Genomic DNA, 115,343 nt, shown 5'->3' with positions numbered 1-115,343 from the left:
GCCTGGAGGAGTTTTCAAACTGTCGCATCGTTCAGTTCATACAGGAGTCAACCATGAGTAAAATTGGCATTAATGGTTTTGGTCGCATCGGACGCCTCGTCCTGCGCCGTCTGCTTGAAACTCAGGACAGCAACACCGTCGTCGCCATTAACGACCTCACCTCCCCCAAGGTGCTGGCGTATCTGCTAAAGCATGACTCGAATTACGGTCCCTTCCCCTGGAGCGTCGATTTCACCGAAGATTCCCTGATTGTGGATGGCAAATCCATCTCCGTGTACGCTGAAAAAGAGGCCAAACACATTCCATGGACCACGGCGGGCGTCGATCTTGTGGTTGAATGTACCGGTTTTTACACCTCGGAAGAAAAGTCCAAAGCCCACCTGGACGCCGGGGCGAAAAAAGTGCTCATCTCCGCGCCTGCAGGCGAGATGAAAACCATCGTCTTTAACGTCAACGACGACACGATTGACGCCAGCGACACCATTATCTCGGTGGCCTCCTGCACCACTAACTGCCTGGCGCCGATGGCGAAAGCACTGCACGACGCCTTTGGGATTAAAGTCGGGACTATGACCACCATCCACGCCTATACCGGCACTCAGGCCCTGGTCGACGGGCCGCGCGGGAAAGATCTGCGCGCCTCACGCGCGGCGGCGGAGAACATTATTCCGCACACCACCGGGGCGGCAAAAGCGATTGGGCTGGTGATCCCGGCGCTCAGCGGCAAGCTCAAAGGCCACGCCCAGCGCGTACCGGTGAAAACCGGATCGGTGACAGAACTGGTGTCGATTCTGGAGAAAAAAGTGACGGTCGATGAGATTCACGCCGCGCTGAAAAAAGCGACCGAAGACAACGACTCTTTTGGGTATACGGACGAGGAGATCGTCTCTTCCGATGTGATCGGCTCGCACTTTGGCTCGATCTTTGATGCCACTCAGACAGAAGTGTCCGAGGCGGGCGACCTGCAGCTGGTAAAAACCGTCGCCTGGTATGACAACGAATACGGCTTCGTCACCCAGCTGGTGCGCACGCTGGATAAGTTCGCCGCACTCTGATTTACAGCGGGCAGCCAGGCTGCCCGCGTATCGCAAATTACGACTGCAGATACACCACCTGGGTTTGCAAATATTCATGCAGGCCGTGTTTCCCGTCTGCCCCGCCGATACCCGATTTCCGCCAGCCCGCATGGAAGCCCTGCATCGCTTCAAAGTTCTCGCGGTTGATGTAGGTCTCGCCGAACTTCAGCCCTTTGATCGCTTGCATCGCTACATTCAGATTTTGCGTGTAAATGGACGAGGTCAGGCCATACTCACTGTCGTTAGCCATCGCCAGCGCCTCATCCAGAGAATCAAACGCCACCACCGGCAGTACCGGCCCGAAGGTCTCTTCATGCATGATGGTCATCTCCTGGCGCACATCCAGCAGCAGCGTCGGCGGATAGAAATAGCCTTTACCTTCCACCGCTTTGCCACCCAGCGCCACTCTGGCCCCTTCCTGCACCGCGCGCGCCACTTTTTGTTCCACGCGCTCAAGGGCAGCGGCGTTAATCAGCGGGCCCATCGCAATATCATTCCGCTCGGCCGGATTGCCAAACTGCACCGCTTTCATCGCTTCGCCCAGACGGTTCACGAAGCGGTCGTAAATGCCTTTTTGCACATACACGCGCTCAGCGCAATTACAGACCTGCCCGGTGTTAATGACGCGCGAATCGACAATCGCTTTCACCGCCAGCTCAAGATCAGCGTCATCCATCACGATAGCAGGCGCTTTGCCGCCCAGCTCCAGGCACACTTTGGTGATGTTTTTCGCCGCTGCGGTCATGATTTTCTCCCCGGCGGTGACGCTGCCGGTCATGCTCACCATCGCCACTTTCGGGTTGCCCGCCAGCTCCTGCCCGACGGTTTCGCCGCGCCCAAGCACCAGGTTAAAGACCCCTTTTGGCAGTCCGATGTCATCGACGATTTTGGCAAACGCAATCGCATTATTTGGCGTGAATTCGCTCGGTTTGATGACGATGGTGTTGCCCGTCAGCAGCGCAGGTGCCAGCTTGCGGGCAATCAGGAAGAACGGGAAATTCCACGGCAGGATGCCGGTCGTTACGCCCAGCGCACGTTTAAACACCAGAATGTTCTCGCCCGGACGGTCGCTCTGCAGAATCTCCCCTTCGTAGCGGCGCGCCCATTCGGCCATATAGTCGATGTAATCGGCGGTGAAACTGACCTCCACGTCGGCCAGCTGCTGAATTTTGCCACCTTCGGCCACGATCAGGGCGCTGATCTCACTGGCGCGCTCGCGAATACCGGCGGAAATTTTGCGCAGCCAGTTGGCGCGTTCAATCGCCGGGAGCGCTTCCCAGCCGGCCTGCGCGCGATCAGCTGCCTCTATCGCTTTGCGGGCGTCTTCGGCGCGCCCATCGGGAATACGGGAAATGACCTCTTCGGTGGCGGGATTAGTCACATCAATCCAGGTTTCACCTTGCCAGGCAACAAACTGTCCATCGATATACATAGGATGTTGTACGGGTACTGTCATGACCTGCTCCTGTAATTGCACTGTTTTTAACAAGTAAAATTAATGTTAAAAATTACAATCAGGCGTCAGGTTGCCTATCGTATCGCGCTGTTTTTGTGAGATATCTCAAAAAAGAAACGGGTCAGCAAAACAATGACATTACAGACCGGCAACATAAAATGCCCGTTTGCGACAGAGGGTTCGCAAACGGGCATCACTTACAGCAGAGAGCGACTGACCAGCGCGTCGGTGAGAGTGGTGTCGTGGCGCAAAATCTGCCACGCGGCTTCCACATCAGGCGGGATCTCGACGTGAGCGATAAAGTCCCGCCCCGCCGGGCCGTAGCCGTTCGCGTCGTCCCGCAGGCGCGGGAGTTCACCTAGCACCAACGACAGATAACGCTCAACCGGCCAAAGCCCCTCCCCGCCGCCACTAAACACCAGGCCGTTTTCGCTGTTTTGCAGATGCGGAGTGATCCCCGGATGGCTGATGAAGTGCGGCGACTCGCGCTCGTCACGGCACACTCTGGCAAAGGTCGCCATCGTGCGCCGCTGCATGGTCGGGTCCTGTACCACGAGAATGCGTTGCGGGATGGGTGCGTGCTGCTTCAGCAGGTTCCAGCTAAAGCGCGCATTTTCACCGCAGTTGGTGGACTGGTCGTCAATCAGAATACGGTCGTCAGGAATGTGCCAGAACTGACGCGCGATATCCGCCAGAATCGCCGCCTCGGCGCGTCCGGTGGTCGGCACCGTGTTATAGCGCGGGTGGCGCGCCGTCGCCGCGTACAGAAACGTCGTCGAGTGGCCGATACCGCCGCTAATTAGCAATGGGATTGCCTGTTCAGACGCGACCCGACAGGCGGCGTCAATGGTCGGGATCACCGCATTCCCGGCAAGGATCACTGCGTCAAACGGCTGGTCGCGCGGGTTATCGTCCTGCGCCAGCCAGTTGCCCACCGTGTTAACCGCCGCCAGCGTGGTCTCGGGCAGGCAGGGAAAAAGTGTCAGCGTCATCGTTACCTCCTTACATCAGGTTACTTTCAGGGTAGCGCGTATGAGGTTGTGAAACAGAGGATCTCTCCGAAAGCCGCCCGCACGATACCGCAGTTGAGGGCAATCATATTTGATTTAATGAACTATTTCATATTCACTTGAATTATGATTTCTGCCACAGGTAGAATCCTTAGCCCACTAACTATTCAACTTTTCCAAAGGTAACCGACGTTATGCGCCTGCCTCAACGCGATCCTTATGCTCCTCGCGAGTGGCAGCCACATGAAAAACCCGCCCTGCTGGGGTCCCCTTCCACACCGCTGCACAGCACACCGAAAAGAGTGGCCTACGGCGTGGTCGGTTTACTGGTTTGCCTGACGGGAGCGCTTGGCAACGCGATGGTTGCCGCCAACCTGCAAAATCTGCAGGGGACATTCGCCGTCTGGTCGACGGAGATCGCCTGGCTCCCTGCCGTTTACGTGATGACCAACGTCTCGATCAATCTGCTATTGGTGAAGTTTCGCCAGCAGTTCGGGCTGCGCGCGTTTACGGAAGGGTTTCTGGTGCTGTATGTGCTGGTGACGTTTTTCCACCTGTTCGTTAACGATCTCAGCTCGGCGCTGATGGTGCGCGCCGCCCACGGCATGGTGGCCGCCGCCTTGAGTTCACTGGGGATTTACTATCAGATTCAGGCCTGGCCGGCGAAACATCGCCTGAAAGCGCTGACCATCGGTATCACCGGGTCGTCGCTGGCGATCCCCATTGCGCGACTGTTTTCGACGGAGCTGCTCCAGCTCGATGAATGGCGCGGGCTGTACTTTTTTGAACTCGGTCTGGCGCTGATTTCGCTCGGCTGCGTGATTGCGCTGAAACTCCCGCCGGGCGACCGCCGTAAAGTGTTCGAAAAGAAAGATTTCATCACCTTCTTCCTGCTGGCACCCGGTATGGCGCTGCTGTGCGCGGTGCTCTCGCTGGGGCGGCTCGACTGGTGGTTTGAAGCGCCGTGGATTGGCTGGTCGCTGGCTCTGTCGCTGGTGCTGATCCTCTCGGCCATCGTTTTCGAGCATAACCGCAGCAACCCCCTGCTCAATACCCGCTGGCTCTCCAGCGGCAGTATTCTGCGCCTGGGGTTGATTATGCTGCTCATCCGCATCGTGCTGGCGGAGCAAAACACCGGGGTGATCGGCTGGCTACAGTACGTCGGCCTGCAGAATGAACAGATGACGCATCTGGCCTGGTCGATCCTCGCCGGGATTGTCTGCGGCATAGTCGCCAGCTGCCTGACCATCAAACCCACCAGACTGGCCTGGCCGATAGTCACCTCGCTGGTACTGATGATTGTCGCGTCGCTGCTGGACAGCCAGTCGAACAATCTGACGCGCCCGAACCAGCTGATGCTGAGCCAGTTTTTGCTCGGCTTTGGCAGCGCATTTTTCCTCGCCCCGGCGATGCTGGCGGGTATTGGCGGTGTGATTGCCGATCCGCGCAATCTGGTCAGCTTCTCGGTGCTGTTTGGCATGAGCCAGAACGTCGGCGGCCTGCTGGGTTCCGCCATCCTCGGCACCTTTCAGACCTGGCGCGAGAAATACCATTCGAACCTACTGGCCGATCAGCTCACCACGCTCAATCCGCTGGTCAACGAGCGGCTACAGATTTACACCCAGATGTATCAGAACCTGATTGGCGACAGCGCCCTGCTTAACACCCAGGCCGTCACGCAGCTGCAAACTGTCACGACGCTGGAAGCCAATATTCTGGCCTATAACGACACTTATCTGCTGACCGCAGGCATTGCCACCGCCACGCTGGTGTGGATTTTGTGGCGCCTGCTGCGCCTGAGAATCACCGCCCGTCTGGCGCTAAAACACGCCACGGGCACCAAATAATGGAAGAAAACCAAGAATGAACAGCGCATTACCTCCGGAGAGATTATGAGTCAGCAGGATGCCGCCAAAGAGCAGGCCACTACCCGCAATAATTTGCGCATTGTTTCCATTTTTACCGCAGCGGCGATAGGGATTGTCGGGGTGCTGGTGATCCTCTACGCCTGGCAACTGCCGCCCTTTACCCGCCACAGTCAGTTCACGGATAACGCCTATGTGCGCGGGCAGACCACCTTTATCAGCCCGCAGGTTAACGGCTATATCACCGAGGTAAAGGTGCAGGATTTCGTGCAGGTCAAAAAAGGCGATCTGCTGCTGCAAATTGATGACCGCATCTATCGCCAGCGCGTACATCAGGCGCAGGCGCAGCTGGCAATGAAAATGGCGGCGCTGAACAATAATCTGCAACAGCGCAAAAGCGCCGAAGCGGTGATTGCGCGTAACGATGCGGCGCTAAAAAATGCGCGCGCCCAGAGTGTGAAAACGCAGGCGGATTTAAAGCGCGTTAACGATCTGACCGCCGACGGCTCCCTGTCGATTCGCGAACGCGATGCGGCGCTCGCCAGCGCTGCTCAGGGCAGCGCCGATATTGAGCAGGCCAAAGCGACGCTTGAGATGTCGCGTCAGGACCTGCAGACGGTCATCGTCAATCGCGGCTCGCTGGAGGCCGACGTCGAGAGCGCAAAAGCCGCGCTGGAGCTGGCGCAAATTGATTTGCAGAACACGCGGATTGTCGCCCCGCGCGACGGTCAGCTCGGGCAAATTGCCGTGCGACTCGGCGCCTACGTCACCGCCGGAACCCATCTCACTACCCTGGTGCCACCGCAGCACTGGGTGATCGCCAATATTAAAGAGACACAGCTCGCGGACCTGCGCGTTGGACAGCCCGTCACCTTTACCGTCGACGCCCTGAACGGCAAACGCTATCAGGGCCGCGTGCAGAGTATCTCTCCGGCGACCGGCGTCGAGTTCAGCGCCATCACGCCGGATAACGCCACGGGTAACTTTGTGAAAATTGCCCAGCGTATCCCGGTGCGCATCGAAGTGCTCGGCAAGCCCGAAGAGTCCGCCCTGCTGCGCCCTGGCATGTCCGTTCAGGTGAACATCGACACGCGGGAGGCGAAACAATGACGCTTCGCCCCGTCGTCTGCATGCTGGGTGCGCTGTGGCTGGCAGGTTGTCAGTCGGTGGATGTCGCGCCAGCCAAAAGCACGCTGCACATCCCCGCCGAGTGGCGCGAAACCCGTGGCCCGACCAGCCCAGCAGAGCAGCTGTGGTGGCGCAATTTTCACGATAATCATCTCAATCGCTACGTGGATCAGGCGCTGCAAAATAACAGCGACGTGCTGATCGCCCGCGAGCGGATCAACGAATATCAGGCGCAGGTCTATGCTGCCGACAGCAGCCTGTTCCCCTCCCTGGATGCGGGGGTAAGCGGCACCCGCGCCCGTGCCCAGTCAGCTGCGACCGGCCTGCCTGTCTACAGCACTTTGTATAAGGGAAGTCTCACTGCCAGCTACGATGTGGATATCTGGGGCGTCAATCGCAGCACCGCGAATGCCGCCGAGGCAACGCTGGAGGCGCAAAAAGCGGCGGCTGCCGCGGCGGATCTGACCGTCGCCTCGTCGGTGGCCTCGGGCTATGTCACCCTGCTTTCTCTTGATGAGCAGTTGCGCGTCACCCAGTCCACGGTGAAATCACGGGAAGATGCGCTGGCTCTGGCCAAACGCCAGTTCGAAACAGGCTACAGCTCGCGCCTGGAGCTCATGCAGTCGGATTCCGAGCTGCGTTCGACGCGCGCGCAGATCCCGCTGCTCCAGCATCAGATCGCCATGCAGGAAAACGCGCTCAGCCAGCTTCTCGGTGCGAATCCCGGTGCAGTGGCGCGCAGCGACAGTTTCAGCGCGCTTACGCCGCTGCCATTGCCGTCGCAGCTGCCGTCGACGTTACTCAATCGCCGCCCGGACATTGTGCAGGCGGAACGCCAGCTGATCGCCGCCGATGCCACGCTCGCCGCCTCGCGCGCCAGCCTGCTGCCGTCGATCAATCTTACTGCCACAGGATCGATACAGGATCGCACGCTGCCCGGTTTGCTCGACAATCCGCTGCAGCTCTGGAGTCTCGGCGGCAGCATTCTGGCACCGCTGCTGAACCGCCAGGCGCTGAACGCGCAGGTGGATATCTCCCAGTCCCAGCGAAATCAGGCGCTGTACGGCTATGAAAAGACCGTGCGCAATGCGTTCCGGGAAGTGAACGACAGTCTGGATGCCATCACGCGCTATCAGGAGCAACTGACGGAGTTAATGGCGCAGCAGGATGTGGCCCAGGAGACGCTGCGCATCGCGCAAAACCGCTATCGCAACGGCTACTCCTCCTATCTGGACGTGCTGGACGCCCAGCGCACGCTGTTCTCGGTGCAAACGAATGTGGTACAGGTGAAAAATAACCTGCTGCTGGCGCAGATTGATTTGTATAAGGCGCTGGGCGGCGGCTGGTCTGAGAAAAACTAAGGGGTCAGTCTATGCAACAAACGTGGTCTGCAGTAGATAACTATATGATTTCTTCTCTTATTCCCCAGGATACCGTGCTGCAAAGCGTTCTGGATAATAACAAACGAGCCGGTCTGCCGGAGCATGACGTCGCGGCAAATCAGGGGCAATTACTGGCTTTATTTGTCCAGATGACGCAGGCAAAGCGCATCCTGGAGATCGGCACTCTGGGCGCTTACAGTACGATCTGGATGGCGCGCGCGTTACAGCCTGACGGCAAAATTATCACCCTTGAGGCCGACCCTGTTCATGCCGAAACCGCCAGGCAGAATATCCGCCTTGCCGGGTTGCAGGCGCAGATTGAGCTTATCGAGGGGCCTGGATTGCAATCGCTGGAAGGTTTCGGCGACATCCCTCCTTTTGACCTGATCTTCATCGATGCCGATAAGCCGAATAATCCGGGCTATCTGGAGTGGGCGCTGCGCTACTCCCGCCCTGGCACCGTGATCATCGGGGATAACGTGGTGCGTGACGGCGAGGTAATCAATGAGCAAAGCAATGATGAGCGCGTACAGGGCGTACGGCGTTTTATCGATATGATCGGGGAAAACCCTCGCCTCACGGCCACCGCGCTGCAAACCGTTGGGGTTAAGGGTTGGGATGGATTTACCCTGGCAATGGTGAATAGCTGAACCGTGTTTAGCGCCCGGTAAGCATTGCGCCACCGGGAGATAAACACACACGTCTTACGACCCGCCGGGTGGCGGCGACGCCTAACCCGGCCTGCAAACTACCCCGTAATCTGCTCCATCGCCTGCAAAATACGCTTATCGGAGATCGGATACGGCGTGCCGAGCTGCTGCGCGAAGAAACTTACGCGCAGCTCCTCGATCATCCAGCGGATCTCCCGCACATCCTCGTCCTCACGGCGCGCCGGCGGCAGTTTGTTTAACCACTGCTGCCACGCCTGCTGAACACTCTCCACTTTCAGCATTTGCGCACGATCGCGATGCGGATCGACGGCCAGCTTCTCAAGACGTTTTTCAATCGCATTCAGATAACGCAGGGTATCGCCGAGGCGCTTGAAACCGTTGCCGGTGACAAACCCGCGATACACCAGCCCGCCCATCTGCGCTTTCACGTCCGACAGTGCCAGCGCCATGGTCATATCCACGCGCCCTTTCAGGCGTTTGTTGATATTGAACACCGCCGTCAGGATCTGCTCGACCTGTTTGGCGATGGTCACCACGGTGTCGTTCAGCCCGGCGCGCACTTTGTCGTGCAGGGCCGCAAAGCCCTCTTCCGTCCAGACCGGACCGCCCGCCTCGTCTATCAGCTTATCGACCCCACAGGAGATGCAGTCGTCAATCAGATCCAGCACCTTGCCGTACGGGTTGAAGTACAGTCCGAGCTTGGCTTTGTTCGGCAGTTTTTCATGCAGATATTTGATCGGCGACGGAATGTTCAGCAGCAGAAGACGGCGCAGACCACGCCACATGGCCTGCTGTTGTTCCAGCGGGTTGTCAAACAGCTTGATCGCCACGCTGTCACGCTCATCCACCAGCGCCGGCCAGGCCTTCACTCTGTAGTTGCCGCGCTTCTGCTCGTAGTGATTCGGCAGATTGCCAAAACTCCAGATATGCAGCCCGCTCTGCTCGATACCGTCATCGGCGACCGCCGAGAGCGTCTCCTGCACTTTGCCTTTCAGCGTCTCTTTCAGCTCCGTCAGCGAACGGCCTTCGTTGAGCTTTTTGTTTTTATCATCCACCACCCGGAAGGTGATTTTCAGGTGATCGGGTACCTGATCCCAGTGCCAGGATTCGCGGTCAATGGTCACACCTGTCATGCGTCTAAGCTCTTTCTCAAGCGCATCCAGCAGCGGCAATTCCAGCGGCGTGACGCGGCCTAAAAAAGCTTCCGCATAGTTCGGGGCCGGAACAAAATTACGGCGCACCGGTTTCGGCAGGGATTTGATCAGCGCAATCACCAGTTCGCGGCGCAGACCGGGGATCTGCCACTCAAAGCCGCTCTCATCCACCTGATTCAACAGCGGCAGCGGAATGTGCACCGTCACGCCGTCGGCGTCTGCCCCCGGTTCAAACTGATAGGTCAGACGCAGCTTAAGGTTGCCCTGATGCCAGAAGTTCGGATAGTCGAGCTTGCTGACCTGCTCCGCGCCCTCTTTAATCAGCATGCTCTTTTCAAAGTTGAGCAGGTCCGGTGACTCTTTGCTGGCCTTTTTCCACCAGCTGTCGAAGTGACGCGCAGACACCACGTCATGGCTGATGCGCTGGTCGTAGAACTCAAACAGCGCTTCGTCGTCCACGAGGATGTCGCGACGACGGGATTTGTGCTCCAGCTCTTCCACTTCAGCGCGCAGCTTGAGGTTTTCGCGGAAGAAGACGTGGCGAGTCTGCCAGTCGCCTTCCACCAGCGCATGGCGGATAAACAGCTCGCGGGAGAGCGCCGGATCGATCAGGCTGTAGTTCACCTTACGCGCCGCCACGACCGGCAGGCCGTAAACGGTCACTTTTTCCGTCGCCATTACCGCGCCCTGCGCGCGCTCCCAGTGCGGTTCACTGTACGAGCGTTTCAGCAGGTGCTGCGCGACAGGTTCGACCCACTCAGGATCGATACGTGCCGCAATGCGTCCCCACAGACGGCTGGTTTCGACCAACTCCGCCACGATAGTCCATTTCGGCGGTTTCTTGAATAAACCGGAACCTGGGAAAATCGAGAAGCGGGCGTTGCGCGCGCCGGTATATTCCTGCTTATCGGCATCTTTCATACCGATGTGCGACAGCAGCCCGGTCAGCAGCGCCATGTGGATCTCGCGATACTCCGCCGGCTCACTGTTCACCGGAATGCCCAGCTCTTTCACCACCTGCCGCAGCTGGGTGTAGATATCCTGCCATTCGCGTACACGCAGATAGTTCAGATACTCGACCTTACACTGGCGGCGGAACTGGTTCGACGACAGCGCTTTTTGCTGCTCACCGAGATAATTCCACAGATTCACAAAAGCGAGGAAATCGGACTCTTTATCGTGGAAACGCTGATGCTTTTCATCGGACGCCTGCTTTTTGTCCATTGGCCGCTCGCGCGGGTCCTGAATCGACAGCGCCGAGGTAATGATCATCGCCTCGCGTACGCAGCCATGTTTCTGCGCTTCGAGCACCATGCGCGCCAGACGCGGGTCCACCGGCAGCTGGCTGAGCTGGCGGCCCAGCGGCGTCAGCTTATAGGCGTTCGCCTGTTCGTCGGTGGTGATCGCCCCCAGCTCTTCGAGCAGGCGCACGCCGTCCTGAATATTGCGTTTATCCGGCGCTTCGACAAACGGGAACGCCGCGATATCGCCAAGCCCGAGGGCGGTCATTTGCAGGATAACGGACGCCAGGTTGGTTCGCAGAATTTCGGGATCGGTAAATTCCGGGCGCGACAGGAAATCGTCTTCGGAATAGAGGCGAATACAGATCCCTTCCGACACACGTCCACAGCGGCCTTTACGCTGATTCGCCGACGCCTGTGAAACCGGCTCAATCGGCAGGCGCTGCACCTTGGTGCGATAGCTGTAGCGGCTGATGCGCGCCGTACCCGGATCGATCACATACTTAATGCCCGGCACGGTGAGTGAGGTTTCGGCAACGTTGGTCGCCAGCACAATCCGGCGGCCGCTGTGGGCCTGAAACACGCGGTTCTGCTCGCTGTTCGACAGGCGGGCATACAGCGGAAGGATCTCCGTGTGGCGCAGATCGCGCTTGCTCAGCGCATCGGCGGTGTCGCGGATTTCGCGTTCACCGCTCATAAAGATCAGAATATCGCCGGGGCTTTCGCGGCCCAGCTCGTCAACGGCATCAAAAATGGCCTGCAGCTGGTCGCGATCCGTGTCGTCCGCCTCTTCCACAATCGGGCGATAGCGCACTTCCACCGGATAGGTGCGGCCAGAGACTTCAATGATTGGCGCGTTGTTGAAGTGGCGCGAGAAGCGCTCCGGATCGATCGTCGCGGAGGTAATGATGATTTTCAGGTCCGGGCGACGCGGCAGCAGCTCGCGCAGATACCCGAGCAGGAAATCAATATTCAGACTGCGCTCGTGGGCTTCATCGATAATGATGGTGTCGTACTGCATCAGCAGCCGGTCCTGCTGGATTTCAGCCAGCAGAATACCGTCGGTCATCAGTTTGACCATGGTGTTGTCACTGACGTGATCGCTGAAGCGCACCTTGTACCCGATGCAGCCACCCGGCTCGGTTTGCAGCTCTTCGGCGATACGGTTCGCCACCGTACGCGCCGCCAGACGACGCGGCTGGGTATGACCGATCAGGCCCTTGATCCCGCGGCCCAGCTCCATACAGATTTTTGGCAGCTGAGTGGTTTTACCGGAGCCAGTCTCCCCGGCGACAATCACCACCTGGTGATCGCGCACGGCTTCGAGAATTTCCTGTTTTTTCTGACTGACAGGCAGGTTTTCCGGGTATTCAATCGATGGACGCGCCGCTTCGCGCAGCACGACTTTCCCTGCTGCCTGTTCAATCTCTTTCGCCATCTCCTGGTAAATGGCCTGTTGTGCATCAGGATTTTTAACCTTTTTAACGCCGTGCAGGCGACGCGCAAAGCGCTGCTTATCTCGCAGCATCAGCGTATCAAGCTGTTGCATCAGCATCGGGAAGGTTAATTTTAGTTGTTCTGTCATAGTGTTAGGGGGCAGTGCTCTGCCAGGCTAAATCTCACTTGAATGATTGCTATAGAGTACCACACCGCCGCTTTGACTGCCTTATTCAAAAAAATCGAACATAGAATTCGATATATTGCGCTATCTCTGCGACAGGATTGTGAATAAAGTGTCAGCAAGCAACGGGGAAACCCCCAATCCAATACAATTTAAGGAATCACCCATGAGCAAAGTATTAGTTCTCAAATCCAGTATTCTGGCAGGGTACTCTCAGTCTGGTCAGCTGTCTGATTATTTCGTTGAACAGTGGCGTGAACAGCACAGCGCTGACGAAATCACCGTTCGCGATCTGGCTGCAAACCCGATTCCGGTACTGGATGGTGAGCTGGTTGGCGCGCTGCGTCCGAGCGATGCCCCACTGACCCCACGTCAGCAGGAAGCGCTGGCGCTGTCTGATGAGCTGATTGCTGAGCTGCAGGCGCACGACGTGATCGTGATCAACGCCCCGATGTACAACTTCAACATCCCGACGCAGCTGAAAAACTACTTCGACCTGGTCGCACGTGCTGGCGTAACCTTCCGTTACACCGAAAACGGTCCGGAAGGTCTGGTGAAAGGCAAACGCGCAATCGTGCTCTCCAGCCGTGGCGGTATCCACAAAGATACCCCAACTGACCTGGTTGCACCGTACCTGACCCTGTTCCTGGGCTTCATCGGTATCACCGACGTGAACTTTGTCTTCGCCGAAGGTATCGCTTACGGTCCGGAAGTGGCAACCAAAGCACAGACCGACGCGAAATCCGCTATCGACAGCCTGGTCGCTGCATAAGATTTTCCCCCTCTCACCGCCTGGTGGGAGGGTTTTTCCTCTCTCTTTATCCGCACCCTATTTCAACCACGCCATGACGCGCCCGCAAATAATTATACGGAATTATTCTGAAATATTTTTGGCAGGATTTTGATGCGAAGAGAAGTTAATTTTTTACAGCAGAAATGAATGCGAGCTATTTGAGGATGATACGTGTATGGTAGCAGGCCAATTACACAGGAAATGCCTATGTCCGATCGCAAAGATGGAAAAGCCCGCCGTAACTTTCTGATTAAATGCCCTTGCCCAAACTGCACTAAAGACTCTGAACACAGCTATACGCGCGTTCAAAAAGGTTCACTGCTCGTTTGCCCTTACTGCAGCACAATGTTCAAATCCAACCAAAAAGTCTGATTTGTTGATCCTCTGCGATTCTGACTACTGAGGCTTTCGCCGTCATCGTGGTTGCAGACTCGCAGAGATCAAAACAGGTTAGTCGCGCAGAACCACGTTAGCGGCAGCCGGGCCTTTCGCGCCAGCGCCCATCACGAACTCCACTTTCTGACCTTCAAACAGTGTGTTGAAATTATCGCCCTGCAACGCAGATAAATTGACAGAAACATCTTTGCTGCCGTCTACCGGAGAAATAAAGCCAAAGCCTTTATCTTCGTTAAACCACTTTACTAAACCAATAATTTTTGCAGACATATAAGGCTCCTTTATTCTGGCCTTTCGGCTGGCAAATTTGTTTAAATCGTAAACGCTGGGCATTAATGCACGGCAGGGCATAATAAGCAATGTTTATTTTAACCGTGCATCACCGTTACCCCTGAAAAGGCCGACGAAAATAATTTTGCGCTGACATAAACAGACAAATTTTATTTCGTTTGCGAGGATTTGGGGCGCAGGTTTTCATCAAAGACCAGACGCGTTCTGCCCGGCTCCACTTCCCGCAGCGGTTCTACCTGATGCAGGGTCATTTTGCAGCGCTCAACTAGCACCTGATATTCGCGCGTCCCCTGCTTTTTCCATTCGAGCTCCTGATCGCTCAGCTGACGAATGGCTTTTGCCGGGCTGCCGATAATCAAATAGTTGGCGGGCATTTCGGCTTTGGCTTTCACAAATGCCGCCGCGCCGACGATGCTGTTTTCGCCGATCACCGCGCCGTCCATCACCACCGCGTTCATGCCGACCAGCGCATTTTTACGGATCACGCAGCCGTGCAAAATGGCGCTGTGACCGATATGTCCGTGCTCTTCCACCACCGTATCTTGCTCAGGGAAGCCGTGCATCACACAGTTATCCTGAATGTTTGCACCGTCTTTTACCACAATCCGGCCAAAGTCGCCGCGCAGGCTGGCGTTCGGCCCGACGTAGACGCCTTTGCCTAAAATCACATCGCCAATCAGCACGGCGGTAGGATGAACGTAGCTCTCATCAGGCACGACAGGTGTAAGACCATCTATTTGATATACAGGCATTCTTCCTCCGTTATGGAATATTCAGGCCGCCAAAGCGCTGGAAATAGAGCGCCCCCGGTACCGGCAGCTCCCCGACCGAGGTTTCCCCTTTTTCACTGACAAACGCCAGGGCACCCGGTGCCACGCGCTGGTAGATGTTAATGCACAGCTGGCGGGCAGTTTGCCCGGCCCAGTGCGCGGGGAGTAGCTCCTCCGGCAGCAGCGGATCTTTCAGCACCACGCGGCGATAAAAATGGATCAGCAACAGCTGGATCTGGAAACAGCGCTCAAGCGTCAGCTCATCGGCTCTCGCCTCTTTCAGCAGAGGGAGTAAAGGCCGGAACGAGTCGATAAAGGTTTCGTACATTACGTTTTGTTCCGTGAGCTGCCAGCACTCTTCCACGCGGGAGCGCAGCGCCGCACGCGACAACGCCAGCGGAGAGTGCGCTTCAAAGCAGATCACGTTTTCGGCCACGCCCGCTTCATGCAGCAGGGATTGCACATCGGCCATTTTCTGTGACGGTGAGGCCATCAGGCTGGAGGCCAGCGTGCCGAACCCCTGCCAGATGAGCTGTTTTTTCACATCGGCGAGGGTATTTTTATCCAGCCCTTCCGAGAGCAATAACAGCCATTTTCCGTCCCACGCCGGTAGTTCAGCGCGGTAAATTTTGTTCTCTGCGCGACGGGTTAACCGCAGCCCCTTGTCGCTCAGACGATAAAAACTGCGCCTGCCGATGCGCGAGACATCCAGCCAGCCCTCTTTATTCAGGCGAAACAGCGCGGTACGCACAAAGCGCTCGCCAAATCCCATCCCTTCCAGCAGCGCAGCCAGGCTCCCGAGCCAGATTTCACCGCCACGGTGCGAGAGCGAATCGCCATATAAGGATGAAATCAGCGACGTTCCGCTGATGGGCACAGAGCTGACGGCGTGCTGAATAAAAGTATCGAGTTTACTCATCTGATTCATTCTGTTGTGATTTTTGTCCTGGATGAATCATAGCACACAGATACCGCGCAGCGCTGCGCTTGCCCGGCCTACGATAGTTTATAGGCCGGGCGGAGGGTTAACCGTTAGCCGCCACCTTGCGCAGATCAAACACCCGGCAGGCTTTGCCTTCGGAGCGTGGGATACTGCCGCAATTCACAATCGTCACGTCCGTCGAGATCCCGACCATCGATTTAATGCGATGACGCAGCTGATGACACACCTGGCAGCGCTGCTCGTGGCTCAGCACCAGGCTGCTCTCTTTCAGCTCGACTTTTACCGAAAGTGAATCAAGATGCCCGCGACGGTTCACTTCCAGCTGGTAGTGCGGCGACAGATGCTCAAACTTGACGATCTCCTCCTCCAGCTGTGACGGGAAGACGTTCACCCCGCGAATAATCAGCATGTCATCGCTGCGCCCGCTGATACGATCCATGCGGCGCATGGTGCGCGCCGTCCCCGGCAGCAGTCGCGTCAGGTCGCGGGTGCGATAGCGGATCACCGGCAGCGCCTCTTTGGTCAGGGTGGTGAACAGCAGTTCGCCCTGCTCGCCGTCGGCCAGAGGTGTACCGTCGTTCGGGTTGACGATCTCGGGATAGAAGTGATCTTCCCAGATGGTCGGGCCGTCGGCGGTGTCGATGCACTCCATCGCCACGCCCGGTCCCATCACCTCTGACAGGCCGTAAATATCCAGCGCGGTAATCCCCAGTCGTCGCTCAATTTCATGGCGCATCGCCATCGTCCATGGCTCTGCGCCAAACACGCCGACGCGCAGGGAGCATTGACTGGCGTCGCCGCCCATCTGACGCTCCAGCTCTTCAATCAGATTCAGGCAGTAGGACGGCGTTACCATGATCATATCCGGCTGGAAATCGCGGATCAGCTGCGCCTGTTTCTCCGTCTGCCCGCCGGACATCGGGATCACCGTCGCGCCTAACCGTTCAGCGCCATAGTGCGCACCCAGCCCGCCGGTAAATAAACCGTAGCCATAGGCCACGTGAATTTTGTCTTTCGCAGTGCCACCGGCCGCGCGCAGGGAACGGGCCACGATATTGGCCCAGTTGTCGATATCATTTTGGGTGTAGCCGACCACCGTCGGTTTACCGGTGGTGCCGGACGAGGCGTGAATGCGCACCACCTGCTCCATCGGCACCGCGAAGGTCTCGAACGGGTAGTTATCCCGCAGATCCTGCTTGGTCGTGCAGGGGAATTTATTGAGATCGGACAGCTCTTTGAAATCGTCAGGATGCACGCCCGCAGCGTCGAATTTGCGTTTGTACATAGGTACATTGTTATAAGCATGCTTCAGCGTCCACTTCAGGCGTTCAGTTTGCAGCGCCTGTAATTCGTCCACCGAGGCTGTTTCAATGGCATCAAGTTGTGTTGTTGTCGTTGTCATTTTGTAGGGTACTCGCAGGTAGTTTTGCTCAAACACGCTCCAGGATCAGGGCAATGCCCTGGCCCACACCGATGCACATCGTACAAAGCGCGTAGCGCCCGTTGCGTCGATGTAATTCATTGCTGGCCGCCAGCACCAGTCGTGCGCCGCTCATCCCCAGCGGATGGCCCAGGGCAATCGCGCCGCCGTTCGGGTTTACGTGTGCGGCATCATCCGCTAACCCCAGCTGGCGCAACACGCCCAGAGCCTGCGATGCAAACGCTTCGTTCAGCTCAATCACGTCCATATCGTTAATGCTCAGACCCGCGCGCTCCAGCACTTTGCGTGTGGCCGGAACCGGGCCAAGCCCCATCAGTCGAGGTTCGACGCCGGCACTGGCCATCGCCACGATGCGCGCTCGCGGGGTTAACCCCTGCTGCTGCGCCATCTCACGGCTGGCAATAATCAGCGCTGCCGCACCGTCGTTCACCCCCGATGCGTTCCCGGCCGTCACGACGCCGTTTTTACGAAACGGGGTTTTGAGGGCGGAAAGCTGCGCTAAGGTGGTGTCGGCGCGGGGATGTTCATCCACCCGCACTTCGGTGACAACGCCCTTTTTGCCCGCCACGCTCACCGGCACGATCTCCTGCGCCAGAATGCCGTTCTGCTGCGCCTGCGCGGTACGCTGTTGGCTGCGCAGTGCAAATGCGTCCTGATCGGCGCGGCTAATATTTAACAATTCAGCTACATTCTCTGCCGTTTCGGGCATGCTGTCAGTTCCGAATTGCTGATGCATGAGCGGATTCACAAATCGCCAGCCAATGGTGGTGTCGTACATTTCCGCCTGACGCTGGAAAGGCGTGGTGGCTTTGCCCATCACAAACGGCGCACGGGACATGGACTCAACGCCACCGGCGATCAGCAGATCCGCATCGCCCGCTTTAATTGCGCGCGCCGCAAACCCCACGGCGTCCAGTCCGGAACCGCACAGACGGTTGATGGTCGTGCCCGACACCGTCTGCGGTAAGCCCGCCAGCAGCGCGGCCATGCGCGCCACGTTGCGGTTATCTTCCCCGGCCTGGTTTGCGCAGCCGAAAATCACATCGTCAATACGTTCTGCATCCAGGTGCGGATAACGCGCCAGCAGCGCGCGCAGCGGGACGGCCGCCAGATCGTCTGCGCGCACGCCGGACAACGCACCGCCATAACGCCCCACCGGGGTACGAACACCATCACAGATAAATGCATCACGCATCAGGCTTCTCCTGTCACACTGCCGCCAATGCGGTGCGATTTACCGCGGAACAGGGCGACTGTTTTTTGTTGTTGGTTAGTAATTTCGATGTCGTACACGCCGGTCAGTTTGCCCTGATGTTTCACGCGGGCGCTGGCGGTCAGCTTGTCTCCGGCAAACCCAGGGCGCAGAAAATCAATGGAGCACGCCGAGGCCACCGCCGCCAGCCCCTGGCTGTTGCAGGCGTAGGCGAACGCCGTATCCGCCAGCGAGAACAGCTGGCCACCGTGGCAGGTTTTGTGGCCGTTGAGCATCTGCGGCGTGATGGTCATGGTCAGCACCGCGTAGCCCTCGTCCATCTCGATAATGTCGATCCCAAGCGCCTGGGCGCAGGCATCGTTTTCATACATGGCGCGGGCGTTGTGCCAGGCGTTATGACTCATAGCTACTCTCCAGAAGCGCACGCTGGCGCAGCAGTGAACAGGGGCGATAACGTTCTTCGCCGTAGTGGCGTTGCAGGTTTTCCAGCAGAATCAGCAGGCGCTGCCAGCCCAGACGTTCACCCCAGGCGATAGGCCCGACGGGATAGTTCACGCCGAGGCGCATCGCGGTGTCGATATCCTGCTCGCTGGCCACCCCTTTCTGCAGGGCATCCAGCGCTTCGTTGATGATCATCGCCACGGTGCGCCAGATCAGCAGACCGGGATAATCCGCACTCTGCAGAACGCGTTTTCCCTGCTGCTGCAGGTGATAGATCGCTTTTTGCGTGGCGGAGTGCGGATTACTGGCCGCTGCGGCAATCACCACGGCGTCGCCGTCCATCCGATCGACCACCACCACCGGTGAATTAAGGCGCAGGGCGAGGCTTTGCGCGGTTTCGCCGGTAGTTTCCACCAGCAGCACTTCGTCGATTTCAGTGACACCGTCACTTCTTTTTGCGATGGTCGTCGGGCTAAAGGTCGCGCTGACCGGTTCCAGCCACTGGGCGGCTGGCCGCTCGCTGTGCCAGTCGTAAACCCCCTGCCCGGTTTTCTTGCCGAAACGTCCGCCAAGCACCAGCTCCTGCTGAACCAGCGACGGCAGAAAACGGCGCTCCTGCCAGAAAGCGTTAAACACCGAGCAGGTCACGGCAAAGTTCACGTCCTGCCCGATCAAATCTGTCAGCTCCAGCGGACCCATCGGGAAACCGCCGCCTTCGCGCAGCGCAGCGTCGATGTCCTGCGCCGGGGCGACGTTCTCTTCCAGCGCGCGCCAGGCTTCGGAGTAGTACGGACGCGCCACGCGGTTGACGATAAATCCAGGCGTGGACTGGCAGCGCACCGGCTGTTTGCCCCAGTTCAGCGCCAGCTCGCACAGCAGATCCGCCACTTCGGTTGACGTCCCCAGCCCGCGCACCACTTCCACCAGCTTCATCACCGGCGCCGGGTTAAAGAAATGCAGCCCGGCGATGCGTTCCGGATGGCGCACCTCGGCAGCCACCGCGGTGATCGAAATCGACGAGGTGTTACTGGTGAGCAGCGTCTGCGGCGGGCAGATATCGCCCAGCTGTTTGAACAGCGCTTTTTTCACCTCAAGGCGCTCGGAGGCCGCTTCAATCACCAGATCGGCGGCGGCAAGCGCCTGGATATCGTTAACGGGGAGCAGACGGGCGACAATTATTTCGCTGGCCTCGGAGGAGAGCTTTCCGCGCGCGACGCGGGATTCCAGCCGCGTGCGGATGCCCTCGATGGCGCGAACCACAGCGTCTGAGGCGATGTCGTACACCAGTACCTGATGTCCGTTGCTGGCGGCCACTTCCGCGATCCCGGCCCCCATGGTGCCGCTGCCGATCACGGCGACGGTGTGAATTCTCATCGTCATCTTATTTCCCCGTGAAATTCGGCGGGCGCTTGGCGAGAAACGCGCTCACGCCTTCGCGATAGTCGTCGCTGCGCCCGGCCAGTCGCTGATAATCACGCTCCAGATCGAGCTGTTCGTCCAGGGTGTTGGTTTCGGCGGCGTTCATCGCCTGTTTGATCAGCCCCAGACCCAAGGTCGGCTGAGAGGCAAAATGAATCGCCAGTTTCTGCGCGGTGGAAGAGAGTTCTTCATCGTCAACCACCTGCCAGATCATCCCCCAGGCGTGCGCCTGCTCTGCGCTCAGCTTATCGCCCAGCAGCGCCAGACCCATGGCCCGCGCACGTCCGGCGACGCGCGGCAGCAGCCAGGTGCCGCCGCAATCCGGCACCAGCCCGAGCTTGCTAAACGCCATCATGAAATTAACGGAACGCGCGGCGATCACCATGTCGCAGCCCAGCGCCAGCGTCGCACCTGCTCCCGCCGCCACACCGTTCACCGCCGCAATAACCGGTTTCGGCAGTTTTGCCAGGCGGCGTACCAGCGGGTTGTAGAAGGTTTCCACGGAGTAGCCGAGATCCGGCGCGGGGCCGTTCGGGTCAACGTTGCGGTCATTCAGATCCTGCCCGGCGCAAAAACCGCGTCCGGCACCGGTAATCAACAGGCAGCGGATAGTGTCGTCCCGTTCAGCCTGCTTCAGGCACTCGGAAAGCTGCTGATGCATGACATCGTTAAAGCTGTTCAGACGCTCCGGGCGGTTCAGCGTAATGGTCATCACGCCCTGCTCAATATGACTCAGAATAAATTCCACAATTAGCGTCCTTTAAAGTCGGGGGTGCGTTTTTGTAAGAAAGCGGCGATGCCTTCCCGGCGGTCTTCCGTGGCAGACAGCAGCGTAAACAGCTGACGCTCCTGAGCCAGACCGGCCTGTAGCGGCACTTCCTGCGACTGGCGCAGCGCCTGTTTCGCGGCCTGCAACGCCAGTGGAGAATGACGCGCCATCAGTGCGGCCTGCTTCAGGGCATATTCCAGCACCAGCGCCGACGGGAATACGTCGCTCACCAGCCCTGCCGACTGCGCCTGCTGCGCGGTAATACTTTCGCCCGTCAGCACCATTTTGCTGGCGAGGGACTTGCCGACGCTGCGAATCAGACGCTGGGTGCCGCCCGCGCCCGGCATAATGCCAAGCGTGATTTCCGGCAAACCGAAACGGGCATTGTCCCCGGCGATCACCACGTCACACAGCAGTACCAATTCGCAGCCTGCGCCGAGCGCAAAACCGTTTACGGCGGCAATCAACGGTTTGTTAAAAGCGTTAATGCGCGCCCAGAGCTGCGGGCGAACGTCGTTCAGCGTGGCGGGCAGATCTTTCTCCGCCATCTCGTTGAGGTCGGCCCCGGCGGCAAAGCAACGCTCGTTGCCATAAATGACACAGGCGGAGATCTCGCCATCAACCGCAGCGGCTTCCAGCTCATCTGCCAGTTGCGAAAGCAGCGCGTTGTTGAGGGCGTTGCGCGCCGCCGGACGGTTCAGCGTCAGCTGCAGCACGCGGCCATGACGGGTGACAATCAGATCGCTCATGCCATCCCCTTCGCGTCAAAATCGACCACCACGTCGGCGGTCAGCGGCAGCGCCTGGCAGCTCAAGACATATCCCGCCGCCAGTTCGTCCGGCTCCAGGCTGTAGTTGGTCGCCATATCGACTTTTCCGCGCAGCACTTTGCATTTGCAGGTGGCGCAGACGCCACCCTTGCAGGCATACGGAAGATCTGCGCCCTGACGCAGGGCCGCGTCGAGAATGCTTTCGTCATCAGCGGTGAGCGTGATTTCGCGGTCGCGGCCATCCTGACGGACGGTCACTTTCTGCCCTTGCGCCTGAATCGTCGTCGCGCGTTTCACGGCGCTCCCCGGCGTATTAAAGCGCTCAAGGTGTATAGTTTTCTCCGGCATCCCCAGCGCTTTCAGCGCCAGCTCGGCGTCGTCCATCATCGCCGAGGGGCCGCAGATAAAGGCTTCGTCGAACAGGCTGAAATCGATCAGCGTTTTTCCCAGCTGCTGGAGTTTTTCGCCGTCGATACGCCCGTGGAGCAGTTCACTGTCGAGGGTCTCCTGACTGAAAATATTCACCAGTTGCAGACGTTGCGGCCAGGTGTCTTTCAGGTCCGCCAACGCCTGGCGGAACATCATGCTCTGGCTGCTGCGGTTGCCGTAAATCAGAGTGAAATGGCTCTGCGGCTCGACCCGCAGGGTGCTGGAGATAATCGCCAGCATCGGCGTGATCCCTGAACCGGCGGCAATCGCCAGATAGCGCCCGGCGCGTTCCGCCTGCGGCTGATAGCCAAAGTGCCCCTGAGGGACCATTACCTCCAGCGCCATGCCCTGTTTAATCTCATCGCGGGCATAGCGAGAAAAACGCCCGCCGTCGATGGCTTTCACCGCCACGCTGATTTCGCCCGGCGTCACGCTGCGACAAATGGAGTAGCAGCGGCGTAGCTCTTCGCCTGCCAGCTGCGCTTTGAGCGTCAAATGCTGACCGGGGCGGAAACGGTAGGCGTCCTGCAAAGTCTGTGGGATCGCGAAAGTAATGGTCACCGCATCGCGGGTTTCGGGTTCCACTTTTGCCACCGTTAAAGAATGAAACGTTGTCATGGCAACCTCAGATACATTTGAAATAGTCGAAAGGTTCACGGCAGGCGTTACAGCGATAGAGCGCTTTACAGGCCGTTGAACCAAATTCACTGATAACCGACGTGTCGGTGCTCGCGCAGCGCGGGCAGGCCACCTCGGCAGGGGCGTGGGCGTGGCAGCTGTGACCTACCGGTGGGCTGATGCCGTATTCACGCAGTCGCGCGCGGGCGTCGTCGGTCATCCAGTCGGTTGTCCAGGCCGGGTCAAGCTGCAGGACGATATGCACCGGCGTAAAACCGTGGGCGGTCATCGTCTCGCGAATGGCGCCGAGCAGATGCTCCGTCGCCGGACAGCCCGAATAGGTTGGCGTAAAGCCAATCACCCAGCCGCCCGCCTGTGCGCAGACGCTGCGCACCATGCCTAAGTCGGTGATGGTAAGCACCGGCACTTCCGGGTCCGGGATCTGGCTTAACAGCGACCAGATTTGCGGGATTTCCGCCGGGGCGATCTCAGCGAGACGTTGCATAGCGACCTCCTCTTACCACTGCTGACCGGGATACATGCGCTGGAGATACTGCATCTCCGCCAGCATCGGTCCCAGATGTTCGGTGTGCAGCCCTTTTTTGCCGCCGGTGCGATACGCCGCCTCTTCCGGAATGTTCAGGCAGGCCTGCTGGAAACCGGCAAACACTTCTGCTTCCCACTCGGCGCGGAGTTCGCGCGGGTCGACGGCGATCCCCTCGGCAATAAGCTGCTCTTCCAGCGCATCGGCTTCAAACAGTTCGGCGGTAAAGCGCCACAGGGAATCGATCGCCTGCTGCATTTTTTGCGCCGACACCTCCGTGCCGTTGCCCAGACGCTCCAGCCAGCCGCGGCTAAAGCGCAGGTGGTAGCGCGCCTCTTTGATCGCTTTCGCGGCAATCGCGGCCAGCTGCGCGTCGCGGCTTTGGGTCAGACGGGTAAAGAGCGCAACGTGCCAGGCGTCGATGAAATACTGACGCACCAGGGTGTCGGCGAAGTTGCCGTTCGGCTGCTCCACCAGCAGCAGATTGCTGAACTGGCGCTCATCGCGGCCAAAGGCCAGCGTGTCTTCGTCGCCCTGTCCTTCCAGTTCGGCGGCGTAGGTTAAGAAATTGCGCGCCTGTCCGAGTAAATCCAGGCCGATATTGGCCAGCGCCAGATCGATCTCCAGCTCTGGCGCATGGCCGCACCACGCGCCGAGACGCTGCGACAGAACCAGACAGTTATCACCCAGACGCAGGGCATATTGCGTTGTTGCTTTCATATCCATCCTCACATGTGCTCGATGCCATCAGGGAGGGTGTAAAAGGTCGGATGACGGTAGACCTTGCTCTCTGCGGGGTCGAAAAATTCTCCGCGCTCTTCCGGCTGCGAGGCGACGATTTCGCTGGCTTTCACCACCCAGATCGAACAGCCTTCGCTGCGACGGGTGTAGGCATCGCGCGCATTTTCCAGCGCCATGCGGTCATCGGCGGCGTGCAGGCTGCCCACGTGACGGTGGGATAACCCCTGTTTGCTGCGAACAAACACTTCATATAACGGCCAGTAGACATTGCTCATGGTTAATTCCTCTTACGCGGCGGTGCGGGCGTGTTGTTTTTCTGCGTGCGCCAGTGCGGCTTCGCGCACCCACGCCCCCTCTTCCCAGGCTTTACGTTTCGCGGCGAGGCGCTCGTGGTTGCAGATGCCGCGTCCGTTAATCACTTCTTCAAATTCATGCCAGTCGATTTCACCAAAGCGGTAGTGGCCGCTCGCTTCATCGAAGTGCAGATCCGCATCCGGCACGGTCATGCCCAGCATCTCGACCTGCGCGACGGTGTTGTCGACAAAGCGCTGACGCAGTTCGTCATTACCGAAGCGTTTGATTTTCCACGCCAGGCTGCGGGCGCTGTTGGGGGAGTTGTCGTCGTTCGGTCCGAACATCATCAGTGCGGGCCACCAGAAACGGTTGATGGCGTCTTGCAGCATCTGGCGCTGAGATTCGCTGCCCTGCGCGAGTGCCATACAGGCTTCAAACCCCTGGCGCTGGTGGAAGCTCTCTTCTTTACAGATTTTCACCATTGCGCGGGCATATGGCCCATAAGAGGTGCGGCACAGGGCCACCTGGTTAACGATGGCCGCGCCATCGACCAGCCAGCCAATCACGCCGATGTCGGCCCAGCTCAGGGTTGGGTAGTTGAAGATCGAGGAGTATTTCATCTTGCCGTCGAGCATCTTCTGGTAGATGTCTTCCCGCGCACAACCCAGGGTCTCCGCCGCGCTGTAGAGATACAGCCCGTGCCCCGCCTCATCCTGCACTTTCGCCAGCAGAATCGCTTTGCGGCGCAGTGTCGGCGCGCGGGTGATCCAGTTTCCTTCCGGCAGCATGCCGACAATTTCGGAGTGCGCATGCTGACCAATCTGGCGGATCAGGGTTTTGCGGTAGGCGTCCGGCATCCAGTCTTGCGGCTCGATGGCTGTCTCCTGTGCGATGCGCTGTTCAAAGCGTTGTTCTTCCGTCACGTCGTCACCTTTATGATTCGTTAAATCGTCAATCATCGCTTAATGATGAATCACTTCGTTTCTTAAAAGTTACACAAAGGTTAAATATAACCCCAAGGAGTGTTTGTCTATTTTGTGATGCCGCTCGCAAGGCTTTTACTGCAAGCCGCTTATGGCGGGCGCTGTTCGCCTGAAGATTCATCCGACAAGATCACATTGTTAACAAATCATTAAAACATCACTTGCTTTTTATGATTCATAATCAAACTATCTATAGTGAAATTACGTAACATTTGGAGAAGAGAGATGCAGCAGTTAGCCAGCTTCTTGTCCGGCACCTGGCAGTCTGGCCGGGGCCGTGAGCGCAACATTCATCACGCCATCAGCGGCGAAGCCCTGTGGAGTGTGACCAGCGAAGGTCTGGATATGGCGGCAGCGCGTCGCTTTGCCATCGAACGCGGCGGTGAATCACTTCGCGCGATGACCTTTATCGAACGCGCGGCGATGCTGAAAGCGGTCGCCAAACATTTGCTGAGCCAGAAAGATCATTTTTATGCCCTGTCGGCTGAGACCGGCGCGACCCGCGCGGACAGCTGGGTGGATATCGAAGGCGGCATCGGCACGATGTTCACCTACGCCAGCCTCGGCAGTCGCGAACTGCCCGATGACACCCTGTGGCCAGAAGACGAGCTGATCCCCCTGTCTAAGGAAGGCGGTTTTGCCGCGCGCCACGTGCTGACGTCCAAATCTGGCGTGGCGGTGCATATCAACGCCTTCAACTTCCCCTGCTGGGGGATGCTGGAAAAACTGGCACCGACCTGGCTTGCCGGGATGCCCGCAATCATTAAACCGGCTACCGCTACCGCGCAGGTCACCCAGGCGATGGTGAAATCCATCGTCGACAGCGGTCTGGTGCCGGAGGGGGCGATTAGCCTGATCTGCGGCGGTGCGGGCGATCTGCTGGATCATCTCGATTTCCAGGACGTAGTGACGTTTACCGGCTCCGCCTCCACCGGCCAGATGCTACGTGTACACCCGAATATCGTCGCCAAATCCATTCCGTTCACCATGGAAGCGGACTCGCTGAACTGCTGCGTGCTGGGGGAAGACGTGACGCCGGAGCAGCCGGAATTTGCGCTGTTTATTCGCGAAGTGGTGCGTGAGATGACCGCCAAAGCCGGGCAAAAATGTACCGCCATTCGCCGCATCATTGTTCCGCAAGGGCAGACTGAAGCGGTCAGCCAGGCGCTGATCGCCCGTCTCGAAAAAGTGGTGGTCGGCGACCCGGCGCAGGAAGGGGTCAAAATGGGGGCGCTGGTCAACGCGGAACAGCGTGCCGATGTGCAGGAAAAAGTCGATCTGTTGGTATCTGCGGGCTGCCAGATCCGTCTCGGCGGCAAAGCCGATCTACACGCTGCGGGCGCATTCTTCCCGCCGACGCTGCTCTTCTGTCCGCAGCCTGACGAGACCCCTGCCGTTCACGCGACGGAAGCCTTTGGTCCGGTCGCTACGCTGATGCCGTATCGTGACGCAGACCACGCCATGACTCTGGCCCGCGCCGGTGAAGGCAGCCTGGCCGGAACGCTGGTAACGGCAAATGCGAATATCGCTCGCCAGTTTATTTCCGGCGCGGCGCGGGCGCACGGGCGTATCCAGATCCTTAACAGCGAGTCGGCGAAAGAGTCTACCGGCCACGGCTCCCCGCTGCCGCAGCTGGTTCACGGTGGGCCGGGGCGCGCGGGCGGCGGTGAAGAGCTGGGCGGGCTGCGTGCGGTGAAGCACTATCTGCAGCGCACCGCCATTCAGGGCAGCCCGTCGATGCTCGCCGCCGTCAGCCAGCAGTGGGTGCGCGGTGCACAGGTGCAGGAAGATCGCGTACACCCGTTCCGCAAATACTTCGAAGAGCTGCAGCCGGGCGACAGCCTGCTGACTCCGCGCCGCACCCTGACCGAAACGGACATCGTCAATTTTGCCTGCCTGAGCGGCGATCATTTCTACGCCCACATGGACAAAATTGGCGCGGCGGAGTCTATCTTCGGCGAGCGCGTGGTACACGGTTATTTTGTGATTTCTGCGGCGGCGGGTCTGTTCGTTGATGCGGGCGTCGGGCCGGTTATCGCCAACTACGGCATGGAAAATCTGCGCTTTATCGAGCCGGTCAAACCGGGCGATACCATTCAGGTGCGTCTGACCTGTAAGCGCAAAACCCTGAAGAAACAGCGCACCGCAGACGAAAAACCAACCGGCGTGGTGGAGTGGGCCGTCGAGGTCTTTAACCAGCACCAGCAGCCTGTCGCGCTTTACTCCATTCTGACTCTCGTGGCTCGCCAGCAGGGCGATTTCACCGACTGATGTGTCTTTTTACCGGGAAGGCCCCTTCCCGGTTTTTAATTTGGCAAGAGTGACAAATAACCTGGCAGGTGCAGGCAAACACTTTGCGCCCGCGCCTGCCAGGATAACGCTGCACAACACCAATAACACAATAATGATGAGGTCAACGATGGGAAGCCCTTCTTCTTTTTCTGCCCGTAAGACGGCACTGGCCGTGGCTGTCGCGTTGTTATGCGCCTGGCAATCTCCCGCGTTCGCCCATGGCGGCGAAGCGCATATGGTTCCGATGGATAAAACCCTGGCCGATTTTGGCGCCGATGTGCAATGGGACGATTACGCCCAGATGTTTACCATTGCCAAAGACGGTGCCTTTGTGAAGGTCAAACCGGGCGCGAATACCGCCATCGTCAACGGCAAGCCGCTTAAACTGCAGGTGCCGGTGGTGATGAAAGACAACAAGGCGTTCATCTCCGACACCTTCATCAACGATGTTTTCCAGTCGGGACTTGATCAGACCTTCCAGGTGGAAAAACGCCCGCATCCGCTCAACGCACTGACCGCTGACGAAATTAAACAGGCCGTCGAGATCGTGAAAACCGCGGCAGAATTCAAACCCAATACCCGCTTCACCCAGATTGCGCTGGCCGAACCCGATAAAGCCAAAGTGTGGGATTTTGTCCTGAACGGCACGGCTGTCGATGCTCCGCGTCAGGCGAATGTCACCATGCTGGATGGTAAACACGTCATTGAGAGCGTCGTTGATCTGAAGGACAAAAAAGTCCTGAGCTGGACGCCGGTCAACGACGCCCACGGCATGGTGCTGCTGGATGATTTCACCGCCGTACAGCAGATCATCATGAGCAGCCCGGAATATGCGCAGGCGCTGAAAAAACACGGCGTGGACGACCCGCAGAAAGTGATCGGTACCCCGCTGACCGTCGGCTATTTTGACGGTAAAGACGGTCTGAAACAGGAAGAGCGCCTGCTGAAAGTGGTCAGCTATCTCGACACCGGCGACGGTAACTACTGGGCACACCCGATTGAAAACCTGGTGGCGGTGGTCGACCTCGAGCAGAAAAAAATCCTTAAAATTGAAGAAGGCCCGGTGGTGCCGGTGCCGATGAATCCGCGTCCGTATGATGGTCGTGACCGTATCGCCACCGTCAAAAAACCGCTGGAGATCGTCGAGCCAGAGGGCAAGAACTACACCATTACGGGCGACATGATCCACTGGCAGAACTGGGACTTCCACCTGAGTCTCGACTCCCGCGTCGGGCCTGTCATCTCGACTGTGACCTATAACGACAACGGCAAAAAACGCCAGGTGATGTATCAGGGCTCGCTCGGCGGGATGATTGTTCCTTATGGCGACCCGGACGTGGGCTGGTACTTTAAAGCCTATCTCGATTCCGGTGATTACGGCATGGGCACCCTGACCTCGCCGCTGGTGCGTGGCAAAGATGCGCCGTCGAACGCGGTGATGCTCAACGAAACCATTCCGGATTACACCGGCACGCCGATGGAGATCCCCCGCGCGATTGCCGTGTTTGAACGCTACGCCGGGCCGGAGTATAAGCATCAGGAGATGGGCAAACCGAACGTCAGCACCGAGCGCCGTGAACTGGTGGTGCGCTGGATCAGTACCGTCGGTAACTACGAGTATATCTTTGACTGGATCTTCCACGAAAACGGTACCATTGGCATCGATGCAGGCGCAACGGGTATCGAAGCGGTAAAAGGTGTGCAGGCTAAAACCATGCATGACCCGAGCGCCAAAGACGATACCAAATATGGCACCCTGATCGACCACAACATCGTCGGAACTACCCACCAGCACATCTACAACTTCCGTCTGGATATGGACGTGGATGGCACCAACAACCGTCTGGTGGCGATGGACCCGGAGGTGAAACCGAACACCGCCGGTGGCCCGCGCACCAGCACCATGCAGGTGAATCAGTACAATATTGATACGGAGCAGCAGGCGGCGCAGAAGTTCGACCCCGGCACCATTCGACTCCTGAGCAACACCAGCAAAGAGAACCGCATGGGCAACCCGGTCTCGTACCAGATTATCCCTTACGCGGGCGGCACTCACCCGGTCGCGAGCGGCGCGAAATTCGCGCCAGACGAGTGGATCTACCATCGCCTGAGCTTTATGGATAAGCAGCTGTGGGTCACGCGTTATCATGCGAATGAGCGCTATCCGGAAGGCAAATTCCCGAACCGTTCGATTCACGACAGCGGTCTGGGGCAGTACAGCAAAGATAACGAATCCATCGATAATCAGGACGATGTGGTTTGGATGACCACCGGCACCACGCACGTGGCGCGCGCCGAGGAGTGGCCGATCATGCCGACAGAGTGGGTTCATACCCTGCTCAAACCGTGGAACTTCTTCGACGAGACACCCACGCTCGGCAAGAAGAAAGACGAGAAGTAGCAAATCTGGCCGGGCAAATGCCCGGCCTGTTTTTAACGGCATACCATTGATTTCTCGCCAGAAAGTGCCACGCTTTGTCTATTCCCGCCCTTTCTCAACGATGACGCGTAAATGACAGATAAGAGGCACACCCCGCAGCCCGAGTTAACCTCGTGGCCAACCCGCCAGGCGATGGTTTCTCGCGGTCTGACAATCAATATGCCGTGGCTGGCGTTTGTGCACGTCAGCTTTGCGCTGATGATTCTGCTGCGTAACACGCTAGTGCCCAGTTTCGATCCTGCGCATATTTCAGGGCAGCAAATCGGGTTACTGGTGGATGCCGCAATGCTCGGGGTCATTGCCCTGTCGGCGGCGCTGGTGGTGATGAGCTGGCGACATATCGCCGGGATTAGCCTGGTGCTCTTTACCTCCGGCCTGCTGTGGGCGCTCTGCTGTTACTGGTTTATCGTTGACTGGCAGCTTCCTCACGCCTGGCCCCTGTGTACCATTCTGCTACTGACCGCCGTTACTGCGCTCTATTTCTATCCAGTGGGATTGCTCGCCTGCGTGCTGCCGCTGTGGTTGACCCTGCCGCTCGCAAGTGTCGTGCTTAATCATGGCTTGCCTGTCCGCTTCGCCGCGATGTGGACGGTGTTTACGCTGTTCCTGATCTGCGGGCGTTTTATCCTGCTGCGCTGGTTCGACGAAGCCTGGCAGCGCAATCAACAAAACCAGCTGCTGATTGCCCGTCTCGACGCGCTGGCGCATCAGGACCCGCTAACGGAAACGGCCAACCGACGGGAGATGGAAAACGTGCTGGAGCGCGCGGTCAGCCAGGGAAAATCATTCACGCTGATTATGCTGGATGTCGACTATTTCAAACTTTACAACGATGCGTATGGTCATCAGGCGGGCGATGAGTGTCTGGTGCGGGTGGCGCAGGCGCTGAAAGCGTCGGTTCGCTCGCCGGACGATCTGGTGTCACGCTATGGTGGCGAGGAGTTTTTGCTGATTCTCTTCGATTGCCCACCGGAAATGGCCGGTAAGGTTGCGAAACGTATTCAGGATAATTTGCGCGAGGCCGCGATTGCGCATAAGGCGTCGAAGGTGAGCGAGTATGTGACGGCAAGCATGGGGATCGCCGAAATGTCGGCGGGGCTGACCGCAGACGGCGTTGTCGCGCAGGCGGATGCGGCGCTCTATCGGGCGAAAGAAGGCGGGCGAAATCGTTGGTCGCAGTGATGATTTGTCGGGCAGCGTTGCCGCCACCCGACAAGGGCAATTAATACCGCACACACACCGACTTCGTTTCACACCAGCCATCCAGCCAGTCAGGACCAAAATCGCGGCCTGTGCCGGACTGCTTCATGCCGCCAAACGGCAGGTTGGCGTCGATCAGCGTATGGCTGTTCACCCACACGGTTCCCGCCTGTAAACGGTCCGTGTACTCCAGCGCTTTGCTGATATTTTGCGTCCAGACGCTGGCCGTCAGGCCATACTCCGTGTCGTTCGCCAGCTGGAGTGCCTCTTCCCCATCGGCCACTCGCACCAGATTTACCACCGGGCCAAACACCTCTTCGCGGGTCAGGCGCAGGCTGGCATCGGGGTTTACCACCAGCGTTGGCGCAACGTAATAGCCCTGTTTATCCGGGCCGCTGTTGCCGGTAATCAGCTCGGCACGGCTGAGCTGCGCCTCGTTGAGGAAGGTTTGTACTTTGTCGCAATGGGCGCGGGAGACCAGCGGGTTGATGTGTGCCGTGGGCGACATGCCTGGCCCGACGCTCAGGGATTTCACCGCCTGCTCAAAGTGGCTCACCAGGGTATCAAACAGCGGTGCTTCAATGTAAATGCGCGAACTGGCGGCACACACCTGCCCCTGGTTGAGGAAGCTGCCGGTCATTAGCCCTTCCACCACCCACGCTGGGTCGGCATCTTTCAGCACTATCGCCGGGTTTTTGCCGCCCAGCTCCAGGGTCACACCCGTTAAGGTATCGGCGGCGGTGCGTGCGATCTGTTTGCCGGTGGCCGTTGAGCCGGTAAAACTCACTTTGGCGATATGGGGATGCGAGGTTAATGCCGCGCCGCACACGGCACCGCTACCGGTGACGACGTTAAATACGCCATCGGGAACGCCCGCCTCGCTTGCCAGTTCGGCCACGCGCAGCAGGGTCAGTGGCGTGGTTTCCGACGGTTTGATCACGATAGAGCAGCCCGCAGCCAGCGCAGGCATCACCTTCCACATGCCAATCATCAGCGGGAAGTTCCAGGGGACAATTCCGGCCACCACGCCGACCGGCTCTTTACGGGTCCACGCCTGATAGCGCGCCCCTTGCGGCAGCGGAATGGAGAGATCGAGCGTTTTGCCCGCAATTTTGGTGGTCAGCCCGGCGGTGTAGCGCATCCAGTTCAGGGTGCAGCCCACTTCAAACGCGCGGGAGATGTTAATCGATTTGCCCTGCTCCAGGGTTTCGAGCTGCGCCAGCTCTTCCGTATGCTGCTCCACCAGATCGGCAAAACGCAGCAAAATGCGCTCGCGCTCGGCAGGCAGTTTCCCGGTCCAGCTGCGGGAGACAAAGGCGCGCCAGCCGGACATCACCGCGCGATCCACATCGTCCACACTCGCATCTGCCGTCGAGGCAATCACTTCACCCGTCGCCGGATTGAATATGTTCAGGCGCTTTTCACTTTCAGAGGCCGACGGGCGGCCCTCGATCCACAGGCCATGATGACGGTCTAAAAACTGTTGCACGCTTTGCAGGACGGCGGTCTGTGACTCAGACATAGGGTGCTCCTTCATTATTATTCGCAGGGTGTCATCGCAGTCTAAGATGGGTTTGCAAAACGCGCTTTTATCTCTGTGACATTCGTTTTGCCACCTGTGACAGCCCCCGCAAATCATGATAATTCCGGCTTATAACACTGTTATCAGCGAGTGTTCTTTCCTATAGTCAGCCCTGACCTCTGACAAAATGCAACACAAATGCAACAATGCAAAAACATTGACAGTGCAGCGAGATGAAAGATGGCGTGTGCAAGTGAGCAGGAAAAATATCAGCAGTGGCTGGCGCAAATTAACCAGGTGTGTGGCAGCTTTGCCGCGCGCCCGTTGCCGGGCCAGTTCATCGGTGAACTGGAAACCAGCTATGCCAGAAGCCTGAAGCTCAGCACCGTCACCGCCGCAGGCGTTAACCTGTTTCGCACCCGTCAGGAGATCAAAACCAGCAACGACGCCTGGTTTTACACCGTGTTTCAGCTCGAAGGTCAGGCTACGCTGGAGCAGGATGATAAGCAGATTGTGATCGACGCGGGTGACATTACGCTGATTGACGCCTCACGCCCCTGCTCGATCTACTGGCACGACAAATCGCGCCAGATTTCCCTGTTACTGCCGCGCCAGATTCTGGAACAGCAGTGCCGTTTCCAGGAGGTGAGCTGCGCCCATAAGCTGTCGCGCACGCTGCCCACCGTGCAGCTGAGCTATCGGCTGTTGCAGGAGAGTATGGATAATGCGCAGCTGAGCGATATGGAGAGCGAAGCGGCGTTGGAAGCGATGGTGTGTCTGTTGCGCCCGGCGTTTCAGCAGCGCGAATCGGCGCCGCCGCGTAAAGAGCGTCAGTTCCAGAATGTGCTGTCGCTGATCGATTCCCATATTCAGTCGGAAGCGCTGCGACCGGAGTGGATTGCCACCGAGAGCGGGATGTCGGTGCGCAGCCTGTATCGCATGTTTGCCGATAAAGGGCTGGTGGTGGCGCAGTACATCAAAAACCGGCGGCTGGACCTGTGCGCGCAGGTGCTACGCGCCACAGGCGATGATGAAAAACTGGCGGGCATTGGCTATAGCTGGGGCTTTGCCGACCATAGCCATTTCTCTACGGCCTTCAAACAGCGCTTTGGCGTGTCGCCTGGCGAGTATCGCAAGCGCTACCGCTGATCACTTCTTCAGCCACTTTCCGTTGATACCCTTCACGTATTCGCCCGGCTGCGCGCGGGCCACGAGCTTTTGCCCGGCCATTTTCGCCACTTCATCCACCGGAATATTGTTGCTGTCCGCCAGTTTTTGGTAGCTTTCGGTACGCGCCGCGTTGATCTCGTTCACCAGCGCCAGCGTTTGTTTATCCTGGCGCAGCGGCGCGATATAGCCACTGAGCGTCTCGCCCACCAGCCCCTGCGCGCGCGCTTCGTTTAAGGTGATCGCCTGCGCCTGAGCGCTCATGCCCAGCGCCAGCAAACCGATTGCAAGAAGTCGTTTCATGGCATCCTCAGAACAGATCGCTGCGCGATTTCAGCAGGGTTTCGACGTCTTTATCCACTTTGATGTGGATTTCATGTTCGATTTTGACGTTCATATTGATGGTGATCGGCTCTTTCGGTGCCGCCACTTCGATGCGGGGCGTACAGCCTGATAGCATTGCGACCATGACCACGCCGAGCGCGCCTGTCAGCTTTTTCATTGTTATTCCTCACATTCCTTGCCTGCCTGACAGCGGGCATCCGGTAACGCCGCGTGTTGCTCAAGCCATGCCTGTAAATTATCCCCATAGCGCAGGCTGCGCCACAGGGTAAAAAGATTCTCTTCGTGAGTGTAATTGAGGTTCACGGTGTTGCTTTTACCGTCGACGCGGCTGGTGCCGCTGATCGCCGCCTGCATGGTCAACACACCCAGATTATCTACATTGATTTTCGTCCACGAGCGAGAAATTTCCATATAGCGAAGCCAGTTAATCGCCACGCCCGCCGCCATGTTGTCTTTGACGATGGCATCTGCCGTGTCTTTATCCAGACGCAGCGTCATCGGGCCGGGGTTAGTCAGCCAGCCGTCTTTGATGATCCATTTTTCGTTCTCAAGCCAGAACGGCAGCGCCCCGCTCACCGGGCCGGACAGGGTAAACTGTTTCGGATTGACGGCACTGATAAGCTCGCTGGAGGAGATATTCTGCACCCGCAGCAGCGCAGGATCGTGCTGCGGCATCCGCAGCTGCTGCAGGGTGATTTTTCCGCCCAGCACGTCGGTGCTGACGTTGGTCAGCAGCAGCGGGTGGGATTCACTCCACGGGTAATCGCCCTGCAAATCGGCGGTAATATTGCGTGCGGTGACCTGGTTTATCACTTCGGCGATGCGCAGCGTGACCGGGCCGCGCGTGCCCAGAGACCAGGTGCCTTCGCTGAAGCGGAACGGCAGTACAAAATCGACACCGTTGATCTGGTTGTCGGGCATCCAGACGCTGCCGCTTTTCACCACGCCATGACCACCCGCTTCGAATCCTTGCCCAGCGGCCGCCGAAAACGCCACCTGAGCGTACAGCTCGCCGTCGCGCAGATTCATTTTCCAGTCGGGCGGCACCAGCGGCTGGAAGACCGTCAGAGACTGTTTTGGCCACCAGGCCTGACCGCGCAGACGCTCCCCGTCCCAGCGACCGTTCAGCTGGACCGGGCCAATCGCCCCGGCGTGCAGATCGCCTTTAAACTGGAAGAACGTCGGATCTGTGCCGTCGACGCTGAACTTGAGGGTCGACGCCGGTAACACGCTGCCGCCGGAAAACGATGTCTGCTCCGCATCCAGGGAGAGCGCGCCGCTAAAGTGCGGATTGTTTTCGCCACGCAGCCAGCGCACCGGCTGATCCAGCACCAGACGCGGCTTACTCACCAGCATGGTGCCGTATTGTAGTTTATCGAAACCGGTCGAGAGCGCCGTCAGTTCGATGGCACTGTCGCGCCACTCTCCCTTCCCGGCCACATCCCAGCGGGCATTCATCGGCGTGAAGTGTCCCTCACCCCAGTAGCGCCACTGCCACAGGCCGCTGTCCGGCAGGAAGTCATTGGCCTGTCCGTCGAGGTGCAGCACGAAATCGCCCATGTCGTTTTCATGGGCTTTCAGAATCGCCTGCAGCCGACCATCCACCCCTTTTTGCGAGAGTTTAACGCCCGCCAGCGGCCAGCGAATTTCATCGATATTGAGCGAGTCGATAAGCCGCCCGCGCGAACGCAGCAGTGCGCCCGGCTCAAAGACGAGCTGCGGATCGGCGAGGCTGCCCGTCAGTTGGGCTGGCAGAATCGCGTACAGAATCAGGTCGCCCTGCTTGGCTTCGCCCGTCACCTGCAGCGGCATGGCGCTGTTTTCCATGCTCAGCTTGCCCGGCCCGAGGCTCAGCACGGCATTACCTTTCCCGGCATCGCCCTGAGTCAGCACGTTCAGACGACCGCTAAAGGTGGCGTTTTCCAGCCCCTGCTGCCAGTTGTCAACTTTCACGCCCACGCGGCCGCTCAGGGGCAGCCCCTCGAGATCCCAGTGCCAGCGTCCGTCGCTGACTATCAGCTGTTCGGCGGTGAGCTGCCATGGCAAATCCAGCAGCGGATCGGGGTTATCGCGGGCGGTCAGCACCAGCTGACCACGGTTTTCTTCCCAGTCGAGATCAGCGTCCACCGGTGATGAAAGCGGCGGCACCGTCAGAGTGGCCTCCGCATGGCCTTTCACCGGCACGCCGTCCGGCACCAGCGGCAGGGTAAATTCCCCCGCCAGCCTGATCGGCTGCGGGTAATCCGGCAGATGGACTTCAAACTCGCTGATGGTCAGGTTTTGCCCGCGAAGTTTGCCGCGCACCTTGACCTGTTCGCCCTGGTAGGTCACGTCCTGAACGGAGGGGGTTAAAGAGATGTTGAGTTTGCCCTGCCACTGCTGCCACGGAGAGAGCGTTAAGCGATCAATCGTCAGCCAGGTGTTCGGCAGCATCGACTGCCATTCGGCAAGGGTTTTAGGCGCGGTGTTAGCCTGTTCCGCCTGCGGCAATTTGCTCAGGCAGGCGGTATTGAGATCGAGTGCACCGATATCCAGTTTCCAGCGGCTGGGGTGCGACAGCGTGGCGTTTTCCACGCGAGCGATTTCGCAGTCCTCTACCAGATAGCGAAGATCGGGGATAATAATTTGATTGCGGGCCAGACGCGGGCTTTTCTCGAAAGCAATGCGCGTCCCGACGGGGAGCCAGATCCCGGCAAGGGTTGGCACCCACTGGGCGAGCGTCATCAGCAGCGTCAGCGGCAGAAGAATGAACAACAGCAATAGCGCAATTGCGGCTTTGTATTTACCCCTCATGGGCAGTTAATATCCTGATTTAGCGAAAAAATAAGCCGACAGTGCCCGTCATTGTGGCATGTTTAGCCAGTCAGTTGAAGTCAACGCCATTTTTAAGGATAGTTGCTCTAGAATTATTCATAGAACTTATTGAATTCAATAATATTTTATAAATTGTAAGATTATTTTAATCATGCTAACGTGATGGTAAAATCACTGGAGAAAGTCTTATGAAACTCGCGGTATATAGCACAAAACAGTACGATAAAAAGTATCTGCAACATGTTAACGAGACTTACGGATTCGAACTCGAATTTTTTGACTTTCTGCTGACTGAAAAAACCGCCAAAACGGCGAACGGATGCGAAGCGGTGTGTATTTTCGTCAACGACGATGGCAGCCGCCCGGTGCTGGAAGAGCTGAAAAAGCACGGCGTGAAGTTCATCGCGCTGCGCTGCGCGGGCTTTAACAACGTCGATCTGGATGCGGCGAAAGAGCTGGGGTTAAAAGTGGTGCGCGTGCCGGCCTACTCCCCGGAAGCCGTGGCTGAACATGCCATCGGTATGATGATGTCTCTGAACCGACGTATTCACCGTGCTTATCAGCGCACCCGTGATGCCAACTTCTCTCTCGAAGGTCTGACAGGCTTTACCATGTACGGTAAAACCGCAGGCGTCATCGGCACCGGTAAAATCGGCGTGGCGACGCTGCGTATTCTGAAAGGTTTCGGGATGCGTCTGCTGGCGTTCGATCCGTATCCAAGTGCTGCCGCGCTGGAGCTGGGCGTGGGGTATGTCGATCTGCCAACGCTGCTCTCTCAGTCGGACGTGATCTCCCTGCACTGTCCGCTGACCCCTGAGAACTATCACCTGCTCAATCAGAGCGCGTTTGACCAGATGAAAGACGGGGTGATGATTATCAACACCAGCCGTGGCGGTCTGATTGACTCTCAGGCGGCGATCGAAGCCCTCAAAACGCAGAAAATTGGCGCGCTGGGGATGGACGTGTATGAGAACGAACGCGATCTGTTCTTCGAAGACAAGTCTAACGATGTCATCCAGGACGACGTGTTCCGTCGCCTCTCCGCCTGCCACAACGTGCTGTTTACCGGCCACCAGGCGTTCCTGACCGCCGAAGCGCTGATCAGCATTTCAGAAACCACGCTGGATAATCTGAAACAGCTGGAAAACGGCGAAGACTGTCCGAACGAAGTGGCCTGATGTTCCAGGCCGGGTGGCGTTGACGCGTACCCGGCCTCTATAAATCCCGCAGCAAAACACCGCCAAAAAGATGTGCGAATCAGGTTCTTCTTAGTCCCTCAGTCCGTAATAGATTTACTCATATTGATACCCGTCACCCCAAATCCGCTGGCTTCATAAATATGCTGAGCGCGAGCATTGTCCCCTGCCACACGCAATTTGATCTCTTTAATATCCTTCGCTCCTAAATACGCTTCGAAAGCAGCCAGCGACTGTTTACCCAATCCCATTCCCTGGCAGGCAGTGAGAATATGGAAATCGTAGATAAAAGCCGTACGCATAACCGGGTCGGGTTTGTACCAGAGATAACCGACATGGGCCGACTGCGCGATAATACACAACAGCACCTGGCCTGCGGTATTTACACCCTCGGGAAGCAATGCCGTTAATTCCTGTTTCGCTCTTGCCAGAGAATCCGGTTGCGATACGCGATAGTTTGATTCGATTTCATTGGCATAATCCTGAACAAAATATTCAAGATAAGCGGGATATTCATCTTCCGTCATTGCGCGGAATGTAATCACTTTTAACCTCTCAGGCCTAACCTTCTGATAGATAGCATAATAGTGATAAGCCCGTCGGCTTCACTCGTTAATGGAATTCACTGTTAACTACTGATTTGGGTGAGTTGGTTACGTAAAATGCGTTTTGATGATCTGCACCGGATACGGTGGGGATAATGTGTAAGGTTCTGGAGATGCTTTGAGCAAAAAACAGACGATGCTATCTTTGTCATTCTCTGAGCGTTGATAAGGTATCGACTGATATGGATTTGAAACTGTCAGGCGGATGTTTGTGCGGGTTTATCAGATTCACAGCGATTAACCCAGTTTCCACTCATTCCTGCTCCTGTGATATTTGCCAGAAGCATTCAGGTTGTCAGACCGCAGTATGGCTTGAATTCCACTCGGCGAATGTTGAATGGACGGGTGAAGGAGGCACACCTTCTTTATATCGCTCATCTAAAACCTCATCCAGAGCATTCTGCACCAGGTGTGGCAGTTCTTTAGGTGCGATTGATGACGCGCCGGGGACGGCTTTACTCAGCGGTGTTTTTGACCACAACGAAGCCGTCATTTTTTCGCCCCACTCCCACTCTTTTCAGGATATGAAACCTGACTGGTGGAGAAAAATCATGCCCGATACCGCTGGATAAAAAAGGACGTTTTGGGCAGTTTCTCAATATTTATCTTTGTTATTCGAAGCATTCGTTCTGCCTGAAGAAGCGGACCGCCGAAGCAGCGCGAGGTCCGCTGTGAGCGAGAAGCGGACGTTTCATAGCGCATATAGGCAGAGTTGGCGGGCAAGTTACTCCCTAAAATAGGGCAGTTGCATTATGTTAAACAAAACATCACAGTGGCAAACTCAATATCTATCGTTCCAGATCAATCAGAGCACGTTGCAGATGATGCTCTATAAAGTTCGTTTTTAATGCGCTATAACGATGTGCATCATTCTTACATAGCAATGCTGCTGTACGCTTTATCTCAGCGTAGTCACTTGCAATATCACTGTTTTTCCTCAGATAATCGCGGAAAGAAAGATGTTTTTGTATCTGAATGTCCCCTACTGAAAACGCATGCACTTGATGGCTACGCTGATCCCCTCCCTTAATGAAGTACCGGCGTCCTGCAATGCCGTTTTCACCGCGAGAAACATATCCGGCGTCGACCATTGCAGAGTTGCATTTATCCAGTTGGTTGATATCGGCAACTTCCAGAAGTATATCAATCACTGGCTTTGCTGAAAGGCCAGGCACTGACGTACTGCCAATATGATGAATCTTCCTAACCACGTCACCAAGCAATGCTTGTAGCAGAAAATTTTCAGCGTTAAACATAGCAGGCCATTTTTCATCGTATGGCGCCACAACGATTTCCCGCATGAATGCCCCTTCTTTTCCGTCAAATTAATTAGCATAAGAGTAGCTAAAGTACATTGAGGCAACAACGTCCGCTCAGGCACGGAGCGGACGTGTCGTTCAGAAGGTCAGCTGTGAGCGAAAAGCAGACATTCGGCTCTCTGCTATATGCCATAATTAAGCGCACGCCTGAAATAAATGGATTGTGCTAGTGCGCCTTACTGTTTTGAAGAGATGTGACGTAAGTCATCGCTGCCGCCCCCAGCAGTAATAACCCACTCAAGCCGAAAGCACTTTGCCATCCCAGACTGTCGAATACCACTCCTCCTGCCGTTGAACCAAGTGCAATCGAAAGCTGGATCACCGCAACCATGAGACCACCACCCGCCTCTGCATCTTCAGGCAGCGCCCGTGCAATCCATGTCCACCATCCCGTTGGCGCCGCCGTGGCCAGTAACCCCCACAGGCTTAGCAAAACTGTAACCGCCCAGATGCTGTGTCCGAACAGCAATAATGTACCGGCTACCGTTGCCATAAGCAGGGGAATCATTATTAAAATTTGATACAACCTGGCATTCAGGAATATCGATACGGCTAATGTGCCGACAAAACCTGCTGCGCCTATTGCGAGCAAAATCAGTGAGAACCCAGCAGGACCTACGTTGGTCACGTTCTCAAGAAAGGGGCGCACATAGGTAAATAAGGCAAACTGCCCAATAAAGAAGAGCCCGCAGGCTAGCAGTCCTGTTAGTACAATGGCGTCGCTGAACAGACGAAGCAGAGTTCCCTCTAGCTTTTGTTTTTTATCGCTTTTCATAGTGGGCAGGCTGACCCATAGCCAGATGAACGCGGCTATCGCCAGGGGGACGATGCATAAAAAGGCCCCACGCCAGCCGACAGTTGTCCCCAGATAGCTACCAAGTGGCGCAGCCACAACGGTAGCCAGCGCGTTCCCACCATTAAAAATCGCCAGCGCACGGGGAACCTGATGCTGCGGTACGAGCCGAATGGCGGTTGCAGCTGAGAGTGACCAGAATCCACCGATGACGACGCCAATCAGGGCCCTACCCAGCATATAAACCGGATAGCTGGGCGCCATGGAGATAACCAATCCAGATATGGCCATCAGGACAGTTAGCCCCAGCAGAAGATATTTACGATTCAGATCTCCGGCGATATGGGAGATAGTCAGGCTGGTCAGTACCGCCAGCGCGCCAGATATTGCAATTCCCTGGCCTGCCAGACCTTCCGTGATGTGCAGCTCGCGGGCAATAGGCGTCAGTAGGCTGACCGGCATAAATTCGGAAGCGATTAGTACAAAAACGCAGAGCGTCATGGCAAACACGCCACCCCAGTGCGCATCTGTTTTCTTAGGTGATCTTTTAAGACTTACTATGGACATTATCAGCATCTCTTTATATGTACGCGGCGAGATTCAGAACAGCCGGGACAGACGCTATTCAGAGAATAACGAGAACATGTGGATGAGAATGGGGAGCGGACGATTAAAATCGCCTGCAATTAGCAGGCGGTTTCAGGTCGTTATCTTAAATTAGCTTTGAAAAACTGCTCAAATTTTTCGAAAGGGATCTTGCCCGCAACGTTATCGTACAAATCAACGTGGTTTGCCCCCGGAACAATCACCAGTTCTTTCTCTTTACTGCCAATGGCCTTAAAGGCATCTTCGGCAAAATAGCGTGAGTGGGCTTTTTCGCCGGTCACAATAAGTGTAGGGATAGTGACTTCATTGGCGTAACTCAGAAGCGGCATATTCATAAATGACAGCGGCATCGTCGCATTCCAGGCCCCGGTTGAATTGACCGAACGCGCATGGAAACCACGCGGCATGCGATAATAATCAAAGAACTCTTTCAAAACAGGATGAGGATTGGCAGGTAACGTTTCCGGCAAAACACGATCCGATGCACTGACGTTACCCTTCTCATCAACATTAATGTCATGGCCGCCGGGCGCGTAAGTGCCATTTTCCGCATCTTTCCAACGCTTCGCGTTCAGATACTGTAGTACGGCGCGACGATCTTTAGTGGAATAGCGGTCTTTACCATCACCCACACCATGCCCCATCGCACGGCTCATGTCATACATCACGCTGGTCGCCACCGCTTTCACGCGGGTATCCATTGCGGCGTCGTTTAAGGCCATGCCGCCCCAGCCGCAAATACCGAGCAGCCCGATACGGTCGCGATCAACCTCTTTTTGCAGACCTAAGAAGTCAACTGCCGCGCTGAAATCCTCGGTATTAATATCCGGAGAGGCGACATTACGTGGAGAGCCACCGCTTTCTCCCGTATACGAAGGGTCAAACGCCAGGGTAACAAACCCCTGTTCTGCCAGCGTTTGTGCATACAGTCCGCTAGATTGCTCTTTCACTGCGCCGAAAGGCCCACTGACGGCAATGGCCGCCAGCTTACGCTCACCACGATCCTTCGGGATGTAGAGATCCCCCACTAGAGTGACCCCATAACGGTTCTGGAAGGTCACTTTACGGTGATCCACTTTCTTGCTTTCAGGGAATGTTTTATCCCATTTTTCGACCAGCGAAACAGGCGCGTTCGGATTAGTTGTATCAGCATAACTCATGTTTGTGACTCCACTTAATGATGCACATAGCAGCATGGCGGGTATCGCAGTTGCCAGTTTTTGGGTGAAAACAGTCATCAAAACTCCCCTTATAAAACGTGATTGAAACAGGTTTCATACGGACAACACTGCTGTGCTTTGTAGCAATGCGCTCATTATAGTTAGCAGAAATAGTGCTGATTAGAGGGAGTTAAGTGCTAGGATTAATACCAAATTGTTCTAAATTAAGATGTGATTTTGGGAGCGGAATGATGGCGAAACGGGAAAACTATAACGATTTGTACCTGTTTATGCAGGTGGTACGGGAAGGGAGCTTTACAGCAGCAGCACATCGCCTTGGCCTGGCACAATCAGGAATAAGCCGTTCAGTTCGGGAACTTGAAGAACGACTGGGAGTTCAGCTCCTGGTGCGCACCACGCGCAGATTATCGCTCACCCATGCCGGTGAAAAGCTCTACCGGACCATTGAAGCAGGATTCGACGCTTTAGATATGGGACTGGACACGCTGGCTCATTATCGCCAGTCCCCATCGGGGACGGTACGCATCAATGCCAGTCAGCATGCTATTGATAAATTGCTTCTGCCAAAGCTTGCGGTGTTTAAGAATAGCTACCCGGATATCCGACTGGAACTCATTAGCGAAAGCCGATTTGTCGATATTATTGCCGAGAGGTTTGATGCGGGTGTTCGCCTGGGGCCTGAAGTAAGTAGTGGCATGGTTGCTGTGCGTATTTCCCCAGACATGGAGATGGCTGTTGTCGGCACGCCTGACCACTTTCGTCGCTATGGCTTTCCGCAAGCCCCCTCAGATTTAGCGGTTCATCCCTGCATAGCTTATCAGTTTGGCGACGGGAAACTGTACTCATGGGAACTTCACCATAACGGTAAAAAAATCACCCATCGGCCGCAGGGGCAGTGGGTTTTCGCGGACAGCTATATGGAGGCCAAAGCGGCCAGGCTGGGCCTGGGACTGGCTTATGTTCCGGAAGAGTTGGTATCTGAGGATTTAGAACAGGGTTCGCTCATCAGAGTTTTACAACGTTACAGCCAACGCCTGGAAGGCTCATTTCTATATTATCCGCACCGCAATGTGTCGCCTGCTCTACGAGCGGTTATCGATACATTGAGAATTTAGGACTGAGGACGAGCTTATACACATGTAAGGGTAAAAGGTCCGCTAATGGCACACAGCAGCCGTTTTGACCGAACCTCGTCATAAGAAGGGAGTTATGCAAATTTTGCCGACGATAGTGATGTGATTTGCAAACAGTCGCTATGTTTTGCGAGATGACAAAACCCAGCAGGAATGGCTGGAACCGCATTGTGCGTTGTCACACTGAGGCGTTAAAACTGCGTGACACCAGCCGTCCATTGAAAAACCGTCGCCTCGTAGGATTTGACGGTGTGATATCAGAATTAAATCTGCGCCATACCGCCGTCAACAAACAGCTCTATAGCATTGATAAAACTGGCGGCATCAGACGCCAGAAACGCAACGGCTTTGCCGACTTCCGCTGGCTCACCAATCCGGCCCAACGGAACCTGCGCCGCCAGCGCATCAAACAGGCCCTGACGCTGTTCCTCGGCAACCAGCCCCTCTAATCCAGGCGTTTTGACCGGACCCGGACTCACGACATTCACCCGAATACCCCGCCCCTGCAAGTCCAGCGCCCATGAGCGAGCAAAGTTTCTCACTGCGGCTTTACTGGCGCTATACACGCTAAAGTTAGCCATCCCTTTTACCGAAACGGTGGAAGCGGTGAGGATAATGGATGAACCGGCAACAAGCAGTGGCAGTGCTTTCTGGACGGTGAATAATACTCCGCGAACATTGGTCCCGAAAATCCGGTCATAATGTTCTTCCGTTATTTCACCCAGCGCCAGCATATCTCCGCCACCGGCGTTAGCAAACAGAATGTCCAGACGCCCCGACTCTTCTGCAATTTGTGCGTAAACATTATCCAGATCGCTAAGACGGGAGATATCGGCCCGAATCCCCTTAGCCGACGGGCCGATTAACGCTATAGCCGCATCCAGTTCCTGCTGACGACGTCCGGTGATGTAGACTTTTGCCCCCTGCGCCGCCAGTTCCTGAACACTGGCAAGACCGATTCCTGTGCTGCCGCCCGTGACCAGGGCAATTTTGTCTGAAAGTGGTTTACTCATTATTCATATCCTCGGTTGTGGGTTCGAATGGGCCGTCATTCAGCCTGTGAACTCACACTAGCCGCAGAGAAATTATTGATAAATTAGCAAAAGTAGAAAACACTCTTTCTACAGGTGAATAATCAACTCCCTCACGGAGAGACAGAACTTGGATCAGTTAATGGCTATGCGTGCGTTTACGCGGGTGGTGGAAACTGGCAGTTTTACGCGGGCAGCGGATTCACTTAATCTGCCGAATGCCACATTAAGTAAACTGGTTAAATCACTGGAGGCCCATCTCGGCGTGCGTCTTTTACATCGTACGACCCGGCGCGTCGTCGCAACGCCAGAGGGTCAGGACTATTATGAAAAAGCCTCGCGGGTACTCATTGACATTGAGGAGATAGACACGTCGTTTAGCGCCTTGCAGAGCAGACCTAAAGGGTATCTGCGTATTGATGTCGGCGGCTCTACCGCACGTGAAGTCCTGATCCCGGCGTTACCGGATTTTTTGCAGCGCTATCCTGAAATCAAAATCGATTTAGGCGTTTCCGATAGGCCGGTGGATCTTATTAGCGGAAATGTGGATTGTGTCATCCGTGGTGGCGCGCTCAATGACTCATCGTTGATCGCCCGCCACATTGGTGATGCCCCAATGGTGACCTGCGCTACGCCGGGATACCTGAAAGCCGCTGGCGTACCTGCGTATCCGGATGAATTAAGAAATGGACATAAGCTGGTGAGCTATTTGTCTCCGCTGACGGGCAGAGCCTTTCCTTTTCGCTTTATCGTAGAAGGTGAAGAGCGGGAAATGAAGACGCAGCATCACATCGGGGTTAACGAAAGTAATGCGCATTTGGCTGCGGCCTTGGCGGGAATGGGAATCATCCAAACCTTTTGCTATGCGACGAAAGATGAACTGAACAACGGCACACTGGTTGAGATCCTACAAGAATGGCGCCCCGCGAGTTATCCTTTTTATGTCGTCTATCCCCAGAACAGGCACATGACGCACCGGTTACGCGTGTTTATTGACTGGCTAACCGAGGTATTCCCAGCGGCACTACGCAGTTACCGGTAATCACACCTCTTACGATCCAGAAGGGCGCAAAAGATTCACCGATTCATCTTCTCTTGAGCCCTTCTCTAATGCCTGCCCTTGGGGTGATCTGCGCTGAGCGGAAGGTAAATTTTTGTCGGAATATGCCAGCCGAGAACGTCATCAATCAGGAAACATATCCTTTGAAATCTTCAATTCCCGGTGCTAAAACATGAAGAGCCGTTTTTAAGATTTGTTGTGTTTACTGATTCTCAACTCATAAGAGAATGCCGGAAAATGATTAAGCCAGCTCAGCTAGCGACAACCGTTACCACCACCGAAACCTTCGGCGGCGTGTGCGCATCTGTGACTGGCTCCTGACAAAACAGATTCTGACTCCCCGCCAAACCGGACGGGGAAGAAAATCTCTCCGTTCATGATTTACTGAATGGAGATACACCATGATTTCATCTGAAAATGCACTTTTAGTTATCGATATGCAGCAGGGGCTTTTCCGTGGCCCCTCGTCACCCCATCTCGCAGACTCGGTTTTGTCAAACATTTGCCTGCTTTTACAAAAAGCCAGGCAAGCGCAAGTGCCAGTCTTTTTTGCCCGTCACACCGGTCCTGACGATTCCCCCTTCTCTGAGCAAAGCCCCTTCACACAACTGATACCCGAAATGAGTGTGAATGCTGAGCAAGATGTCGTTTTTATTAAAAAGTACCCCAGCTGTTTCCGGGATACGAGCCTGCAGCTTCAGCTCGGCGAGCGGGGAATAAAACAACTTGTCATCGCTGGGATGAAAACAGAATTCTGTGTGGACACTACCTGCCGTGCAGCGCCGGAGTTGGGATTCAGGACTGTGCTGATTTCAGATGCGCACACGACAATGGATAACAGCTACCTGTCAGCTAATGAAATCATCAGCCATCACAACGCCACCCTTGCTGGCCCGTTTGTGACGCTCGCGACAGCAGCGGACTGGAACTTTTAATCTGAGAAATGAGATAAGACTGAGAGCCGCCCGCCAGGCGGCTGAAGTGCAAAAAGTCCGCTCCTGGCACAAAGTGGACTCCTATTTGGCTCAGACGAGAGTGCCAACGCAGAGTAGTTCTTGTGTCATTCACCCTGCCGCGCCGGGTAAATTTACGGCTCACTATAAAATCCGTCATCTACATTGCTAACGGATTTATAACGTTAAAAATCCGGAAGGGGCAAAATTATCTACTATCCTTAGTTCGTGGAATGCATTCCCAGTCTGATTTTTAAGTTTTGGTTTTTTAAGGTTTTACAGCTTTCCCTTTTATCTATGGCATTACCAGGCTCCTCAAGAGCCTTAATGTTGAAGGTGATAATGTTTCCTGTTTTTTCAATCAGTTCCTGGTTCCGAACGCAAAGATTAATCAAAGGACAACAGCTATGACTCACATTCACGAACACGCCTCCGTTAACACGACGTATCCTGATACGCGCCTGCCCGTGCCTGCCGCGAGCAGTAGCGCCGTCTCATGGGGCGCCATCTTTGCCGGTGCCGCAGCCGCAGCATCCCTCTCTTTGATATTGCTGATTCTGGGCGCAGGCCTGGGGCTTACGTCCGTGTCGCCATGGGAAAGCCGTGGGCTTGACGCGGGTACGGTGGGGATCGCTGCCATCGCCTGGCTGACGTTCACGCAAATTGTTGCGTCGGGTATGGGCGGCTATTTAGCCGGACGACTGCGCTCGAAGTGGGTCGATACCCACACCGATGAAGTTTACTTTCGCGACACTGCACACGGGTTTTTAGCCTGGGCTGTGGCGGCGCTGGTCTCCGCAGCACTGTTAACGAGCACGATGAGTGCCATCGTTGGCGGGGGCGCTAAAGTGGTGGGTACCGTTGCCGGAGGTGCTGCGGTGGCCACGGCGACGGGTGCAGCAAGTATGGCGAACGGATCGTCGGCTGTAGAGGGTTCGTCAATGAACTATTTCGTTAACTCACTGTTCAGGGCGAATAATCTTGGCACACCAGCAAACGGTGCAGCCGATCCCGCCTCTCCTGCCGCAGCGCCTGCTCCTGCAGCGCCCTCTCAGCAACACGTTTCTCCAGCACAGTTAGGTGAAGTGACCGGCATATTTGCCAATAGCATAACCACCGGCGCTTTACCTCAGGAAGATCGTCAGTATGTCGCCCAGCTGATTGCTCAAAACACGGGTATCACTCAGCAAGAGGCTGAGCAGCGGGTACAGAGCACCTATGACAAAGCCCAGGCTAAATTAAAAGAAGCGAAGGAGAAAGCGCAGCAAGCTGCTGATACCGCACGCAAAACCACGAGCTATCTCATGCTGTGGACATTTATTTCTCTGCTGGCCGGTGCCTTTGTCGCCAGCCTGTGTGCGACCTTCGGTGGCCGTCAACGTGATTTATAATCTTTAATTAAGCGAGAGGTCTACAATGCGCTCATTATTACTGTTCTTCTTAGGTGTTCCTATTCCCATCATTATTCTGATTGCGCTGTTTTTCCATTAATGCGCTGGAATAACAGACTGGCTGTTTAATCAGTCATATCAGAATTATTGCCTGTAAAACATAAATGCCCGTAAGGGCATTTATGTTTTCGACGTTCCCTGATACTTAGATTTTAAGTGCCGCAACGATGGCGGCCTCCATTTTCTCCGGGGTGGAGATAGGGGCAAAACGCTTAAGCGGCTTGCCGTCGCGCCCAATCAGGAACTTTGTGAAGTTCCACTTGATTCGCCCACCCAGCACGCCGGGCAAGGCTTCTTTAAGGTAACGAAAAACCGGGTGCGCCGCGTCGCCGTTGACCTCCACTTTCTCGAACATCGGGAAACTCACCCCGTAGTTGATGCGGCAGGTCTGGGTAATGTCTTCAGCGCCGCCAGGCTCCTGCTTACCAAACTGGTTGCAGGGAAAACCAAGCACCACCAGCCCCTGGTCCGCGTACTTTTTGTAGAGCATTTCCAGGCCGGCGTACTGTGGTGTGAAGCCACAATGGCTGGCAGTATTTACCACCAGAACCAGCTTACCCGCATAGTCGGCCATAGAGATGAGCTGGCCTTGCAGGCTGGTGGCATTAAGTTGATGAAAAGTCGTCATGCGAAAACCTTATTCACTCAATCCACGGTTCAGGAGCATCGCTTCAATCTTCGGATCGTGCCCGCGCCATTGACGATAAAGTTCAGCTAAATCGCTGCTATTCCCCCGCGACAAAATCGCTTCACGGAATTTCTGCCCGTTTTCACGCGTTAATCCGCCCTCCTCGACAAACCACTGATAGCCGTCGTCTGCCAGCATTTGTGTCCAAAGATAGGCGTAATAGCCTGCCGCATAACCGCCGCCAAAAATATGGGCAAAATAGCTGCTGCGATAGCGCGGCGGCACGGCGGGCAGATCCAGCCCCTCTTTTTTCAGCGCGGCGGTTTCAAACGCCTCAACATCGCTGATCCTTTCCTTCGCTCCAATTCCATGCCAGTTCATGTCCAGCAACGCCGCACTCAGCAGCTCGGTCATGTCGTAGCCTTTGTTGAATTGCGTCGCGCTGAGCATTTTCTCGCGCAAGGCGTCCGGCATCGGCTCGCCGGTCTGATAGTGACGGGCATAGTTCGCAAACACCTGCGGATGGCTGGCCCAGTGTTCATTAATTTGCGAAGGGAACTCCACAAAATCGCGCGGCGTGTTGGTGCCGGATAGCGTGGCAAAGCGCTGATCGGCAAACAGACCGTGTAGCGTGTGACCGAACTCGTGGAACAAGGTGATCACATCATCCCAGGAGAGCAGCGCCGCCTGGCCAGCGGCCGGTTTCTGGTAATTACAGACGTTGTAAATCACCGGGCGGGCGGAGAATTCATGGGATTGCTCAACGAAATTGCCCATCCACGCCCCGCCGCCTTTGGAATCACGTGCGAAGAAATCGCCGTAGAACAGCGCCATCCCTTCGCCGGTATGGTCGAAGATCTCCCACACGCGCACGTCCGGGTGATAGACAGGAATATCGAAACGTTCGACAAAACGGATGCCAAACAGCTGGCTGGCCGCCCAGAACACGCCATCGCGCAGGGCGTTATCAAGAGCGAAATAGGGTTTAATCTGCGATTCATCGAGAGCGTATTTATCAAGGCGTACGCGCTCCGCGTAATAGGCCCAGTCCCAGGCCTGCACGCTGAAATGCCCCTGCTCGCCATCGATCACTTTCTGAATGTCCGCCTGCTCGCGTTCGGCGCGCGCTCTCGCGGCTGGGACGATCCCGCGCATAAATTTCAGCGCTGCGTCAGGCGTTTTCGCCATCTGATCGGCAATGCTCCAGCTGGCATAACTCTCGAACCCCAGCAGTTGCGCGCGGCGTGCGCGCAGTTGTGCCAGGCGCAGCACAATTTCACGGGTGTCGTTTTCATCGCCTTTTTGCGTGCGCGTCCAGCCCGCCCTGAACAGTTTTTCCCGCGTCTGACGGTCGTGCAGCGCCGCAAGCGCCGGTTGTTGGGTGGTGTTGAGCAACGGAATCAGCCAGCGGTCGGCCAGCCCTTTCTCCGCAGCGGCACGCGCGGCCGTCGCGATCTCCTCGGCGCTCAGCCCCTCAAGCAGATGAACATCATCCACCACCAGCCCACCGGCTTTATCCGCCGCCAGAAGATGCTGATTAAACTGGCTGGTCAGGGACGCAGCCTCGGTATTCAGCGCTTTTAACTCGGCTTTTTGCTCGTCGGTTAGCTGCGCACCGGCCAAAATAAAGTGCTGATACGTCTCTTCCACCAGGCGACGGGACTCGGCATCCAGCGACGCGGCCCCTTCCCGCACCGCCGCGACGCGTGAAAATAGCGTGTTATTCAGCCAGATATCGTTAGACAGTCCGGCCAGTTCGGTGGAAAAGGCTTCGTCCAGTTCCTGTAAAAAATCATTGGTATGCGCCGAGGTCATCGCGAAAAAGACACTGCTGACGCGGGAAAGCATCGCGCCGCTTTTTTCCAGCGCCAGAATGGTGTTGGTGAAATCGGGTGCGGCGGTGTTAGCAATGATGGCATCAATATCTGCGCGCTTCTGGCGCATCGCCTCGTCAAATGCCGGGCGGTAGTGGCTGTCTTCGATTACGTCGAATCGAGGCGCCTGATAAGGCAATACGCTGACTTCAAAAAATGGATTGGAAACCGACATCGTTGACTCCTGGGCACATAATTATCCTCCCAGAGTAGGACAGGCTGCAGTGAGCTGCAATCCCCATTAACGGCAGACTGATTGCTGCAAGATATTCTGTTTCCGGGATGATTAAGAAGCCCAGTAAGACCCGGTTTTGAATTCCAGACGGGGTAAATGTATCGCTGTTATTTACTGATGACGTCACCTTTGTTGACGGAAAAGTCGATCATTTAGCGATACAAAAGTTGCCTTAACGGTGTGCCGGATGCCGTGCTATGGTTGTACAACACAAAAAGCGTTGAGGAACAGTGAGATGATCGTATTAGTTACCGGGGCAACGGCGGGTTTTGGTGAAAGCATCACGCGTCGCTTCGTCGCCAACGGGCATAAAGTGATTGCAACAGGCCGTCGTCAGGAGCGTTTACAGGAGCTGAAAGACGAGCTTGGCGATAGCATTCTGACGGCGCAGCTGGACGTGCGTAATCGCGCCGCCATTGAAGAGATGCTTGCGAACCTGCCTGCCGAATGGCGTGCCATTGATATTCTGGTGAACAACGCCGGTCTGGCGCTGGGTCTGGAGCCTGCGCACAAGGCCAGCGTAGAAGACTGGGAAAACATGATCGACACCAACAATAAAGGTCTGGTGTACATGACCCGCGCGGTGCTGCCTGGCATGGTCGAGCGCAACCGTGGGCATGTGATCAACATCGGCTCTACCGCCGGGAGCTGGCCTTACGCGGGCGGCAACGTGTACGGCGCAACCAAAGCCTTTGTGCGTCAGTTCAGCCTGAACCTGCGCACCGACCTGCACGGCACGGCAATCCGCGTGACGGATATCGAGCCAGGCCTGGTGGGCGGCACGGAATTTTCCAACGTGCGTTTCAAAGGCGATGATGCGAAAGCCGGCAAAACCTATGAGAACACCGAAGCCCTGACGCCGGAAGATGTGACCGAAACCGTCTGGTGGGTCGCGACGTTGCCAAAACACGTCAACATCAATACCGTCGAAATGATGCCTGTTAGCCAGAGTTTTGCAGGTTTAAGCGTGCATCGCGGCTGATACTTCCCTGCCCGGCCTGCGGGTCGGGTATGGGATGCGCGGCAAAAGAATGGTAGTATTGAAGCGTTAACTCTCTGAGAAACCACATCCAATGGCCGCCGAATCGCAACTTAATCCTACCCAACCTGTTAATCAGCAAATCTACCGTATTTTGCGACGAGATATCGTCCATTGCCTGATTCCGCCTGGCACTCCGCTCTCTGAAAAAGAGGTATCGGTACGCTTTGACGTGTCCCGCCAGCCGGTTCGCGAAGCTTTTATAAAGCTTGCGGAAAACGGGTTGATTCAGATTCGCCCGCAGCGCGGCAGCTACGTCAATAAAATCTCCCTCTCGCAGGTGCGCAACGGCTGTTTCGTCCGTCAGGCGATTGAGTGCGCGGTTGTGCGTCGGGCGGCGTCGCTGGTCGACGAGCATCAGTGTTACCTTCTGGAACAAAACCTCCACCAGCAGCGCATTGCGATTGAACGCACACAGATCAATGATTTTTTCCAGCTCGACGATGAGTTTCACCAGAAGCTGGCGCAAATTGCCGACTGTCAGCTGGCGTGGGATACCATTGAAAATATTAAAGCGACGATGGATCGCGTGCGCTATATGAGTCTCGATCACGTCTCCCCGCCGGAAATGCTGCTGCGTCAGCATCACGATATTTTTGCCGCACTGGAAAAACGCGACGGAGACGCCATCGTCAAAGCGATGACCGTGCATTTGCAGGAAATTGGCGAGTCGGTTCAGCTTATTCGCCAGGAAAACAGCGACTGGTTTACGGAAGATTAATGAAAACCGCATCCCACGTAAATTCCGGGATGCGGCATACGATTTAACGTACCACTAATACCGGTATTTTGGCGTAGCGAATAACAGATTCCGCGTTCGAGCCAAGCAGATGGCTGGATAAACCGGGCGTCTTAGAGCCGATAACAATCACCTCATAATCGTCTTTATTGCTCATACTGATGATCTCATCGCGAACATTGCCAAAACGTACTTCGGTGTGAATATTCTCCGGCGCGATATCAAACAAACGTTTTAATTCATTCATCTTTTTCTCTGACTCATTTACCATATAAGCCTCGAATTTTTTGATGTCAGAGTTAAAGCCGCGCAGCAACGAGCGGCTGCTGATGGGCAAGATGTTCAGCAGCGTGATGGTGGCGTTATCCGCTTTCGCCAGGAACTCCGCGTGGCGTACTGCTTTATCGCTCAGATTCATTTCAAATACGTCCACAGGCATCAATATTTTCTTGTACATAAGCCCTTCCTTATCCAAATAAAAATAATTACTTATCTGTCTTCAGAGTGACATGGCTATTTGAAACGAAGGCTAAACCGTTCACTGAGGGAACTATCAATAAACGAAAAAAATTGTCCGTTTTGTCAATTTACGTCTGAGCGGGGCTATGCGGATAAAATGCAGACAAAAAAGTGTGACCTTGATCAAAAACAAAAAAATGTTGCCGCAAGAGGTGTATTTATATTCTCCCGTCAGCGGCTGGAACTGTATATCGCCGTGATGTGTTGAGAAGAGGAGAAATAACCATGATGACTTACGACCGCAACCGCAACGCTATTACCACTGGCAGCCGTGTAATGATTAACGGTACTGGCCATATTGGGGTTATCCGCGCAATTCACGCCGAGGGGCTGGATGCGACCCAGGTACGCCGCAACAAAACGGTAGAAGTGGAAGGTTGTGAAGGCAAGTTCGAACCGATTGAACTGATTCGTCTGGGAATGCACTAACAGGTGCAATGACATGCCGCCGTACGCGGCGGCATGAGTCGAGATTATTTCTGAGAGACAGTCTGCGCCACGGTTGCTTTAGCGCCCTGCTCCAGCAACATTTTATATGCGTGCATTACCGCATCCACAAAACGCGCTTCCAGCGGCAGTTCATTGCCGAAAATCGCCTCAATTCCCAGCAGCGCTTTCACGCGGCTTTCGCCTTCGGCACTGCCCTTCACCGCAGCCTGAATCGTTGTCAGCAAGGGATCGCAGACTTCAATCGCGTTTCCACTTTCATCCACACCGCCGACATAACGCATCCAGCCTGCCACGCCCAGCGCCAGCAGCGGGAAGCTCTGCTGATGCACCAGATGCCAGCGCACGGAATCGAGCATACGCTGCGGTAACTTCTGACTGCCGTCCATCGCGATTTGCCAGGTGCGGTGACGCAGTGCAGGGTTACTGTAGCGCGCAATCAGCAGGTCAGCGTAGCGCCCCAGGTCGACCCCTTTTACCTTCAGGGTTGGTGCCTGTTCGTTGAGCATCAACGCATGGGCTGCAAGGCGATAGTTTTCGTCTTCCATACAGTCGTTGATGTGCTGGTAGCCCGCCAGATAGCCGAGATAGGCAAGGAAAGAGTGGCTGCCGTTGAGCATACGCAGTTTCATCTCCTCGAACGGAATCACATCAGCCACCAGCTCTGCGCCTGCTTTTTCCCACTCAGGGCGCCCGGCGACAAAGTTGTCTTCAACTACCCACTGACGGAAAGGTTCACAGGCCACGCCTGCCGGATCGCGAACGCCGGTAATCTGTTCGATTTTATCCAGCGTCTCTGCCGTTACGGCCGGAACAATGCGATCGACCATCGTCGACGGGAACGTCACGTTCGCTTCAATCCAGTCTGCCAGCTCAGCGTTGACGGCACGGGCATACGCACAGGTGACGTTACGCATCACATGGCCGTTTTCCGGCATATTGTCGCAGGACATCACGCTGAACGCCGGTAAGCCTGCGGCTTTGCGGCGTGCCAGCGCTTCGACCACCACGCCCGGGGCGGATTTTGGCTGCTGCGGGTTTTGCAGATCGGCGGCAATCAGCGGGTGATCGAGCATCAGTTGCCCGGTCGCAGGTGCGTGGCAGTAGCCTTTTTCAGTGATAGTGAGTGAAACAATCGCCACCTGCGGCTCGCACATGGCAGCCAGCACGGTTTCCAGACTATCTACCTGCGCGTGAAGCGCGTTTTTCACCACGCCGACGACGCGAGCGGTCCAGGCATCGGCGGACATTTCCGCCACGGTGTAGAGATTATCCTGGGCTTTGAGATCGGCAATCTGCTGTTCGCCGCCAATCAGGTTGACTTCGGTGTAGCCCCAGTCGCTATGGTGCTCAGCCGCCAGGATATCGGTGTAAACGGCCTGATGGGCGCGGTGAAACGCACCGAAACCCAGGTGCACGATACGTGGCACCAGTGTGTTACGGTCATAAGCAGGAAGTGTCGCTTTGGCATTCAACAATTTATTATTCATGAGAAGGCTCATTTAGGTGAGAGGTCGTCGAATCTGAGGAGGTAGACCATCTCACGCAATTGGTATGACATCTTTGATTTTCATCAACTACCATACAAGAAGAGAAGAAAAGGCGGGATCACGCTCCCGCCCCATCAGATTACTGATTCACCGTATGCCCGAGAGGCACTGCCGAACCCGATTTTTCAGCGGCATCTTCCGCGAGGCTCAGATCGCGGTCGCGCACTTCCGGCATCAGGAAAGCAGACACCAGCCCAATCAGGGAGTAGACCACCATCATCGCCACAATCGGCCACCATGAGCCGGTCATGTTGCAGAAAATCCCCGCCAGCACCGGGCCAAAACCGACCGCCACCAGACCGCCGGCCTCTTTTGAAATCGCCATCCGCGTGAAACGGTTACGCGAGCCAAACATCTCCGCCATGGTGATGTTTTCCAGCGCAAACAGCCCCAGCACCGCAAAGTTATGGATGATGATGATCGACAGCATGATCACCCCTGGGCTGTAGCTTTTATCGACGATAATCGACAGCATCGGGTAGGCCAGAATAATGGCGGAAATATTGAGCAGAATGTACGGCAGACGACGCCCGACCTTATCGGAGAGCCAGCCCAGCAGCGGGATCGTGATAAACCCGAGAATGGAGCTGATCATCAGCGCGTCGGTCGGAATGCTTTTATTGAACAGCAGCGTCTGCACCAGATAGCCCGCGAGGAACGTCTGAATCAGGCCGGAGTTCCCCGCCTGACCAAAGCGCAGGCCGGTTGCCAGCCAAAAGGATTTGCTTTTGAACATCGCCCCCAGAGAGGTCTCTTCTGCCGTCACCACTGGGCTGCTCTCATCGTTGACCTTCTCAAACACCGGGCTTTCTTTGAGGTTCATTCGCAGCCAGATGGCGAAGATCATCACCACGACGCTGGCAAGGAAAGGTACGCGCCAGCCCCAGGCGACCAGCTCTTCACGGTCAAGGGCAAAGAACATTACCGCCCATATCGCCGTGGCGCTTAAGGTCCCGCAGTTGGTCCCCATTGCGACCAGCGATGAGATAATCCCGCGTTTCCCTTTCGGCGCGTATTCCGCAAGCATTGTTCCCGCACCCGAAATTTCCGCCCCGGCACCCAGCCCCTGGATAATACGCAGTGTCACCAGCAGAACCGGTGCAAAAATCCCGATCTGCGCGTAGGTTGGCAGAACGCCAATCAGTGTGGTACAGATCCCCATCATGGTGATGGTGATAAACAGCACCTTTTTACGCCCGATCCGGTCGCCCATTTTGCCGAAGATAAACGCCCCGACGATGCGCGCAATATAGCCCGCGCCGTAGGTCCCCATCGCCAGAATCAACGCCATCGCAGCGGACTGCTCCGGGAAGAATATTTCATGAAAGACCAGCGCCGCACCCAGCGAATAGAGCTGGAAGTCCATGAATTCCAGCGCGGTGCCAAGCCAGCCGGACACCGCCGCTTTCACCAGATCCGACGTTGTTCTTTGAGGTTGTGTCTGAGTCATAATGGCTATCTCTGAATGTAGGTAAGATGCGTACCACTTAACCGCGTGTGTTGTTATTGGCCGAACGTCAGCAAGACTTTGCAGCACTGCCGCTGGTCTTTCTCAAACAGTTCGATGGCGTCTGTCACGTGGTGAAAGTCAAAAGTGTGGGTAATCAGTTTTTCTGGGTCGATCAGCCCCTTTTCCAGCCAGTCGATGACCACCGGGAATTTGTTGGCATTCAGGCGAGATGAGAATATCGACAGCTCTTTGCCGGTAATACCCTGCTGTGTTACCTGGCTCGGGTCGCTGGAGAAGCCCATCAATACGATGCGACCGCCCGGTGACGCGAGGGTGACCGCCTCCTGCAATATCGTCGGATGGCAGGCGGCATCGATGATTAACGTCGGTTTTATCCCCTTCTCATCCAGCGCCGCCTGCAGAGACTGTTCCGCGTTGTTGAACACCCAGTCCGCACCGCTGCGTTTAGCCATTTCAAGCCGTTCATCGATGCGATCGACGACGATCAACTGTTTCACGTTATAGACGCCTTTGAGCGCCTGAACGGTCACCAGCCCCATCGGACCGGCACCGTAAATTAGCGCGATGTCCTTGTCCGTCGGCTGAGCGTGCCCGGTGACGTTGGCCGCAATGGTGAAAGGCTCCACCATTACCGCGTGGCGATCGGAAATCGTATCCGGGATGGTCCACGCATTTTTCGCCGGAACCACGGCATATTCGCTGAACCCGCCGTCACGATGCACACCCAAAACCACCAGCGACGTGCAGACATTCGGTTTGCCAACTGAGCAAGGCCAACACTCTCCGCAGCTGATCACCGGGTCCACAGATACGCGCTGCCCGAGACGCGCTTTTTCCACGCCCTCTCCGACTGCGTCAATCACGCCAAAGAATTCGTGGCCAATGACACGCGGGTATTTCGCAAACGGGTTGTGACCGCGATAAATATGGCTGTCGGAGCCGCAAATCCCGGCTAAGGTGATTTTGACGCGGACTTCGCCCGGTGCCGGAACGGGCAACGGACGCTCTTCGATCAACAGCTCATTCGGTTTTTGAATAACGATGCTTTTCATGGTTGCTCCTGACCGATCCCTTTCTTACATAACGCGTTGTTATTAAGAAATTAATCAATCCTGTGTTTAACAATAAAGAGATAACACATCGCCCCAACAAAGGTGACGCAGGCCGCGACAACCAGGGCGAGATTAAAGGAATGCGTTTTATCGACGATCCAGCCGGTCACGACCGGCGCGAACGAGGCAAAAACAAAGCTGCCGAAGTTCTGGATGGCGGCAACGGAGGCGACTTTGCTTTCAGCGACCATCACCTGTACCAGGCCCCACGCGGAGGTTCCGGCAAAGTGGACGCAAAACAGGGCTAACGAAATAAAGGTGACGGCTTCCGCCGGGGACGACGATTGCACGACCAGCAGAGTGCCTAAAGCCGACAGGATCAACCCCACCACAATCGCCGTTTTGCGCGTTTTGGCGAGGTCATAGCCTTTTTTGGCAAGTGCATCGACCACCAGTCCGTTGACCCACATCCCGACGGCCGCAGCCAGGAACGGGATCGCCGAGACCCAGCCGGTCTTTGCCAGGCTGAAGCCCTGCTGTGCCTGCAGATAGCCGGGCAGCCAGGCGATATACAACCAGCCGGTGTAGTTCACGCCAGAGAACCCTAAAATCATTCCCCAGGTGGTACGGCGTTTGAATAACGCACTCCATTCGCTAAAACGTAACGTTGGGCGCGGTTTTACCGGCGCGGAAAGGTATTCGCGTTCTTCCGGCTGGAAAGCGAACTGCGCGCGGTTGCGATACCAGGCGTACCAGCAGACGCCGACAATCACCCCCAGCAGACCAATAATCACGAACATGGCCCGCCAGCCCCACAGGATTTGCAATGTCACCAGGATTGGTGGCGCAATGGCCTGCCCCAGAACCGTGGAGGAGTTAAAAATCCCCAGCGCGGTCCCCCGCTCTTTTTGCACATACCAGTCGGTGATGGATTTCACCCCGGCAGGCATAAAGGGCGCTTCGCCGATCCCTAAGCCAATGCGCAGCAGGATAAAATGGCTAAAGGAGTTCACCATGCCCGTCAGGGCCTGCATCAATGACCAGAAGATTACGCCTGCGCCCAACACCAGTCGTGGCCCGTAGCGATCGAGCAATATGCCGGAAGGCAGTTGCGCCAGTCCGTACGAAAGTGAAAATGCGGAAAGCAAAAAGCCAAATTCTGTTGCCGACAGCCCCATGTCACCGCGAATGGCTTCACCGGCCACGCTCAGTGAGGAGCGGTCCAGAAAATTGACAATCCCTGCCAGGAATAACAGCACCAGAGTGAGGGTCTGGATTTTTTTAATCCGCGCAGGCTTGGTTAAACTTTCTGTATTGATAGTTTCAGTTGTCATACGGACTCCCGATCTCAATTTACCAGTTCCACAAGGTGCCATCTTCCAGGCGGGCGACCGGCAGATACGCCGGGTCGTACGGGTATTTGGCGGCCAGTTTTTCATCAAACTCAATGCCGAGACCCGGCTTATCGCCTGGATGCATATAGCCGTTATCGAAGCTCCAGCTGTGCGGGAAGACCTCCAACATTTGCTCGGAATAGCCCATGTACTCCTGAACGCCAAAGTTCGGCACCCACAGGTCGAAATGCAGCGCGGCGGCGTGGCAAATCGGCGACAGATCCGACGGGCCGTGCGAGCCGGTGCGCACCTGATAAAGCGAGGCGAAATCCGCAATCCGGCGCATCCCGGTGATCCCGCCCGCGTGGGTAATGGTGGTGCGGATGTAATCGATCAGCTGCTCTTCGATCAGCTGTTTGCAGTCCCAGATACTGTTGAACACCTCCCCGACGGCAATCGGTGTGACCGTGTGCTGGCGGATAAGGCGGAAGCACTCCTGGTTTTCGGCGGGCGTCGGATCTTCCATCCAGAACATGCGGTATTGTTCGATGCTCTTGCCGAAACGGGCTGCCTCGATGGGGGTCAGGCGGTGATGCATGTCATGCAGAAGATGCTCGTTAAAGCCGAACTGGTTACGCACGGCGTCGAACAGTTTAGGGGTGAAATCGAGGTATTTTTCCGTGGACCACAGCTGCTCTTCAGGCCAGTCGCCTTTGGTCGCCGGTTCGTAGGCCAGCCCTTTCCCTTTCGCCATGCCGTAGGTGGTTTTCATGCCCGGAACGCCGCACTGCACGCGGATCGCCTTGAAACCCATCTCTTTGTGACGCGCGTAATCTTCCAGCACATCATCGATGGTGTGCCCGGTAGTGTGGCAATAAACCATGACACCTTCGCGCGACGCACCGCCCAGCAGCTGATACAGCGGCATACCGGCGGCTTTGGCTTTGATATCCCACAGGGCCATATCGACAGCGGAAATCGCCGACATGGTGACTGGCCCGCGCCGCCAGTAGGCGCCTTTATAGAAAAACTGCCAGATATCTTCGATGCGGTGCGCATCGCGGCCAATCAGCTGTGGGCAAAGGTGATCTTTCAGATAGGAGGCAACAGAAAGCTCGCGTCCATTTAAGGTGGCATCACCCAGGCCGACGATCCCGTCGTCCGTGGTGATTTTAAGGGTGACAAAATTACGACCCGGGCAGGTGACAAAGACTTCGGCCCCGACAATTTTCATGATCCAGTTCCTTACATCGCTCAGTGTGATGCAAGGAATTTACTTAATTACGCAACTACCATACAAGTATAGCGATCAAAAAATCTTCCACAGATCACAAAACAAAGGCGCTTATGCGCGCCCCCAGCCTGCCACGATGATCAACATCCCACACAGTGCAATCAGCGCGCCAGCCCAGTCGTAGGCGCTGAGCTTCACGCCATCGACCACCCGCAGCCAGACAAGCGCCGTGCAGACATAAACACCGCCGTACGCGGCATACACGCGCCCGCTGGCCGCCGGATGTAACGTCAATAGCCAGACAAACAGCGCCAGCGCGATCCCCGCCGGAAGTAACAGCAATACCGATGCCCCGCGTTTCAGCCACAGGTACGGCAGGAAGCAGCCGAGGATTTCGCACAGCGCGGTCGCAAAGAAAAGTAAGGTTGTTTTAATCATTTTGACGAGTGAGTGAGAATAGGTTTAACCATGATACGCGATAATGGCGCGACCATTACCCTGCCTGCCGCGTGGGTATGCCACCTTTTCAGATTGGTGTAGAATTGACCCTGGGTAAACCCACTACAAGGAACATGCAATGAGTACATTACGCAAACGCTTCTGTCTGGCGGCCATGCTCTCCCTGACGGCGTTCGCCTTTACGGCCCCCGCCTCCGCCAACACCAGCAAACTGATCATTGAGTCGGGTGACAGCGCGCAGAGCCGTCAGAATGCCGCAATGGATAAAGAACAATGGAATGACACCCGCAGCCTTCGCCAGAAAGTTAACAAACGCGTTGAAAAAGAGTGGGACAAAGATGATGTCGCTTTTGATATGCGTGATAAATGCCAGCAAAGCGCGAACGTGAATGCTTACTGGGAACCGAATACCCTGCGCTGCCTGGATCGTCGTACCGGTCGTTCGGTCGCGCCTTAATTTCGACAGCCAGAAAGGATGATTATGGCCAGCCCGTTAACGGTAAAACTCAGACCGCTGGAGCGCGAGGATTTGCGCTTCGTTCACCAGCTCGATAATAACGCCAGCGTCATGCGTTACTGGTTCGAAGAGCCTTACGAGGCGTTTGTTGAGCTGTCGGATCTGTACGATAAACATATTCACGACCAGAGCGAGCGCCGTTTCGTTGTCGAGTGCGACGGAGAAAAAGCCGGTCTGGTCGAACTGGTTGAGATTAACCACGTCCACCGCCGGGCGGAGTTTCAGATCATTATTTCGCCGGAATACCAGGGGAAAGGCCTTGCCACCCGGGCGGCGAAACTGGCGATGGATTACGGCTTTACGGTGCTCAACCTGTATAAGCTGTATCTGATCGTCGATAAAGAGAATGAAAAAGCCATCCATATTTACCGTAAACTCGGGTTTATGGTTGAAGGCGAACTGATTCATGAGTTCTTTATCAACGGCGAGTACCGCAACACCATTCGCATGTGTATTTTCCAGGATCGCTACCTGGCAGAACACAGAGCGACCGGAAGCCAGCTTCTGAAACCCACCGCACAGTGACGCGTTTTTACGCCGGGTAGCGGCTTCGCCCCACCCGGCTTAAACGCGTGCCAGTCAGTAATATTCAATACTGTTTTTAATGGTGTACTTGTGCGCCACCGCCGGTTTCACGCTGTCATCCACAATATGTAACTCGCAACTTACCGGGTTATTGTGGCGATCATAATCACAGCTCTGTTTCACCGACCCTAGCGGTTTGTCGTTAAGCAGGCTGACCGCAGAGTAATCGAGCTTTTTGCGTTTATCGTTCGACGGGGTGGCCGACACCGACAGATGCTGATCGCCAGACACCGTGGTTTTACCCAGCGGATAGCCATCTGCGTCGTAGCGGTACTTCACTTCCATCGCCTTGCCGTGTGCCGTGACGATAAATCCGTTATCGTCTGTATCCCATGTCACGCCCGCCGAGGGCAGCTCAGCCAGCTGGCATTTTCCCTGCAGCTTGATTTTTTGCTGCTGGGTTTCTGCATCCAGATAAAAATTGGCGTCCAGCACCAGCGCCACGCCGGTGTTCGCGTCCAGATCGTGCAACTCCAGGGTATCGAAACACCCCTCCTGCGAGAGCGATCCTGTGACGCGTTTACTCACTTCCCCTTTCTCATTGAACAGCGTCTGGGTGAAGTCTTTTACCGGCCCGCGCAGGGGATCAAAATCAAACTCGTTCGAAAAGCTGGCCATCTCCGGCGTAAACGACAGCGGCGCGGAGGCGTTATCACACCCCGCCAGCACGCCTGTCAGCGCAATCATTACTGCTAGTTTCTTCACATTCTCACCGATGCGTGAACATTATTACCTCACATATTAGCAAATACAGAGGGTTACTTTTTAGCGAAACACAGCAGCAATGATGACATTTGTGAGCCCGGCGACGCGTCAGGCCGGTACCGCCTCCACAATGGATAAATAGGATGGTGTGTGGATCACCCGGTTTATCTTCAGCCCGGCGTGACCTAACAAGTCTGCATACTCTTTCTCCGTACGAGCACGTCCGCCGTCGAAACCCGACAGCAAGAGAAGATCAATTTCATACCTTCCCTGCTCATTATCTTGCTCTTTGATCAGCGGCTCCAGAATTAATAAGCGGGAACTGGCTTTCATCGCTTTACGACAGGTATGTAATATCTGACTGGCTTTTTCGTCTGGCCAGTCCATCAAAATATATTTCAGCATATAAATATCAGCTACCGGGCAGGCTTCGAAAAAACTCCCTGCAATGGTTTCCCAGCGGGATTTATTGCCTAGTAGATGCAAACTGTTTTCGCTAACCACGTTGTGGCGATCAAATAAAATACCGTGAAGAGTGGGATTGCGTCGCAAAACCGTCAATAAAAGATTCCCCAGCCCACCGGCTATATCAACGACCGTGGCATTTTCCGGGAAATGATAATTATCGGCCAGCATGTCGTTTTCGACGCTCGACATCGAGGCCATCCCGGCATGAAAACCGTCGTCGCCTGACGGTGTTTTTTTCGTTCCCCAGTACTCATAAAACGGCATACCAAATAATTCGTTAAAGACCGGCCTGCCTTTCACGATATCCGTCATCTTCCCGGCGGGCTGCCAGAGGGTTTTATCCGTTAACATCAGCACGGCTTCGCGCAAGGAGTACGGGGTGTCAGACCGCAAAAACTGTGCGGCGGGGGTCAGGGTAAACAGACCATCGTCAGTCATGCTAAACACCTCGCGAGAGGCCAGAGTTCGCATAACCCGATACAGATACCCGGCATCGACATTTAGCTCGTGCGCGAGCTGCTCTGCGGTTTTATCTTCGTCTTTAAGATGATCCGCAACGCGTAATAACGCAGCGGTACGCAGGGCAGCCTGCCAGACAAATCCCATGCACTGCTCTAGCACATACATTCCATCCTGACGCTCTTTTTCCGTCAAACATTTTTGGCTTAACATTTTATTTCTCCTGTTCCGTAAAATTTAAAAGCACAGAATTAAAATGAAACGTCAGCCAATAAGCCTAACGGGCATAATTAAATAAGCCACTCGCTCAATTTTATTTTCATCGACGACGCTGGAAATTAAAATCCACATTCAAAATAAATAATGTACAGGAATATGGCCAACGAATGGATTTATTAGAAGGCTACTCATCGCTCGCTTAAATAATCACATCGCGCACTTAACCAGAATTAAATTCGCTCTCGGATTTTTCAGAAAATTTCGTGGCAATACAACTATTTACATTATGCCTGCTAAAATAAGACTCACACACAGAGAGAAGGAGCCACACATGAAACGGTTACCCTGGATTACCGCGCTGCTGTTAGCAGGCATTTCCCCTGCTGTTCTGGCCGCCCCCGACTCGTGCGAGCGCGTGAAAAGTGATATTCAGCAACGCATTATCAATAACGGCGTGCCTGAATCCGGTTTTAGCCTGAACATTGTGCCAAACGATCAGGCCGACCAGGCGGATGCGCAGGTGGTGGGACATTGCGCGAACGATACCTTTAAAATTCTCTACACCCGTACCGGCAGCAGCAGCGCACCTGCGGGTGGCGCGGGGACGCAAGACAATGCGCCGAACGAACCGCAGTAATTTATCTGCGGGAATTCCCTTAGCTTGATAAGGATTAATGTTTATTACCCCTGAATAGGTAAAACTCACTCCATCATTACCCGGTGCTTATCGCGGGTAAAACCCTACGCAATGACAAAGATGGAGTGAGTCATGTCCGATATCGAACATCACGGCGGGATCAGCCGTCGAACTCTCGTTAAATCCACTGCAATTGGCTCTCTGGCGCTCGCTGCCGGAGGGATTTCACTACCCTTCGGCCTGAAAAGTGCCGCCGCTGCCGTACAACAGGCGGTACAGCCTGCCGCGGATAAAGTGGTCTGGGGCGCCTGCTCAGTGAACTGTGGCAGCCGCTGCGCCCTGCGATTACACGTCCGCGACGACGAAGTTTACTGGGTTGAAACCGACAACACCGGCGAGGATGTCTACGGCAATCACCAGGTGCGCGCCTGTTTGCGTGGCCGTTCGATCCGCCGCAGAATCAACCATCCCGACCGTCTTAACTACCCAATGAAACGCGTCGGCAAGCGCGGTGAAGGCAAGTTTGAGCGTATCAGCTGGGATGAAGCCCTTGATACGATCACCCGCAGTCTGAAAGGCGTGGTGGAGAAATACGGCAACGAAGCCGTGTATATCAACTACTCCTCCGGCATCGTCGGCGGCAATATTACCCGCTCCTCGCCGTATGCCTCGCTGGTGGCGCGACTGATGAACTGCTACGGCGGATTTCTCAGCCACTACGGCACCTACAGCACCGCGCAAATCGCCTGCGCCATGCCTTACACCTACGGCTCCAACGACGGCAACAGCACCTCGGATATCGAAAACACCAAACTGGTGGTGATGTTTGGCAACAATCCGGCGGAAACGCGTATGAGCGGCGGCGGGATCACCTATTTTCTGGAACAGGCGCGTGAACGCTCAAATGCGCGCATGATCGTCATCGATCCGCGCTACACCGATACCGCCGCAGGACGCGAAGATGAGTGGATTCCAATCCGCCCAGGCACCGACGCCGCGCTGGTAGCAGGTATTGCCTGGGTGTTAATCGACGAAAACCTGGTCGATCAGCCCTTCCTCGACACCTATTGCGTCGGCTACGACGAAAAAACGCTGCCCGCCGATGCGCCCGCAAACGGCCACTACAAAGCCTATATTCTCGGCCAGGGCGAAGACGGTACGGCCAAAACGCCGCAATGGGCGTCACGCATCACTGGTATTCCCGCTGACAGAATCATCAAACTCGCCCGGGAAATCGGTAGCACAAAACCGGCGTATATTTGCCAGGGATGGGGACCACAGCGTCAGGCCAACGGCGAACTGACATCCCGCGCCATCGCCATGCTGCCCATTCTAACCGGCAACGTCGGGATCAACGGCGGCAACAGCGGTGCCCGTGAATCCACCTACACCATCACCATTGAGCGGATGCCGCTCCCGGATAACCCGGTCAAAACCCAGATCTCCTGCTTCAGCTGGACCGATGCCATTGTGCGTGGCCCGGAGATGACCGCCACTCGCGACGGTGTGCGCGGCAAAGATAAGCTGGATGTGCCGATTAAATTCATCTGGAACTATGCCGGTAACACCATCACCAACCAGCATTCCGATATCAACAAAACCCACGATATTTTACAGGACGAAAGCCTGTGCGAAACCATTGTGGTGATCGATAACTTTATGACCTCGTCGGCGAAATACGCCGATATTCTGCTGCCCGATCTGATGACCGTCGAACAGGAAGATATTATTCCTAACGACTACGCGGGTAACATGGGCTATCTGATTTTCCTCCAGCCCGTCACCGCGCCGAAATTTGAACGTAAACCGATCTACTGGATCATGAGCGAAGTGGCGAAGCGCCTGGGGCCGGATGTCTATCAGCAGTTCACCGAAGGGCGTACGCAGGAGGAGTGGTTAAAACTGCTGTACGCGAAAATGCTTGAGAAAGATCCACAGCTGCCCTCCTACGACGCCCTCAAAGAGATGGGCATTTACAAGCGCAAAGATCCGAACGGCCACTTTGTGGCGTACAAGCAATTCCGCGACGACCCGCAGGTCAATCCACTGAAAACGCCGTCGGGCAAAATTGAGATCTACTCCAGCAAGCTGGCGAAAATTGCCAGCAGCTGGGAGCTGGAAAAAGACGAAACCATCAGTCCGTTGCCGGTGTACGCCTCAACCTTTGACGGCTGGGACGCTCCGGAGCGCAGCAAATTCCCGCTGCAGTTGTTTGGTTTCCACTTTAAGGCTCGCACCCACTCCAGCTACGGCAATATTGATATCTTACAGGCCGCCTGCCGTCAGGAAGTGTGGCTTAACCCGGTCGATGCCGATCAGCGCGGCATTAAAAATGGCGATCTGGTGCGGGTGTTTAACGCCCGTGGCGAGGTGCGTATTCCGGTAAAAGTGACGCCGCGCATCATGCCTGGCGTCAGCGCGATGGGCCAGGGCGCATGGCACGATGCGAATATGAGCGGGGATCGTGTCGATCACGGTTCGTGCATCAACACCCTGACCACACACCGCCCGTCGCCGCTGGCGAAAGGCAACCCGCAGCACACCAACCTGGTGCAGATCGAGAAGGTTTAAAGGAACGTTGTTATGAATGAAGTGTTACCGCGCGAATCTTTCGCACTGAGTGCCCGGGTGTTGGGAGCCTTGTTTTATTTCTCACCCGACAGCGAGCAGGCCGCTCCGCTGGTGTCAGCGCTGACCACCCGCGACTGGCACCTGGACTGGCCGCTGGCGCAGGACGATTTACGGCCCATCGCTGAGACCTTGCGCGCCACCACCGACGAGCCGCTGACGGATGCCTGGCAGCGTCTGTTCATCGGCCCGTGGGCGTTGCCTGCGCCGCCGTGGGGTTCCGTGTGGCTCGATCGTGAATCGGTGCTGTTTGGCGATTCGACGCTGGCCCTGCGCCAGTGGATGCGGGAAAACGCCATCGCTTTCGAGGTACAGCAAAACGAGCCGGAAGACCATTTCGGCACGCTGCTGATGCTGGCCGCCTGGCTTGCCGAAAATGGACGCGACGTCGAGCGCGATCAACTCCTGGCATGGCATTTGCTGCCGTGGAGCCAGCGCTTTTTGATGGTATTCATTGAAGAAGCCGGTCATCCGTTTTACGTCGGCCTTGCTCAGCTTGCCCGCCAGACGCTGGCAAGCTGGCAATCTTCCCTGTTAATCCCGGTCGCCGACAAACCGTTGTATCGCTAATTGTCTCTTCGCACGGCACTTACCTGCCGTGCGAAACCCCTCATTTGTGACAGTGTCACTTATTAAGTTTTACCTTTAGGACTATTCTGCCCGCATCCCCTGAGGCCTTACTCCATAAGGCGTAACACCCTGTTTACATTGCCATCTTCCCCGAACTGATTTTCTCTGCCGCTGGAACCCTTCCCAATCGCTTGCTATAGGTCATGTACCCCTGCCGAAACATGGCATAACAACAGGCAATCAATGGGTTGCTATAACGCATGCGCACAGGGAGACACACCGCAATGCACTCATCATTACTGACACGTACGCTGCTTTTCATCGGCGCGATTATTGCAGTTCTCGCTCTCCTCGCCTGGGGAATTGGGCTGGATACGATCAAAGCGCGCCAGGTTGACCTGCTGTATCTCGGTCAGCAGCACCTGATTTTAGTTTTCTCTTCCATGTTCTTTGCCCTGTTAGTCGGGATCCCGAGCGGAATATTACTGAGCCGCCCGGCCGCGCGTGGCACCGCCGAATACGTGATGCAAATCTTTAATGTCGGCAACACCCTGCCACCGCTGGCGGTTCTGGCCCTGGCGATGGTGGTACTCGGCATCGGTGACAAACCGGCGATTATCGCGCTGTTCCTGGCGTCGCTGCTGCCGATTGTGCGTAACACCTATGCCGGATTGTGCTCGGTTCCCGCCTCAATGCTCGAAGCCGCTAACGGTATCGGGATGACCAAATGGCAGCGCCTGCGTCAGGTGGAGATCCCTAACGCCTGGCCGGTGATGCTCTCCGGCATCCGCATCGCCACGGCGATTAACGTCGGTACCGCACCGCTGGCCTTCCTGATCGGTGCCAGCAGCTACGGCGAGCTGATTTTCCCCGGCATCTACCTGAACGATTTCCCGACCCTGATTCTGGGTGCGGCGGCCACGGCGCTCTTCGCGCTGATTCTGGATACGCTTTTGGCTGCACTGGGCCGTCTGATGAGCCCACATATCGCACGATAACAATAACAAGGAGCAAGTATGAGACTGTCTTCACGCCTGGCGGCCCTGTTTACCGCCGCGCTGTTGGTCAGCCAGGCCCAGGCCGCACCGCTGATTCTGGCGACCAAGAGCTTTACCGAGCAGCATATTTTATCTGCCATGACCGTACAGTATCTGCAAAAGAAAGGGTTTCAGGTTCAGCCGCAAACCAATATCGCGACGGTCATTTCCCGGAATGCGATGATTAACAAGCAGATTGATATGACGTGGGAGTACACCGGGACGTCGCTGATTATCTTTAACCACATCAACAAACGCATGTCGCCGCAGGAGTCCTATGACACGGTGAAACGCCTGGACGCGAAACACGGCCTGGTGTGGCTCAAACCGGCGGACATGAACAACACCTACGCGTTCGCCATGCAACGTAAACGCGCCGAAGCCGAGCACATCAACACGATGTCCGAGATGGTGGCCAAAATTGAGCAGATCCGCAAAACCGATCCGGACAACAACTGGCTGCTGGGCTTAGACCTGGAATTCGCCGGGCGCAGCGATGGCATGAAGCCGCTGCAGGAAGCCTATCAGATGGAACTGGATCGTCCGCAAATTCGCCAGATGGACCCCGGCCTGGTGTATAACGCCGTGCGCGACGGTTTTGTCGATGCGGGCCTGATCTACACCACTGACGGGCGCGTAAAAGGTTTCGATCTGAAAGTGCTGGAAGATGATAAAGGCTTCTTCCCGAGCTATGCGGTCACGCCGGTGGTGCGCAAAGACACCCTCGCGGCCAACCCTGGTCTGGAAGAGGCGCTCAACACCCTTTCCGGCCAGCTTAATAACGACGTTATCACCGAGCTGAATAAAAAGGTTGATATCGACCATCAGTCACCGCAGCAGGTCGCCCGTGATTTCCTGCGTAGCAAGCAGCTGCTGTAAGGAGGCGCTATGGAGACCATTCACTACATTATTGATAACTGGGATTATTTATTAACCCTCACCTTTCAGCACCTGTGGCTGGTGGCATTAGCCGTCGGACTGGCGATTGTGACCGGCGTGCCGCTGGGCATTTTAATCGTGCGCCATAAATGGCTGGCGACGCCGGTGCTGGGCATCGCGACCATCGTTCTGACCATTCCGTCGATTGCCCTTTTCGGCCTGATGATTCCGCTTTTTTCGCTGATCGGTCAGGGTATTGGCGCCCTGCCCGCCGTTACCGCTGTGTTCCTTTACTCGCTGCTGCCGATTGTGCGTAACACCCACACCGCGCTCGACAGCCTGCCGCCCGGTCTGCGTGAAGCCGGACGTGGAATCGGCATGACCTTCTGGCAGCGCCTGCGCTGGGTGGAGATCCCAATGGCCCTGCCGGTGATTTTCGGCGGCATTCGTACTGCCGTGGTGATGAATATCGGCGTCATGGCTATCGCCGCCGTAATTGGCGCAGGCGGTCTGGGGCTGCTGTTGCTGAACGGTATCGGCGGAAGCGACATTCGCATGTTGATTGCCGGTGCCTTAATGATTTGTCTTTTAGCTATTGTGCTCGACTGGCTGCTCCATCGCCTGCAGGTCGTGCTGACTCCGAAGGGGATTCGATAATGATAAAACTGGAAAACCTCACCAAACAATTTTCACAGAAAAATGGCCAGACCTTTAAGGCCGTCGACAACGTTAACCTGAACGTTCCTGAAGGGGAAATGTGTGTCCTGCTGGGGCCGTCAGGATGTGGTAAAACCACCACGCTGAAGATGATTAACCGCCTGATTACCCCGAGTAGCGGCACTATTCTGATTAACGGCGAAAATACCAACGAGATGGATACCGTCACCCTGCGCCGCAATATCGGTTACGTGATCCAGCAGATTGGTCTGTTCCCGAACATGACCATCGAAGAGAACATCACCGTGGTACCGCGCATGCTGGGCTGGGATAAGGCGCGCAGCAAAGCGCGTGCTGAAGAGCTGATGGATATGGTGGCGATGGACCCGCATAAATTCCTCAACCGCTATCCGCGCGAAATGTCCGGCGGCCAGCAGCAGCGTATCGGCGTGATTCGCGCCCTGGCGGCGGATCCTCCGGTACTGCTGATGGATGAACCTTTCGGTGCGGTAGACCCGATCAACCGTGAGGTGATCCAGAACCAGTTCCTGGAGATGCAGCGCAAACTGAAAAAGACGGTGATGCTGGTCAGCCATGACATTGACGAAGCGCTGAAGCTCGGCGACCGTATCGCCGTGTTCCGTCAGGGCCGTATCGTGCAGTGCGCCAGCCCCGATGAACTGCTGGCAAAACCGGCGAATGAATTTGTTGGCTCTTTCGTCGGCCAGGACCGCACCCTGAAACGCCTGCTGCTGGTATCGGCGGGTGACGTTACGGATCAACAGCCAACGATCACCGTGCGCGAATCCACCCCCCTGCCGGAGGCGTTTGCCACCATGGATGACAACGACATCCGCGCGATCACCGTGGTGGATGGCAACGGCAAACCGCTGGGCTTTGTGAAGCGCCGCGAAGCGCGTCACGCCACTGGCTCTTGCGCAGACATGTTGCATCCGTTCCGAATGACGGGCAAAGCGGAAGACAACCTGCGCGTTGTTCTGTCGCGTCTGTATGAGAGCAACACGAGCTGGATGCCGATCGTAGATGAAGAGGGTCGTTATAACGGTGAGATTTCGCAGGATTATATCGCGGAGTATCTGAGTTCAGGACGAACCCGTCGTGCACTGAATATTCACAGCGACACGTAAATACTGCGGATAATAGCCGGGCAGTCAGGACTGCTGCCCGGTTTCGACGTTACGCGACGACCTTCTCAACGGAAAAGGTGCTGTCCAGCATCGTCAGATCGATGTAACGCGCCAGATCGCGCTGCTCAGCGCGCGGCAGATACGGCAGTTCACCCACCAGCGGCCCCTGCAGTTTTTTGCTCAATACGTCGATGATTTCGGCGTAATGGGCAAGACCGGGGTTGATGCGGTTAGCGACCCAACCAATCAGCGGCAAACCATCATTAGCAATGGCCTGCGCGGTCAGCAACGCGTGGTTAATGCACCCTTCCTGAATACCGACAACCATCAGCACCGGCAATTGTTCCTGCACCACCCACTCCGATAACGGACGCAGATCGTTCATCAGGCTGCGCCAGCCGCCGGTGCCTTCGATCACCACGTGATCGACGCTATCGCTGAGGTTCGCCAGCCCGTTGGACAACAGGGAATAATTGATAAGACCGCTGTGTGCCACGCTACTTTCGTCTTCACTCAGCGCGATCGGGTTGATGGCCTGATAAGGCAGCTCAAGGCTTGAGACACTTTGTAGCACCAGCGCATCTTTATTGCGTAGTCCTTCTGGCGTCTCTTTACTTCCTTTCGCGACCGGTTTATACCCTGCCACACTCTTACCGCCTGCCGCCAGGGCCTGCAGCAAAGCGCGGGACACCACCGTCTTACCGACAGAAGTATCAGTACCCGTTACAAAGAAACGCTTAAGCATCACTCACTCCACCTTTTGGGCATATGCTTTGAAAATATAAACTAAGTAAATAATTCAGTGGAGTGAGTCTAAGGTATGCGCCGTCGGTCCAGATTGAGATAGCGCAATTTTTATGAGATCAGCGAAAAAGAGTTATCCCTGCAGCAGGCGGATCAATAGCGAACCGTTATACATGGCATCTTTCACCAGCGCGGCACCGGCCATGGTGCCTTGATTGGAAAACTGCGTGCTCTCGACCACCATATTTTTACTGTAGGCCGGAAGGGATTGCTGACGAATGCAGTCAGAAATCGCCGGGAACAGGATCTCGGCGGCCTGATTCAGCGGCGAGCCAATCAGGATTTTTTGCGGATTAAAGAGATTCACCATAATCGCCAGAATACGCCCGACGTTATTGCCCACACCGGTAATGATGTCTTTCGCCAGCAGATCGCCCTGCCGCGCCGCGCCGCACAAAGACTCGACGGTCAGCGGCTGGCCGTGCAGCGACGAGCTCATCGACTGGCTAAGACGCAGTTGCGCCAACTCCATCACGCTTTCGACGCTGGCAATGGTTTCGAGGCAGCCGTGGTTGCCGCAGTAGCAACGCTTGCCGTAGGGATCGACCTGCGTATGACCAATTTCCACCAGGCTACTGCTCCCGGCATGCAACAGGCGGCCATCGGTAATCACGCCCGCCCCGACGTTGTGGTCAATCACCACCTGAATCACGTCACGCGCGCCGCGAGAGGCGCCAAACAGCGCCTCGGCCATCGTCCAGGCGCTGATGTCATGCTGAATGTAGACCGGTACGCCGGTGTGATTCTCCAGCACTTCACCCAGCGGCATGTCTTTGACGTCGTCATAAAACGGCATGCGGTGGACGATTCCATTTTCCGTATCAATAATTCCCGGCAGGGTGATCGCAATGGACGTCAACCGCTCCAGCTTTTGCTGGTGGCGAATAAAAAACTGATCGATATGGGCAATGATGCGTTCAAGCAGGGTTTGCTCTGACTGGAGCGGCAGTTCGAGACGGTCCTCGACCACCAGCTTACTGCTCAGATCGCGCAGGGCGAGAATCACTTCCGCGCGGCTGATGCGAATCGACAGGTAGTGCCAGGCTTCAGTTTCCACCACCAGCCCCACCGCCGGACGGCCACGGCTGCCCGGCTCCTGGATTTCCGTCTCCTGAACCAGATGCGCTTCCAGCATTTCACGCACTATTTTGGTAATACTGGCTGGCGCCAACTGCGCCAGTCGGGAAAGATCGATACGCGAGACCGGGCCAAGCTGATCAATCAGGCGATACACCGCACCCGCATTGGTCTGCTTAATTTGATCAATATGTCCTGGCTGACTATCAGCAACCACCTCTTACATCCTTATTTTCGCGCTTCGAAATAAACTTTGGGCTATGGTGAAGCACTTCGCAGGCAATCGTCAAATTTAAACTTAGCCATGTGATTTGCCGCACATTTTTCGCCCTTTTTCAGGCCATTATTGGCCGCTTTGAGGCTGCAATCAGCTGGTTTTTGAAACGCTGTGCCGCATGGCTCTGTTCATGGTGTTTTGGCCATACCAGCCACATCTCAGAGACGGCATCCTCTTCGGCAATCGCCACCCAGCGCATTTCGCTCAGCTGCACACGTTTAAATGACGCCGGAAGAATCGATACCCCCAGCCCCGCCGCGACTAAACCGATTATGGTCATCGCCTCGCCCACCTCCTGGGTGATCACCGGCGCCTGCCCGTAGCGGCGCATCAGGCCAAGAATGTCGTCGTACAACCCGGTCCCGACATGAGGGTCGAAAAAGACAAAGGGTTCCTGCGCCAGCTGGGCAAGCGTTACTGAGTCCAGTTCGGCCAGCGGGTGATCGCGAGGAATCATCGCCAGCAGCGGCTCGCGCAGGATTACTTCCCAGGCCAGGGTATCGGGCAGATGGGTGTTGCGCATCAGCCCCAGATCCAGCGAACCTTCATTCAACGGGACAATCTGCTCCCGCGTATTGATCTCGCGCGTCTGGATGTGCACATCGGGGTAATGGCGGCGAAACGACGACAGGGTATCCGACACCGCGCTGATAAACGGCGCCGAAGAGGTAAATCCGATGCGCAGTTCGCCCGTTTCACCCAGATGCAGACGTTCGGCGCGCGCGGCGGCGTCATCGACCAGGCTCAGTATTTGTCGGCTGTCGGCCAAAAACTGCCTTCCCGCCTCCGTCAGGCTGACGCTGCGGTTGGTGCGGGCCAGCAAACGTGCGCCAACCTGCTGCTCAAGGATTTGGATCTGCTGGCTCAGGGGCGGCTGGGAGATGTTCAGCCGCGCGGCCGCCCGGCCAAAATGGAGTTCTTCAGCAACAGCGATAAAGTAGCGTAAATGGCGCAGCTCGATATTCATATGTTTAACGTATCATTTGAGATTATTAATATATTAGACAGAATATTTACAATTTCCTACTCTGATCTTGTGGTCATACCCGTCACCAGAAATCACGGGGATGTTTAAGCAAGGAATGAGTGTGAGTCGTACATCTACCGTTGATATCGCCCCGGCAAGCGACATTGATGATTTACCCGCAGCACCCGCGCCGAACCAGTTTATCAAACGTGGTACTTCCCAATTTATGCGCGTCACGCTGGCGCTGTTTTCCGCCGGTCTTGCGACCTTCGCCCTGCTGTACTGCGTGCAGCCGATCCTGCCGGTTCTCTCTCATGAGTTTGGCGTCTCGCCCGCCAGCAGCAGTATTTCCCTGTCGATCTCAACCGGGATGCTGGCGGTCGGGTTGCTGTTTACCGGCCCGCTCTCCGACGCCATCGGACGCAAACCGGTGATGGTGACCGCGCTGCTGCTCGCGTCGGTGTGTACTTTGCTTTCGACAATGATGACCAGCTGGCACGGGATCCTGGTGATGCGCGCTCTGATTGGGCTGTCCCTGAGCGGCGTGGCGGCGGTCGGAATGACCTATCTCAGCGAAGAGATCCACCCGAGTTTTGTTGCCTTCTCAATGGGGTTGTACATCAGCGGGAACTCGATTGGCGGCATGAGCGGACGCCTACTGAGCGGGGTGTTCACGGATCTGTTTAACTGGCGCATCGCGCTTGCGGTGATTGGCTGCTTTGCCCTGGCATCAGCGCTGATGTTCTGGCGTATCCTTCCGGCGTCACGCCATTTCCGCCCTACTTCCCTGCGGCCAAAAACGCTGTTTATCAACTTCCGCCTGCACTGGCGCGACCAGGGTCTGCCGCGTCTGTTTCTGATGGGCTTCCTGCTGATGGGGTCGTTCGTCACCCTGTTTAACTATATCGGTTATCGCCTGATGCTCTCGCCATGGCATCTGAGCCAAGCCTTTGTCGGCCTGCTCTCCGTGGCCTATCTCACCGGGACCTGGAGCTCGCCGAAAGCAGGCGCGATGACCGCACGCTTCGGTCGAGGGCCGGTGATGCTGGTCTCGACAGGGGTAATGCTCGCGGGTCTGCTGCTGACACTGCTCTCTCCCCTGTGGGTCATTTTCGCCGGAATGCTGCTCTTCTCCGCTGGTTTCTTCGCCGCGCACTCCGTCGCCAGCAGCTGGATCGGCCCGCGCGCCCGTCGCGCCAAAGGCCAGGCGTCATCACTCTATCTGTTTAGCTACTACCTGGGCTCCAGCATCGCCGGGACTCTCGGCGGCGTGTTCTGGCACAACTATGGCTGGAATGGTGTTGGGGGATTTATTGCATTGATGCTGTGCGCCGCGCTGCTGGTCGGGGCGAGCCTGCATAAACGTCTGCACTGACGGTTATGCTTCAAACGAGCGCGAAATGGGAAAGCTGGTACACCGCCACCAGCGCTGAGATATTCACAATCACACTGATGATGAACCTGGTTTTGAACGGCTGCTTTTGCGTTTTATGGCGGAAGAGTTGTTGGCCCGCCATCGCGCCTGGCCATCCTCCCACAAGGCCAAACACCAGCAATGTAGATTCCGGCACTCTGCGCCAGCCCTTGCGCGCCGCCGTTTTATCCACGCCATAGATCACCAGCGTAAGCACATTGGCGAGCAGGAGCCAGCTGGCAATGGGATGGGCGGTAAACATGCTTCCGATCGCTGAAACGATGAGGAGCAAGTAGCAGAAGCGATTGAGATTCATAGGCGCGGTCACGGTCGTTATTACGGTAAGTTGTGCGGCATTATACGGGGTCGCGCTGTCAGGGCGAAACGGATGTCATAAACCTGGAGCTGGCTGTTTAGCATCTTCTATAAAAGCCACGTCAATCATTACACCCGGCATCATTTCTTCAAGGCCGTCTGTCAGCATCTTCCCGGCTTCATGAAGCTTTTCCAGGGGCATCTGCGGCAGACTCTCCAGAATGAACCACATTTGCTGCGCGTCCACACTCAGGCGAGTTCTGATCCCCTGTCGCCAGTTCCAGCGGCGGCAGGTCACTCCGGCATCATCGCACCAGATAACTTCTCCCTGCGAAGGGTATTCAACTGCGGGTTCACCCTCTTTGACAGTATCAAAAGGTTCTGTGCCTTTTGCCACAACCAGCCGTGGCACCCCCTGATAGGCAGCGATATTTTCTCCCCCAACCGGAACGGCATACTTCAGACTGACGGCGTTATAGAGATCCACGACCGGATCAAGAGCGGGCATTGCGCCGTCGCGAAGAACGCGCTTACGCAGCGCATCAGCTGAGCACGGCGTGCGTTTTGGCCTGGCACCAAATCCCTGAAACACTTCTGCCCACGCGGCCAAATGTGCTTCGGCCCAGGCAGGGCTTCCAGCCAGAACGGCTTCGCAGGCTTCTTGCAGAGCGATTTCACCAACGCGCGGGTTACGTACCGGGGCGGCCTGTACACAGAGACTCAGAGCCCGGAAACCGGGGGCGATACCATAAACCTCTGGGGCAATTGACGGAGAGACAATGAACACGTGATAATCCTGTAATGACCAATTTATTCCATGATAATGACCAATGACCAAAAAAGTCAATTTAATGACCGACCCAAATGCGATTATGAATACCGTTAACGAAGCCGTATCGCAGCGGATTAAGCTGTACCGTAAGCAAAAGAAAATATCACTCGATGAGCTGTCCCGCCGGGCGGGCGTCAGTAAGGGCGCTCTGGTTGAGATTGAGGGGTGCAGGGCAAATCCCAGCATCGCCCTGCTATGCCGCCTGGCTGCTGCGATGGGCGTTTCAGTAGCGGATTTTGTTGATGTCAGTTCCAAACCGACCGTGCATCTCATCGCTGAAGATGAGATCCCTGAGCTTTGGAATGGCGAAAACGGGGGAAGAGCACGACTGCTCGCAGGATCCGGCGGCCCCGATATGACCGAGCTATGGATGTGGGAAATGCAGCCAGGGGAAAAATTTGCTTCACCCGGTCATCCGCAGGGAACGCTTGAACTGTTTTATGTACAAGAGGGGACGCTTACGCTTGGCGTACAGGAGCACCTGTATTCGGTGAATACCGGCTGTTCAGCAACGGCCAGAACCGACGTCCCGCATTTCTATGAGAACCGGGGTGAAAGTTCACTCACATTCATCATGACAGTACATGAAAAAGCATCCTAAGTGCTGCTCTGAGCACATAGCAGACTTTACTGTTCCGCGTCTAAACGTTCTTCGGCTCCGGGGTTCCCTGATGAAAAACTAACTTCCATTGCCCATTATCAGAACGCGCCCAGCACGATGAACGAAGGGAAACGCGACTACCCTCCGGATGAAACGTCCTGTAATGCAAGATGGCAAAATCCTCGCGAATGCTGATGAGGCGAAAGTCGTTGCTGAGAATGGCCGGGACACATTCTTCACCCATCAGAGACGCTATCGTCTCCTCACGAGTCACCAGGACGCCCGAACGTGTAATTTCCCTGAACTCAGGATGAAGTATGTGCTCAAGCCATTCAAGGTCGTTCCGTTTGATCCCATGAAGAGTGCATTCAAGTGCTTTTAGCTTTTCCAGCAGCATGGCGTTCATCCTCGTTGAAATTCCTGTCACCTGGTATTAAAGCTGCCAGAGTTAACGAATGCGATAACCTGATATCAACAATCTGATTAGTGCCCGTTGCTAAACATTTTTCAACCACTGACATCATTCGAACTTATTTATTAAGCACTTAGTCCAGTTATAGTTAACTCTCGCTAACGCCAACGCTCCCGAAACTTCGCCGAAATCGACCGTCTGATGCCGGACAAAAAACTCGCGCAGTTGCGTGGGTAAAAACGCTGCGCTATATCGCAACAGCGTGCTGTGCCAGAACGGTGCGGGCAAAGGGCTGCCCGTATGACGCAGCAGCAGCTCATCTTTCCATTGGGAATCTAAAACGCTCTCGCAGAATGACTGGCGCAGGGCAATGGCGGGATCATCGGGGATACCAGCCAGCAGCAATTGACTGGGCAGTGCCACCAGCCTTAGATGCCGGATCACAATGTGCTTTCCCTGATATTTACGCCAGATATCGGTCAACTGCCCTGTTTTTTCAGGCAGCGGCTCCTTTTCTTCATACAGCGGCAGAGTCAGAGGCAGAAAGGTAAAATGGACGCTACTGACAGGAAGAACGTCGGCCAGTCGATCGCCCTCCGTGCGTTGCTCCAGTTCGCGAATGAGGCATACCACAGGCTCGGGCAGTGATGGTTGTATGCCCGTTGCAAGCGCCAGTTTGTCAGGATCGTAGTAACGCTCTTTCCTGATTTCCCCGATAGCAGGGTTTTCCCGCCAGAGCGCGAGGGTTTTCTCATTCGTCACGCTGTACGCATTTTGCAGACGGGTGGCGTTCATAGCAGACCTGCCAGGGCGAGAGGGCTGAGTTCCCTTCACTGTACCTCCTCTCTTCAGGCCGTCTCAGGATCTAACAGAGAGGTGCCATAGGAATTATCGATTGTACACAGCCAACGCTCATCCGTTTCCCGCCTGAAAACATAGGTCGCACGACGTGTGATTTCGACCGTTCCCCCCTTGCCATCAGGAAAGCGAAGTACAGTTTCCATAATAACGAGCGCATTGCCGCCCCCTTCGATAACCTGCATCTCTCCCTGCTCAACAATAAGTTGATCCTGAAAATAATCAGAGATGGCAATAAACGCTTTGCGGATATTCTCTTTACCGGTGACGGTTAATCCCGGCTTCACCACCAGAGCAGCATCTTCAGCGTAATTCTGCATCAGAGAATCAAAGTCTTTAGCGGAAATTGCTCTGTCACAAGATTCAATAACCTGACGTAACGGATGTGAGTGCATAATGATTATCCTGTAAAGTGTCCCACCTGTATTACCTGGTAACTCAGTGTATATGTATAGCTACTATATTTTATGAGTTGTTGAGATTAACACGTTATTTCAGGAGGCTTTGTGCGCACTCGCCCGTCATCCCGGTTGATCGTTATTTCGCCTGAGAATCGCGTTTTGCTCTTTTGCTTCTGCCATAACGATGACGCTCTGCGTGGAAAGACCTACTGGGCAACGCCCGGTGGAGGGCTTGAGCACAATGAATCTTTCGAGCAGGCTGCGTTGCGCGAATTACGTGAAGAGACAGGCCTGACAAGAGACTCAGCAGGTCCGCAGACAGCTTCCCGAACCTTCGAAATGATGCTGCCGAGTGGGGAGACTGTTCTCGCCGAAGAGCGTTTCTTTATTATTCATGCAGATCAATCAGATATCGACCGCTCAGGATGGAGCAGCAATGAAAAGAACGTCATTCGCGAGCACCACTGGTGGACAATCGAAGAGCTGAGACAGACCACTGAAATCATCCTTCCAGCCGATTTGATCATTGAAATACTTGAAGGTTCAGCTGTGTTTACTGCTGGAAAATGACGCTGATATCCGCGCCTGGCACCCGCAGCCAGGTCTGCGAAAAGTAAAATGCATGAAGTTATAAATGAAAAGCAGAGACAGATGACCACCTGGGATTATCCGTTTCGGCGTACTACATTCTCCCGCGTAGGTCCCTGAAAATAGAGGGTACTCACATGACAGCTTCGGGGCTGTAACAATACAAAACGTACCGCTTCCCAGATTGAACGCCCGTTCAACAACGCCTCACCCATTTTAACCGTGCCATTCGGCAGTTCATTTAAATCGGTCATTTCAAAATCGGGTGGATACAGACCGGTGACGCGAATATTCTCCTTCGCAAGCTGGTGTGACAGCGTCTGCGTAAAACCGCTCAGACCATGCTTACTCGCAAAAAATGCCGGATGTGCAATTGAATCTGTAAAGCCAGGAATACCACATGCTGAGATGATGGAAATAATATCAGCCGAGCTGGAACGTCTTAAGCAGGTAAGTAAAGCCTGAGTGAGTAAAATCGAGCCTGTAAGACCAGAGTTAATGGTAGTAACACATTCTGATGCGGGTTGATCCTCTAATTCCCCGGACAACCATTGTGCGGCGTTGAGAATAAGGATATCGACCGGTGCATCTGAATTTGTTATTAGCCCTGCGAACTCTTCTATGGATGCCACATGGGTTAAATCACAGACATAGCCCCTTGCCTTCCCGCCTTCTGCTGAGACGATACCGCAGGTTGTCTGAATATCTTCTGGCCGTCGCGCGCAAAATTCCACGTCAACCCCTTCGCGAGCCAGCCAGACCACCAATGCCTGACCAAACCCACTGCCACCTCCGGTGACAACCGCTCATTTACCTCGCAACATTCAACCTGCTCCTGTATTGGCAATCCATGAAACGTTGACGGAGATAGTGCAGGTTAGTACAGCGAGACGTCTTCCCGTTTGTGCGATCTTATACAAAACAACATGTTAATTAACACATCCCCCTTTGAGGCCCTGTTCTACTGACGAGAAATAAAAACATGTCGCTTTTTCATGTTTCAATACAGATATAAAATATTAATTAACCGAAGATAAGGTTTATTTTAAATAATTTATAACGACAGCCCTGCCCCCGCCAGACAATATACTCCACAATTCAGCGCTGAAATTCATGAATACGCCATGAGATGAATATTCACTGTTGATTAACTCACCGTCGTGTCAGAAACGCGCATATCTGTTACATTGCCAGAACCATCGCCCGATTCCGACACGAGGACCTCATGAATAACAACAACTACCAACAACTCACCCGCACGTTCCAGCGTCTCTCCCGTTTCTCCCATCTCTCCTCCATCGCCAGTTGGGACATGTTCGCCATGATGCCGCCGGGCGGGAGCCAGGCACGTGGGGAAGCACTGGCGGAAATGAGCGTGTTACAGCATCAAATCCTGACGGATAAAAAAGTGGGCGACTGGCTGGCCGCTGCCGAAAGTGAAGATCTTAATGACGTTGAACGCGCCAACCTGCGCGAGATGACGCGCCATTTCCAGCAGGCCTCCCTGCTGCCGGAATCGCTGGTGGAAGCCAAGTCGCTGGCCGGGAGCAAATGTGAACACGCCTGGCGCACCCAGCGTCCGGCTAACGACTGGCAGGGTTTTTCAGCCAACCTGAAAGAGGTGGTGAAGTTCAGCCGTGAAGAGGCGCGTCTGCGTGCCGAAGCCAAGGGCTGCACCCCATACGACGCTCTGCTTGATATCTTCGAGCCAGACATGACCAGCGCCCGCCTCGACGTGCTGTTTGGCGATCTGAAATCCTGGCTGCCAGACTTGCTGGCGCAAGTGGTAGAGAAGCAGTCACAAAAATCGTTCGTTCCGCCACAAGGCCCTTTCCCGACCGCCGTTCAGCGTGATCTGGGGCTGGAAGCGATGAAAATGCTGGGCTTCGATTTTAATGCCGGGCGTCTCGACGTCAGCGCCCATCCGTTCTGCGGCGGCGTGCCGGAAGATGTGCGCATCACCACGCGTTACGATGAAGACGAGCTGCTGAGCGCTCTGTTTGGCGTGGTGCACGAAACCGGCCATGCGCGCTATGAGCAAAATCTGCCGCGCAACTGGCTCGGCCAGCCCGTCGCTCTGGCGCGCTCCACCGCCATCCACGAATCGCAAAGCCTGTTCTTCGAGATGCAGCTGGGCCGCAGCAATGCGTTCCTGAAACATCTGCTCCCGGCGGTACATGCCCGCTTTGGCAGTCAGGCGGCGTTTAGTGAAGAGAACTTCATCGCCTGGAACCAGCGCGTGAAACCGGGCTATATCCGTGTTGATGCGGATGAAGTGAGCTATCCGGCGCACGTGGTATTGCGTTACGAAATTGAACGCGCGCTGATCAACGGTGAAATCGAAGTGGACGACATCCCGGCCCTGTGGGACGAGAAAATGCAGGCGTGGCTTGGGTTGTCGACAAAAGATAACTACCGCAACGGCTGTATGCAGGATATCCACTGGACCGACGGCGGCTTTGGCTACTTCCCGTCATATACGCTGGGGGCGATGTATGCCGCACAGCTGTTCAGTGCGGCGAAAACGGCACTGCCGGGGCTGGAGTCCTCTGTTGCGGAGGGTGATTTCTCGGCGCTGTTTGACTGGCTGAACCAGAACATCTGGCAGCACGGCAGCCGCTTCACCACTTCGCAGCTGATTACCCAGGCCACGGGTGAAGATCTTAACAGCCGCTACTTCCGCGACCACCTCACCTCCCGCTATCTGTAATCCCCGGCGCCGGGGCGTGTACCCGGCGCTGTACATTCCGTTACACGCCGATACCAATGACTCACGGAAGCCTCGAATTCATAAGGATATAGTTATTTCAACGGCCCCGCAGTGGGGTTAAATGAGAAACCAAATTCGAGGGTATGAGAATGAAAAAAGTATTAGCTCTGGTTGTTGCCGCTGCTATGGGTCTGTCTTCTGCTGCGTTTGCTGCTGATGCTGCAACGTCTGCTACCCCAGCTCCGGCTGCTGCTGCGACCACGAAAGCGGCGCCAGCAAAAACTGTACACCACAAAAAACACAAGAAAGCCGCTGTAGAGCAGAAAGCTCAGGCCGCTAAAAAGCACCACAAAAAAGCAGCAACCAAACCAGCCGCCACCACCACTACGGCTGCGCCAACTGAGCAGAAAGCCCAGGCTGCGAAAAAACACCACAAGAAAGCCGCTGCTAAACCTGCTGTAGAGCAGAAAGCTCAGGCTGCTAAAAAGCATCACAAAAAAGCAGTAAAACACGAAGCGGCTAAACCAGCTGCACAGCCTGCTGCGTAATCGCACTCGCTAAACCGTGCCCCTCGCGGGCACGTTGCTAAACCGGCGCTGAGCTGTATTTATCGGCGCCGTTTTTTTATCCGGAGGGCGTATGCTGCGGCGCTATCGGTTTGAGTTCATTCTTATCACGCTTATTTTATGCGCGATTATCGCCAGCATGTTTTATCTTTCCTGATTGTAGCACGCTGATTTTACTCCCACTTTAACGCCGTCCCGTCTATAGTATTTTCATAGGGTTCAACTTTTTATAATCATAATTACCCCACCAGAGTGTGATATGCGGAAAACTGTTGTGTTGTTACTGGGAACGTTCTGTCTCTTTTCAGGCCTGGCACATGCAGACGATGGCGATGATAGCGCCATGGCTGCCAAAGAGATCAAAACGCTGTTCTTTGGTCATGATGACCGCACGCGTGTCACCGATCCGACCGGGGCGCCCTGGGATGCCATCGGGCAGCTGGAAACCGCCAGCGGCAACCTGTGTACCGCAACCCTGATCTCACCTCATCTGGCCCTGACCGCCGGGCACTGCTTACTGATCCCACCGAAAGGCAAGCCGGACAAAGCCGTTGCGCTGCGTTTTATCTCCCAAAAAGGTCTCTGGCGCTATGAGATCCACGGCATCGAAGGTCGTGTCGATCCGTCGTTAGGCAAACGCTTAAAGCCGGACGGCGACGGCTGGATTGTGCCGCCGGCGGCAGCCGAGTGGGATTTTGGTCTGATTGTTCTGCGCTATCCGCCCTCGGGGATCACCCCTCTGCCGCTGTTTGATGGCGACAAAGCGGCGCTGACGGCAGCCTTAAAAGCCGCCGACCGTAAAGTCACGCAGTCGGGTTATCCCGTCGATCACCTGGATTCGCTCTACACCCACACGGACTGCATCGTCACCGGCTGGGCGCAAAACAGCGTCTTATCCCACCAGTGCGATACGCTGCCGGGCGATAGCGGCTCTCCGCTGATGCTGAAAACCGACGGCGGCTGGCAGTTGATTGGCGTACAAAGTTCAGCGCCTGCCGCCAAAGACCGCTGGCGCGCCGATAACCGGGCGTTATCCGTGACCGGTTTTCGGGAAAAACTGGAAGCGCTGGCGCAGGAATAGCTCAGCCATATTTGATTTCACGTAATTCTATAATCGCCTCGATGGGCATCGGCTGGCTGAACCAGAACCCTTGCAACTGGTCGCAGCCCGCGAGGCGCAGCAGTTTCATCTGCTTTTCGTTTTCCACGCCTTCGGCCACCACCGCCATCCCCAGTGCACTTGCAATCCGCACGGTGCCGCTCACCAGCGCCGCCGCCTGTTCGTCGTTATCCACCAGCCCGGCCAGCGATTTGTCGATCTTGATGGTGTCAAAATTAAAACGGCGCAAATAACCGATGCTGGAGTAGCCCGTGCCGAAATCATCCAGCGCGACGGCGATGCCCAGCGCTTTAAGATTCGAGATCGCGGCCCTGGCGCGCTCCGGGTTTTCCAGCACGTAGGTTTCCGTCACTTCCAGCTGCAGACGCGTAGCCGGGAAACGCGTCATTTCAATGACCTGCGCCACTTTGTCCTCAAATTCGGGATCGCGAAACTGCGCCGGAGAGATATTTACCGACAGCTTCAAATCACCGAAAGGCTCCAGATCCTGACAGGCGCGGCGCAGGACAAACTGCCCTAAACCATAAATCAGGCCGCTGGTCTCGGCGATACTGATAAACACATCCGGTCCCAGTTCCCCCGCCGGACGCCGTGGCCAGCGCAGCAGCGCCTCGACGCTGGTCATTTTCTGGCTACGCGCATCGATAATCGGCTGATACCAGATGTCGAACTCGTCGCGTTCCATGCCACTGCGGATCTCATTTTCAATCGCCAGCTGCTGCTCGCGCACGCTGTTCAGTTCAGCGTCATACTGGGTGACGCGGCCCTTGCCGGTAATTTTCGAGTGATACATGGCGATATCGGCCCGGCGGAACAGCTCCGAGCTGGTGCACTCGATCAGCGTGCCGCTGGCAATTCCGATGCTGGCGCTGATGTGAATGGTGCGCTCACCGAGGCGCAGGGGCGCACTCAGGAATTCGAGCACGTTATTGGCAAACGCCGCCGCCTGCGCCTGTGAATGGTCACCGCCAATCAACATCGCAAATTCATCGCCCCCCATGCGGGCCAGCATGCCCCCTTCCGGCACCCGTTCACGCAGGGCGCCGGCCATCATGATGATCAGGTCGTCGCCCACGTCGTGACCGTAAATATCATTCACATCTTTAAAACCATCGAGATCGATAAAGACCACGCTTTTGACATCAATATCGCCGCGCAAACTTACCCGCTCCAGCTCCTCAATCAGGGCGCGGCGATTGGGCAGATGGCTCAGCCAGTCCGTCCGCGCCACCCGCCGGGCCTGATTTTCTCCGCGCGCCAGTTTATACAGCCCAACGCTGCTCAGCAGAATAAACAGCAGGATCAGCCCCGCCGCCAGGGTAACAATTTGCGTGATGTCGTTCGACGCGGCGCTGGCCGCCTGCGCACCGGGCAGTCGCGGCTGCCAGTTGAGATAGCCCAGCAGCTCGCCCGCCGAGCTTTTCAGCGGAACGCTGGCGATGCTGGTGTGATCGACGGTGAAATTGAGATCTTCAATCTGAAAGGTATTGCCCAGATCGCTCAGAATTTGCGGATTCAGGTGGCGGGTGATCACCAGGTAACGGCGCACATCGTTGTGCACCTGCAGGCGGCCAATCATCGGGCGGATTAGCCCAATGCCGACAAACGCTACCCCCTGGCGCGTGCGGGTGATCCCGGCGTAGATATTTTTCTCAGCGCGCAGCGCGTCGGCGTTATCGCGAATCAGCGCCTTCAGGCCATTGCCAAAAAAATCGAGGTTTTTCTCGTGGAAGGCTTTGCTCTGAAACGACCCCCACAACACATTGAAATGCTCGTCCAGCACGAAGGTGCCGTCGTACAAATTATTGATTTTAAAGCCTGCCCCCCAGGTATTGTACAGCCACTCGGTGTTCAGCACCGGGGGATAAACCTCACGAACGGCATCATCCCAGACGGCATTATCAATCACCAGCGACCAGACGCGGTTGGCCGACGTCTGGATCGCCCCTTGTACGGAGAGCGCCGAACGGTGTTCATCTATTTCGTTGGTTTTACTGCTGATGAGGTGCAGGGAAAGGTAAAGCAGCGCGATAATGGAAACGATCAGGCCGATCCCGGCCATAAAAATCATGACAAACAGGGTTTTCGCGGTGGGAATATTGCGCCAGCTTAATGGGTTATACATTCGCCGCCCTCTCAAAAGCACTTCTTTCTAAGAGTAATACAGGTAGCGAATTTCGCTGCCCGTAAATACAGGCAGCGATCACATCAGGCCAGTTTTATCATGATCATGCCGGCGAGCAGCAGGACCAGGCCAATCCAGCCTTTACGGTTCAGACGTTGACCGAACAAAATCCAGCCCGCCGCCAGCGTTGCGGCGATACCGAAACCGCCCCACAGGGCGTAGGCCACGGAAAGATCGATCCCTTTCACCGCCTGGGACAGCGCGCTGAACGCTCCCAGCACTGCGGCGATTGACATCAGGCCGTAGACTTTACGGCGGAAGCCATCAGAAAATTTCAGGAATACGTTGGCGGCGATTTCCAGCACAATCGCCAGTGCCAGCCACGCCCCATGTACCCACTCAAACTGTTGCATGAGTTGGCTCCTGTGGCTGTTTTTTGCCTTTGCGGGTGCCCGATTTGATCAGCACAATGCCCGCGACCAGGGTGGTCAGACCGGCAATTTTCATCGTTGACAGGGTTTCATCAAATAACATCACGCTGAACAGCGTGATTAACAGAATACCGCTCCCCTCCCACAACGCATACGCCACGCCGAGGGCGATTTTTTTAACCGCGAACGACAGGAAAATATACGAAAGGGAAATCATCACCAGCATTAAAATAAATCCGGTGTTGCCATCGCTGACGCTTGCCCATTTCATCGACAAGGTTCCGGTAATTTCAGCGACAATGGCCAGGGCTAACAATATCCAGTAAAACATGGTACTTCTCCTGCATGAGAATATAAATCACTGCAGCTTGTCGAAAACGACAAACCCAAAAATATGAAATAAATCAGATAGCCAGACGCATGGCGTCAGCTCAGGCAGAAGACGGGACTATAGCGCGTTGCGCCAGTGTTGCTCACCGGACAGCAGGCAGAGGGAGGTGGAAAATACAGCGATGTTATTTGAAAAGTACGTCCTGAACAGATTGTCCATAATATTACAATTATCCGCGGTATTGCTTCTCGTCATTGCGGATGAAAATTGTCCTCGGTAGTTAAACACGCCTGATTTGTACCATAAGCTAAGGATTTACTCAAAACATTTTCAATTCTTTACCCTGCCCGTTTTATTTTCGTTCGCATATAAAATGCGCGTTGCCGTTATTATCATTATTATAAATAAAAAGCGTCACGCGGGAACTCACATGGCTAAGCCCATCATTACACTGAACGGACTGAAAATTGTCATCATGCTCGGCATGCTGGTGATCATTCTTGCGGGGGTACGTTTTGCCGCCGACATCATTGTGCCCTTTATTCTGGCGCTGTTTATCGCCGTGATCCTCAACCCGCTGGTGCAGCGTATGGTGCGCCTGCGCGTCCCGCGGGTGCTGGCGATTACGTTGCTTATCACGGTGATTATTCTGGCCATGGTGCTGCTGGTGGCGTATCTGGGCACCTCCCTGAACGAGCTGGCGCGCACCTTGCCGCAGTACCGCTCCTCGCTGGTCGTGCCGTTACAGCATCTCGAACCCTGGCTGCAGCGCGCCGGGATTGAAGTCTCCGTAGAAGAGTTGCTGAAGTACATCGACCCCAATGCCGCCATGACGCTGGTGACGGCGCTGCTGTCACAGCTTTCGAGCGCGATGACCTCGATTTTCCTGCTGCTGCTGACGGTGGTGTTTATGCTGATTGAAGTGCCGCAGCTGCCCGTGAAGTTGCAGCAGATGATGTCCCGCCCGGTTGAGGGGATGGAGGCGATTCAGCGGGCGTTGGACAGTGTTTCGCGCTACCTGGTGCTGAAAACGGCCATCAGTATTGTGACGGGTCTGGTGGCGTGGGCCATGCTTGCCGCGCTGGACGTGCGCTTCGCGTTTGTCTGGGGGCTGCTGGCCTTTGCGCTCAATTATATTCCCAACATTGGCTCGGTGCTGGCCGCCATCCCCCCTATCGCTCAGGTGCTGGTGTTTAGCGGACTGTACGATGCCCTGATCGTGCTGGCGGGTTACCTGGTGATAAACCTGGTGTTCGGCAATATTCTCGAACCGCGCATGATGGGACGTGGGCTGGGGCTGTCCACGCTGGTGGTCTTTTTATCGTTGATCTTCTGGGGCTGGCTGCTCGGCCCGGTCGGGATGCTGCTCTCCGTGCCGCTGACCATTATCGTGAAGATTGCCCTCGAGCAGACGGTGGGCGGCCAGAGTATTGCCGTTTTGCTGAGCGACGTCAGCCATCGCTGATCGCAAACACCGGCTTCGCGATCCTGCCCGCCTCGCGGTAATACGCCAGCGCCGGACGCCACTCTGTAAGGGAAAACAGCGTGGCGTCGCCGCCGTGGCTGGCCTGCAGTTTCGGCCAGATTTCACGAAACTCCCCCTGCCACTCGACCACGCTCATTCCCGCCAGGTAATTACGGATATGAAACCAGCGCACCTGCGGCTGTTGCCGGAACAGCTTCCCGGACAGCAGACCGTAGCTGACAAACACGCCTGCCGCAGGCAGCGTATTCAGGATCTGCTCGGCCACCTCGCCACCCGTGGCGTCGAAGACAATATCCGTCTCTTTGGCGATGGCGTGGATCGCCGCCGTGTCATGGTGCGATATTGGCGTGATCCCCCGCGCTGCCAGCCGGTCGGCGTGAACCATTGAACGATGAATGCCGTACACGGATTCGGCCCCCGCCTGAAGCGCCCACAGCCCCAGCAGGAGCGCACAGTCCGATCCGGCGGCCGTCAGCAGCACGCGTTTTCCTCGTGGCGGAGAGTGTTTCAACATCAGCTGCGCGGCCAGCGGGTTGATGTACGCGCGCGCGGCAAGCACGGAATCGATAAAGTCGGGCACAGGAACCGCCAGATCCGCCGGGCAATCCACCACCTGCTGCCAGGTTCCTTGTCCGCGCAGCGGCAGCACCCGTTTACCGGTCCAGTCGGGCGGCCCGTCAATCACCACCCCAACCCCCTCGTAACCTGCAATGGCAGGCAGCGGCGTGCGATGGCGATAAGCCCCGGTGATGGGAATCAGATCCGAGGCGTTGACCGGCGCGAACAGCATCTGCACCCGTAACTGGCCGGGAGTCAGCGGCCCGCAGACGGAGGATTCCAGGTGCAGCACCGATTCCGGCTCACCAAAACGGCGATACATTAGCGCAACGTTGTTCATCAGCGGCCCCGAGCAGAGTTAAACCGCACGAGCTTACTGTCTCGCGCGACGAGGGAAAACGACTATTTTGCCACAGGCAAATCGGCGTAGCGTGTCGTATACCCCGGCGACAGCATTTCGCGTTTCATCGCCCAGCTTTTCTGGCTGCCCTGACCGGCAAACCAGACCGTTCCGCGCCCGGAGAGATTGAGCCGATCGATAGTCTGCATCAGCGCCTGGCTGTTGTTTCGCGGCTGGTATTCATCAAACAAATTCAGCTGCGCGACCCCCTGGCTGAAAAAATCGCTCAGCATCACCCCCGCTTTCATATAGCGAAAACCGTCCTGCCAGATCCGCTCCAGCGCATGGCTGGCGACGCGGATGATATCGCGCGTGTCATTCGACGGGATCGCCAGACGACCGCTGGCCTGAGGGCCATAAAACACTTCATTTTCCGCGTGCGGGCTGGTGCGCATAAACACGCTGATCACGCAGCAGAACTGCTTTTCTGCCCGCAGCTTCTCGGCGGCACGTTCCGCGTAAGCGCACACCGCCTGCTGCATCTCGCGGTACTCCGTAATACGGTGCCCAAAGGAGCGGCTACAGATGATCTGCTGTTTCGCTGGCGCAAATTCATCGATCTCCAGACAAGGCTCGCCGCGCAACTCACGCACCGTGCGCTCCAGTACCACATTGAAATGTTTACGGATCACCCAGGTTGAGCACTCCGCCAGCTGCAGCGCGTTTTCAATGCCCATCTGATTGAGTTTTTTGCCGATGCGCCTCCCCACGCCCCACACTTCGCCCACCGGCACCAGCGCGAGCAGCTTTTGCTGACGATCCGGATCGGACAGATCCACCACGCCATCGGTCTTGCGCCAGGTTTTGGCCGCAAAGTTGGCCAGCTTGGCGAGGGTTTTGGTCGGCGCGATACCGACGCCAACGGTCAGCCCGGTATTTTTCAGGATCTGCTCGCGGATCTGACGGCCAAACGTCTCAAGCGCGATGCAGTTGGCCACGCCGGAGACATTAATAAAGGCCTCATCGATGGAGTAGACTTCAATCGCAGGCGCCATCTCCGCCAGGATCGTCATCACGCGATGACTCAGGTCTGCATACAGGGCGTAGTTGGAGCTAAACACCGCCACTTTTTGCCGCCGCAGTTCGTCTTTGATCTTGAAGTAAGGCGCGCCCATCTTGATGCCGAGCTTTTTGGCTTCTGCCGAGCGGGAAATTATGCATCCGTCGTTGTTGGACACCACCACCACCGGTTTGCCCTGCAGATCGGGGCGAAACACCGTCTCACAGGAGGTGTAGAAGCTGTTGACGTCAACGAGCGCGAACATGTTTGTGCGATTTCACGGTGTGCGTTACCACGCCAAAGAGCTGCAGCTCGTCCTCTGACTGGAAAACGATGGGAGAATAGTGCTTGTTGTGCGGCAGCAGATGGAGGTACGGGCGGGTGCGCAGCTCTTTCACGGTGAACTCCCCCGCAATCGCCGCCACCACAATATCGCCATGTTCCGCCGTTAACGATCGATCGATCACCAGCAGATCCCCGTCGCCAATCCCTGCGCCGATCATGGAATCTCCGCTCACTTTCACAAAATAGGTCGCACTGGGGTGTGCGATGAGCAGTTTGTTCAGATCGAGACGATCTTCGACATAATCCTGCGCGGGACTGGGAAACCCGCACGGGACGCGCTCCAGGAAAAGTGGTAATTCGATGATTTCTTTATGTTCACATGAAAAAACAGGATTCATGATAGCCAACCCGATAATAACTGTATATAAATACAGTATTATGCATTTAGCGATCAGATCAAGTCGATTCTGGCCCGCGAAAATGAAGCCGTTGAAGTCACACGGAATTTAAAAAGGAGAGATCATGCTGAAAGTCATCGCGGAAGATTTTATTAAACCGGAAGCCATTGAGACCGTACTCCCGCTCTACCGCGCGCTGGTGGAGGCCACCAAACGGGAGCCGCTGTGCATTGCCTACGATTTATATGTGGACGAGAAAGATGCCGGGCATTTTGTTTTTATCGAAGAGTGGCCGGATCGCGCCGCGCTGGATGCGCATTGCGCGAGCGAACACTTCAGACGGCTGGTGCCGATGATTAACCAGCACCAGCGAAAAGCGCCAACCTTTATTCTGATGGGCAGTTTCAGCCCTACAGTTTAAACGTGAAATCAGCGATATACCGCTCGCCGCCTTCGGCAATCGCCTTCGACAGCTTCTTGTAATAACGCTCAACGCCGTAGGCTTCGATGTGCTGGATTTGAGCGCGAACCGGCGCGCAAAACAGCTCGGGATTACCGGCCCCCACTCTTTTGCTGTTGGGCGGCAGCTCGGACGAAATCGCTTTAAACCAGGTGCGCACGGCGCTCTTCAGCGTGGCGGGCACTTTGGCGACGTCGTCGATGCCCGTCAGCACCTGCACCGTGGGAAACTGGTTGGCCTCGACCGCTTTTTTGAGACGGTTAAAGAACTGGCTGAATAATTCAAATGAGCTTAAATCAGAAATCTTCTGTTTCGTGGAGCCACGGGTTTTGCTGGCCGCTTTCGCACCGCTTCTCCCGCGTTGAGGGCTTTCTTCGAGCTGCAAATCAAACAGCAGATTGCAGTGCTCCCGACGTTTTTTCACATCGGAGAACATTTCCAGAAAGGTAGAGATAAACTGCGGCGTCATCAGATCGTGAAGCTCATGGTTCACCAGCCACTGGGAGCGCGCAAACGTGCCAGGTGTAATGAACCAGTCCGGTGTGTCGGTGAAGCGCCCTGACCGACCTTTGCTGTCAAATTCGACGAACTCTGCCCCGTTCGCAAAGGCGAAACGGCAGTTCTTCAGACTGATGATAGTGTGGTTCATGATCAACGCATCTTTGATAAATCTGGCTACCACCGCACTCATCACAAAGGCGGTGTGCTTATCATCACGGATGACATACTTCAGATCTTCGACAGACTTCACGCCGGGTTCAAGATTATCGAATTCCAAGAAAAGGTGATACATGCCGATGACTTCCTGATAGCGCCAATCCGCAAAGGATAACACAGATTAATAATGGGATTGTTAATTGCCAGTATCCCTTTGCAGACACAACTTACACTTCATGCACACTACAATAAAAAACACAGCACACTAACATAAATAAAAATCATCACTTCACATAAAAAATAGACACTACAAACTCACTAAAATAAAACTTTTTCAGAATTTTATGCTGTTTTTACGCCCGCTCTTGCAACCGTTCTTTGCAGAAATGTTACATCTTTCGCGCCCTCTCTCAGGCGCACTATCGGCGAAAAATGGGACTTTCCGATTTTTAAGTGCATAAAAAAGCATTTTATTGCATAGGTAAAGATCCCACGTTGAGGTGATGTTTAATTGTTTACATCCCTGTAATTCATTGAGCAGATTTATGATTAAGCCAGAAGCTCTCACGCAGGACCCCACCCCGAGAATGGAAGCGTTTACACACTATGCAAAACCGGATGATTATTTTCCGCTGTTTTGCACACTTTCCATACTCAAGTCTTTCCCCTTTCAAATGAAAATCAGCACAAAAACCAGGCGCGTTTTTAACGGATTTAATACAAATTAAACCGCAGTTTCAGAAAGTTGACTTGTAATCACTCTCCACGCATATTTCACAGCACGAATTAACAAGACAACGTTTGGAGGACTTGAGCAATGCCAAGCCGAGATTACCCGGACAAGCGTGTAGCACGCGGTACAGCAAAGGATGCTAACTTAAAAATGTTGAGCGCGAGGATTGAATCCACGCTGGTCGAATATGTCAGAGCCACGGCGTATGAAACGCGGCTGAGTAAGCAGGAAATTATCGCTGAGGCGCTAGAGCTGCACAGAAGAAGCCGAATGACGGAAGCGGCCACGGAATAAAGTCGTGGCCGCCTGTTTACCTGGACAGAAGGGTTATTCCGCCAGCGCGTTCAGGGCAGCCAGAGCGTCATCCGGTAGCACCAGATCGCCAGCCGCCAGGTTTTCGCGCAGATGTGCCACCGACGACGTGCCAGGAATCAGCAGGATATTCGGCGAGCGCTTCAGCAGCCATGCCAGTGCAACCTGCATTGGCGTGGCACCCAGTGAATCAGCAACCACCTGAAGGCCGGACGATTGCAGCGGCGTGAATCCCCCCAGCGGGAAGAACGGCACATAGGCAATCCCCTGCTCCGCCAGCTCATCGATCAGCGCATCGTCGCTACGATTCACGATGTTGTAGAGATTCTGCACGCAGACAATCGGCGTGATGCGCTGCGCCTGCGCAATTTGCGTGGCAGTAACATTGCTCAGCCCAATGTGTCGTACCAGACCCTGACGCTGTAATTCCACCAGCGTAGTTAAAGGTTCTTCGATCGATCCCTCTGCAGGGCCGTGAGCGCTAAACATGATGCGTAAATTCACCACATCCAGCACGTCCAGCTGCAGGTTTCGCAGGTTATCGTGCACCGCCTGCGTCAGCTCCTGAGCCGAAAAGGCCGGCAGCCAGGAGGCGTCAGTTCCGCGACGGGCACCAATTTTCGTTACCAGTGTCAGATCGTCACGGTACGGATGCAGTGCTTCCCGAATCAGCTGATTGGTCACATGCGGACCGTAGAAATCACTGGTATCAATATGATTCACCCCAGCCGCCACCGCTTCGCGCAGCACTGCCAGCGCAGCCGCTTTGTCTTTTGGCGGACCAAATACACCGGGACCAGCAAGCTGCATCGCGCCATAGCCGAGTCGGTTAACCGCGCGAGTCCCTAACGTATAACTGCCACTTTTCTCAATACGGGTCATATGCGTCTACCTGTCTGACTGCCAATTAAGCAGTAGTAAAATTAAAGTTTAGCCCTACTACGTCGATAACAATGATGCAACTTCTGCACATCAAATGGGCTTCCGTCATGCTGAAAAATCTGCACGTTATTACCGGGATTGTCTTTGCTCTCACTATATTCTGCCTGTTGCAAGTCGTCACGGGGGGATTGTTTTATTCCGCTGTCAGCAATGACCGTCATAACTTCCAGAACTCAGGCAACCTGAATGCACAGCAGGAGAGCCTGAGCGACAGCGTCAACACGCTGGTCAAAACCCGCGTCACGGTCACGCGCGTCGCCATTCGTTATCTCAAAAATCAGCGCGACCCGGCCTCTCTGGCGGCGATCAATAAGCTGCTCGGTAACGCCAGCGATTCCCTGACCAAAGCGGAAAACTACTACAGCGCCTGGCAGGCCATGCCTCCGGTGAAGGGCCAGCGTCCGGAACTCACGGCTGAAATGCAAAAAGCCTACACCCAAATGCATGAGGTGATGCGCCTGTCGATTGAGTATCTGCGCGCGGATAACTATCAGGCGTATGGCGATCTCGACGCGCAGCAGGCGCAGGATGGAATGGAAGCCGTCTACACCCAATGGCGGGCGGAAAACAACACTCTGCTGAAAGCGGCGACCAAAGAGAACCAGAACAGCTTTACCCATATGCAGTGGACGCTGGGCACCATTTTCCTGGTGGTGGTAGCGGTACTGATTGTGTTCTGGCAGGGATTGCAGCACCTGCTGCTGAAACCTCTGCGCAGCGTGATGAATCATATTCGCACCATCGCCAGCGGCGATTTAACACAAGCTATTTCCATCGACAGCCGCAACGAGATGGGCCAGCTGGCGGCCGGGCTGCATGAGATGCAGACGTCGCTGGTTACGACCGTCAGCGCGGTGCGCGGCAGTACCGATTCTATCTACACCGGCGCGGGCGAAATCGCCGCGGGCAGCAATGACCTCTCGGCCCGTACCGAGCAGCAGGCCTCTTCGCTGGAAGAGACGGCGGCGAGTATGGAAGAGCTGACGGCGACGGTGAAACAGAACTCTGATAACGCGCGCCAGGCAACGCTGCTCGCGAAAAATGCGTCGGAAACGGCGGATCGCGGCGGGCGTGTGGTGGATAACGTAATTCGCACGATGACCGAAATTGCCGACAGCTCCCAGCAAATTGCGCACATTACCAGCGTGATCGACAGCATCGCCTTCCAGACGAATATTCTGGCGCTGAACGCTGCGGTGGAAGCGGCGCGAGCCGGTGAACAAGGACGCGGATTTGCCGTGGTCGCCGGGGAAGTTCGCACCCTGGCGAGCCGCAGCGCACAGGCAGCGAAGGAGATCAAAGCGCTGATCGAAAATTCCGTCAGCCGCGTGAACACCGGTTCCGGTCAGGTGAGTGAAGCCGGGGAAACCATGAAAGAGATCGTCGCAGCCGTCACCCGCGTAACCGATATTATGGGTGAAATCGCGTCGGCGTCCGATGAGCAGAGTCGCGGTATTGAGCAAGTGAGTCTGGCGGTTTCGCAGATGGATAGCGTGACGCAGCAAAACGCCGCGCTGGTGCAGGAGTCCGCTACGGCGGCAGCGGCGCTGGAGGATCAGGCGGAACAGCTGCGCCAGGCCGTCGCCGCATTTCGCCTGAACGTGCAAACGCAGACGATCTCCCCGCGCGCGGCAAACCTGAAAACACCGCAAGTATTACGCCCGGCGGCAGCCTCCGCCGGAGATGGCAACTGGGAAACTTTTTGATGCACTTAGCGGCTGCGCTTCGCGTGCCGCTCCCGGTTATCCAGTTTAGCGTCGTCCGATTTTTGTAAGGCTACATAGCACGCACCGCTGCCGCCATGATGGGGCAGCGCAACGCAGACGGCCTGCACGGCGTCGAATTCCGCCAGCCAGCGCGCCAGGTAGCTGCGCACGATATTGGCATGCGAGCCCTCTTCCCGGCCCTTACCGTGGATGATAATCAGATTGCGTAAACTGTCCTGCTGCGCCTGCTGAATAAATGCAAACAGCATCTGACGGCACTGCTCCACCGGCTGGCGTAATAAGTTCAGGCTGGCCTGACGCGGGTATTTACCGGTGCGTAGCTTATCAATGACCCCTCGCTGAACGCCTTCGCGCTGAAACATCAGCGGTTCGGAAAGCGGCAGAACATCGAGGAAGCCGAGGGTGAGGAAGTTATCAAGTTGGGTAGTGTCGATACGCTGGCGGGCACGCGGATTGCGGCTCGGCTGCCAGTTAATATCGGTGCTGCGCTTCAGCGGCTGGACATCATCCATGGCGTCAAGAAAAAGCGATTTGTCGTCAGGTTTCATGGTGCTCCTCCCGCTACATCTGAAGGCGTACTATACCTGCGCCCGGCGAGCGTCTCAATATCAGCCGAGCGCCCTGAAAAAATAATAACGCGCAGGTATGTATTAAAAAAGCTAATAGATAATCGTGAAGCCGCCTTAAAATAAATTTAACAGGTGATTAAGTGTACAGTTTAAGTTAAAAATAAGTTAAATCATGCACTCCGATCACTTTATTTTTAGAGGAAAGCTGTTATAACTAAATAAACCTGCAACACGGATAATAAGCGGGACTTGCACAAGGATGCACTGCTGTGTGTACTGTAGGGTCTGTCCGATGTCGGCAGGCTCTATTTTTTTATTTCCCTTCGTTGAACATTATTCCACGGGCGTGTCTTCTGAACTGCGTTATTAATGACGCCGTCAACGGTGTTTGTCGGGAATCACGTCTTTGGATTAAATAATAAGCGGCTTTGGGTAATATTTCTTCAACCGGCAACATCACCAGACGGTGCGCCAGCAGAGGGTCGCAGCCCAGCTCCTGCGGCAAAATGCTCAAAAAATCGCTTTGCGCCACCAGGCTAATACAGGACGAGAATGTTTCACACACTACGCCAATTTGCGGTATTTGTGAGCGATGGCGGAATATGTCTTCAAGTTGTTTGTAATAACTTCCGCGCGGCGTGGGCATCGTCCAGTTATAATTCATAAGCTCACTAATGGATTTTGCGCCAATCGCCGGATGACCTTGCCGACAAAATATGGCGAAGGGTTTTTCGAACAGTTTTTCAAAGGTAAATTCGTGATCGTAAGGTCCCTGATAATAGGTATTGATGGTGAAATCCAGCTCTCCCTGGCGTAATTCATTGATCATCGACACCAGTTGCCCTTCCATAATTCGCACTTTCACCTGCGGATGCTGCTCGTGAAAACGGGTGATCACCGCAGGCATTAACGTCCGGGCCACGCTGGCTCCCATCCCGATATTGATCTGCCCGCCCTGCAACCCCTGACGCTGGCGAATATCATCCTGCGCGGCGCGCAGCTCTTCGAGGATCAGGTTGGCGTGCTGATAGAAACTCTCGCCGCATTCCGTCAGCGCCACGCCTTTACTGCGCCGCACAAACAGCTGCGCCGCCATCCCCTCTTCCAGCTCTTTGATGGATTTGGTTAACGCCGGTTGCGACAGATTCATCGCCCGGCTGGCACCGCGAATACTGCCCTGACGCGCCACTTCGACGAACGCGCGAATCTGATGAAATTTGACCTGAAATGACATAGCCCGACCGATAACCGTTGTTTATCAGAGTAAAGAAATTGTCATCTACTTTAATGGAAATGGATGTGCGAGGGTAATTCCTGAACGGTTAAAACTGTGAAAAATTGGTTAGTGATAAGTAAAAACTATCACAGCGTGAAGCAGTTCACATATTTTCATGATGACAGGAAGAGAGATGGATTCATTGACACAATCCCTTCAAAAATTAATGCCTCAGCTGACAACATGGCGTCGTGATTTTCACCAGTATGCCGAATCCGGCTGGGTGGAGTTTCGCACCGCCGCAAAAGTCGCGGAGATCCTCGATAACCTGGGCTATGCGCTGGCGATGGGCCGCGATGTGGTCGATGCCGACAGCCGAATGGGACTGCCCGACGCGGACACGCTGGCCGCGGAATTTGCCCGCGCCCGCCAGCAGGGCGCGCCAGAGAAATGGCTCAGCGCCTTTGAAGGCGGCTTCACCGGTATTGTCGCCACGCTGAACACCGGTCGTCCCGGACCGACTCTCGCGTTTCGGGTGGATATGGATGCGCTGGATCTCAGCGAAGCCCTCGACGACAGCCATCGCCCGTTCCGCGACGGTTTTGCCTCCTGCAACCCAGGGATGATGCACGCCTGCGGTCACGACGGTCATACCACCATCGGCCTTGGGCTGGCGCATCTGCTGAAGCAGAACGAATCCCGGCTGAACGGCACCCTTAAACTTATCTTCCAGCCCGCTGAGGAAGGCACGCGCGGCGCGCGCGCCATGGTGGCCGCCGGTGCGCTGGATGGCGTCGACTATTTTACCGCGATCCATATCGGCACCGGTGTCCCGACCGGAACCGTTATCTGTGGGAGCGATAATTTTATGGCGACCACCAAATTTGACGTCCGTTTCACGGGCGTTGCTGCCCACGCGGGCGGTAAACCGGAAGATGGCCGCAACGCCCTGCTCGCCGCCGCTCAGGCCGCACTGGCCCTGCACAGCATTGCGCCCCATAGCGAAGGCGCGTCACGCGTGAACGTCGGCGTCATGCAGGCGGGCAGCGGGCGTAATGTTGTTCCCGCCAGCGCGCTGTTAAAAGTGGAAACGCGCGGTGAAAGCGAGGCCATTAATCAGTACGTGTTTGAACGTGCTCAGGCGGTGATCGACGGTGCCGCAGCGCTCTACGGCGTAAAAGCCGAAATGCGCCTGATGGGCGCCGCGACCTCTAGCGCCCCGTCACCGGCGTGGGTTGACTATCTGCGTGAACAGGCAAGCCAGGTGCCGGGCGTGCGCCAGGCCATCGACAAAGTGAAGGCCCCGGCGGGATCAGAGGACGCCACGCTGATGATGGCGCGGGTGCAGCAGAATGGCGGGATGGCCTCTTATATGGTGTTTGGCACCGATCTGAGCGCCGGTCATCATAATGAAAAGTTTGATTTTGACGAGCAGGTCATGGCGGTGGCGATTGAAACGCTGGCCCGTACTGCGCTCAATTTTCCGTGGACGCGAGGTGTGTGATGCAGGAGATCTACCGTTTTATTGACGATGCGATTGAAACCCGATGTCAGACCTTCACCGATATCGCGGATGAAATCTGGGATCACCCGGAAACGCGCTTTGAAGAGTTCTGGTCCGCCGAACGTCTGGCGAGCGCACTCGAAGCCGAAGGTTTTGCCCTGACGCGCGATGCAGGCGGTATTCCGAATGCCTTTATCGCCAGCTTTGGCAGCGGCAAACCTGTGGTGGCCCTGTTAGGCGAATTTGACGCACTGGCGGGTTTAAGCCAAACCGCGCACTGCGCCACGCCGCAATCAGATACACCCGGCGAGAACGGCCACGGCTGTGGTCATAATCTGCTGGGAACGGCGGCGCTGGCAGGCGCAGTAGCCGTGAAAAGCTGGCTGGAAAAACACGGTGGCAGCGGCACGGTGCGTTTTTACGGCTGCCCGGGTGAGGAAGGCGGCTCCGGCAAAACCTTTATGGTGCGCGAGGGGCTGTTTGACGATGTGGATGCCGCCGTGACCTGGCATCCCGAAGCCTTTGCCGGGATGTTTAACGTCAGCACGCTGGCGAATATCCAGGCCTCGTGGCGCTTTCAGGGGATCGCCGCGCATGCCGCGAATTCGCCTCATCTCGGGCGTAGCGCGCTGGATGCCGTTACCCTGATGACCACCGGCACGAACTTCCTCAATGAGCACATCATCGAAAAAGCCCGCGTGCATTACGCCATCACCAACACCGGCGGGATTTCGCCGAACGTGGTGCAGGCTCAGGCCGAGGTGCTGTATCTGATCCGCGCCCCGGAAATGGCCGACGCCCAGCAGATCTACGAGCGTATTGAAAAGATCGCACAGGGCGCAGCGCTGATGACAGAAACCACCGTCGAACGCCGCTTTGATAAAGCCTGCTCCAGTTATCTACCGAACCGCACCCTTGAAGGCGCGATGTACAGCGCGTTGCAGCATTACGGTACGCCTGTGTGGACGGAAGAGGAGCGCGAATTTGCCTCTGAAATTCGTAAAACCCTCACGCCAAACGATCTGCAAAACAGCCTGAAAAATATCGCCGCTACGGGCGCAGACGAGGGTAAAGCCTTTGCCCGTCGACATCATGAGACGCTGCTGGTGGATGAGGTCGCACCCTACGCCATCACCGATAATGTGCTGGCGGGTTCCACTGACGTGGGCGACGTGAGCTGGAAAATGCCGGTGGCGCAGTGCTTCAGCCCCTGCTTTACCGTCGGCACGCCACTGCACACCTGGCAGCTGGTGGCGCAGGGTCGCACCTCTATTGCCCATAAAGGTATGCTGCTGGCGGGAAAAGTGATGGGCGCTACGGCGCTGAATCTGCTGCAGGACGCGTCGCTGCTGCAATCCTGCCGGAATGAGTTTGAACAACAGATAAAAGAACGACCGTACGAGTGTCCGATCCCACATAACGTGACACCGTCACCTTTAAAATAATAAAACACGCAAACAACAACACAACAGTCCCGAGGAACGCCCATGAGTATGTCTTCCATACCTTCGCATTCCCCATCCGGTAAGGTCTATGGCTGGGTTGAAAGGATCGGCAATAAAGTGCCGCACCCTTTCCTGCTTTTTATCTATTTGATTGTGATTCTGATGATCGCCACCGCCGTGCTGTCGGCTTTTGACGTTAGCGTGCGCAGCCCGGCGGATGGCAGCATGGTGGCGGTGAAAAACCTGCTCAGCGTCGAAGGGCTGCACTGGTTTTTGCCAAATGTGATTAAAAACTTCAGCGGTTTTGCGCCGCTGGGGGCGATTCTGGCGCTGGTGCTGGGCGCGGGTCTGGCTGAACGCGTGGGGTTGTTACCGGCGCTGATGGTCAAAATGGCGTCGGTGGTGAACGCACGTTACGCCAGCTATATGGTGCTGTTTATCGCCTTTTTCAGCCATATCTCCTCTGACGCGGCGCTAGTGATTATGCCGCCGATGGGTGCACTGATTTTCCTCGCCGTGGGCCGTCATCCGGTGGCGGGTTTGCTCGCGGCCATCGCGGGCGTCGGGTGCGGCTTTACCGCCAATCTGCTGATCGTCACCACCGATGTGCTGCTCTCGGGGATCAGCACCGAAGCGGCGAAAACCATTGATACCGCCATGCACGTCAGCGTGATCGACAACTGGTACTTTATGGCAAGCTCAGTGATTGTGCTGACGATTGTGGGCGGCCTGATCACCGATAAGATCGTCGAGCCGCGTCTGGGTACATGGGAAGGCAGCCGTGATGAAAAGCTGGAGGCACTGAGCAAGGAACAGCGCCATGGCCTGCGCGTCGCCGGCGTCGTCTCGCTGCTGTTTATCGCGGCAATAGCGCTGATGGTGGTGCCTGAAAACGGCGTCCTGCGCGATCCGGTAAAACACACGGTCCTGCCGTCGCCGTTTATTCAGGGCATTGTGCCGCTGATTATTCTGTTCTTCTTTATCGTTTCTCTCGCCTACGGCATTGCCACCGGCAAAATTCGCCGCCAGGGCGATCTGCCCCATCTGATGATCGAGCCGATGAAAGAGATGGCGGGTTTTATCGTGATGGTGTTCCCGCTGGCGCAGTTTGTGGCGATGTTTAACTGGAGCAACATGGGCAAGTTTATGGCCGTTGGCCTGACCGATGCCCTGGAGTCCGCCGGACTGAGCGGCGTACCGGCGTTTGTCGGGCTGGCGCTGCTGTCATCCCTGCTGTGTATGTTTATCGCCAGCGGGTCCGCCATCTGGTCGATTCTGGCGCCGATCTTTGTGCCGATGTTTATGCTGCTCGGCTTTCATCCGGCGTTCGCCCAGATCCTGTTCCGCGTGGCCGATTCGTCGGTAATCCCTCTCGCACCGGTGTCGCCGTTTGTGCCACTGTTCTTAGGCTTCCTGCAACGCTATAAGCCCGAGGCGAAACTGGGTACCTACTATTCGCTGGTGTTACCGTATCCGCTTATCTTTTTAGGGGTATGGCTGGTGATGTTAATCGCATGGTATCTTGTGGGGCTGCCAATTGGACCGGGGATTTACCCACGGCTTAATTAAGGGACAAAGGATGCTGAGATTACTCGAAGATAAGATTGCCACGCCGCTTGGCCCGCTGTGGATCATTGCCGATGAGCAGTTCAACCTGCGCGCGGTGGAGTGGGAAGAGCACAGCGACCGGATGGTGGAACTGCTGAATATCCACTATCGCGGCGGCTATGAGCGCATCAGCGCGACGAACCCCGGCGGGTTGAGCGCGAAAATGGCGGACTACTTCGAAGGCGATCTCGGCATCATTGATACCTTACCGACTGCCACGGCAGGCACGCCTTTCCAGCGCGAAGTGTGGCAGGTGTTGCGCTCCATTCCCTGCGGACAGATTATGCATTACGGTCAGCTTGCCGAGCAGTTAGGCCGCGCGGGTGCCGCGCGTGCCGTCGGTGCCGCCAACGGCTCAAACCCGGTCAGCATTGTGGTGCCCTGCCATCGCGTGATTGGCCGTAACGGCACCATGACCGGCTATGCCGGTGGTGTGCAGCGTAAAGAGTGGTTATTGCGCCACGAAGGCTATTTGCTGTTGTAGAAATCCAGGCTTTTAGTGCTTAATTTTCTATGATTTAGGTCATTATTCCACAATCAAGCTGTGGAATTTCAAGAAGATGGCGACACAATGTCGCCACTTGCCGCTATTGATGGTTTCCCAGGCTTACGCACACTCCAAAAAGATGTTAAAATTGACCAATATCAATTAAGGCTTGAGCAGACCTATGATCCCGGAAAAGCGAATTATACGACGCATTCAGTCTGGCGGTTGTGCTATCCATTGCCAGGATTGCAGCATTAGCCAGCTCTGTATCCCGTTTACCCTGAATGAGCATGAACTCGATCAGCTTGATAATATCATCGAGCGCAAAAAGCCTATTCAGAAAGGGCAAACGCTGTTTAAAGCGGGAGACGAACTGAAATCGCTCTATGCGATCCGCTCTGGCACCATTAAGAGCTACACCATCACCGAGCAAGGGGATGAGCAGATTACTGGCTTCCATCTGGCGGGCGATTTAGTGGGCTTTGACGCTATCGGCACCGGCCATCACCCGAGCTTCGCTCAGGCGCTGGAAACCTCCATGGTTTGCGAAATCCCGTTTGAAACGCTGGACGATCTGTCAGGCAAAATGCCTAACCTGCGTCAGCAGATGATGCGTCTGATGAGCGGTGAGATCAAAGGCGATCAGGACATGATCCTGCTGCTTTCCAAAAAGAATGCGGAAGAGCGTCTGGCAGCCTTTATCTATAACCTGTCGCGTCGCTTTGCTGAACGTGGTTTCTCCCCGCGTGAATTCCGTCTCACCATGACCCGTGGCGACATCGGTAACTACCTGGGCCTGACCGTTGAAACCATCAGCCGCCTGCTGGGTCGTTTTCAGAAAAGTGGCATGCTGGCGGTGAAAGGCAAATATATCACCATCGAAAACGGTGAAGCACTGGCGGTTCTCGCCGGTCACTCCCGCAACGTCGCTTAAGCCTCGCTTCTCTTCTGCCGGATCGATAAATTTTCGTGATTTATTGATCTGGCAAAACCTTATCCCCTGTTTCATTCAACATATATAGGTTACTCTTTTAATTACAGACTGTGGTGACAGTAGTAAGGAGACCTGTATGGCAAAGTATCAAAACATGCTGGTGGCCATCGATCCTAATCAGGACGATCAACCGGCGTTACGGCGAGCTGTCTATTTACATCAACGGATTGGCGGCAAAATCAAAGCGTTTTTGCCGATCTATGACTTCTCATATGAGATGACCACCCTTCTGTCGCCTGACGAGCGCACTGCTATGCGTCAGGGAGTGATCAGCCAGCGGACCGCGTGGATCCGCGAGCAGGCTAAATATTACATTGATGCGGGGATCCCCATCGACATCAAAGTCGTGTGGCATAACCGTCCTTTCGAAGCCATTATCCAGGAAGTGATCAGCGAAAAACACGACCTGCTGCTGAAAATGGCGCACCAGCACGACAAGCTGGAAGCGGTGATTTTTACCCCAACCGACTGGCACTTGCTGCGTAAATGCCCTTGCCCGGTGTGGATGGTGAAAGACCAGCCGTGGCCAGAAGGCGGTAAGGCGCTGGTGGCCGTAAACCTCGCCAGCGAAGAGAATTATCACAATGCGCTGAACGAAAAACTGGTTAAAGAGACAATCCAGCTTGCCGAACAGGTTAACCATACGGAAGTCCATCTGGTCGGTGCGTATCCGGTTACCCCTATCAATATCGCCATCGAACTGCCTGAATTTGACCCGAGCGTCTATAACGATGCTATTCGCGGTCAGCACCTGCTGGCCATGAAATCCCTGCGCCAGAAATTCAGTATCGACGAGAAAATGACGCACGTAGAAAAAGGGCTGCCTGAAGAGGTGATCCCGGATCTGTCGGAGCATTTGCAGGCGGGGATTGTGGTGCTCGGCACCGTTGGGCGCACCGGTATTTCCGCAGCCTTCCTCGGTAATACGGCGGAACAGGTGATCGACCATCTGCGCTGCGATCTGTTGGTCATCAAACCGGATCAGTATCAAACCCCGGTGGAGCTGGATGACGAAGAAGACGATTGAGAATTATTAAATAGAAAAAGCCGCCAACGATGGCGGCTTTTTTATGCCGGTTTGTCCGGCACTGAGGTTCGTCAAAGGCCCGGCAAGCATGTGCCGCCGGGCGATCGCGCGACTACAGCGCTTTCAGAATCGCGTCCACGCTGGCTTTCGCATCGCCAAACAGCATGTGGGTGTTCTCTTTGAAGAACAGCGGGTTTTGTACGCCAGCGTAACCGGTGTTCATCGAGCGTTTGAAGACGATTACGTTCTGCGCCTTCCACACTTCCAGAACCGGCATACCGGCAATCGGGCTGCCTGGATCATCCTGCGCCGCCGGGTTCACCGTATCGTTGGCGCCAATCACCAGTACCGTGTCGGTGTCGGCGAAATCATCGTTGATCTCGTCCATTTCCAGCACCACGTCATAAGGCACCTTGGCTTCCGCCAATAGCACGTTCATGTGACCAGGCAAGCGCCCTGCCACCGGGTGAATACCGAAACGCACTTTGATCCCACGCGCACGCAGCTTCTCGGTGATTTCCGCCACCGGATACTGCGCCTGTGCCACCGCCATGCCGTAGCCTGGGGTGATGATCACTGAATGGGAGTTTTTCAGCATATCCGCGGTGTCTTCCGCGGTGATTTCACGGTGCTCACCCACTTCTTCATCACCGCTGGATGACGCGCCGTCCGTACCAAAACCACCGGCAATAACGCTGAAGAACGAACGGTTCATCGCCTTGCACATAATGTAAGACAGAATCGCACCCGACGAGCCCACCAGTGCGCCGGTAACGATCAGCAGGTCGTTGCTGAGCATAAAGCCCGCTGCCGCCGCTGCCCAACCGGAGTAGGAGTTCAGCATCGATACCACGACAGGCATATCCGCCCCGCCGATAGAGGCCACCAGATGCCAGCCAAACGCAAGCGCGATGACGGTCATCACCAGCAGCGCCAGCACCTGCATGCCGGTGCTTTCGGTACGCACGAACACCACCAGCAGCAGGAAAGAGACCACCAGCGCCGCGAGGTTCATTTTGTGACGGTTTGGCAGCATCAGCGGCTTAGACGAGATTTTGCCGCGCAGTTTGCCAAAGGCCACGATTGAGCCGGTAAAGGTCACCGCACCGATGAAGATCCCGAGGAACACTTCGGTCAGATGGATATTGACCAGAATCGGTTCCATGCCCGGTTCGTGGTACAGATAGCTGTTAAAGCCGACCAGCACCGCCGCCAGACCGACAAAGCTGTGCAGAATCGCCACCAGCTCTGGCATTTCGGTCATTTCGACGCGTTTTGCCAGGCGAATACCAATCGCCCCACCGATAATCATCGCCACCAGGATCCACGCGACGTTGCCGGTATCCGGCCCGAAGATGGTGGCAATCAGCGCAATCGCCATCCCCGCGATACCGAAGTGGTTCCCGCGCTGCGACGTTTCGTGCTTGGAAAGCCCCGCCAGACTGCAAATAAACAGGATTGCGGCAACAATGTATGCAGCTGTTACTAATCCTCCAGACATATGCTACCCCTTAGCCTTTACGAAACATTTTCAGCATGCGCTGAGTCACGGTGAAACCACCGAAAATATTGATACTGGCGATAAGCACCGCGATGAAGCTCAGGAAGCTGATCCAGCCGCCGTGACCAATCTGCAGTAACGCCCCCACCACGATGATCCCTGAAATGGCGTTCGTTACCGACATTAAAGGCGTGTGCAGTGCGTGAGAGACGTTCCACACCACGTAGTAACCGACAACGCAGGAGAGCGCGAACACGGTGAAGTGGCCGAGGAACTCTTTCGGTGCCACGTCAGCGAGCCAGCCGAACAGAATAATCACCAGCGCCATCAGCGCGTATTTACGCCATGGAGAGATCGGTTTCGGCGGTTCTTTGGGTGCCGGTGCGGCTTTCTGCGCCGCCTGAGGCTGCGCGGAAACCTGAATTGGCGGAGCCGGCCAGGTGATTTCGCCGTCACGAATCACCGTCACGCCGCGCACTACCACATCGTCAAAATCAACGACCACGTTGCCATCTTTCTCTTTACACAGCAGCTTTAGCAGGTTCACAAGGTTCGTGCCGTACAGCTGGGAAGACTGCGTTGGCAGGCGGCCTGGCAGATCGGTGTAACCGATGATTTTCACGCCGTTGGCGGTGGTCATCACTTCGTTCGGTACGGTGTATTCACAGTTGCCGCCGTTCTGCGAGGCCAGGTCGACAATCACGCTCCCGGCTTTCATGGAATCGACCATTTCACGAGTGATCAGCTTCGGCGCGGGTTTGCCAGGGATCAGCGCCGTGGTGACGATGATATCGACCTCTTTCGCCTGCGCCGCGAAGAGTTCCATTTCCGCTTTGATGAACGCTTCGGACATCACCTTAGCGTAGCCATCTCCGCTGCCCGCCTCTTCCTTGAAGTCCAGCTCAAGGAACTCGGCGCCCATACTCTGCACCTGCTCTTTCACTTCAGGACGCGTATCAAACGCACGTACGATCGCACCGAGGCTGTTCGCCGCACCGATTGCCGCAAGACCCGCGACACCCGCACCAATCACCATTACTTTTGCCGGTGGGACTTTCCCTGCCGCCGTGATTTGACCAGTAAAGAAGCGACCAAATTCATGGGCAGCCTCAACGATGGCACGGTAGCCGGCGATGTTCGCCATGGAACTCAACGCATCCAGCGACTGCGCGCGGGAGATACGCGGCACGGAATCCATCGCCATAACGGTGACGCCACGCGCGGCCAGTTTCTCCATCAGCTCCGGATTTTGCGCAGGCCAGACGAAGCTCACAAGCGTGGTGCCCGGATTTAACAGGGCGATTTCGCTCTCGGTTGGCGCATTCACCTTCAGGATTACCGGTGCCTGCCAGATCTCAGACCCGCTCACCACCTCAGCGCCCGCCTGAATAAATGCCTCGTCATCGAAGCTCGCCAGTTTGCCCGCGCCGCTTTCAACCGCGACGGTAAAACCCAGTTTAAGCAGCTGCTCGACCGTTTTCGGCGTCGCAGCAACGCGGGTTTCATTGGCTAACCGTTCTTTTGGTACCCCAATACGCATAGTTTTCCCTTCCATCGGTTCTTGATGATGGTTTGTCGATAAATGACCGCGATTTGCATAAGCGTCGCCAGGGAGAGCCCTGACGGGTAAATAACCACGGAAAATAAAACAGTAACAAACTTTCTATAACCTACTGAAAATACCGCTTGTGATCTACAGCAAGAAAACACTATTTCTGACTTTATCTGTGAAAAATAAGTAATCGCGGTCTCTGACAGCGATATTTACCTTATTTTCCTCGCCAGGGCCGATAAATAGCTCAAGCGAAGCGGTAAAACATGATATAGCGCCGTATTAGAACAACCCATTAACATTAAATTAACTTGTAAAAGTCATATGCTTAATCAGTTTTACTGCTCAAACGCTTGTTTACTCGACATATCAGTAAATGTTATCGAATTTGATCCTGTCGTGAGCACAGGGAGTGAAAAATCGCGCAGACAGCGACGGGTTTTAAATGCCATAATCGGCGACGAATTCAAATTAACAACAACACCAGTACCTGGTTTGCGCAAGGCGAAGGATTATTTTTATGAAGCTTAAGAACACTCTCCTGGCGTCCGCACTCCTTTCTGCGATCGCCCTGTCCGCTAACGCCGCGACAGAGTTAACGCCGGAGCAAGCGGCAGCGTTGAAACCTTACGATCGTGTGACGGTTACCGGTCGTTTTAACGCCATTAGCGATGCAGTGCGAGCAGCGTCACTTCGCGCTGATAAAGAGGGTGCCGCCTCTTTTTATGTCGTTGATACATCTGATTACGGTAGCGGCGGCAACCTGCGCGTCGTGGTCGATCTCTACAAGCAAGATGCGAAAAAAGCGGATGCGCCGAAAAACCGCGTCATTAATGGCGTGATGGAGTTGCCAAAGGATCAGGCGATTGCGCTTGAGCCGTATGACACCGTGACCGTCCAGGGCTTCTACCGCAGCCAGCCTGAAGTGAACGATGCCATCACCAAAGCCGCGAAGGCGAAAGGGGCTGCCTCTTTCTATATCGTGCGCCAGATTGACGCTAACCAGGGCGGCAACCAGCGTATTACCGCTTTCCTGTACAAAGCCGATGCCAAAAAACGCGTTCTGCAAAGCCCGGATGTGATCCCTGCGGATTCTGAAGCCGGTCGCGCAGCGCTGGCGAAAGGCGGCGAAGAAGCGAAGAAAGTGGAAATCCCGGGCGTAGCAACCACCGCGACCCCAAGTGCTGACGTCGGTCGTTTCTTTGAAACTCAGACCACTAAGGGCGGCCGTTACACCGTCACCCTGCCGGACGGCACTAAAATTGAAGAGCTGAACAAGGCCACTGCCGCGCAGATGGTGCCTTTCGACAGCGTCAAATTCACCGGTAACTACGGCAACATGACCGAAGTATCCTACCAGGTGGCGAAGCGTGCAGCGAAGAAAGGTGCGAAGTATTACCACATCACCCGCCAGTGGCAGGAACGTGGTAACAATGTGACCATCAGCGCAGACCTGTACAAGTAAATCAGCAGGTGTGAAAAGGCGGCGCAATGCCGCCTTTTTTGTAACTTTTCTCTAATTTCTGCCTCACATCATTGCATGCCTGCAAGACACTCCGTAAAATCCCGCGCCTTAGTGTGATCCACCATTTTTATGCGCTTGTGCGAAATAATTATTCTGGATTTGGACCTTTCATAACAGGAAGCCAATGGAAAAGAAACTTGGCCTGAGCGCTTTAACTGCGCTCGTTTTAAGCTCCATGCTGGGTGCAGGCGTATTCAGTTTGCCGCAGAATATGGCGGAAGTCGCCAGCCCCGCGGCGTTGCTCATCGGCTGGGGGATCACCGGTGTCGGGATCCTGCTGCTGGCCTTTGCCATGTTATTGCTCACGCGCATCCGCCCGGATCTGGACGGCGGAATATTCACCTACGCCCGCGAAGGGTTTGGCGAGCTGATCGGCTTCTGCTCGGCCTGGGGCTACTGGCTCTGCGCGGTGATCGCCAACGTCTCCTATCTGGTGATCGTCTTCTCTGCCCTCAGTTTCTTTACCGATACGCCTGAACTGCGCTTCTTCGGCGACGGCAATACCTGGCAATCGATCGTCGGAGCGTCAGTGCTGCTGTGGTTAGTTCACTGGCTGGTGCTGCGCGGCGTGCAGACGGCGGCGAGCATTAACCTGGTGGCGACGCTGGCTAAGCTGGTTCCGCTGGGTCTGTTTATCGTGCTGGCGTTTATCGCGTTTCGTCTTGATGTTTTCAGCCTCGATTTCAGCGGTGTCGCGCTTGGCGTACCGGTCTGGGAGCAGGTGAAAAACACCATGCTTATCACCCTGTGGGTGTTTATCGGCGTCGAAGGCGCGGTGGTGGTCTCTGCGCGCGCCCGTAATAAGCGCGACGTAGGCCGTGCCACGCTGCTGGCGGTACTGGCTGCGCTGAGCGTTTATCTGCTGGTGACGCTGCTCTCCATCGGCGTGGTGGCGCGCCCTGAGCTGGCTGAGATGCGTAACCCGTCGATGGCGGGCCTGATGGTCAGAATGATGGGGTCCTGGGGCGACGTGGTGATTGCGGCTGGGCTGATTGTTTCGGTCTGCGGCGCTTACCTGAGCTGGACCATTATGGCGGCAGAAGTGCCCTTCCTGGCCGCGACGCATAAGGCTTTCCCGCGCCTGTTTGCGCGTCAGAACAAAAACAGCGCACCGTCGGCGTCCCTGTGGCTGACCAACATCAGCGTGCAGGTCTGTCTGGTGCTGATCTGGCTCACAGGTTCTGACTATAACACCCTGCTGACCATTGCCTCCGAGATGATTCTGGTACCCTATTTCTTAGTCGGGGCTTATCTGTTAAAAATAGCCAGCCGCCCGGCACATTACATGGTCGGTGTTGGCGCTTGTCTCTACGGATTATGGTTACTTTATGCCTCAGGCCCCATGCATCTGCTGCTCTCTGTGGTGCTGTATGCGCCGGGCCTGCTGGTGTTTATCTACGCTCGCCGCACGCATCAGTTAGGTCACGCGCTCAAGCGTCGTGAAATGGCGTTGATTGGCATGTTACTGGTTGCTGCCGTACCGGCAACGTGGATGTTGATGGGATAAGCGCGATTTTTCCCATCGTTGAACTCTCAAGGAAAATACGATGGGAAATGCACCGCTACGCCCGATTCTGATTACTGGCGCTGGCCGACGCATCGGCCTCGCCCTTGCTCACCATTTTCTTAGCCAGCATCAGCCGGTGATCGTCAGTTACCGAACAGAATACGACGCTATTGAAGGACTGAGAAAAGCCGGTGCCGTCTGCATCCAGGCAGATTTCGCCACCGACGACGGGATTCTGGCGTTTGCCGACAAGGTAAAATCAACCACCGACGGTCTGCGCGCCATCGTGCATAACGCCAGTGCCTGGCTGGCGGAAACCCCGGAAACCTCGCTGAGCGAAACCCTCGCGGCGATGATGCAGATCCACGTCCACGCCCCCTATTTGCTCAACCACGCCCTGCAGGATTTACTGTGCGGGCACGGTCACGCCGCGAGCGATATTATTCATTTCACCGACTATGTGGTGGAGCGCGGCAGCGACAAACATATTGCCTATGCGGCGAGTAAAGCGGCGCTGGACAACATGACGCGCTCGTTCGCCCGCAAGCTCGCGCCAGAGGTCAAGGTGAATGCTATCGCCCCGTCGCTGATTATGTTTAACGACCATGATGATGCGGAATACCGCCAAAAAGCGCTCAATAAATCACTGATGAAAATCGCGCCGGGCGAGAAAGAGGTGATCGATCTTATCGACTACCTGCTGACCAGCCGCTACGTCACAGGGCGCTCTTTTGGCGTAGATGGCGGCCGCCCGCTGAATTAGTGAAAGCGGCTCCAGAAGAAGATCAACACCCAGGCGCTGAGGCTCCAGCATACTACCGCCCCGCCCAGCGCCAGGGGTAAGCGCATCATGGCCGTGAAATACCACAGCGACAGAAGATAGATAAAATAGGGAATGATGGACCACATGCCAAACACGATGGTGGTGCGCAGCGCGTCAATGCCACGCTCTGACGCCACGATATAGTGGGCAATGAGCGCAAAGGTCGGGAATAACGGAATCAGCCCGGCGATATAGTAATTTTTCGTCTTCGCTAAAATGCCAATCAGCACCACGACCAGCGCACCCAGCGCGGCTTTGATTAAGAGCGCCATTCTTTTCCCATAACAATCAACTAACAATACCGGTCAGAATAACGGAACTCAGGTTAATTTAGAAAGATTAATGGAAGGTTAAGGTTACGCGGTGTATGTTGGCTTTTTTCACGAAAACAGACGTTGTATGAATAAGATCGTTTTTGTTGAGGACGAACCCGAAGTCGGCCAGCTGATTGCCGCTTATCTGGGAAAACACGATATGGACGTTATCGTCGAGCCACGTGGTGACCGCGCTGAAGAGGTGGTGCTGCGCGAGAAACCGGACCTGGTCCTGCTCGACATCATGCTGCCCGGCAAAGACGGGATGACCGTGTGCCGCGATCTGCGCGCGCAATGGGACGGCCCGATAGTGCTGCTCACCTCCCTCGACAGCGACATGAACCATATTCTGTCGCTTGAGATGGGCGCGAACGATTATATTCTCAAAACCACGCCGCCTGCGGTGCTGCTGGCCCGTCTGCGCCTGCATCTGCGCCAGCGCGTTGCGACGGAAAACCAGACAGCCTCTGCCGCACTCACGCCCCACAAAGCCATGCGCTTTGGCACCCTGTCGATCGATCCCGTTAACCGCCAGGTGCTGCTTTCCGGGGTAGATATCGCGCTGTCGACCGCCGATTTTGACCTGCTATGGGAACTGGCCACCCATGCCGGGCAAATTATGGACCGTGATGCGTTGCTGAAAAACCTGCGCGGCGTCAGTTACGACGGTATGGACCGCAGCGTCGACGTCGCCATCTCGCGGCTGCGTAAAAAGCTGCTGGATAACGCCACCGAGCCGTACCGCATCAAAACCGTGCGTAACAAAGGCTATTTGTTTGCGCCACATGCCTGGGAAACCTGATAACCCGACACACCCCGTTCGAGCGCTAAAATATCCCCGGACGACAACAGCGGCTGCAGTTCCATCAGCGTCTCTTCCGGCAGCTGATACAGATTCAGCGCCAGCAGCCGCGCAATATCCTCTTCCGGCAGTCGATATTTCAGTATTTTTGCCGGATTGCCACCGACCACGGCGTACGGCGGCACGTCCTTGGTCACAACCGCTCCCGCCGCGACCACAGCCCCTTCGCCGATGGTGACGCCAGGCATGATCATGGCCCGCATTCCCAGCCAGCATCCATCCTGCAGCACCGTATCCCCACGCGGCTGATAGGCCTCTTTGATGGACTCCATAAACGGATAAAGGCTGAGCCAGTCCAGACGATGAGTGCTGTTCCCGCCCATCAGAATCACACACTCCGCACCGATACAGACAAAGTTGCCGATGAAGAGCTGGTCCAGTTCGCCGAGCGGTTCCCAGTTTCTGCTTACCTCATCGCCGAGAAGATACCGCACCACCGAGCGCTCAAAACCCTTGTCCCAGCAGTCGCTGTAATAACTGTGCGTGCCTTTGATGTGAATATTGGGGTTCGTTACCGTCTGGTGAAGATATTCCGTCCTCGACCAATGTTTATCTGACATATTTGACATCCTTTTCTGATGATATGAATGGCCTGATTATGCGCGATGGTGCTGTAACCGACTATCAACCACCCGCTACACAACGGAAATAAAAAACCGCCCGTAGGCGGTTAGTAGCAAGCTACCTGAGCGGTGGATCAACATCATCAGGTATGATGGGGTCAACGGGGTCAGTATCACCCGGCAGAGGGTCATCTACCGGTACAGGATCAACCCAATCTCGACGTTCAGTCACATTAACCTCCGACGAACGGTGTGTCAGGCACAGCCTGAGTCACTACTTTTTGCTTTTCTGCGGGCTCTTATCGTTGTCTTTCGGCGTATTATCCGGTTTTTTCGGCGTGTCTTTGTTGACTTGCGTAGAATAGTTTTTCACGGCTTACTCCAGTAGGGTATGCAGCCATTCACTGCAGACTAAGTATAGGTCGGTGACCTCAATAAGCCATGCGAAGCGGCACTCCAGGCGGGTTCAGGCCCCTTCAAAAATCCCCTGCGTGGAGGGCATTGATAAAAAAAAGCCACCCGCCGAAAGCAAGCAGCTTAACTGTTATCTGTGATGTGATGATGCTAAAAAGCGAGGAATAGCAAAGTCATGTCGCGTGGTCATCAGAGAAGATTGATCTTTACCTCGTAACCTTCCAGACCGGTCATTGTTTCACGCTCAGTAAAATCTATACCAGACACCTCTTTCCCGGTTTTTTTCCGAAGCTCTATGATTTTCTTTGAGATAAGTGCAGAAATCTCTTCCTCGGCTTTTCTTTTAAGATCATCAGCAGTCATAATTTCACCTCTTCTGTCCATCTACAGTGTCATACGCTAAATATGTGGGCAAATCCTGTCAGTTTCAAGTAACCCTCTAAAAATCATAGACTATTCTGCTCGAATTTTGCACGGCATCGCAGGAAAGAAGATGAACTCCGGCCTGCGAGCCGATAGGTTTCCTCAGAAACTAACATAGCTACGGCTGTTGATACGCCCTTTGTGCATTGAGAAAGAGAGAAATCCTAGTAATAGGTGATCGTGACATTCACCTTCGCCGTGAAGGCACCGGTAAACTCGTGATCGCTCGCATCGGTAATCTGTGGCGCAGTTTGTATGACCGCCGCCTGAAAATACGCCGTATTTTTCCCTTTCTGCCCCACTCCGATATTCTGCTTCACGCCCATTCGCACCACTTTCCCTTCACTGTTATAGAGACCCACTTCGAGGCCTTTCAGCTTTTGACCATTTTGATCGCTCACTGCCGAAATGGTCTCTCGTCCGGGCACAATGGTGTAGGGCTCATCAAAGGTAAACTCGACATTGTTGGTGTAGCTGCTGCAGGTAAAATCCATGCCAAAACGGGTCAGCTTCCCTTCACGCGGGAATGAACCGCTGCTGCTTTTACGAAATTCCCCCAGGTCCAC

General features: G+C 55.6%; 110 protein-coding genes and 1 pseudogene. 49 read left to right on the top strand and 62 right to left on the bottom strand.

Going from position 1 to position 115,343, the window contains the following annotated elements:
- Positions 1-53 precede the first annotated feature (53 nt).
- Positions 54-1,055 (top strand): type I glyceraldehyde-3-phosphate dehydrogenase, encoded by a 1,002-nt coding sequence (gene gap, locus C0560_RS10275; protein ID WP_248860212.1) that lies wholly within the window; start codon positions 54-56, stop codon positions 1,053-1,055.
- Between the two features lie 37 nt (positions 1,056-1,092).
- Here gap and aldA read toward each other — a convergent pair whose 3' ends face one another.
- Both aldA and C0560_RS10265 read right to left on the bottom strand, forming a co-directional pair.
- The gene (gene aldA, locus C0560_RS10270; protein WP_142503355.1) at positions 1,093-2,532 is read right to left on the bottom strand and encodes an aldehyde dehydrogenase; all 1,440 of its coding nucleotides are present in this window, start codon (positions 2,530-2,532) and stop codon (positions 1,093-1,095) included.
- A gap of 197 nt (positions 2,533-2,729) precedes the next feature.
- On the bottom strand, positions 2,730-3,524 hold the full coding sequence (locus C0560_RS10265) for a YdcF family protein (protein ID WP_102103678.1): 795 nt from the start codon (positions 3,522-3,524) through the stop codon (positions 2,730-2,732).
- Between the two features lie 212 nt (positions 3,525-3,736).
- Between C0560_RS10265 and C0560_RS10260 the strand changes: the two genes are divergently transcribed.
- Genes C0560_RS10260 through C0560_RS10245 form a run of 4 tightly spaced genes read left to right on the top strand, consistent with a single transcriptional unit; the run spans position 3,737 to position 8,567 of the window.
- Entirely contained in the window at positions 3,737-5,389 is a 1,653-nt protein-coding gene (locus tag C0560_RS10260) for an MFS transporter (protein ID WP_371923376.1), read from the top strand.
- Between the two features lie 45 nt (positions 5,390-5,434).
- Positions 5,435-6,517, top strand: coding sequence for an HlyD family secretion protein (locus tag C0560_RS10255; protein ID WP_123428011.1), 1,083 nt, complete (start codon positions 5,435-5,437; stop codon positions 6,515-6,517).
- A complete protein-coding gene (locus C0560_RS10250; protein WP_248860210.1) occupies positions 6,514-7,896 on the top strand; it encodes an efflux transporter outer membrane subunit in 1,383 nt (460 codons plus the stop codon). Before C0560_RS10255 ends, C0560_RS10250 begins: the two co-directional genes overlap by 4 nt.
- An 11-nt stretch (positions 7,897-7,907) precedes the next feature.
- Complete coding sequence (locus C0560_RS10245) at positions 7,908-8,567, top strand: O-methyltransferase (protein ID WP_248860209.1); 660 nt, start codon at positions 7,908-7,910, stop codon at positions 8,565-8,567.
- 98 nt (positions 8,568-8,665) lie between these two features.
- Here the strand turns inward: C0560_RS10245 and hrpA are convergent, their stop codons facing one another.
- Positions 8,666-12,568: an ATP-dependent RNA helicase HrpA gene (hrpA, locus tag C0560_RS10240; RefSeq protein WP_248860208.1), complete on the bottom strand. Its 3,903-nt coding sequence runs from the start codon at positions 12,566-12,568 to the stop codon at positions 8,666-8,668.
- Positions 12,569-12,770: 202 nt separating this feature from the next.
- Between hrpA and azoR the strand changes: the two genes are divergently transcribed.
- The gene (azoR, locus tag C0560_RS10235; RefSeq protein WP_095281956.1) at positions 12,771-13,376 is read left to right on the top strand and encodes an FMN-dependent NADH-azoreductase; all 606 of its coding nucleotides are present in this window, start codon (positions 12,771-12,773) and stop codon (positions 13,374-13,376) included.
- A 222-nt stretch (positions 13,377-13,598) separates the two neighbouring features.
- The gene (locus C0560_RS10230; RefSeq protein WP_312153733.1) at positions 13,599-13,769 is read left to right on the top strand and encodes a YnfU family zinc-binding protein; all 171 of its coding nucleotides are present in this window, start codon (positions 13,599-13,601) and stop codon (positions 13,767-13,769) included.
- A gap of 78 nt (positions 13,770-13,847) precedes the next feature.
- Here C0560_RS10230 and C0560_RS10225 read toward each other — a convergent pair whose 3' ends face one another.
- The 14 genes from C0560_RS10225 to paaA form a co-directional block, all read right to left on the bottom strand.
- Positions 13,848-14,063: a cold shock domain-containing protein gene (locus C0560_RS10225; RefSeq protein ID WP_100780228.1), complete on the bottom strand. Its 216-nt coding sequence runs from the start codon at positions 14,061-14,063 to the stop codon at positions 13,848-13,850.
- Positions 14,064-14,233: 170 nt separating this feature from the next.
- The gene (gene paaY / locus C0560_RS10220) at positions 14,234-14,836 is read right to left on the bottom strand and encodes a phenylacetic acid degradation protein PaaY (protein ID WP_100780229.1); all 603 of its coding nucleotides are present in this window, start codon (positions 14,834-14,836) and stop codon (positions 14,234-14,236) included.
- A gap of 10 nt (positions 14,837-14,846) precedes the next feature.
- On the bottom strand, positions 14,847-15,782 hold the full coding sequence (paaX, locus tag C0560_RS10215) for a phenylacetic acid degradation operon negative regulatory protein PaaX (RefSeq protein ID WP_248860206.1): 936 nt from the start codon (positions 15,780-15,782) through the stop codon (positions 14,847-14,849).
- 97 nt (positions 15,783-15,879) lie between these two features.
- Positions 15,880-17,199: a phenylacetate--CoA ligase PaaK gene (paaK, locus tag C0560_RS10210; RefSeq protein ID WP_248860203.1), complete on the bottom strand. Its 1,320-nt coding sequence runs from the start codon at positions 17,197-17,199 to the stop codon at positions 15,880-15,882.
- Positions 17,200-17,227: 28 nt separating this feature from the next.
- Positions 17,228-18,433 carry a 3-oxoadipyl-CoA thiolase gene (gene pcaF, locus C0560_RS10205; RefSeq protein WP_181827843.1) on the bottom strand — a complete coding sequence of 402 codons (1,206 nt, stop codon included), beginning with the start codon at positions 18,431-18,433 and terminating at the stop codon, positions 17,228-17,230.
- On the bottom strand, positions 18,433-18,855 hold the full coding sequence (gene paaI / locus C0560_RS10200) for a hydroxyphenylacetyl-CoA thioesterase PaaI (protein WP_100780232.1): 423 nt from the start codon (positions 18,853-18,855) through the stop codon (positions 18,433-18,435). Before paaI ends, pcaF begins: the two co-directional genes overlap by 1 nt.
- Complete coding sequence (paaH, locus tag C0560_RS10195) at positions 18,845-20,272, bottom strand: 3-hydroxyacyl-CoA dehydrogenase PaaH (RefSeq protein ID WP_248860200.1); 1,428 nt, start codon at positions 20,270-20,272, stop codon at positions 18,845-18,847. Before paaH ends, paaI begins: the two co-directional genes overlap by 11 nt.
- Before the next feature lies 1 nt (position 20,273).
- A complete protein-coding gene (gene paaG, locus C0560_RS10190; RefSeq protein ID WP_248860275.1) occupies positions 20,274-21,062 on the bottom strand; it encodes a 2-(1,2-epoxy-1,2-dihydrophenyl)acetyl-CoA isomerase PaaG in 789 nt (262 codons plus the stop codon).
- Positions 21,062-21,829, bottom strand: a complete 768-nt coding sequence (paaF, locus tag C0560_RS10185) for a 2,3-dehydroadipyl-CoA hydratase PaaF (protein WP_248860198.1) — start codon at positions 21,827-21,829, stop codon at positions 21,062-21,064. Before paaF ends, paaG begins: the two co-directional genes overlap by 1 nt.
- Positions 21,826-22,896, bottom strand: coding sequence for a 1,2-phenylacetyl-CoA epoxidase subunit PaaE (gene paaE / locus C0560_RS10180; protein ID WP_107703619.1), 1,071 nt, complete (start codon positions 22,894-22,896; stop codon positions 21,826-21,828). Before paaE ends, paaF begins: the two co-directional genes overlap by 4 nt.
- Positions 22,897-22,903: 7 nt before the next feature.
- On the bottom strand, positions 22,904-23,401 hold the full coding sequence (gene paaD, locus C0560_RS10175) for a 1,2-phenylacetyl-CoA epoxidase subunit PaaD (RefSeq protein ID WP_107703620.1): 498 nt from the start codon (positions 23,399-23,401) through the stop codon (positions 22,904-22,906).
- Positions 23,402-23,413: 12 nt separating this feature from the next.
- Positions 23,414-24,160: a 1,2-phenylacetyl-CoA epoxidase subunit PaaC gene (paaC, locus tag C0560_RS10170; protein ID WP_248860196.1), complete on the bottom strand. Its 747-nt coding sequence runs from the start codon at positions 24,158-24,160 to the stop codon at positions 23,414-23,416.
- A gap of 8 nt (positions 24,161-24,168) precedes the next feature.
- Positions 24,169-24,456 (bottom strand): 1,2-phenylacetyl-CoA epoxidase subunit PaaB, encoded by a 288-nt coding sequence (gene paaB / locus C0560_RS10165; RefSeq protein WP_100780238.1) that lies wholly within the window; start codon positions 24,454-24,456, stop codon positions 24,169-24,171.
- Between the two features lie 12 nt (positions 24,457-24,468).
- On the bottom strand, positions 24,469-25,398 hold the full coding sequence (paaA, locus tag C0560_RS10160) for a 1,2-phenylacetyl-CoA epoxidase subunit PaaA (protein WP_102103857.1): 930 nt from the start codon (positions 25,396-25,398) through the stop codon (positions 24,469-24,471).
- A 285-nt stretch (positions 25,399-25,683) separates the two neighbouring features.
- On the opposite strand from paaA, the gene paaZ reads away from it, so the two are divergent.
- The 3 genes from paaZ to C0560_RS10145 all read left to right on the top strand — a co-directional run bounded on the left by paaZ (position 25,684) and on the right by C0560_RS10145 (position 31,372).
- Positions 25,684-27,729: a phenylacetic acid degradation bifunctional protein PaaZ gene (paaZ, locus tag C0560_RS10155; protein ID WP_248860194.1), complete on the top strand. Its 2,046-nt coding sequence runs from the start codon at positions 25,684-25,686 to the stop codon at positions 27,727-27,729.
- A gap of 148 nt (positions 27,730-27,877) precedes the next feature.
- Positions 27,878-30,151, top strand: a complete 2,274-nt coding sequence (tynA, locus tag C0560_RS10150) for a primary-amine oxidase (protein WP_248860193.1) — start codon at positions 27,878-27,880, stop codon at positions 30,149-30,151.
- 111 nt (positions 30,152-30,262) lie between these two features.
- Complete coding sequence (locus C0560_RS10145) at positions 30,263-31,372, top strand: GGDEF domain-containing protein (protein ID WP_248860191.1); 1,110 nt, start codon at positions 30,263-30,265, stop codon at positions 31,370-31,372.
- Between the two features lie 40 nt (positions 31,373-31,412).
- Here C0560_RS10145 and C0560_RS10140 read toward each other — a convergent pair whose 3' ends face one another.
- Positions 31,413-32,912 carry an aldehyde dehydrogenase family protein gene (locus tag C0560_RS10140; protein ID WP_248860189.1) on the bottom strand — a complete coding sequence of 500 codons (1,500 nt, stop codon included), beginning with the start codon at positions 32,910-32,912 and terminating at the stop codon, positions 31,413-31,415.
- A 240-nt stretch (positions 32,913-33,152) separates the two neighbouring features.
- Between C0560_RS10140 and feaR the strand changes: the two genes are divergently transcribed.
- On the top strand, positions 33,153-34,061 hold the full coding sequence (feaR, locus tag C0560_RS10135) for a transcriptional regulator FeaR (protein WP_102103662.1): 909 nt from the start codon (positions 33,153-33,155) through the stop codon (positions 34,059-34,061).
- On the opposite strand, the gene C0560_RS10130 is transcribed toward feaR, so the two are convergent.
- From C0560_RS10130 to C0560_RS10120, 3 genes are read right to left on the bottom strand one after another with little or no spacing between them, the layout of a single operon-like run.
- Entirely contained in the window at positions 34,062-34,382 is a 321-nt protein-coding gene (locus C0560_RS10130; protein ID WP_107703625.1) for a YdbL family protein, read from the bottom strand.
- Positions 34,383-34,389: 7 nt separating this feature from the next.
- Positions 34,390-34,581: a YnbE family lipoprotein gene (locus tag C0560_RS10125; RefSeq protein WP_100780245.1), complete on the bottom strand. Its 192-nt coding sequence runs from the start codon at positions 34,579-34,581 to the stop codon at positions 34,390-34,392.
- Between the two features lie 2 nt (positions 34,582-34,583).
- Entirely contained in the window at positions 34,584-37,217 is a 2,634-nt protein-coding gene (locus tag C0560_RS10120; protein WP_248860187.1) for a YdbH family protein, read from the bottom strand.
- A 209-nt stretch (positions 37,218-37,426) separates the two neighbouring features.
- Here C0560_RS10120 and C0560_RS10115 point away from each other — a divergent pair, with 209 nt between their 5' ends.
- The gene (locus tag C0560_RS10115) at positions 37,427-38,416 is read left to right on the top strand and encodes a 2-hydroxyacid dehydrogenase (protein WP_248860186.1); all 990 of its coding nucleotides are present in this window, start codon (positions 37,427-37,429) and stop codon (positions 38,414-38,416) included.
- 98 nt (positions 38,417-38,514) lie between these two features.
- Here C0560_RS10115 and C0560_RS10110 read toward each other — a convergent pair whose 3' ends face one another.
- Positions 38,515-38,979 carry an N-acetyltransferase gene (locus tag C0560_RS10110; RefSeq protein WP_248860184.1) on the bottom strand — a complete coding sequence of 155 codons (465 nt, stop codon included), beginning with the start codon at positions 38,977-38,979 and terminating at the stop codon, positions 38,515-38,517.
- A gap of 242 nt (positions 38,980-39,221) precedes the next feature.
- Here C0560_RS10110 and C0560_RS10105 point away from each other — a divergent pair, with 242 nt between their 5' ends.
- Positions 39,222-39,611, top strand: coding sequence for a GFA family protein (locus C0560_RS10105; protein WP_248860182.1), 390 nt, complete (start codon positions 39,222-39,224; stop codon positions 39,609-39,611).
- 216 nt (positions 39,612-39,827) lie between these two features.
- On the opposite strand, the gene C0560_RS10100 is transcribed toward C0560_RS10105, so the two are convergent.
- From C0560_RS10100 to C0560_RS10090, 3 genes are all read right to left on the bottom strand, one after another.
- A complete protein-coding gene (locus C0560_RS10100) occupies positions 39,828-40,340 on the bottom strand; it encodes a GrpB family protein (RefSeq protein ID WP_107703739.1) in 513 nt (170 codons plus the stop codon).
- Positions 40,341-40,524: 184 nt separating this feature from the next.
- Complete coding sequence (locus C0560_RS10095) at positions 40,525-41,718, bottom strand: MFS transporter (RefSeq protein WP_248860180.1); 1,194 nt, start codon at positions 41,716-41,718, stop codon at positions 40,525-40,527.
- Positions 41,719-41,858: 140 nt separating this feature from the next.
- Positions 41,859-42,995: an alpha/beta hydrolase gene (locus tag C0560_RS10090; protein ID WP_248860178.1), complete on the bottom strand. Its 1,137-nt coding sequence runs from the start codon at positions 42,993-42,995 to the stop codon at positions 41,859-41,861.
- Between the two features lie 173 nt (positions 42,996-43,168).
- Here C0560_RS10090 and C0560_RS10085 point away from each other — a divergent pair, with 173 nt between their 5' ends.
- Positions 43,169-44,053, top strand: coding sequence for a LysR family transcriptional regulator (locus C0560_RS10085; RefSeq protein WP_248860273.1), 885 nt, complete (start codon positions 43,169-43,171; stop codon positions 44,051-44,053).
- Between the two features lie 281 nt (positions 44,054-44,334).
- Here C0560_RS10085 and C0560_RS10080 read toward each other — a convergent pair whose 3' ends face one another.
- Positions 44,335-45,084: an SDR family NAD(P)-dependent oxidoreductase gene (locus C0560_RS10080; RefSeq protein WP_248860175.1), complete on the bottom strand. Its 750-nt coding sequence runs from the start codon at positions 45,082-45,084 to the stop codon at positions 44,335-44,337.
- Between the two features lie 148 nt (positions 45,085-45,232).
- Here C0560_RS10080 and C0560_RS10075 point away from each other — a divergent pair, with 148 nt between their 5' ends.
- The 3 genes from C0560_RS10075 (at position 45,233) to C0560_RS10065 (ending at position 48,506) form a co-directional block, all read left to right on the top strand.
- On the top strand, positions 45,233-46,144 hold the full coding sequence (locus C0560_RS10075) for a LysR family transcriptional regulator (RefSeq protein WP_248860173.1): 912 nt from the start codon (positions 45,233-45,235) through the stop codon (positions 46,142-46,144).
- A 419-nt stretch (positions 46,145-46,563) separates the two neighbouring features.
- Entirely contained in the window at positions 46,564-47,097 is a 534-nt protein-coding gene (locus C0560_RS10070; protein ID WP_248860171.1) for a cysteine hydrolase family protein, read from the top strand.
- 425 nt (positions 47,098-47,522) lie between these two features.
- Positions 47,523-48,506 (top strand): hypothetical protein, encoded by a 984-nt coding sequence (locus C0560_RS10065; RefSeq protein ID WP_123428051.1) that lies wholly within the window; start codon positions 47,523-47,525, stop codon positions 48,504-48,506.
- A gap of 205 nt (positions 48,507-48,711) precedes the next feature.
- On the opposite strand, the gene C0560_RS10060 is transcribed toward C0560_RS10065, so the two are convergent.
- Together C0560_RS10060 and dcp are read right to left on the bottom strand one after the other, a co-directional pair.
- Positions 48,712-49,194, bottom strand: a complete 483-nt coding sequence (locus tag C0560_RS10060) for a glutathione peroxidase (RefSeq protein WP_248860169.1) — start codon at positions 49,192-49,194, stop codon at positions 48,712-48,714.
- 9 nt (positions 49,195-49,203) lie between these two features.
- Complete coding sequence (gene dcp / locus C0560_RS10055) at positions 49,204-51,243, bottom strand: peptidyl-dipeptidase Dcp (protein WP_248860167.1); 2,040 nt, start codon at positions 51,241-51,243, stop codon at positions 49,204-49,206.
- Between the two features lie 295 nt (positions 51,244-51,538).
- Between dcp and ydfG the strand changes: the two genes are divergently transcribed.
- Positions 51,539-52,285, top strand: coding sequence for a bifunctional NADP-dependent 3-hydroxy acid dehydrogenase/3-hydroxypropionate dehydrogenase YdfG (gene ydfG / locus C0560_RS10050; protein ID WP_102103648.1), 747 nt, complete (start codon positions 51,539-51,541; stop codon positions 52,283-52,285).
- A 91-nt stretch (positions 52,286-52,376) separates the two neighbouring features.
- Complete coding sequence (locus C0560_RS10045; RefSeq protein WP_100780265.1) at positions 52,377-53,063, top strand: GntR family transcriptional regulator; 687 nt, start codon at positions 52,377-52,379, stop codon at positions 53,061-53,063.
- A gap of 43 nt (positions 53,064-53,106) precedes the next feature.
- On the opposite strand, the gene C0560_RS10040 is transcribed toward C0560_RS10045, so the two are convergent.
- Positions 53,107-53,538: a universal stress protein gene (locus C0560_RS10040; protein WP_248860164.1), complete on the bottom strand. Its 432-nt coding sequence runs from the start codon at positions 53,536-53,538 to the stop codon at positions 53,107-53,109.
- A gap of 287 nt (positions 53,539-53,825) precedes the next feature.
- Between C0560_RS10040 and ydfZ the strand changes: the two genes are divergently transcribed.
- Positions 53,826-54,029: a putative selenium delivery protein YdfZ gene (gene ydfZ, locus C0560_RS10035; protein WP_100780267.1), complete on the top strand. Its 204-nt coding sequence runs from the start codon at positions 53,826-53,828 to the stop codon at positions 54,027-54,029.
- A gap of 44 nt (positions 54,030-54,073) precedes the next feature.
- Here the strand turns inward: ydfZ and C0560_RS10030 are convergent, their stop codons facing one another.
- The 6 genes from C0560_RS10030 to C0560_RS10005 form a co-directional block, all read right to left on the bottom strand.
- Entirely contained in the window at positions 54,074-55,537 is a 1,464-nt protein-coding gene (locus C0560_RS10030) for a mannitol dehydrogenase family protein (protein ID WP_248860162.1), read from the bottom strand.
- Between the two features lie 139 nt (positions 55,538-55,676).
- Positions 55,677-57,047: an MFS transporter gene (locus C0560_RS10025; RefSeq protein ID WP_123428061.1), complete on the bottom strand. Its 1,371-nt coding sequence runs from the start codon at positions 57,045-57,047 to the stop codon at positions 55,677-55,679.
- Positions 57,048-57,100: 53 nt separating this feature from the next.
- Entirely contained in the window at positions 57,101-58,120 is a 1,020-nt protein-coding gene (locus tag C0560_RS10020; protein ID WP_248860160.1) for a Zn-dependent oxidoreductase, read from the bottom strand.
- Between the two features lie 50 nt (positions 58,121-58,170).
- Entirely contained in the window at positions 58,171-59,454 is a 1,284-nt protein-coding gene (locus tag C0560_RS10015; protein ID WP_248860157.1) for an MFS transporter, read from the bottom strand.
- Positions 59,455-59,473: 19 nt separating this feature from the next.
- A complete protein-coding gene (gene rspA, locus C0560_RS10010; RefSeq protein WP_102103644.1) occupies positions 59,474-60,688 on the bottom strand; it encodes a starvation-sensing protein RspA in 1,215 nt (404 codons plus the stop codon).
- 111 nt (positions 60,689-60,799) lie between these two features.
- The gene (locus C0560_RS10005) at positions 60,800-61,126 is read right to left on the bottom strand and encodes a YnfA family protein (protein WP_100780273.1); all 327 of its coding nucleotides are present in this window, start codon (positions 61,124-61,126) and stop codon (positions 60,800-60,802) included.
- Between the two features lie 139 nt (positions 61,127-61,265).
- Between C0560_RS10005 and C0560_RS10000 the strand changes: the two genes are divergently transcribed.
- Entirely contained in the window at positions 61,266-61,604 is a 339-nt protein-coding gene (locus tag C0560_RS10000) for a DUF1283 family protein (protein WP_100780274.1), read from the top strand.
- Positions 61,605-61,628: 24 nt separating this feature from the next.
- Positions 61,629-62,189: a spermidine N1-acetyltransferase gene (gene speG / locus C0560_RS09995; protein WP_100780275.1), complete on the top strand. Its 561-nt coding sequence runs from the start codon at positions 61,629-61,631 to the stop codon at positions 62,187-62,189.
- A gap of 54 nt (positions 62,190-62,243) precedes the next feature.
- On the opposite strand, the gene C0560_RS09990 is transcribed toward speG, so the two are convergent.
- Positions 62,244-62,954, bottom strand: coding sequence for a YnfC family lipoprotein (locus C0560_RS09990; RefSeq protein ID WP_100780276.1), 711 nt, complete (start codon positions 62,952-62,954; stop codon positions 62,244-62,246).
- Between the two features lie 108 nt (positions 62,955-63,062).
- The gene (locus C0560_RS09985) at positions 63,063-64,094 is read right to left on the bottom strand and encodes an acetylserotonin O-methyltransferase (RefSeq protein ID WP_248860155.1); all 1,032 of its coding nucleotides are present in this window, start codon (positions 64,092-64,094) and stop codon (positions 63,063-63,065) included.
- A gap of 337 nt (positions 64,095-64,431) precedes the next feature.
- Here C0560_RS09985 and C0560_RS09980 point away from each other — a divergent pair, with 337 nt between their 5' ends.
- The 7 genes from C0560_RS09980 to osmV all read left to right on the top strand — a co-directional run bounded on the left by C0560_RS09980 (position 64,432) and on the right by osmV (position 71,656).
- Positions 64,432-64,737, top strand: a complete 306-nt coding sequence (locus tag C0560_RS09980; RefSeq protein WP_100780278.1) for a DUF1161 domain-containing protein — start codon at positions 64,432-64,434, stop codon at positions 64,735-64,737.
- 132 nt (positions 64,738-64,869) lie between these two features.
- Positions 64,870-67,308: a selenate/tellurate reductase subunit YnfE gene (gene ynfE / locus C0560_RS09975; protein WP_248860154.1), complete on the top strand. Its 2,439-nt coding sequence runs from the start codon at positions 64,870-64,872 to the stop codon at positions 67,306-67,308.
- Positions 67,309-67,320: 12 nt separating this feature from the next.
- Positions 67,321-67,935, top strand: a complete 615-nt coding sequence (dmsD, locus tag C0560_RS09970) for a Tat proofreading chaperone DmsD (RefSeq protein WP_248860152.1) — start codon at positions 67,321-67,323, stop codon at positions 67,933-67,935.
- A gap of 284 nt (positions 67,936-68,219) precedes the next feature.
- Complete coding sequence (gene osmY, locus C0560_RS09965) at positions 68,220-68,933, top strand: osmoprotectant ABC transporter permease OsmY (RefSeq protein WP_123428075.1); 714 nt, start codon at positions 68,220-68,222, stop codon at positions 68,931-68,933.
- Positions 68,934-68,951: 18 nt separating this feature from the next.
- Positions 68,952-69,851 (top strand): osmoprotectant ABC transporter substrate-binding protein OsmX, encoded by a 900-nt coding sequence (gene osmX / locus C0560_RS09960; protein WP_102103640.1) that lies wholly within the window; start codon positions 68,952-68,954, stop codon positions 69,849-69,851.
- A gap of 9 nt (positions 69,852-69,860) precedes the next feature.
- A complete protein-coding gene (gene osmW / locus C0560_RS09955) occupies positions 69,861-70,508 on the top strand; it encodes an osmoprotectant ABC transporter permease OsmW (protein ID WP_100780283.1) in 648 nt (215 codons plus the stop codon).
- Complete coding sequence (gene osmV / locus C0560_RS09950; protein ID WP_102103638.1) at positions 70,508-71,656, top strand: osmoprotectant ABC transporter ATP-binding protein OsmV; 1,149 nt, start codon at positions 70,508-70,510, stop codon at positions 71,654-71,656. The genes osmW and osmV overlap by 1 nt, the downstream gene beginning before the upstream one ends.
- A gap of 49 nt (positions 71,657-71,705) precedes the next feature.
- Here osmV and bioD read toward each other — a convergent pair whose 3' ends face one another.
- The 3 genes from bioD to C0560_RS09935 all read right to left on the bottom strand — a co-directional run bounded on the left by bioD (position 71,706) and on the right by C0560_RS09935 (position 74,781).
- Positions 71,706-72,401 carry a dethiobiotin synthase gene (bioD, locus tag C0560_RS09945; protein ID WP_123428077.1) on the bottom strand — a complete coding sequence of 232 codons (696 nt, stop codon included), beginning with the start codon at positions 72,399-72,401 and terminating at the stop codon, positions 71,706-71,708.
- Between the two features lie 132 nt (positions 72,402-72,533).
- Entirely contained in the window at positions 72,534-73,754 is a 1,221-nt protein-coding gene (gene mlc, locus C0560_RS09940) for a sugar metabolism global transcriptional regulator Mlc (RefSeq protein WP_100780286.1), read from the bottom strand.
- 118 nt (positions 73,755-73,872) lie between these two features.
- Positions 73,873-74,781, bottom strand: coding sequence for a LysR family transcriptional regulator (locus tag C0560_RS09935; protein ID WP_100780287.1), 909 nt, complete (start codon positions 74,779-74,781; stop codon positions 73,873-73,875).
- A 121-nt stretch (positions 74,782-74,902) separates the two neighbouring features.
- Between C0560_RS09935 and C0560_RS09930 the strand changes: the two genes are divergently transcribed.
- Entirely contained in the window at positions 74,903-76,156 is a 1,254-nt protein-coding gene (locus C0560_RS09930) for an MFS transporter (protein WP_248860151.1), read from the top strand.
- Between the two features lie 10 nt (positions 76,157-76,166).
- Here C0560_RS09930 and C0560_RS09925 read toward each other — a convergent pair whose 3' ends face one another.
- Both C0560_RS09925 and C0560_RS09920 read right to left on the bottom strand, forming a co-directional pair.
- The gene (locus tag C0560_RS09925) at positions 76,167-76,511 is read right to left on the bottom strand and encodes a DUF1294 domain-containing protein (RefSeq protein WP_248860149.1); all 345 of its coding nucleotides are present in this window, start codon (positions 76,509-76,511) and stop codon (positions 76,167-76,169) included.
- A gap of 75 nt (positions 76,512-76,586) precedes the next feature.
- Entirely contained in the window at positions 76,587-77,297 is a 711-nt protein-coding gene (locus C0560_RS09920; RefSeq protein ID WP_248860147.1) for a B3/4 domain-containing protein, read from the bottom strand.
- A 43-nt stretch (positions 77,298-77,340) separates the two neighbouring features.
- On the opposite strand from C0560_RS09920, the gene C0560_RS09915 reads away from it, so the two are divergent.
- Positions 77,341-77,943, top strand: coding sequence for a helix-turn-helix domain-containing protein (locus C0560_RS09915; protein ID WP_123428085.1), 603 nt, complete (start codon positions 77,341-77,343; stop codon positions 77,941-77,943).
- Between the two features lie 40 nt (positions 77,944-77,983).
- Here C0560_RS09915 and C0560_RS09910 read toward each other — a convergent pair whose 3' ends face one another.
- The 3 genes from C0560_RS09910 to C0560_RS09900 form a co-directional block, all read right to left on the bottom strand.
- Positions 77,984-78,349 carry a nuclear transport factor 2 family protein gene (locus tag C0560_RS09910; RefSeq protein WP_326493396.1) on the bottom strand — a complete coding sequence of 122 codons (366 nt, stop codon included), beginning with the start codon at positions 78,347-78,349 and terminating at the stop codon, positions 77,984-77,986.
- A 114-nt stretch (positions 78,350-78,463) separates the two neighbouring features.
- Positions 78,464-79,150: a hypothetical protein gene (locus C0560_RS09905; protein ID WP_248860146.1), complete on the bottom strand. Its 687-nt coding sequence runs from the start codon at positions 79,148-79,150 to the stop codon at positions 78,464-78,466.
- A gap of 53 nt (positions 79,151-79,203) precedes the next feature.
- Positions 79,204-79,608, bottom strand: coding sequence for an SgcJ/EcaC family oxidoreductase (locus tag C0560_RS09900; RefSeq protein WP_248860144.1), 405 nt, complete (start codon positions 79,606-79,608; stop codon positions 79,204-79,206).
- A 111-nt stretch (positions 79,609-79,719) separates the two neighbouring features.
- Between C0560_RS09900 and C0560_RS09895 the strand changes: the two genes are divergently transcribed.
- A complete protein-coding gene (locus tag C0560_RS09895; protein ID WP_123428091.1) occupies positions 79,720-80,184 on the top strand; it encodes an NUDIX hydrolase in 465 nt (154 codons plus the stop codon).
- 95 nt (positions 80,185-80,279) lie between these two features.
- Here the strand turns inward: C0560_RS09895 and C0560_RS09890 are convergent.
- Positions 80,280-81,026, bottom strand: a pseudogene (locus C0560_RS09890) (SDR family oxidoreductase).
- Between the two features lie 401 nt (positions 81,027-81,427).
- Between C0560_RS09890 and C0560_RS09885 the strand changes: the two are divergent.
- The 3 genes from C0560_RS09885 to C0560_RS09875 all read left to right on the top strand — a co-directional run bounded on the left by C0560_RS09885 (position 81,428) and on the right by C0560_RS09875 (position 84,559).
- Positions 81,428-82,912 carry a carboxypeptidase M32 gene (locus C0560_RS09885; protein ID WP_123428095.1) on the top strand — a complete coding sequence of 495 codons (1,485 nt, stop codon included), beginning with the start codon at positions 81,428-81,430 and terminating at the stop codon, positions 82,910-82,912.
- Between the two features lie 149 nt (positions 82,913-83,061).
- The gene (gene asr, locus C0560_RS09880; protein WP_095281884.1) at positions 83,062-83,460 is read left to right on the top strand and encodes an acid resistance repetitive basic protein Asr; all 399 of its coding nucleotides are present in this window, start codon (positions 83,062-83,064) and stop codon (positions 83,458-83,460) included.
- Positions 83,461-83,737: 277 nt separating this feature from the next.
- Positions 83,738-84,559 (top strand): serine protease, encoded by an 822-nt coding sequence (locus tag C0560_RS09875; protein WP_100780326.1) that lies wholly within the window; start codon positions 83,738-83,740, stop codon positions 84,557-84,559.
- A 1-nt stretch (position 84,560) separates the two neighbouring features.
- Here C0560_RS09875 and C0560_RS09870 read toward each other — a convergent pair whose 3' ends face one another.
- The 3 genes from C0560_RS09870 to mdtJ all read right to left on the bottom strand — a co-directional run bounded on the left by C0560_RS09870 (position 84,561) and on the right by mdtJ (position 87,485).
- Positions 84,561-86,723: a bifunctional diguanylate cyclase/phosphodiesterase gene (locus tag C0560_RS09870; protein WP_248860139.1), complete on the bottom strand. Its 2,163-nt coding sequence runs from the start codon at positions 86,721-86,723 to the stop codon at positions 84,561-84,563.
- 83 nt (positions 86,724-86,806) lie between these two features.
- The gene (gene mdtI / locus C0560_RS09865; protein ID WP_100780328.1) at positions 86,807-87,136 is read right to left on the bottom strand and encodes a multidrug/spermidine efflux SMR transporter subunit MdtI; all 330 of its coding nucleotides are present in this window, start codon (positions 87,134-87,136) and stop codon (positions 86,807-86,809) included.
- Positions 87,123-87,485, bottom strand: coding sequence for a multidrug/spermidine efflux SMR transporter subunit MdtJ (mdtJ, locus tag C0560_RS09860; protein ID WP_248860138.1), 363 nt, complete (start codon positions 87,483-87,485; stop codon positions 87,123-87,125). The genes mdtI and mdtJ overlap by 14 nt, the downstream gene beginning before the upstream one ends.
- A 430-nt stretch (positions 87,486-87,915) precedes the next feature.
- Between mdtJ and C0560_RS09855 the strand changes: the two genes are divergently transcribed.
- Positions 87,916-88,950 (top strand): AI-2E family transporter, encoded by a 1,035-nt coding sequence (locus tag C0560_RS09855; RefSeq protein ID WP_100780330.1) that lies wholly within the window; start codon positions 87,916-87,918, stop codon positions 88,948-88,950.
- Here C0560_RS09855 and C0560_RS09850 read toward each other — a convergent pair.
- From C0560_RS09850 to umuD, 3 genes are all read right to left on the bottom strand, one after another.
- Positions 88,937-89,869: a zinc-dependent alcohol dehydrogenase family protein gene (locus tag C0560_RS09850; protein WP_248860136.1), complete on the bottom strand. Its 933-nt coding sequence runs from the start codon at positions 89,867-89,869 to the stop codon at positions 88,937-88,939. The two genes, C0560_RS09855 and C0560_RS09850, sit on opposite strands and share 14 nt — an antisense overlap.
- Before the next feature lie 62 nt (positions 89,870-89,931).
- Positions 89,932-91,194, bottom strand: a complete 1,263-nt coding sequence (umuC, locus tag C0560_RS09845; RefSeq protein ID WP_100780332.1) for a translesion error-prone DNA polymerase V subunit UmuC — start codon at positions 91,192-91,194, stop codon at positions 89,932-89,934.
- Positions 91,178-91,612, bottom strand: a complete 435-nt coding sequence (gene umuD, locus C0560_RS09840; RefSeq protein ID WP_100780333.1) for a translesion error-prone DNA polymerase V autoproteolytic subunit — start codon at positions 91,610-91,612, stop codon at positions 91,178-91,180. The genes umuC and umuD overlap by 17 nt, the downstream gene beginning before the upstream one ends.
- 124 nt (positions 91,613-91,736) lie before the next feature.
- Between umuD and C0560_RS09835 the strand changes: the two genes are divergently transcribed.
- Positions 91,737-92,033, top strand: coding sequence for a putative quinol monooxygenase (locus tag C0560_RS09835; RefSeq protein WP_107703664.1), 297 nt, complete (start codon positions 91,737-91,739; stop codon positions 92,031-92,033).
- Here C0560_RS09835 and C0560_RS09830 read toward each other — a convergent pair.
- On the bottom strand, positions 92,023-92,865 hold the full coding sequence (locus C0560_RS09830) for a hypothetical protein (protein WP_248860135.1): 843 nt from the start codon (positions 92,863-92,865) through the stop codon (positions 92,023-92,025). The genes C0560_RS09835 and C0560_RS09830 overlap by 11 nt on opposite strands.
- Positions 92,866-93,612: 747 nt before the next feature.
- Between C0560_RS09830 and C0560_RS09825 the strand changes: the two genes are divergently transcribed.
- On the top strand, positions 93,613-93,756 hold the full coding sequence (locus tag C0560_RS09825) for a hypothetical protein (protein ID WP_228483593.1): 144 nt from the start codon (positions 93,613-93,615) through the stop codon (positions 93,754-93,756).
- Positions 93,757-93,789: 33 nt separating this feature from the next.
- On the opposite strand, the gene C0560_RS09820 is transcribed toward C0560_RS09825, so the two are convergent.
- The gene (locus C0560_RS09820) at positions 93,790-94,656 is read right to left on the bottom strand and encodes an aldo/keto reductase family oxidoreductase (protein WP_100780338.1); all 867 of its coding nucleotides are present in this window, start codon (positions 94,654-94,656) and stop codon (positions 93,790-93,792) included.
- Positions 94,657-94,763: 107 nt separating this feature from the next.
- Here C0560_RS09820 and C0560_RS09815 point away from each other — a divergent pair, with 107 nt between their 5' ends.
- Entirely contained in the window at positions 94,764-96,422 is a 1,659-nt protein-coding gene (locus tag C0560_RS09815) for a methyl-accepting chemotaxis protein (RefSeq protein ID WP_248860270.1), read from the top strand.
- A 5-nt stretch (positions 96,423-96,427) separates the two neighbouring features.
- Here the strand turns inward: C0560_RS09815 and smrA are convergent, their stop codons facing one another.
- Together smrA and C0560_RS09805 are read right to left on the bottom strand one after the other, a co-directional pair.
- Positions 96,428-96,991 carry a DNA endonuclease SmrA gene (gene smrA, locus C0560_RS09810; RefSeq protein ID WP_248860133.1) on the bottom strand — a complete coding sequence of 188 codons (564 nt, stop codon included), beginning with the start codon at positions 96,989-96,991 and terminating at the stop codon, positions 96,428-96,430.
- 334 nt (positions 96,992-97,325) lie between these two features.
- Positions 97,326-98,246 carry a LysR family transcriptional regulator gene (locus C0560_RS09805; protein ID WP_107703668.1) on the bottom strand — a complete coding sequence of 307 codons (921 nt, stop codon included), beginning with the start codon at positions 98,244-98,246 and terminating at the stop codon, positions 97,326-97,328.
- A 175-nt stretch (positions 98,247-98,421) separates the two neighbouring features.
- Between C0560_RS09805 and C0560_RS09800 the strand changes: the two genes are divergently transcribed.
- From C0560_RS09800 to uspE, 6 genes are all read left to right on the top strand, one after another.
- Complete coding sequence (locus tag C0560_RS09800; RefSeq protein WP_102103595.1) at positions 98,422-99,732, top strand: M20 family metallo-hydrolase; 1,311 nt, start codon at positions 98,422-98,424, stop codon at positions 99,730-99,732.
- Entirely contained in the window at positions 99,732-101,177 is a 1,446-nt protein-coding gene (locus C0560_RS09795) for a M20 family metallopeptidase (RefSeq protein ID WP_248860131.1), read from the top strand. The genes C0560_RS09800 and C0560_RS09795 overlap by 1 nt, the downstream gene beginning before the upstream one ends.
- 42 nt (positions 101,178-101,219) lie before the next feature.
- Complete coding sequence (abgT, locus tag C0560_RS09790) at positions 101,220-102,746, top strand: p-aminobenzoyl-glutamate transporter (RefSeq protein WP_248860129.1); 1,527 nt, start codon at positions 101,220-101,222, stop codon at positions 102,744-102,746.
- 10 nt (positions 102,747-102,756) lie between these two features.
- A complete protein-coding gene (ogt, locus tag C0560_RS09785; RefSeq protein ID WP_123428120.1) occupies positions 102,757-103,269 on the top strand; it encodes a methylated-DNA--[protein]-cysteine S-methyltransferase in 513 nt (170 codons plus the stop codon).
- Positions 103,270-103,453: 184 nt separating this feature from the next.
- A complete protein-coding gene (gene fnr / locus C0560_RS09780; protein WP_014070017.1) occupies positions 103,454-104,206 on the top strand; it encodes a fumarate/nitrate reduction transcriptional regulator Fnr in 753 nt (250 codons plus the stop codon).
- A 136-nt stretch (positions 104,207-104,342) separates the two neighbouring features.
- Positions 104,343-105,293 carry a universal stress protein UspE gene (uspE, locus tag C0560_RS09775; protein ID WP_100780346.1) on the top strand — a complete coding sequence of 317 codons (951 nt, stop codon included), beginning with the start codon at positions 104,343-104,345 and terminating at the stop codon, positions 105,291-105,293.
- A gap of 112 nt (positions 105,294-105,405) precedes the next feature.
- On the opposite strand, the gene pntB is transcribed toward uspE, so the two are convergent.
- Both pntB and pntA read right to left on the bottom strand, forming a co-directional pair.
- Positions 105,406-106,794: a Re/Si-specific NAD(P)(+) transhydrogenase subunit beta gene (gene pntB, locus C0560_RS09770; protein WP_100780347.1), complete on the bottom strand. Its 1,389-nt coding sequence runs from the start codon at positions 106,792-106,794 to the stop codon at positions 105,406-105,408.
- A 10-nt stretch (positions 106,795-106,804) separates the two neighbouring features.
- Entirely contained in the window at positions 106,805-108,334 is a 1,530-nt protein-coding gene (pntA, locus tag C0560_RS09765; protein ID WP_248860127.1) for a Re/Si-specific NAD(P)(+) transhydrogenase subunit alpha, read from the bottom strand.
- A gap of 532 nt (positions 108,335-108,866) precedes the next feature.
- Between pntA and ydgH the strand changes: the two genes are divergently transcribed.
- From ydgH to folM, 3 genes are all read left to right on the top strand, one after another.
- Positions 108,867-109,811: a DUF1471 family protein YdgH gene (gene ydgH / locus C0560_RS09760; protein ID WP_100780349.1), complete on the top strand. Its 945-nt coding sequence runs from the start codon at positions 108,867-108,869 to the stop codon at positions 109,809-109,811.
- 184 nt (positions 109,812-109,995) lie between these two features.
- A complete protein-coding gene (locus C0560_RS09755; protein WP_100780351.1) occupies positions 109,996-111,378 on the top strand; it encodes an amino acid permease in 1,383 nt (460 codons plus the stop codon).
- Between the two features lie 40 nt (positions 111,379-111,418).
- A complete protein-coding gene (gene folM, locus C0560_RS09750; RefSeq protein WP_248860124.1) occupies positions 111,419-112,141 on the top strand; it encodes a dihydromonapterin reductase in 723 nt (240 codons plus the stop codon).
- Here folM and C0560_RS09745 read toward each other — a convergent pair.
- Entirely contained in the window at positions 112,138-112,473 is a 336-nt protein-coding gene (locus tag C0560_RS09745) for a GlpM family protein (RefSeq protein ID WP_102103591.1), read from the bottom strand. The two genes, folM and C0560_RS09745, sit on opposite strands and share 4 nt — an antisense overlap.
- 127 nt (positions 112,474-112,600) lie before the next feature.
- Here C0560_RS09745 and rstA point away from each other — a divergent pair, with 127 nt between their 5' ends.
- A complete protein-coding gene (rstA, locus tag C0560_RS09740) occupies positions 112,601-113,317 on the top strand; it encodes a two-component system response regulator RstA (RefSeq protein WP_100780354.1) in 717 nt (238 codons plus the stop codon).
- On the opposite strand, the gene C0560_RS09735 is transcribed toward rstA, so the two are convergent.
- The 3 genes from C0560_RS09735 to C0560_RS09725 all read right to left on the bottom strand — a co-directional run.
- Complete coding sequence (locus C0560_RS09735; protein ID WP_100780355.1) at positions 113,284-113,937, bottom strand: CatB-related O-acetyltransferase; 654 nt, start codon at positions 113,935-113,937, stop codon at positions 113,284-113,286. The genes rstA and C0560_RS09735 overlap by 34 nt on opposite strands.
- A gap of 606 nt (positions 113,938-114,543) precedes the next feature.
- On the bottom strand, positions 114,544-114,717 hold the full coding sequence (locus C0560_RS09730; RefSeq protein WP_100780891.1) for a GnsA/GnsB family addiction module toxin: 174 nt from the start codon (positions 114,715-114,717) through the stop codon (positions 114,544-114,546).
- 224 nt (positions 114,718-114,941) lie between these two features.
- A partial coding sequence (locus tag C0560_RS09725) for a fimbrial protein (protein WP_371923375.1) occupies positions 114,942-115,343 on the bottom strand: 402 nt, incomplete at its 5' end.

It is taken from the genome of Lelliottia sp. AC1 (assembly GCF_023278595.1).
Classification (GTDB): Bacteria; Pseudomonadota; Gammaproteobacteria; order Enterobacterales; family Enterobacteriaceae; genus Enterobacter; species Enterobacter nimipressuralis.
This window is presented reverse-complemented; position numbering and strand designations above follow the sequence as displayed.

Bases quoted from the DNA above. Each gene is read 5' to 3' on its own strand.
- gap (WP_248860212.1), top strand. From the start codon at position 54: ATGAGTAAAATTGGCATTAATGGTTTTGGTCGCATCGGACGCCTCGTC.
- aldA (WP_142503355.1), bottom strand. From the start codon at position 2,532: ATGACAGTACCCGTACAACATCCTATGTATATCGATGGACAGTTTGTT.
- C0560_RS10265 (WP_102103678.1), bottom strand. From the start codon at position 3,524: ATGACGCTGACACTTTTTCCCTGCCTGCCCGAGACCACGCTGGCGGCG.
- C0560_RS10260 (WP_371923376.1), top strand. From the start codon at position 3,737: ATGCGCCTGCCTCAACGCGATCCTTATGCTCCTCGCGAGTGGCAGCCA.
- C0560_RS10255 (WP_123428011.1), top strand. From the start codon at position 5,435: ATGAGTCAGCAGGATGCCGCCAAAGAGCAGGCCACTACCCGCAATAAT.
- C0560_RS10250 (WP_248860210.1), top strand. From the start codon at position 6,514: ATGACGCTTCGCCCCGTCGTCTGCATGCTGGGTGCGCTGTGGCTGGCA.
- C0560_RS10245 (WP_248860209.1), top strand. From the start codon at position 7,908: ATGCAACAAACGTGGTCTGCAGTAGATAACTATATGATTTCTTCTCTT.
- hrpA (WP_248860208.1), bottom strand. From the start codon at position 12,568: ATGACAGAACAACTAAAATTAACCTTCCCGATGCTGATGCAACAGCTT.
- azoR (WP_095281956.1), top strand. From the start codon at position 12,771: ATGAGCAAAGTATTAGTTCTCAAATCCAGTATTCTGGCAGGGTACTCT.
- C0560_RS10230 (WP_312153733.1), top strand. From the start codon at position 13,599: ATGCCTATGTCCGATCGCAAAGATGGAAAAGCCCGCCGTAACTTTCTG.
- C0560_RS10225 (WP_100780228.1), bottom strand. From the start codon at position 14,063: ATGTCTGCAAAAATTATTGGTTTAGTAAAGTGGTTTAACGAAGATAAA.
- paaY (WP_100780229.1), bottom strand. From the start codon at position 14,836: ATGCCTGTATATCAAATAGATGGTCTTACACCTGTCGTGCCTGATGAG.
- paaX (WP_248860206.1), bottom strand. From the start codon at position 15,782: ATGAATCAGATGAGTAAACTCGATACTTTTATTCAGCACGCCGTCAGC.
- paaK (WP_248860203.1), bottom strand. From the start codon at position 17,199: ATGACAACGACAACAACACAACTTGATGCCATTGAAACAGCCTCGGTG.
- pcaF (WP_181827843.1), bottom strand. From the start codon at position 18,433: ATGCGTGATGCATTTATCTGTGATGGTGTTCGTACCCCGGTGGGGCGT.
- paaI (WP_100780232.1), bottom strand. From the start codon at position 18,855: ATGAGTCATAACGCCTGGCACAACGCCCGCGCCATGTATGAAAACGAT.
- paaH (WP_248860200.1), bottom strand. From the start codon at position 20,272: ATGACGATGAGAATTCACACCGTCGCCGTGATCGGCAGCGGCACCATG.
- paaF (WP_248860198.1), bottom strand. From the start codon at position 21,829: ATGAGCGATCTGATTGTCACCCGTCATGGCCGCGTGCTGCAGCTGACG.
- paaE (WP_107703619.1), bottom strand. From the start codon at position 22,896: ATGACAACGTTTCATTCTTTAACGGTGGCAAAAGTGGAACCCGAAACC.
- paaD (WP_107703620.1), bottom strand. From the start codon at position 23,401: ATGCAACGTCTCGCTGAGATCGCCCCGGCGGAAATCCCGCAAATCTGG.
- paaC (WP_248860196.1), bottom strand. From the start codon at position 24,160: ATGAAAGCAACAACGCAATATGCCCTGCGTCTGGGTGATAACTGTCTG.
- paaB (WP_100780238.1), bottom strand. From the start codon at position 24,456: ATGAGCAATGTCTACTGGCCGTTATATGAAGTGTTTGTTCGCAGCAAA.
- paaZ (WP_248860194.1), top strand. From the start codon at position 25,684: ATGCAGCAGTTAGCCAGCTTCTTGTCCGGCACCTGGCAGTCTGGCCGG.
- tynA (WP_248860193.1), top strand. From the start codon at position 27,878: ATGGGAAGCCCTTCTTCTTTTTCTGCCCGTAAGACGGCACTGGCCGTG.
- C0560_RS10145 (WP_248860191.1), top strand. From the start codon at position 30,263: ATGACAGATAAGAGGCACACCCCGCAGCCCGAGTTAACCTCGTGGCCA.
- C0560_RS10140 (WP_248860189.1), bottom strand. From the start codon at position 32,912: ATGTCTGAGTCACAGACCGCCGTCCTGCAAAGCGTGCAACAGTTTTTA.
- feaR (WP_102103662.1), top strand. From the start codon at position 33,153: ATGGCGTGTGCAAGTGAGCAGGAAAAATATCAGCAGTGGCTGGCGCAA.
- C0560_RS10130 (WP_107703625.1), bottom strand. From the start codon at position 34,382: ATGAAACGACTTCTTGCAATCGGTTTGCTGGCGCTGGGCATGAGCGCT.
- C0560_RS10125 (WP_100780245.1), bottom strand. From the start codon at position 34,581: ATGAAAAAGCTGACAGGCGCGCTCGGCGTGGTCATGGTCGCAATGCTA.
- C0560_RS10120 (WP_248860187.1), bottom strand. From the start codon at position 37,217: ATGAGGGGTAAATACAAAGCCGCAATTGCGCTATTGCTGTTGTTCATT.
- C0560_RS10115 (WP_248860186.1), top strand. From the start codon at position 37,427: ATGAAACTCGCGGTATATAGCACAAAACAGTACGATAAAAAGTATCTG.
- C0560_RS10105 (WP_248860182.1), top strand. From the start codon at position 39,222: ATGGATTTGAAACTGTCAGGCGGATGTTTGTGCGGGTTTATCAGATTC.
- C0560_RS10100 (WP_107703739.1), bottom strand. From the start codon at position 40,340: ATGCGGGAAATCGTTGTGGCGCCATACGATGAAAAATGGCCTGCTATG.
- C0560_RS10095 (WP_248860180.1), bottom strand. From the start codon at position 41,718: ATGTCCATAGTAAGTCTTAAAAGATCACCTAAGAAAACAGATGCGCAC.
- C0560_RS10090 (WP_248860178.1), bottom strand. From the start codon at position 42,995: ATGACTGTTTTCACCCAAAAACTGGCAACTGCGATACCCGCCATGCTG.
- C0560_RS10085 (WP_248860273.1), top strand. From the start codon at position 43,169: ATGGCGAAACGGGAAAACTATAACGATTTGTACCTGTTTATGCAGGTG.
- C0560_RS10080 (WP_248860175.1), bottom strand. From the start codon at position 45,084: ATGAGTAAACCACTTTCAGACAAAATTGCCCTGGTCACGGGCGGCAGC.
- C0560_RS10070 (WP_248860171.1), top strand. From the start codon at position 46,564: ATGATTTCATCTGAAAATGCACTTTTAGTTATCGATATGCAGCAGGGG.
- C0560_RS10065 (WP_123428051.1), top strand. From the start codon at position 47,523: ATGACTCACATTCACGAACACGCCTCCGTTAACACGACGTATCCTGAT.
- C0560_RS10060 (WP_248860169.1), bottom strand. From the start codon at position 49,194: ATGACGACTTTTCATCAACTTAATGCCACCAGCCTGCAAGGCCAGCTC.
- dcp (WP_248860167.1), bottom strand. From the start codon at position 51,243: ATGTCGGTTTCCAATCCATTTTTTGAAGTCAGCGTATTGCCTTATCAG.
- ydfG (WP_102103648.1), top strand. From the start codon at position 51,539: ATGATCGTATTAGTTACCGGGGCAACGGCGGGTTTTGGTGAAAGCATC.
- C0560_RS10045 (WP_100780265.1), top strand. From the start codon at position 52,377: ATGGCCGCCGAATCGCAACTTAATCCTACCCAACCTGTTAATCAGCAA.
- C0560_RS10040 (WP_248860164.1), bottom strand. From the start codon at position 53,538: ATGTACAAGAAAATATTGATGCCTGTGGACGTATTTGAAATGAATCTG.
- ydfZ (WP_100780267.1), top strand. From the start codon at position 53,826: ATGATGACTTACGACCGCAACCGCAACGCTATTACCACTGGCAGCCGT.
- C0560_RS10030 (WP_248860162.1), bottom strand. From the start codon at position 55,537: ATGAATAATAAATTGTTGAATGCCAAAGCGACACTTCCTGCTTATGAC.
- C0560_RS10025 (WP_123428061.1), bottom strand. From the start codon at position 57,047: ATGACTCAGACACAACCTCAAAGAACAACGTCGGATCTGGTGAAAGCG.
- C0560_RS10020 (WP_248860160.1), bottom strand. From the start codon at position 58,120: ATGAAAAGCATCGTTATTCAAAAACCGAATGAGCTGTTGATCGAAGAG.
- C0560_RS10015 (WP_248860157.1), bottom strand. From the start codon at position 59,454: ATGACAACTGAAACTATCAATACAGAAAGTTTAACCAAGCCTGCGCGG.
- rspA (WP_102103644.1), bottom strand. From the start codon at position 60,688: ATGAAAATTGTCGGGGCCGAAGTCTTTGTCACCTGCCCGGGTCGTAAT.
- C0560_RS10005 (WP_100780273.1), bottom strand. From the start codon at position 61,126: ATGATTAAAACAACCTTACTTTTCTTTGCGACCGCGCTGTGCGAAATC.
- C0560_RS10000 (WP_100780274.1), top strand. From the start codon at position 61,266: ATGAGTACATTACGCAAACGCTTCTGTCTGGCGGCCATGCTCTCCCTG.
- speG (WP_100780275.1), top strand. From the start codon at position 61,629: ATGGCCAGCCCGTTAACGGTAAAACTCAGACCGCTGGAGCGCGAGGAT.
- C0560_RS09985 (WP_248860155.1), bottom strand. From the start codon at position 64,094: ATGTTAAGCCAAAAATGTTTGACGGAAAAAGAGCGTCAGGATGGAATG.
- C0560_RS09980 (WP_100780278.1), top strand. From the start codon at position 64,432: ATGAAACGGTTACCCTGGATTACCGCGCTGCTGTTAGCAGGCATTTCC.
- ynfE (WP_248860154.1), top strand. From the start codon at position 64,870: ATGTCCGATATCGAACATCACGGCGGGATCAGCCGTCGAACTCTCGTT.
- dmsD (WP_248860152.1), top strand. From the start codon at position 67,321: ATGAATGAAGTGTTACCGCGCGAATCTTTCGCACTGAGTGCCCGGGTG.
- osmY (WP_123428075.1), top strand. From the start codon at position 68,220: ATGCACTCATCATTACTGACACGTACGCTGCTTTTCATCGGCGCGATT.
- osmX (WP_102103640.1), top strand. From the start codon at position 68,952: ATGAGACTGTCTTCACGCCTGGCGGCCCTGTTTACCGCCGCGCTGTTG.
- osmW (WP_100780283.1), top strand. From the start codon at position 69,861: ATGGAGACCATTCACTACATTATTGATAACTGGGATTATTTATTAACC.
- osmV (WP_102103638.1), top strand. From the start codon at position 70,508: ATGATAAAACTGGAAAACCTCACCAAACAATTTTCACAGAAAAATGGC.
- bioD (WP_123428077.1), bottom strand. From the start codon at position 72,401: ATGCTTAAGCGTTTCTTTGTAACGGGTACTGATACTTCTGTCGGTAAG.
- C0560_RS09935 (WP_100780287.1), bottom strand. From the start codon at position 74,781: ATGAATATCGAGCTGCGCCATTTACGCTACTTTATCGCTGTTGCTGAA.
- C0560_RS09925 (WP_248860149.1), bottom strand. From the start codon at position 76,511: ATGAATCTCAATCGCTTCTGCTACTTGCTCCTCATCGTTTCAGCGATC.
- C0560_RS09915 (WP_123428085.1), top strand. From the start codon at position 77,341: ATGACCAAAAAAGTCAATTTAATGACCGACCCAAATGCGATTATGAAT.
- C0560_RS09910 (WP_326493396.1), bottom strand. From the start codon at position 78,349: ATGAACGCCATGCTGCTGGAAAAGCTAAAAGCACTTGAATGCACTCTT.
- C0560_RS09905 (WP_248860146.1), bottom strand. From the start codon at position 79,150: ATGAACGCCACCCGTCTGCAAAATGCGTACAGCGTGACGAATGAGAAA.
- C0560_RS09900 (WP_248860144.1), bottom strand. From the start codon at position 79,608: ATGCACTCACATCCGTTACGTCAGGTTATTGAATCTTGTGACAGAGCA.
- C0560_RS09885 (WP_123428095.1), top strand. From the start codon at position 81,428: ATGAATAACAACAACTACCAACAACTCACCCGCACGTTCCAGCGTCTC.
- asr (WP_095281884.1), top strand. From the start codon at position 83,062: ATGAAAAAAGTATTAGCTCTGGTTGTTGCCGCTGCTATGGGTCTGTCT.
- C0560_RS09875 (WP_100780326.1), top strand. From the start codon at position 83,738: ATGCGGAAAACTGTTGTGTTGTTACTGGGAACGTTCTGTCTCTTTTCA.
- C0560_RS09870 (WP_248860139.1), bottom strand. From the start codon at position 86,723: ATGTATAACCCATTAAGCTGGCGCAATATTCCCACCGCGAAAACCCTG.
- mdtI (WP_100780328.1), bottom strand. From the start codon at position 87,136: ATGCAACAGTTTGAGTGGGTACATGGGGCGTGGCTGGCACTGGCGATT.
- mdtJ (WP_248860138.1), bottom strand. From the start codon at position 87,485: ATGTTTTACTGGATATTGTTAGCCCTGGCCATTGTCGCTGAAATTACC.
- C0560_RS09855 (WP_100780330.1), top strand. From the start codon at position 87,916: ATGGCTAAGCCCATCATTACACTGAACGGACTGAAAATTGTCATCATG.
- C0560_RS09850 (WP_248860136.1), bottom strand. From the start codon at position 89,869: ATGAACAACGTTGCGCTAATGTATCGCCGTTTTGGTGAGCCGGAATCG.
- umuC (WP_100780332.1), bottom strand. From the start codon at position 91,194: ATGTTCGCGCTCGTTGACGTCAACAGCTTCTACACCTCCTGTGAGACG.
- umuD (WP_100780333.1), bottom strand. From the start codon at position 91,612: ATGAATCCTGTTTTTTCATGTGAACATAAAGAAATCATCGAATTACCA.
- C0560_RS09835 (WP_107703664.1), top strand. From the start codon at position 91,737: ATGCTGAAAGTCATCGCGGAAGATTTTATTAAACCGGAAGCCATTGAG.
- C0560_RS09830 (WP_248860135.1), bottom strand. From the start codon at position 92,865: ATGTATCACCTTTTCTTGGAATTCGATAATCTTGAACCCGGCGTGAAG.
- C0560_RS09825 (WP_228483593.1), top strand. From the start codon at position 93,613: ATGTTGAGCGCGAGGATTGAATCCACGCTGGTCGAATATGTCAGAGCC.
- C0560_RS09820 (WP_100780338.1), bottom strand. From the start codon at position 94,656: ATGACCCGTATTGAGAAAAGTGGCAGTTATACGTTAGGGACTCGCGCG.
- C0560_RS09815 (WP_248860270.1), top strand. From the start codon at position 94,764: ATGCTGAAAAATCTGCACGTTATTACCGGGATTGTCTTTGCTCTCACT.
- smrA (WP_248860133.1), bottom strand. From the start codon at position 96,991: ATGAAACCTGACGACAAATCGCTTTTTCTTGACGCCATGGATGATGTC.
- C0560_RS09805 (WP_107703668.1), bottom strand. From the start codon at position 98,246: ATGTCATTTCAGGTCAAATTTCATCAGATTCGCGCGTTCGTCGAAGTG.
- C0560_RS09800 (WP_102103595.1), top strand. From the start codon at position 98,422: ATGGATTCATTGACACAATCCCTTCAAAAATTAATGCCTCAGCTGACA.
- C0560_RS09795 (WP_248860131.1), top strand. From the start codon at position 99,732: ATGCAGGAGATCTACCGTTTTATTGACGATGCGATTGAAACCCGATGT.
- abgT (WP_248860129.1), top strand. From the start codon at position 101,220: ATGAGTATGTCTTCCATACCTTCGCATTCCCCATCCGGTAAGGTCTAT.
- ogt (WP_123428120.1), top strand. From the start codon at position 102,757: ATGCTGAGATTACTCGAAGATAAGATTGCCACGCCGCTTGGCCCGCTG.
- fnr (WP_014070017.1), top strand. From the start codon at position 103,454: ATGATCCCGGAAAAGCGAATTATACGACGCATTCAGTCTGGCGGTTGT.
- uspE (WP_100780346.1), top strand. From the start codon at position 104,343: ATGGCAAAGTATCAAAACATGCTGGTGGCCATCGATCCTAATCAGGAC.
- pntB (WP_100780347.1), bottom strand. From the start codon at position 106,794: ATGTCTGGAGGATTAGTAACAGCTGCATACATTGTTGCCGCAATCCTG.
- pntA (WP_248860127.1), bottom strand. From the start codon at position 108,334: ATGCGTATTGGGGTACCAAAAGAACGGTTAGCCAATGAAACCCGCGTT.
- ydgH (WP_100780349.1), top strand. From the start codon at position 108,867: ATGAAGCTTAAGAACACTCTCCTGGCGTCCGCACTCCTTTCTGCGATC.
- C0560_RS09755 (WP_100780351.1), top strand. From the start codon at position 109,996: ATGGAAAAGAAACTTGGCCTGAGCGCTTTAACTGCGCTCGTTTTAAGC.
- folM (WP_248860124.1), top strand. From the start codon at position 111,419: ATGGGAAATGCACCGCTACGCCCGATTCTGATTACTGGCGCTGGCCGA.
- C0560_RS09745 (WP_102103591.1), bottom strand. From the start codon at position 112,473: ATGGCGCTCTTAATCAAAGCCGCGCTGGGTGCGCTGGTCGTGGTGCTG.
- rstA (WP_100780354.1), top strand. From the start codon at position 112,601: ATGAATAAGATCGTTTTTGTTGAGGACGAACCCGAAGTCGGCCAGCTG.
- C0560_RS09735 (WP_100780355.1), bottom strand. From the start codon at position 113,937: ATGTCAGATAAACATTGGTCGAGGACGGAATATCTTCACCAGACGGTA.
- C0560_RS09730 (WP_100780891.1), bottom strand. From the start codon at position 114,717: ATGACTGCTGATGATCTTAAAAGAAAAGCCGAGGAAGAGATTTCTGCA.